Below are 115343 nucleotides of genomic sequence, written 5' to 3' on the forward strand. Positions count from 1 at the left end.
ATCCCAGCGCCCTTCGGGTATGGGCAAGGCAGCAGCCGTGCGTAAAGTAATGGTCGACGGCGGCCTGTTTCTGCGAATCAGAGTAGCGCTCTTTGCGGGGCAGGGAACTGATATTGCCACCGCTGGCTTCCCATGCCTGTACCCATCGCCGGAGGTTGCGCTCTGTGGGGTAGCCCAATTCACGAATAACAGAGGTGATCTTTCTACCGAATTTAAAATAGAGCTCAATAGCACGAAGGCGCTCAGCTTTTGAATACATAAATTATCTCCTGAGAGTCCAGGAAATCGTCCGCACCCCCAAGCGGTCATTAGACAGTGTTGTTGACAACCTGGCGGCGGTGGCAACATTCTTCCTGTGACGGCAGACCCGAAGCAGTACGTCCAGTGCCCTATAATCGCCTGAGTGTGAATGAAGAAGCACAGATACGGGATATCTGCCACCGGCCGGAATACGCGAGCCTGCCGCCATCCCAAATCGTGCCACGGCTGGCCGATAAAGGCCTTTATCTGGCGAGCGAATCCACCTTTTATCGGGTGCTTCGCCGTTATGGAGAAGTCCATGGACGGGGACGTCAGTTACGACCACAACGGGTGCCCGCCCCGACGACGTTCACCGCCAGTGCTCCCTGCCAGGTGTGGTCATGGGACATCACCTGGTTACCCTCGGTAGTGCGTGGCCACTGGTTTTATCTGTATATGATAACCGACCTGTACAGCCGGAAAATCACGGGTTACGAAGTGCATGAAACAGAAAGTGGCGAACAGGCCGCGGCGTTAATGCAGCGCAGTGTGATGCGAGAGGGATGCTGGCGTCAGCCGCTGGTGCTGCATGCGGATAACGGGGCCGCCATGAAATCACAGACTCTGCAGATGAAACTGTATGAACTGAATATCACCACGTCACACAGCACAGGCCACGGGTGAGTAACGATAACGCATATGCAGAGTCGCTGTTCCGTACGCTGAAATATGTGCCACAGTGGCCGTCATCGGGGTTCAGAACACTGGGTGAGGCGCGTCAGTGGGTGGAAAAATTTACCCACTGGTATAACGAAGAGCACCGTCACAGTGGGATACGATATGTGACCCCAGGGCAGCGTCACCGTGGAGAAGATAATGCCCTGTTGAAGCAGCGTGATGACCTGTACCGTATGGCCCAGAAAGCCCATCCTGAGCGGTGGTCAGGCAGAACGAGAAACTGGCAGCCGGAAGGCCCGGTAACGCTGAATCCTGAGCGGGAAAAACAGGCAGCCTAAATCAACCCAGGGTGCCAACTACCTTGACACTTACCGACTGGATGCTTTTGGTATTGTGGTGATCCAAGTACCATTAGGACAACTACTGCAAGTACTTCTAATCATGGTTGGTGGTTCATAAAAAAAAGCCCCGTAATGGGGCTTTTTTTGTTAGAGATTAAATTTACTAAAGAGCCAATGTTGTTTGCTTAGTGGAATTACAAAGTTTGTCCCTTTAGGATCTCTACTACGATTTGGTGTTATAATTCTATCAAATGTCGCGTGATATATAGTATCCATTTTTATTCCTTTGTACAGTAATCCATGTACATATCTATTCAAAAATCCAGCTATAATATCTGCTATTTGTATACCAGTACTATCTTTAGAATCTTTGAATATTAATTTGGGGGTTTCAATAACTTTGAAATCACATGTAGGGATTTTTGGCATAATATCTACATTGACTGTTTTTATCTCAGAGATACAAAAGTCTAATGTGCTAGCAAATTCGCTAGAGGTATCATGTGTTAATACGATATCGGATAGTTTTCTTTTATGAATTTTATTGAGGCGAGCAATCTGGTTATAGAAACTATGTACGTTAGGCAGTAGTTTTATAACATTTCCATTACTATCTAAATCTGGAATAGGTACAAACCATTTAATAGCTACATCTGCTGAGTATCTACTTTTTCTGTATTCAAATTCTTGTAAAGTTTTATCAAACATTCTGCATGTGCCGCCATTATCATCTAGTGGATTACTTTCACTAGAAAAGAATTCTTTCAGGCTCTCAATACATATGTTCAACTTTTCTTCGGATGGGTCTTTACATAACTCAGAGAATGTAGAGAAACAAATTTCTGGTGCAAATGTACTTATTATGTCTACCAATATGTTTCTTACTAACAGCAATTCATTGCTGTCTTCATTCTCCATTGCAGGTACTATAAGTTGATTTACTATAGAAACTGCTACGTTACACTTTTTATCCATTACTTCACATACTAAAGTGTATTTTTCATCAATTACGAAATCAACTAATTCGTATACTAGTTCTGGATTTTTAATATAATAATCTTGGGATTTCAGTTCAATTGATTCATCTATGCCGTGTCTTTTCTTCAAGGCACGTACAAAACCTTTCATTCTACTAATTTTCCCTTCTGCTACTCCCACGCATGAATGAGTGAAAAGGGGCTGATTAGCAAATCCCATGTCATTTTTTTTATTAATCAAATCACCTGTGTTACCACTTTCATCTAAGAAATATTCCATCATTACCAATCCCAATCTACAGTAGTGTCCAATCCTCTCAGATTTGTATGTTCAGTACGTGTAGCCTGTAGAACGGTTTCACCAGTGGCGATAGAAACTATATCAAATGACTCTATTTCAGTTTGTCCAAGAGAACCTCTTTTCCTGAAATTGGTTCGGACGTAGTTGTACTGATCTCTTGGGTAATCCCGTTCAAATTGTTCTTCTGTCATGGTTATATTCTCTCGTCTAAGTCACTAAATCACTTCTTCCCTAACGATTTCGAAGTACTGGTTTACTACATCAGCAATTCCAGTTTCCGTATTGTTACCTATTACTAAATCAGCACACGCTTTCACTTCATCAACAGCGTTACCCATAGCAACACCCAGGCCAGCAGTCTCCAACATACTTAGATCGTTGAAATTATCACCAAAGGCCATAACCTGGCTCATAGATAAGCCTTGCGATTCTACCCATTGTGCCAAGCGTTTACCTTTACTGTTTCCGGCTTGTGCTATGTCCACTTGATCGTGCCAAGACCATTCACAAGCAAGGCCAAGCTCACGCTCTACTATCTGACCAAAGCGATGTAGTTTTTCAGTATCAGAATCAGTAAGGGCGAATTTCCATATAGCATCAACATCTTGCGATGCTTTACTAAGAGAGGGTACTTGTTTGAATACTGGACGTTGCGACTCTGGAAGAGATTTAGCCCAATTCTCTGTACGGATAATATGCCCCGTTGAATTTTGATAGAACATTGCATCATCGGCATACATCAGACTATGAACATTGTAACTATCAAGTAGGTTTACTAATTGAGTAGCTTGTTCTGGTTGTAATGGGTCTGAGGCAATAACTCTTTTTTCGGCGTAATCGTACAATAAAGCACCGTTACAACATATAGCTGGTGTATTCAGTGCTAATGCCTGATAAAAAGGATGGATGGCTACAAAGTGCCGTCCGGTAACTATGACAACCTTTGCCCCTGATTTACGGGCATTCTGTAGGGCAGTTAATGAGGCTGGTAAAATAGTTTTTTCTGGCGTCAATAAAGTGCCGTCCAGATCAAGGGCGATTACCTGATAGTCCATGTAGTGATTCACCTGATTTTGGTATGTAGTTTTTCCGATAGTACACCGCTTTGCGGCTACGACGAAACAAGGTGAAGAGTCTTGTTGAGCACTGGAACAGCGTTGGATACTGGCGTATTGCCTTAGATGGGTGGAAGTGTTGTAATAAGCGATACACACTCAAATAAGTGCCATTACAGCAGATGGCAGGTGTATCCAGGCGCAGAGCCTGATAAAAAGGGTGTATAGCGACGTGATGGCGCCCCGTCACAATCAAAACCTGGTAACCTGCCTGCTTCGCTTTTTCCAGCGCAGCAAGGGATTCAGGCAAGATGGTTTTTTGTGGCGTCAGTAAAGTGCCATCTAAATCAAGTGCAATAACACGATAAGTCATTTAAGGTTCCATTACGAAAGGGTCTGGTTCGATGGTACACCGTTGGCGCCAACAGGAAAACTCCCGGCGCCACTTGCACCGGGTACTGTCGGCTGTCCTTCTGCCCGTCGCTACCAGGCTACCGTGATAACAGGAGTATTCATGAAACAAATCGTCTATACCGCCAGTCCTGAAAGCCAGCAAATCCATGTATGGCAGCTTGATACCAGCGGTGAGCTGACCTTGCGCCAGGTTGTGGATGTCGCAGGCCAGGTTCAGCCCCTGGTTATCAGCCCGGACAGGCGTTTTCTGTATGCTGGTGTACGCCCAGAATTCAGGGTTATCGCCTGGCATATCTCCCCGGAAGACGGCACATTGTCCGATGCCGGCCATGCTGCGTTACCTGGCAGCCCTACGCATATCTCAACCGACCACACCGGGCGTTTCTTATTCTGTGGCTCTTATAATGGTGGTTGTGTCAGTGTGACCCCACTGAACGACGGCCTGCCGGGTGAAGTGGTTGAAGTGATTGAAGGCCTGGAAGGGTGTCACTCTGCCAATATCAGCCCGGATAATAAAACTTTGTGGGTACCGGCATTAAAACAGGATCGCATCTGCCTGTTTACCCTGGAAGACAGCGGTAAATTAACACCGCAAAAACCGGCAGAAGTGACCACGGTGGAAGGGGCTGGCCCTCGCCATATGGTATTTCATCCTGGTGGGCAGTTTGCCTACTGTGTTAACGAACTCAACGGCACTGTTAATGTCTGGGCACTGAGTGACCCACACAACCAAATCGCCTGTGTGCAGACCATTGACATGATGCCGTCTGATTTCACTGGCACCCGCTGGGCGGCAGACCTTCACATTACACCTGACGGCAGGCATTTATATGCCTGCGACAGAACCTCCAGCCTGTTAACCATTTTTACTGTTTCGGAAGATGGCAGTGTACTGGCGCTGGAAGGCTTCCAGCCAACAGAAACGCAGCCGCGTGGGTTCAATATTGATAACAGCGGCAAGTATCTGATTGCGGCAGGCCAGAAATCGCACCATATCGCGGTTTATGAAATTAAAGGCGAGCAAGGTTTGCTGGAAGAAAAAGGGCGTTATGCCACCGGCCAGGGGCCAATGTGGGTGGTGGTGAATTCGTTGTAAAACACAGGTAGCTATGTGTGCCACTGCCCGTGCCACATCCTGCCAAAATAAAACGCCGCAGGAATGACTCTGCGGCGTTTTTTCAGTCTAACCGGGGCGTTATTTTTTGGTATTAAGAACCACTTTGCTGCCTAACCCACGGTTATTGAATTCCCACATACGGTTGAAATTCACATCGTTCAGGTTGCGAACCCATTTTTTATCCTGCTCACTGCCAGTATTGCCAGCAAACGGGCGTTGGGAGTCTTTGGCTGTACCCCATGGATGAGCAGTGTTAAACCCGGCGTTAATGACACTGTCGCGAATCACTACCTGGCCGTTGGCGCTTTGCCCTGGAACGTAACCATTTTCGGCACCTAAATCCCATGCGCGCCCAAGTTGAGCCACTCCATCACCGGCTGCGTTGAATTCGCTGTTAAGCGCCAGGAAGCCATAGTAGATGTCAGGCAGGGTTGCAGGTGCGAACACATAGCCTTCTTTCTGAGTGCGGCTGTTCACCACATTGAAACGGGTGTTTTCAAACACCACGGCACCACGGCCAGATACCAGGTCAACATCTCCTTCGATATAGCTGTTGGTTACCAGTGTACGTGGCTGGCCGGTGGTCATCATCCGGTTATTCACATCACTGTTAGTTACAAAGAAGGTGTTCTGGCGGCCAAGAATATTCACATTGTTAATCTGAACCTGGTCGCCATCGCTGCGCAATGCTACGGCTTCGTGGTTACCGGCATCCACACTGTCACCCAGGGTGTTCTGAATGGTCAGGTTCTGCAATTGCAGGCCGCTGTTTTGCGACCAGACAGCAGCTGAACACATAATCCCCATCTCTGCACCACGCCGATTCAGGCAGTTCTGGTACATGTACCATGCAGATTTACCCGGCATAAATTGCCCGGCAGGGTTAAGGGTTTTACGCCAGGTTGCTTTGTCCATACGCGCATCCAGCGCCAGGCCGATTTTGACATCAGCAGGTTTGGCTCCGGTTCCGTACAGCGTCAGGCTGCCTGGAGCCGCAGGAATATACACCGCTTCCTGATAATCGCCGGGCATAATCGCGATATACAAACGGTGGCTGGCATGGCGGGCCATTGCCGCATCAACGGCAGACTGAATGGTGTTTTGTGTCACTCCTGGCGTACCAGCCGGGCCAACGACAAAATCAGCCTGAGCAGGTAAGGTGATACCTGTGGGTTTCCAGGGCTGAGCGCTGGGTGTCATGCTGGAAAAATAGCGGGAAGGCACAAAGTTCTGCGCTTCATCCGCAGACAGCACCGGGCGTGACTGGCTTCCCGGCGCAACCTGTTCTGACGGACGGTCCTGAGGCGGTACAGATTTACATGCCGTTAAAGTCAGGCCGAAGGCAAGAGCCAGTGCCAGGCGAGAAACCGAAAGAGTGTTCAAGGGTTGCTCCTTGCTTAGCAAAAAAAGGGAACGTTTCAGTAAAGTTTGCTTTTTTATACTAAGTTGAGCAAAACAGGAAGCCGATTTATGTATCGGCCCCTAAAAAAGCATATTCAGCGGTACATTGCGGTAAGTGTGGCATTCCCTAAGGTATGAAAATGCACATTAAAGCCAACCATCGCCCCGCTGGAATGGGTATCGACATCTATCTGTGCAACATCCAGTGCATGCACCGTGAAAATATAGCGGTGGCGTTCACCAGCTGGCGGCGCCGCGCCACCATACTGGCTGTTACCAAAGTCAGTGCGTGTCTGTAATGCTTTACCAGGCAGCGGGGCGATACCGGAGCCTGCACCCTGTGGCAGTTCGCGGGTCTCTGCCGGGATATTGGCAACTATCCAGTGCCACCAACCTGAGCCTGTCGGTGCATCCGGGTCATAACAGGTGACAACAAAACTCTTAGTGCCTGCCGGGGCATCATCCCAGGAGAGTTGGGGGGAGACGTTATCTCCCTGGTAGCCCATTCCGTTAAATACATGGCGGTCTGGCAGCGTCTGCCCGTCCTGAAAATCCGTGCTAAACAGTTTCATGATATCTCCCGTGAGTGGTTGTCTGGCAAGTGTAGAGCATCTGCCAGTGGCAGGGGAAACTCAGCCGCCATTAATGTTAAACAGAGACGGTTGCTCCACGGCCAGAGTGGTGGCCCGGGTGAGTTTGGTCAGCTCCTGCTCACAGATAATAAAGGGTGGCATCAGGTAGATTAGCCGCCCGAAGGGTCTTACCCAGACACCTTCATCCACAAAGAAGCGTTGCAATGCGGCCATATTTACCGGATGCACGGTTTCTACAACACCAATTGCCCCCAGTACCCGCACATCTTTTACTAACGCTGACTGTGCCAGTGGCTGTAACTGTGCCTGTAGCTGGCGTTCAATTTTGGCAACCTGTGTTTGCCACTCACCAGTTTGCAGAATATCCAGGCTGGCACAGGCTGCGGCACAGGCCAGCGGGTTTCCCATAAATGTCGGGCCATGCATAAAACAGCCTGCCTCGCCATTACTGATAGTCCCGGCAATCTCCCTGCGGGCAAGCGTGGCGGAAAGGGTCATCGTACCGCCAGTCAGCGCTTTGCCCAGACACAGAATATCGGGGCTGATTTGGGCATGTTCACAGGCGAACAGCTTACCTGTTCGGCCAAAGCCGGTGGCAATTTCATCGGCAATCAGCAAAATGCCTTCGCGGTCACACATTTGCCGCACGCGCTTAAGCCAGTTGGGGTGGTAGAAACGCATGCCACCGGCACCCTGAACCACTGGCTCCAGGATGATGGCGGCAATTTCGTCACGGTGTGCCGCCAGCAACCGGGCGAAGGCAATAACATCCTGTTCATTCCATTCGTCATCGAACCTGGATTGCGGGGCCGGGGCAAAAATATTATCCGGCAGGTAGCCTTTCCACAGGCTGTGCATGGAGTTATCCGGGTCACAGACCGACATAGCAGCAAACGTATCGCCGTGGTAACCGTGGCGAAACGTCATAAACCGGCGGCGTGGCTGGCCTTTTGCCTGCCAGTATTGCAATGCCATTTTCATGGCGACTTCAACAGCTACCGAGCCAGAATCAGCCAGAAAGACACACTCCAGCCCGTCCGGGGTCATCTCAACCAGCTTGCGGCACAACGTTATGGCGGGCGCATGGGTAATGCCACCAAACATCACATGGGGCATCGTATCAATTTGCTGCTTCATTGCCTGTGTCAGGTGTGGGTGGTTATAGCCATGAATTGCCGCCCACCATGAAGACATCCCGTCTACCAGTTGTCTGCCATCCGCAAGTGTCAGAGTACAACCTTGCGTGCTGGTGACCGGGTAAACCGGTAATGGATTGGTCATCGACGTATACGGGTGCCAGATATGGCGCTGGTCGAAATCCAGACCATGTTGATCGATCATATTCTTGTAAACCATTTTAAAAAGATTTAGTTTACGACACTAAAGCATGTAAACCAAAAATAACAGCCTTTAGTTTACAACTATCAGCTCAGATTACAGCTCATATCACTTATTCTGGAGATGCCAGTGGCACATACTCAACGTTGGACAATGTCGCAAGTTACCGCTCTGTTTGAAAAACCGCTTCTTGAACTTCTGTTCGAGGCTCAACAGGTACATCGCCAGCATTTTGATCCTCAGCAGGTTCAGGTCAGCACCTTGCTGTCGATTAAAACCGGGGCCTGCCCGGAAGATTGTAAGTACTGCCCACAAAGTGCCCGTTATAAAACAGGCCTGGAATCAGAACGCCTGATGGAGGTGGAGCAGGTGCTGGCTTCTGCCAAAAAAGCGAAAGCAGCAGGTTCAGGCCGCTTCTGTATGGGGGCTGCGTGGAAGAACCCTCAGGACCGCGATATGCCGTACCTGGAACAAATGGTGAAAGGGGTTAAAGCGCTGGGGCTGGAAGCCTGTATGACACTGGGCACACTGACTGGCAGCCAGGCACAACGGCTGGCGGACGCCGGGCTGGATTACTATAACCATAACCTGGACACCTCACCCGAATTTTACGGCAACATTATTACCACCCGTACTTACCAGGAGCGCCTCGATACTCTGGGCAAAGTACGTGATGCCGGAATTAAAGTGTGTTCAGGGGGAATAGTGGGCCTGGGGGAAAGCGTAAACGACCGTGCCAGTTTGTTGCTGCAACTGGCAAACCTGCCCACACCTCCGGAAAGTGTGCCGGTTAATATGCTGGTGAAAGTGAAAGGCACACCACTGGCAGACAACGACGATGTTGATCCTTTTGATTTTATCCGCACCATTGCGGTAGCCCGTATCATGATGCCTTCTTCCTGGGTCCGCTTATCCGCCGGGCGTGAGCAAATGAATGAACAAACCCAGGCCATGTGTTTTATGGCAGGGGCTAACTCGGTGTTCTATGGCTGCAAACTGCTCACCACACCTAATCCTGAAGAAGATAAAGACCTGCAATTGTTCCGCAAACTGGGGATCAACCCGCAAACCACACAAGTCAGCCATGGAGATAACGCCCAGGAAAGTGAATTAACTGAGCAGTTATTACATGCAGACACCGAACAATTTTACAATGCCGCACTCTGATGAGCTGGTCGCAACGTATTGATAACGCGCTGTCAGCACGGCGCGAGCAAGGTCTGTGGCGCGCAAGGCAGGTGCGCCACCCGGGCACTGAGCGCATGTTCTCCGACGGGCAGCAGCAGTGGCTTAACTTTGCCAGTAACGATTACTTAGGGATGAGCCAGCACCCTGCGGTTATCCGCGCCTGGCAAGCCGGAGCCGCGCGCTATGGTGTGGGAAGTGGTGGCTCCGGCCATGTCACTGGCTATACCCGCGCCCATGCTGAGCTGGAAACGTCTCTGGCTGGCTGGCTGGGCTACCCGCGCGCCTTACTGTTTATTTCTGGTTTTGCAGCCAACCATGCTGTAATCAGCGCACTAATGCAGCAAGGCGACAGGCTGCTGGCCGATAAGCTGAGTCATGCCTCGTTACTGGAAGCAGCTATACAGTCACCTGCCGTGTTGCGCCGTTTTGCACATAATGATGCCGGTTCTCTGGGGCGTTTACTTGCTGGTGGGCATACCGCAGAGCAACTGGTGGTCACGGAAGGGGTGTTCAGTATGGATGGCGACCAGGCACCACTACCTGAACTGGCCCGGCTTGCCGGGCAGTCTGGTGCGTGGTTGATGGTGGATGACGCCCATGGCATTGGCGTGCAGGGCGAGGGAGGCAGGGGAAGTTGCTGGCAGGCCGGTATTCAGCCAGATGTTCTGGTGGTGACCTTTGGTAAAGCCTTCGGTGCCAGTGGGGCTGCGGTATTGTGCAGTGAAGCCGTTGCCGATTACCTGGTCCAGTTTGCCCGCCACCTGATTTACAGCACATCGCTCCCACCTGCACAGGCCGAAGCACTCAGCGCCGCACTGGCCGTGATCCGCCACGCTGATGAAGCCCGGGAAGCACTTCAGCGCCATATTGGGCATTTCCGGGCCGGAGCGGCGGGTTTGCCCTGGGCGCTGTGTGAGTCATCTACGGCGATTCAGCCACTGATAATTGGTGATAATGCCCGTGCATTGCACCTTGCTCAGTGCCTGCGCGAGCAGGGCATCTGGGTGACAGCGATACGCCCGCCGACCGTTCCACCCGGTACCGCCCGGTTGCGTTTCACATTGACGGCGGCTCACCAGCCAGAAGATATCGACCGCTTACTGGAGGTGTTGTATGCCCTTGCCCGTGAATAAAGCAGCCGTGGCGGCAGCCTTTGGGCGTGCTGCTTCTGGTTACGACAAACATGCGCAATTTCAACGTGAAAGCGGCCAGCAGCTTATTACCATGCTGGGTGACATTTCTCCTTCCCGGGTACTGGACGCCGGGTGCGGTACCGGCTGGTTCAGCCGCTACTGGCATCAGCGTGGTGCAGCTGTTACCGGACTGGATCTCTCCGTTGCCATGCTGGAGCAGGCAAGCCTGCACAGCCCGGCAATAGAGTTCCTGTGTGGCGATATAGAAGCATTGCCACTTCCTGATGCCAGTGTTGATCTCGCCTGGAGCAATCTTGCTATTCAGTGGTGCGCGGATCTACGCCTGGCGCTGAGTGAACTCTGCCGGGTAACCCGCCCCGGAGGGCATGTCGCGTTCACAACACTGGCAGCAGGGTCGCTGCGTGAATTACACCAGGCATGGCGTGCGGTTGACCAGCGTAGCCATGGCAACCACTTCCTGCCCCGGCAAGCCATTGACGACGCCTGTCGCGGCTGGCAGTGCCAAATAAACACAGTCACCGTACGTGAACGCTGGGCTGATGTGCTGAGCGCAATGCGTTCCCTGAAAGGAATTGGCGCCACGCATTTGCACGCCGGGCGCGCCCCTGCCACGTTAACCCGGCAACAGCTTCAGGCGCTGTCACTGGCCTGGCCGCAGGAGGCGGGTGAATACCTGTTAAGTTACCAGTTAATAGTAGGAGTGATTACGCGTGAGTAAACGTTGGTTTGTTACGGGAACGGATACTGAGGTCGGGAAAACTGTTGCCAGTTGTGCGCTGTTACAGGCGGCAGCACAGCACGGGTTTTGTACTGCTGGTTACAAGCCAGTGGCGTCAGGCAGTGAATCCACGCCGGAAGGAATACGTAACAGTGATGCACTGGCTTTGCAGCGCAACAGTACCGTACCGCTGGCCTACCACCAGGTAAACCCACTGGTCTTTCTGGAACCCACTTCGCCGCATCTGGTCAGCCGGGATACCGGGCAGCCCATTACCTTTCCCGTAATCTCTGCCGGGTTAGCTGCGCTGGAGCCTCTTGCCAGTTGGGTACAGGTTGAAGGTGCTGGTGGCTGGTTCACGCCACTGAGCGAAGAGAACACTTTTGCTGACTGGGTGGTGCAGGAACAATTGCCAGTGATTCTGGTGGTGGGGGTTAAACTTGGGTGTATCAATCACGCCATGCTGACTTTACAGGCAATTCGCCAGTCCGGGTTACCTGTTGCAGGCTGGATTGCTAATACTGTATTACCGCCAGGCGCTCGTCATCTGGATTATCTGTCAACATTACGCCAGCGGCTGGACGCGCCTTTTCTGGGAGAAATTCCTTTTCTGGAACACGCGGAAACACATACCAATCTTGGGCAGTATCTTGATATCACTGCCCTGATTTAATCTTGCGGCATTACGGTGCTATCCAGTCTGAAACCATATTGTCATCCAGCATTGTCAGGTCGCCCTGTGCAACGTTGCGCCCGCGATGCAGCAGGCAAAATTTATCCGCCACCCAACGGATAAATGACAACCGTTGTTCAACCAGCAGTATTGTCAGGCCAAATTCCTGGTTCAGGCGGCGTAATGTCTGGCCCAGGTCCTGAATAAAACTGGTGCCGCGGCCATTAGTCGGTTCGTCCAGAATCAACAGTTTGGGGTCGTTCACCAGCGCTCTTGCCAGTGCCAGTTGCTGTTGCGTATCGCCAGCCAGGTCACCACCACGTACCTGGCGCAGGGTATACAATTCCGGGAACAATTCATAAACCAGCGGCGAAATTCGCTTATGTTGTTCACCTGCAGCCATCATGGCGATATGCAGGTTCTCTTCCACACTCAATTGAGAGAAAATCCGTTTATCCTGAGGAACATAGCCTATTCCCAGGGCTGTACGCCCCTCTGGCGGGCGGGTCAGCAAATCTTCTGGCGGGCAGCCTTGTGCCTGCCAGAGCATACTGCCACTTTGTACCGGTATATGGCCGGTAATACAGTTCACCAGCGTTGTTTTACCAACGCCAGGCGCGCCAAGCAGGCAAATGCATTGCCCTGTGGGCAAGTCCAGGTCAACATTCCATAATGTATGTTTTTCACCATAAAATTGGTTAACAGCACGTAAACTCAACATAATGTCCTCCTCCCGGACCGGTTGTACGTCAGGCTATTCCACTCAGGCGTAAATTCACCCGGCGCTGGTAACCACTCATATAACCACAGCGTCCTGCATCACTTTCTGCCAACAGGAAAGGGGTTGAGCTCCAGTCTGGTAATCTGTGCAATTCTCTTGCCAGAAAGCGTAACCACGACAGAAATTTCCACGAACCAGGACGATACTTACAAAAAACACTGGTTTTGCACCCCACAACTAAGACTTTGGTTGCACTGTGCACTTTGGCAGTGCTTTGCTGAGGATAATTTTGGTGCAGCGTGTTGACACAAAACAAATCCCTGTCTGGTCTGGTGCAAATTTTGTTATCAGGTCATCAACAAAAAAGAGGGCTGCCAGCGAAAAAATTTTGCCGGAAAATTTTTTATACGCTGTTTTTGTAAGAAAGCCGCAATTCAGCGGACTATGTCCTTAAAGGGCTTAAAGCAGTTATCCACTATTCCTGTGGATAACCTTGTGCATTAGAGTTAGAAAACTCACGGCAGGCGAGAGAATACGCGGCTTTCACCTGAATTGATGTTAAAGCCACCTTTATTTAAATAGTAATAAATATCAAATAGTTATATAAAATCAATCCTTCACGGTAATGCTGCGGGTTGTGTCTTAAAACTTTCATGACATCTCTTGACAATTGTTAAAAATGGAAAAATTCTGGGGATAACCTGGTCATTGCGGATCTTGCTGGTATAAACAGCGGGTGTTTGTGCCAAACATGTCATTTTGTACTGTCATTTAGCGCGCTCACTACCGATACTGGTTATTTAGCCAGTAATTAGGGTTGGCAAAAAACGGTATGGCAGTTAAAATTGCATCTTCCTCCCGCCATGGTGCAACAGGTCTTCTCTTATGAGTAAATTGTTCAAATTACACTCCAGCTTTACGCCATCCGGGGACCAGCCCGATGCCATTCGTCGCCTGTCTGAAGGGCTGGAAGATGGCCTGGCGCACCAGACACTGCTCGGTGTAACCGGATCAGGGAAGACATTTACCATCGCGAATGTTATTGCAGACCTGCAACGCCCTACGATGGTGCTGGCACCTAACAAAACACTGGCGGCGCAGCTCTATGGCGAAATGAAAGCGTTTTTCCCGGAAAATGCGGTTGAGTATTTTGTTTCTTATTACGATTACTACCAGCCGGAAGCCTATGTTCCCAGCTCTGACACCTTTATAGAAAAAGACGCATCAGTAAATGAGCACATCGAACAGATGCGGCTTTCAGCCACCAAAGCACTGCTGGAACGGCGTGATGTGGTTGTAGTGGCATCTGTTTCTGCCATTTATGGTCTGGGTGACCCGGACCTTTACCTGAAAATGATGCTGCACCTGACGGCCGGAATGCTGATTGACCAGCGCGCTATTTTGCGTCGCCTGGCAGAGTTGCAGTACACCCGTAACGACCAGGTGTTCCAGCGCGGTACTTTCCGGGTACGTGGTGAAGTTATCGATATCTTCCCGGCGGAATCTGATGATATCGCCCTGCGGGTTGAATTGTTTGATGAGGAAGTTGAACGGTTGTCGTTATTTGACCCACTAACCGGGCAGGTGGAGTCTGTTATCCCGCGCTTTACTATTTACCCGAAAACCCATTACGTCACACCCCGCGAACGTATTTTGCAGGCGATGGAAGAAATCAAAACCGAACTGGCGGACCGGCGCAAGGTGTTACTGGCAAATAATAAATTACTCGAAGAGCAACGCATCACCCAGCGTACACAGTTTGACCTCGAAATGATGAATGAACTGGGGTATTGCTCGGGAATTGAAAACTACTCGCGCTTTCTTTCCGGGCGCGGACCGGGAGAGCCGCCACCAACATTGTTTGACTACCTGCCCGCAGATGGCCTGCTGGTTATCGATGAATCTCACGTTACCGTGCCGCAAATAGGCGGGATGTACCGCGGTGACCGGGCACGTAAAGAAACGCTGGTTGAATATGGTTTCCGGTTGCCTTCCGCGCTGGATAACCGCCCACTCAAATTCGAAGAATTTGAAGCCCTGGCACCGCAAACCATTTATGTTTCTGCCACACCGGGTAATTACGAGCTGGATAAATCCGGCGGTGAAGTAATAGACCAGGTTGTACGCCCTACAGGTCTGCTGGATCCACTGATAGAAGTGCGCCCGGTAGCTACTCAGGTGGACGATTTGCTCTCAGAAATTCGCAAGCGCACGGCCATTAATGAACGAGTGCTGGTTACCACTCTGACGAAACGTATGGCGGAAGACCTTACCGAATACCTTGAAGAGCACGGTGCCCGTGTGCGCTACCTGCACTCCGATATCGACACAGTCGAACGCATGGAGATTATCCGCGATTTGCGCCTGGGCGAGTTTGATGTACTGGTGGGGATTAACTTGTTGCGCGAAGGCCTGGATATGCCGGAAGTGTCGCTGGTGGCAATACTGGATGCTGATAAAGAAGGCTTCCTGCGTTCTGAGCGCTCACTGATTCAGACTATTGGGCGTGCGGCGCGTAACCTCAACGGCATGGCGATTCTGTATGGCGATAAAATTACACCATCGATGGCAAAAGCCATTGGTGAAACCGAACGCCGTCGCGAAAAACAGATGCTCTACAACAAAGAGCATGGCCTGGTGCCAAAAGGCCTGAACAAGAAAGTGGTGGATATCCTGGCGCTGGGCGAAGGGGTAATGAAAACCAAAGCGAAACGCGGTAAGACGCGTGGCGGAGACGCTGCTGCACGCACTGTCGCGCAAGATATGTCACCGAAGGCCATGGAGCAGAAAATCCATGAACTGGAAACACAGATGATGACTCACGCGCAAAATCTGGAATTTGAAGAGGCGGCAAAATTACGCGACCAGCTACAGCAATTGCGCGCGTTGTTTATTGCTGCCTCATAATCTTAGCTGCTTTTCTGTAGTGCCAGGTCGATGGCCTGGCGCAACCGCTGGCGGTCATGGCGGTAGGGGACATCACTGGCTGCCAGGGCAGTCTGGATCACGGTTTTGGCATCATGGCTTGCGGGTAGAGTGTTATATTCACCGGTAATAACCGTACTGATAACAGGTTTCCCTATTGCCTGCTCCATTATGTCCAGCCGCTCATCCAGCGTCAGTAAGGCCGCTGCGCTGTGCTCTTTCCCCAGATTATCAATAAACACCACTTTTGCCTGAGTACGGCGCAGTGCTTCAGTTAACTCAGGCATGAGTAAAATCGGCATCAGGCTGGTATAAAAACTTCCCGGTCCAATAATCACCAGGTCGGCTTTTTCCAGAGCCAGAACTGCTTCGCGGGTGGCACAAACCTGCGGGGACAATTGCAACCTTTGTGGAGGTACCCTGAGCTGGTCAATATTTACCTCTCCCCAAACTTCATGGCCCTCGTTATCTGTGGCCAGTAAATCCACAGGTTGCTCAGACATCGGGATCAAAAACGCATCCACATGCAGCCAGGTACGAATCAGGTTAATGGCTTCCAGTGGGCGTACACTCAGGTGATCGAGTGCTTTAAGAATTAAATTCCCCAGGTTGTGGCCAGCTAACTCGCCATTGCCACTAAACCGGTATTCAAATAACGCCGATGCCACGCTCGGGTCGGTAATCAACTGGTTCACGCAATTACGCAGGTCGCCCCACGCAATGCCCCCTTCGGAACGGCGAATGCGCCCGGTTGAACCGCCATTGTCTGTGGTGGTGACAATGCCAGTCAGGCGTTGGCCTAAAAAGCCCAGTGCAGACATTACTCGTCCAAGCCCATGACCACCACCCAGAGTGACCACACAATCCAAATCGGCCAGTGCCCGGCTGCGCATAGGTTTTCCTTATAAAACATATTTACTCCTTAAATTACCTGAATAGCGGTTAAAAGACGAACCTTTGGCAAGGGAAAATGACATCTGTCAAAGCAATGCCTGCAAACAACAGCTATTTTGTCGCGAAAATGCAGAATTGTGTCGATATATACTTGTTTATATAGCGAAAGTCGTCTGGCGCTTCATGCCAGAAAGCGCTACTATCCTGCTAACCCGGTTTCAGAAATCTGAAACTGACACTCAAGCCCTGGCGCCTGTGTCGCAAGATATGGTGCCCTGGCCGTGGCGATGCGTCGTCACCAGGGTGCAGAAAGAAATGCCTGCATCTCCCGTATTTGGAAAGGTGTACATGGTCTCTCAACTTACCGATGCATGGGCGCGTAAGTTCTATTACTTGCGTCTGTCTGTGACTGATGTTTGCAACTTTCGTTGCACATATTGCCTGCCAGATGGCTACAAACCGCACGGCGTGGCGAACAAAAGCTTTCTCAGCCTCGATGAAATTCGCCGGGTCACTCGTGCGTTTGCCGCGGCAGGCACCGAAAAAGTTCGCCTGACCGGTGGTGAGCCCTCTTTACGCCGCGACTTTACCGATATCATTGCTGCCGTTCGTGAAAATGCTTCTTTGCGCCAAATCGCTGTGACTACCAACGGTTATCGCATGGCGCGTGATGTGCAGCAATGGCGTGATGCCGGGCTGACAGCAATTAACGTCAGTGTCGACAGCCTTGATGCCCGGCAGTTCTACGCCATAACCGGGCAGGATAAATTCCGCCAGGTTATGGACGGGATTGATGCCGCGTTTGCTGCCGGGTTTGAGCGTGTGAAAGTCAATACCGTGCTGATGCGTGACGTGAACCACCACCAACTGGGCACCTTTCTTGCCTGGATTAAAACCCGGCCAATTCAATTACGCTTTATTGAACTGATGGAAACCGGCGAGGGCAGTGAACTGTTTCGCCAGCGCCATGTTTCCGGCATGGTGATTCGCGACCAGCTTCTGGAACGCGGGTGGATCCATCAGATTCGCCAGCGCAGTGACGGGCCAGCTCAGGTCTTCTGCCACCCGGATTACCAGGGCGAAATTGGCCTCATCATGCCCTATGAGAAAGATTTCTGTGCCAGTTGCAACCGCCTGAGAGTGTCATCCATTGGCAATCTGCATTTATGCCTGTTTGGTGATGGCGGCATTCCGCTGCGTGATTTACTGGCAAACGACCAGCAACAGGGCGAATTGCAGGCACGTATCAGCCAGGCGCTGGCCGGTAAAAAACAGACCCATTTCCTGCATCAGGGAAATACGGGGATCACGCAGAACCTGTCGTATATCGGTGGGTAAGCGTTCGTAAGGAGAGAATCATGAGTCAGGTAAGCAGTACATTTATTCCGGCGCGTGTCGCTGTCATGACGGTGACTTCACACCGCACTGAAGAAGAAGATTCATCGGGCCATTACTTGCGTGATGTTGTCACAGAGGCGGGGCACCAGGTGGTGGCAAAGGCGATTGTCAGTGAGAACCGTTATGCCATTCGCGCCCAGGTATCGCAGTGGATTGCCAGTGATGATGTCCAGGTGGTGCTGATTAACGGCGGAACCGGGTTGACTGAGGGCGATCAGGTTCCTGAAGCCCTGTTGCCTCTGTTTGACCGTGAAATTGAAGGGTTTGGTGAAGTGTTCCGCATGCTGTCTTATGAAGAAATCGGCACGGCGACATTGCAGTCTCGGGCAGTGGCTGGCGTGGCAAACCGCACAGTAATTTTCGCCATGCCGGGTTCAACCAAAGCCTGTCGCACTGCCTGGGAAAATATTATCCAGCAGCAACTCGATGCACGCCAGCGCCCGTGTAACTTCCATCCTCATCTCAAGAAATAGTTATGTCGCAATTAACCCATATTAATGCGGCTGGCGAAGCTCATATGGTGGATGTCTCCGCCAAAGCTGAAACAGCCAGGGAAGCCAGAGCGGAAGCGTTTGTCACTATGCATCCGGACACGCTGGCGATGATTGTTGAAGGGCGTCATCACAAAGGTGATGTCTTCGCCACAGCGCGTATCGCCGGTATTCAGGCCGCCAAACGCACCTGGGAATTGATCCCTCTGTGCCACCCATTATTGCTCAGCAAAGTGGAAGTTCACCTGGAAGCGCAGCCTGCGGAAAACCGGGTGCGTATTGAATCAGTCTGCCGGCTGAGCGGTAAAACCGGTGTCGAAATGGAAGCGCTCACTGCAGCTTCAGTTGCCGCGCTGACCATTTACGATATGTGTAAAGCGGTTCAGAAAGATATGGTCATTGGCCCGGTACGTCTGCTGGCGAAGTCGGGCGGTAAATCAGGTGATTTCAGGGCGGTGCAGGATGATTGATGTACTTTTTTTCGCACAAGTGCGTGAACTGGTTGGCTGTGATGCTTTGCGCCTTGATGCCTCATTTTCTTCTGTTGAAGCGCTACGCCAGCACCTGGAAAACCGGGGCGGGCGCTGGGCTTTGGCACTGGAAAGCGGCAAATTATTAGCAGCTGTTAACCAGACGCTGGTCCCTCTCGACCACGCTATTCAGGCGGGCGACGAGGTGGCCTTTTTCCCCCCGGTCACCGGAGGCTGATATGGAAGAACAAACACGCATTGGTGTGGGGCGCGACAACATTGATGTCGGCGCCGAATATCAGTGGCTGGCGGCGTGCGATGACGACGGTGCTGTGGTGACATTTACCGGAAAAGTGCGTAACCAAAATCTGGGTGATAATGTCAGCGCACTGTGCCTGGAACATTACCCAGGCATGACGGAAAAAGCGCTGGCAGAAATTGTTGCCACCGCGCGTGAACGTTGGCCGCTGCAACGTGTAACCGTTCTTCACCGTATTGGCGAAATGTACCCAGGTGAAGAAATTGTATTTGTCGGTGTGACCGGTGCACACCGCAGCAGCGCTTTTGCCGCGGCAGAATTCATTATGGATTACCTGAAAACCCGGGCTCCGTTCTGGAAACGGGAATCGACTGAGCAGGGGGCTCGCTGGGTTGAAGCTCGTGAAAGCGATAAAGTTGCTGCAGAACGCTGGTAAGACTGCGCATTACAGCTGAATGTGGTAGTCTGAAGGCCTGTTTTTCCATCAAAATCAGAGGATATGTCATGGACCGCTTCCCACACGCCAATGGCACAATCGTCCAGAACACCCGCACCGGGCTGCAAACCTATATGGCGCAGGTGTATGGCTGGATGACTTGTGGCCTGTTACTGACGGCATTTGTCGCCTGGTATGCCGCAGCGACTCCGGCAGTCTTGATGTTTGTTTTTTCCAGTAAGCTAACGTTTTTTGGTTTAATCATTGCTCAACTGGCGCTGGTGTTTGTTCTGTCCGGTATGGTGCATAAACTGAGTGGCGCTATGGCAACCACGCTGTTTATGCTTTATTCCGCGCTAACCGGGCTGACGTTGTCGAGTATTTTTGTGGTTTATACTTACTCGTCTATCGCCAGCACATTTGTGGTGACCGGGGGGATGTTTGGCGCAATGAGCCTGTATGGGTACACTACGAAGCGTGATCTGAGCAAATTCGGCAGCATGCTGTTTATGGCCCTGATCGGTATTGTTCTGGCTTCTGTAGTCAACATCTGGCTGAAAAGCACCGCGTTAATGTGGGCTGTGACCTATATTGGTGTGGTGGTTTTTGTTGGCCTGACAGCCTGGGATACCCAGAAACTGAAAAGTATTGGCAGCCAGATTGATACCCGTGACAGCACCAACCTGCGCCGCTACTCCATTATGGGTGCCCTGACGCTGTACCTTGATTTCATCAACCTGTTCCTGATGATGTTGCGTATTCTCGGCAACCGCCGTTAAGCGCTTATTGCAGCCCGGTGGCGCGCGTTTTAACCGCGCCCACCTGGTTGCGCTTTCCCTCGCCTTCCTTGCGTAATTTTTCCGCCCGGCTTTCCAGTACGGCATAACACACCGCTGCAATGATTAATGGGATAAAGTAATACAATGCCCGCCAGACCAGTAACGCGGCAATAATACTGCCGTGGCTGATTTGCGAGGCAGGTAGCAATGCCAGAAACACCGCTTCCAGTACCCCAATCCCGGCCGGAATATGAATAATCACCCCCGCAATACTGCTGAGTAATGTCACTGCCAGTACCGTCATAAAATCAACCTGTTGCTGCATCAGTAACCAAATTGTTGTGCCCATAATCAGCCAGTTCAGTGCAGACAACAAAAACTGCGTTATGGCAAAACGGGCTCCTGGCAGGCGTATTCGCCGCCCACGGATTCGCCACGTTCTTTTCGGGGAGAAAGAGCACAACAACAGCCAACAGATGCTTAACGCGAGTAATACCCCGCCAATACAGCGCAGCGTCAGCGTATCAATGTACCACCCTGCGGGCAGGTGCAGCGCACCAAAAGTAAACAGTATCCCGCCTACCAAAATATAACCCAGCCAGTTAGTCATAATACTAAAAGAAAAAATCCGGGCGATAGTGCCGCTACCCAGGCCTAACCGCGAGTACAGCCGGTAACGCATACCAATTCCACCGACCCAGGTGCTTAGTGTCAGGTTAAAGGCATAACAAATAAAAGACACCAGCATGACTACCCGGGCAGACAGACCGTGCCCGGACCATGACCGGCTTAATAAATCATACAGACCATAGATGGTGTAGCTGATAACCACTAATCCGGCTGCACCGAATAGTGCGTTGCGGTTATAGGTCATTAAGGACTGCCAGACCTCCTGCCAGTCAACCTGGCGGGCATAAAGCACAAGCAATACCACAACAACCAGTAGAAATACGCCAGATAATCCTTTTTTGATTCGGCGGCGGGAGTGGGAGCTGAGTGAGCGGTGCAGTAACGACATTGTCATTGTCCTCCTGAGTCCGTAGTGGCATGTTGGTCCTGTTGCTCAAGCTCAGGCTGAACTGGCGGCCGGACACGGGTAATACGTGGTGTGTGAGCAGGCAACCAGCCCACCATTGCCGGGAAATGCCGTACAAAGTGGAAGGCGAGAACACTGCAAGTCAATCCCCACCAGCGAGGGCCAGGCAACAATACCCGGTCTGCCTGGGTTTGCTCTGCGCTCTGGCTTATCAATTTCATCAGGTTATCGCGCAATGTCTGGTTGAACTCACGGTCATGAATCACCAGGTTGGCTTCAAGGTTCAGTGACAAACTAAGCGGGTCGAGGTTGCTGGAGCCAACTGTTGCCCAATGGCTGTCCATCACAGCAACTTTGCCGTGTAACGGGCGCTGCTGGTATTCATAAATATGGACACCGGCTTTGAGCAGGTAAGGGTAGAGCAGGCGGGCCGCGGTTTTTACCATCGGAATGTCGGGCTCGCCCTGCAAAATCAGTTTAACGCTGACACCACGGCGTGCTGCGTTTCGCATGGCATGCAGCAGCCGGTACCCCGGGAAGAAATAGGCATTGGCAATAATCACCTCACGGCGTGCCCGGGCCAGCATACGCAAATAATAACGCTCAATATCATCCGGATGGCGGTTGTTATCACGCCAGATAAACAGCGCCTGTGCTTCTCCAGCCTGGTTCTGGTCCTGCGCTCTGTGCCGATGCCAGCGCCAGCGGCGTGTTCGGGTACTTTCCGGCAGGTTAGCAATAACAAACTGTTGAATATCGCTGACCACCGGGCCACGAACCGCAACGGCATAATCCTGTTTGGCTTCCGGTCCGTAACTGGTGAGGTGTTCAGCGGAGTAATTAATGCCACCAACAAACGCCAGTTCACCGTCAATTACCACTATTTTGCGGTGCATCCGGCGGAACAGATTAGTTCGCATACCAAGAAACAGCGGTGACGGGTCGTAATAACGTACAACCACACCCGCCTGAGTCAGCGTATTGATAAATGTCTCGCTCAGATCAGGGGAACCATAGCCATCCATCAACACTTCTACCTGTACACCACGCTGTGCCGCTTCCAGCAATACCTGGTGCAGTGCCTGGCCTGCGTTATCATCAAACCAGATGAATGTTTCCAATAACACCTGCTTTTTCGCCTGGCTTATGGCGTCGAAAACTGCCGGATAATAAGCGTCGCCATTCTCCAGTAACGTAATCTGGTTACCGCTTCTCCATGTCGTTTTCACAGACTAATCTCCACCGCTAATGGCGCATGATCCGACAAACCACGCCACGGGCCCGAAGAGAAGGGCAAAGGTTTGCACTGTTTCACATGGCGCACATAAATCCTGTCAAGACGCAAAAAAGGGTACCATACCGGGAATGTGCGGGCCGGTTTGCCAAACTCGCGGCTGAATACTTCTTCCATACCATTCTGCTCATGCAGACGTGGGTGGAGCCGTTGCCGCCAGTCATTAAAATCGCCTGCCACAACCAGTGGCGCATTCTCAGGCAGTTGGCAAATCACTGCCCACAGTTTTTCCAGTTGTGCCTGGCGATGTGGTTCTTTAAGCCCCAGGTGAACACAAATAACATGGAGTGGCACGGGCTTGCCGGGTATGTTGAGGCGGCAGTAAAGCAGGCCTCGTTGTTCATGTCCTTCGATGGAAACGTCAATATTCTCGCTGTGTTCAATTGGAAAGCGCGATAAAACTGCGTTCCCGTGGTGACCTTCCGGATAAACCGCATTGCGCCCATAGGCATAATCGCGCCAGACTGTATCGGCCAGATACTCATAGTGACTGGCTGTTGGCCAGCCGGGTACAGCCCGTGCCAGAGTTTGGTGCTCACCGCTGACCTCCTGCAGGCAAACAACGTCGGCGAGTGTTGCACGCAAAGCATCGCGCAGTGCTGGCAGTGAAAAGCGGCGGTTAAAAGCAGTAAATCCTTTATGTGTGTTTATTGTTAGAATTTTGATAATTGAATGTGAAGGCATGGTGCCGATTTCCTCCTTGTTTTGTTTCTGTGTGCAAATAAAGTGTAGTGTTTGTCACAAAAAACTGGCGGGATACGGAATTTTCCGTAAAGTGCGGTACTCTGATTAGTAGTCAAAAAATCCGTCAGGAGAGAAGACATGAAATGGCAACAACGACTTCGTGTCGCAACAGGCCTGAGTTGCTGGCAAATTATTCTGCATTTGCTGGTTATAGCCGTGCTGGTTGCCGGCTGGATGAGTCAATCCCTGGTTCAGGTTGGTATTGGTCTGTGTCTGTTATACACACTGACTTTAGTGATGATGCTGGCGTTACAGCGTTTTCATGACGGCTGGCTCCGGGAGTTAGGTGATTTTCTCGAAGAGCTCACCACCACATGGTATTTTGGTACGGCGTTAATATGCCTGTGGCTGTTATCCCGTGTTTTTCAGAGCCATCTGGTGCTGGTGCTTGCCGGCGTGGTTATCCTCGCCGGGCCTGCAGTTGTGTCGTTACTGGCAAAAGACAGCAACCGACGTCGGTCAGGCAATTTTTCTGCGAAACATAGCGTACGCCGCTGATCCGGTTATGGCCGTTATAACTAATAACGGCCATAAGCTTCGCCACACAATACTAAAATCCGCATCTTTCAGGTAAATCTCTTTGGTGATGTCGGTGAAATGCCGAATTGGGTTTACCCATGTCAGATCCTGTAACCACACAGGCATGTTCTCTACCGGAGAAACATACCCGGAAAGCAAAATGGCTGGCATCATAAATACAAAGACGCCTATAAACGCCTGTTGCTGGGTTGAACACAGCGACGAAATCAGCAGGCCAAACCCTACCAGCGATAACCCGTAAACCAGCATGGTGAAATAGAACAGCAGCAGAGAACCGGCAAAGGGGATCTGGTAAGCCCATATGCCCACACCCAACACAATCGATGCCTGAAAGCAGGCGACAATTAAGGCTGGTACGGCTTTGCCAACAAAAATCTGCCAGGTGGCGAGCGGTGAAACCAGCAACTGGTCCAGTGTGCCTTGCTCGCGCTCGCGGGCAACAGACAGTGACGTTACAATCATCACACCAATGGTGGTAATCATGGCTATCAGCGACGGGACAACAAACCATTTGTAGTCCAGATTTGGGTTATACCAGTTGCGCACCACCAGTTCACTGTTGTTCTGTTTCTGCCCGTTAAGCAGCGATTGCTGGTAATCATTGACTATCTGCTGCACATAACGGGCCGCAATTTGCGCGCTGTTTGAGTTGCGCCCATCCAGCAGTAACTGTACCTGGGCTGGGGTAAGCTGGTCCAGGTCGCGGGAAAATGTGGGCGGGAACCGCACCACCAACAATGCCCGCTGGTTATCAATAACATCACGAATCTGACCGGGGCTGTTGAGCTGTAAAATATGGGAAAATGCTTTTGCCTGTGCAATGCGCTGAGTCAGTTCGACCGAGTGTTTGCCGTTGTCTTCATTATAAATAGCCACTGTCGCGTTGGTGACCTCCAGTGTGGCGGCAAACGGGAACAGCACCACCTGAAGAATGACCGGCATTATCAGGATTGCGCGGGTTTGCGGCTCCCTTAACAGCGACTGTAATTCTTTACGGATAAGCGTCCACAAACGGTGCAGCATAGCGTGTTACTCCCTGTCGAGCCGGCGGCTGGTTTTCAACATGGTCAGCCCAATAAACAGTACCGCAGAGGCAATTAAAAACAGCACATTGACCACCAGAACTGAAGTGATATTGCCCGCGAGAAACAGTGTTTGCAGGGTACTGACAAAGTAACGGGCCGGGATAATGTAGGTCACGATACGGATAATGGCGGGCATACTGTCTATCTGGAATATAAAACCGGACAACATAATTGAAGGCAAAAAAGCAGCGTTCAGCGCAACTTGCGCGGCATTAAACTGGTTACGTGTCAGTGTGGAAATCAGCAGGCCCATACCCAGCGTGCTGAGCAAAAACAGGCTGGAGATAAGAAATAAAATCAGCAGCGAACCACGCCAGGGAACACCCAGAATAAATACCGACACCAGCATACACAGCAGCATAGCCAGCATGCCGAGAAAGTAATAGGGAACCAGTTTACACAGTAGTAACTCCGTGCGGGTTACTTCGGTGGACAACAGCGCTTCCATGGTGCCGCGCTCCCACTCACGGGCAATCACCAGTGAAGTGAGGATAGCGCCAATAACTGTCATGATAATGGTAATGGCACCGGGAATTATAAAATGGCGGCTGATAGCTGCCGGGTTGAACCAGTAGCGGGTTTGTACATCAATCAGGGGTTGGAATGATTCACCACGGTCTTCAGCACGTTGTTGCTGCCAGATTTGCCAGATACCCTGAGCATAGGCCTGCACAAAGTTGGCGGTATTGGGTTCACTGCCATCCGTTATCACCTGAATTGGGGCAGTATCGCCATTGCGGGCCATTTGCTCCGCAAAGTTGACCGGAATGGTAATGATGCCGCGTATTCTCCCGGCCTGCATCAGGTCAACCAAATGCTGGCGATTATCGCTAATTGTCGGGGCAATGAAAGGCGAAGCACTGACAGTGTGAGCAAAAGAGAGTGCTTCCTCACTTTGCTGATCCAGCAACACACCCACATGTAACCGGCTGGAATCCAGGTTTATGCCATAGCCGAAGATAAACAGCAGCATCAACGGAATGACCACCGCAATCAGCCAGCTACTCGGATCGCGAATAATCTGGCGGGTTTCTTTAATGCACAGCGCTCTTACGCGATGCCAGGAAAGGATGCTATTGGTGGCCACTGGCATGCTCCTTGTCCCACTGGTGAATCAGTTGAATAAAGGCCTGTTCCATAGTCGGATCGGCCATTTCGTCGTTGGCTGCACTGGCTTTCAGCGCATCAGGCGAACCACTGGCGATTAACTTACCACGATAAACCAGCCCGATACGGTCGCAATACTCGGCTTCATCCATAAAGTGAGTCGTCACCATCACGGTGACGCCGCGCTCCACCATACTGTTAATGTGCAACCAGAATTCGCGGCGGGTCAGGGGGTCAACACCCGATGTCGGTTCATCAAGAAACAGAATGTCCGGTTCATGCATTAATGAGCAGGCCAGCGCAAGGCGTTGTTTAAACCCCAATGGCAGGGCGTCAGTTGCCTGATTCGCCACGGACTGGAGGTTGAAGGCATCAGTCATGCGTTGGATCTTTTCTTGCTGGCGCACGCCGCGTAAACCGTAGATCCCGGCGAAGAAACGCAGGTTTTGGGTTACTGTCAGATTGCCATACAGCGAAAATTTTTGCGCCATATAGCCCAGGTGCTGGCGGGCTTTCCCTGAACTGGTTTTTAAGTCCATATTAAGCACCAGTGCCTGGCCATCGGTGGGAACCAGCAAGCCACACATCATCTTAAATGTTGTGGATTTCCCGGCACCATTTGGCCCCAGCAGGCCGAAGATTTCACCGCGTTTTACAGCGAAGTCAACATGGTCCGTCGCTGCAAAATCACCAAATTTTTTGGTCAAGTCACGGGCTTCAATTACGGTTTCCCCTTTATTGCCTTCAACCTGATGCAAAATCGCGCCCAGCGGGGATTCACGGGTTTTGGTCCCGCCTAACAAGTCAATAAAAGCGTCTTCAAAACGTGGCTGTGTTTCCCGAAAACAGCTTTCGGGTAATGACAGGCTGGCTGCAAGCCCGGCAATGGCTGAAGAGGAATTAACAATCAGGCGAACCGAATGACCCTGAATCATTCCGTCGCTCACGCAAGGCTGGCGCAGAGCATGCTGAAGCAGTGGGCGATTTTTCCCTTCCGGGCTGGTAACAAGCCAGGTGCGCCCGGCGATTTGTTGAGTGAGTTCATCAGGCGCGCCCTGGTAAAGGCGTTCACCTTCATTCATCAACAACACTTCCCGGCACTGTTCCGCTTCATCCAGGTAGGATGTGCTCCATAAAATCAGCATGCCGTCATTCGCCAGTTCATGGACCATACGCCACAATTCCCGCCGTGAAATAGGGTCAACCCCCACGCCGGGTTCATCCAGCAACAAGACACTGGGCTGGCCGACCAGGGTGCAGGCTAACCCCAGCTTTTGCTTCATCCCACCTGATAATTTCCCTGCCAGGCGTTTGGTAAATGGCCCCAGGTCGGTAAATTCCAGAAGCTGATTAAATACTTGCTGACGTAGCTTGCCACGAACACTGCGCAAATCGGCGTACAGGTTCAGGTTTTCCATCACCGTTAAATCTTCGTACAGGCCAAATTTCTGTGGCATATAGCCCAGCATGCTGTGTAACTGTGTATCGTCACGAATAGGGTCAAGGCCCAGTACCTCAATCCTGCCTTCACTCGGTGTCAATAAGCCTGCCAGCATACGCATTAATGTTGTTTTACCGGCACCATCGGGGCCGACCAGGCCAGTGACAGCACCTGCTGTAATTACCGTATTCAGGCTGGCAACGGCAGGACGGTTGAGCCCACGAAAATGTTTGACGACATTCTCCAGCCTTATTGTCGCCGCCTGGCTCATTACTGCTCTCCTTCAAACCGAATGGTCACCGGCATTCCCTGGCGTAGCGTGTCATCGGGGTGGGTAACAATAATACGCAGACGGTAAACCAGGTCGGTGCGCAGGTCCGGCGTTTCGACGGTTTTCGGGGTAAATTCTGCTGTGGGTGAGACAAAACCAATTTTGCCTTTCCACGGGTTACCGGGGCGGCCATCGATATAAATCAGTACATTACGCCCGGGCACTGCCTGGCCGAGATTTTTTTCGTCTACATAAGCGCGCACCCAAACCGGGCGGGTTAATGACAACGTCAGCACAGTACTGCCAGCACTTAACATCGTGCCGGGTTCTACTGCGCGTGTCAGCAGAGTACCACTTGATGGAGCAGTCAGGTCGGTATCGTTTAAATCCAGTTGCGCCTGAGCCAGGGCCGCCTGGGCTTGCTCCAGACTGGCTTTGGCTTCAGCAATTTCCTGCGGACGATTACCCGCTTTGTACTGGCTGAGTTTATCTTCTGCGGATTTCAGGTTGGCCTGAGCCTGAATACTTGCCGAGCGGGCATTGGCTAAATCATCGGCGGAGTTGACCCGCTGTTGCCATAATGCCTGCTGGCGTTGATAGTAACGGGTAGCGTACTGGGCGGCGGCCTGGGCCTGTTTCACTGCGGCAGCGGCCTGGGCGATTTCTTCGCTACGGTAGCCTGCCATCACCAGGTCATATTTCGCCTGTGCGGCGTCTTCATTAGCCTGGGCCTGTGCCAGCGCAATGGTGTAAGGTTTTTTATCCAGCATACCGAGTGTTTCGCCTGCTGTGATTTTATCGCCTTCGTCTACATTCAGTTCTTCAAGACGCCCTCCGACACGAAAGCTCATATTCACTGTTCGAATATCGACATTGCCGTAGAGTGTCAGTGTGTTATCCTGGTGTTGTTGGTACCACCAGACACCGGCACCAGCTACAACAAGAATGAATAAAATCACAATTGCAATCAGTGGCTTGCGGTGTTTCATGCCAGCGTTCCTCAGTGTTGAGACAGTCCGTATAAAATAAAATCAATATGCGATGCGATAACGTTGCTAATCAGACCAACTTTTTGATTATCAAATTGTGTCCAGCCCATGCGTAGTAAAATGGTTTCGCGCCCGAGACGAAAGGCGAGGATCTCACCCAGCAATGCGTGGGTATGTAAAATGGTTTCGGTGTCCAGTGGGTCACGCCCACAGTAACAGGCGATTAATGCACACAGGTGATCGTGCATGGGAGCAATAACCTGGTCATGAATCAGTGTGTAAGCGGCTGTGGGGGAAAGTTGTTCGCGGGAAATAAATTTACTCAGGTTGAGTGTTTCATCTGAGGTCAGTAATTTGCACATATGGCCGCAGGCCAGGTGAATTAACTCGCGTACTGCTGTTTTGTCTGGCTGTTTGCGGGAAAGTAGCTGCACAGCGGAAGCGACATGTGGCTGGAAATTATGGCTGATAAAATCAGCTATCCATTGCGCACAGGCCATATACAGTTCTTCTTTTGAACCAAAATAGTAAGTAATGGCGGCAATATTTTGGCTGGCCTGCGTTGCAATGTCGCGTGTGGTTGCATGCAAACCAAACTCACCAAATTGAGCTATTGCGGCAGTAATTAATTGGTTTTTAGCGAGTTCACCCCGAGAGGTGACGGGCGTATTCATCGTATTCATCACCAGAGTCAGTGAAACTTAATCAATCATTTGATTAAGTCTATGCCAGCTTTTGGTATATGGCTACTGGCAGCGTATTATTTTGCAGAAATTTCTGTTCGCGGGAATTTATGCAGTGCAATGGAAAAGCTGTTACACTCCGCCGCTTCATGACACTGTGGTTGTGTCACTGTTGTTTGGCTAAGGGTCCTCCTTGCCATTAAAACGACGATCCCTGGGAACTACGCCGTAAACTGCGGGCAGGGTGAGTGAGGAGTTGTTATGTCTTTTGAATCACTCGGGTTAAATCCGGCAATTTTACAGGCAGTAGCTGAACAGGGGTATAGCGAGCCAACCCCCATTCAACAACAGGCGATTCCGGCAGTGCTTGCCGGACGCGACTTAATGGCCAGCGCGCAGACCGGGACCGGGAAAACCGCCGGGTTTACCCTGCCATTGTTGCAGAAGTTGTCTCAGTCGCCGCATACGGTCAGTGGCAAACGCCCTGTCCGGGCTCTGATTCTTACGCCAACCCGTGAGCTTGCTGCACAGGTTTGGGAAAATGTGCGTGCTTACAGCAGCCACCTGAAACTGCGTTCACTGGTGGTTTATGGTGGTGTCAGCATTAACCCACAAATGATGAAGCTGCGTGGTGGCGTAGACATTCTGGTTGCCACCCCTGGGCGCTTGCTGGATCTGGTGCACCAGAATGCAGTCAGCCTGGATAAAGTTGAAGTGCTGGTGCTGGATGAAGCAGACCGCATGCTGGATATGGGCTTTATCCATGATATTCGCCGTGTGTTGGCAAAACTACCGGCAAAACGCCAGAACTTGCTGTTTTCTGCAACCTTCTCCGATGAGATTAAACACCTGGCATCCGGGCTCCTCAAAAACCCGGAAGTGATTGAGGTTGCACGCCGTAATGCACCTTCAGAGCAGGTGACACAATATGTGCATCTGGTTGATAAAAAACGTAAGCGTGAATTGTTGTCTCACCTTATTGGCAAAGATAACTGGCAGCAGGTACTGATCTTCACCCGCACCAAATACGGTGCCAACCACCTTGCAGAGCAATTGAATAAAGACGGTATTAGCGCTGCGGCTATTCATGGTAATAAAAGCCAGGGAGCCCGTACCCGTGCTCTGGCCGATTTTAAATCCGGCGCGATTCGTGCACTGGTGGCGACAGACATTGCTGCACGCGGTATTGATATTGAATCACTGCCTTATGTGGTTAACTACGAGCTGCCAAATGTACCGGAAGACTATGTCCACCGTATTGGGCGTACCGGGCGCGCGGCAGCAACCGGGCAGGCTGTGTCACTGGTGTGTGTGGACGAACACAAACTGTTAAAAGATATTGAGCGTTTACTCAAACGCCCAATACCGCGTATGGCGATTGACGGCTATGAGCCAGATCCGTCTATCAAAGCGGAACCGGTGGAAGACCGCCAGTCGCGTGGCCGCCGTGGCGCCGGACAAGGGCGCGGTAGCCGGCCTTCAGCCGGGGCTCCGGCAAAGAAACGCACCTCCCGGCCAGAAAACAGCAATACCCGGCCTGAAAATGCCAGTGGCAAACCGGAAAAACGCCCGGCAAAACCTCGCCGTTCGCGTGCCCCCAGAAAAGAGAATGGCAGTAACAGCCAGTAGTAGCCTGGCGGGCTGGTGTAAACCTGCCCAGCCATCCAGTTAACTTCCTGCCTGTTGGCCAGCTCCGGTAATTCTGGTGCACAGAATTGCCGGCTCTCTTCCAGTAAACTATTTTGCCCCAAAAAGCAGTTCAGCCAGCCACGAAAAAATGCCACAATAGTGGTTGTTTATACAGTACAGGAACTGCAATGGCCTTATCCGCGGCACAAAAGGCGCAAATTGCCGCATGGTACAAAGCGCTGCAACAACAAATCCCCGATTTTATCCCCCGTCCTCCCCAACGGCACATGATTGCCGAAGTGGCAAAAAACCTGGCGGGTGACAGCGGCCGGCATTTGGTTATTGAAGCGCCTACCGGTGTAGGTAAAACGCTCTCCTATCTGATTCCGGGTATTGCCCTTGCCCGGGACGAAAAAAAAACGCTGGTGGTCAGTACTGCGAACGTCGCGTTACAGGATCAGATCTACAGTAAAGATCTCCCTCTTCTCAGCAAGATTATCCCCGAATTACGTTATACCGCCGCTTTTGGTCGTGGGCGCTATGTTTGCCCGCGAAACCTGGCAGCGCTCGCCAGCGATAACAGTAGCCAGGGGGATCTGCTGGCGTTTCTTGATGATGACCTCACACCGAAAAATAAAGCGGAACAACAGCGCTGTGTGGCATTAAAAAAAGACCTCGACAGCTACAGTTGGGATGGCCTGCGTGACCACACTGATAAAGTTATTGATGACGGGTTATGGGCGCGCCTGAGCACAGACCGCGCCAGTTGTCTTGGCAGCAACTGCCATTGGTACCGGGAGTGCCCTTTCTTTGTGGCCCGCCGTGAAATTCGTGAAGCTGAAGTGGTGGTGGCGAACCATGCGCTGGTGTTGGCGGCAATGGAGAGTGAATCTGTATTACCAGAGCCAGATAACTTGCTACTGGTGCTGGATGAAGGCCACCATATACCAGAAGTTGCCCGTGATGCACTGGAAATGAGTGCTGAAATCACGCCTGGCTGGAGCCGCCTGCAACTGGACTTATTTTGCAAACTGGTCAACACCTGCCTGGAACAGTTTCGCCCTAAAACGGTTCCTCCCCTGGCAACACCGGAGCGCCTGGCAAACCATTGTGAAGAAATCACTGAACATCTTGCCGGACTGGTTGCACAATTTGATTTGGTGCTGCCAGCCACAGAAGAAGGTGATTACCGTTTCCCCATGGGGGTTTTGCCTGAAGATATCATGGCTCATTGCGAACGCCTGGCAAAACTGACGGATGCGCTGCGTGGCCTTGCCGAATCCTTCCTGAATGATTTAAGTGAACGCACCGGGCAGCATGATATTGTGCGGTTGCACCGCCTGATTCTGCAAACCAACCGGGCTTTTGGTCACTTTGAGGCGCAGAGTAAATTGTGGCGGCTGGCTGCAATGGAAAAGGCCTCCGGAGCGCCAGTATCAAAATGGTTTACCCGTACTTTTCAGGATGGTCAGGCTCACCTGTTTTTCCACTGTGTTGGTATTCGTGTCAGCGATCAACTTGAGCGTCTGCTGTGGCGGCAAATTCCCCATATTGTGGTGACTTCGGCCACATTGCGTTCTCTGAACAGTTATACCCGTATTCAGGAGCTCACCGGGTTACATGAAAAACGGGGTGATACCTTCGTTACGCTGGATTCCCCTTTTAACCACGTTGAGCAGGGGAGCATTGTGATCCCACAAATGCAAACCGATCCTCAGCCGGCAACAGAGCGTCAGCATATTGCCGAAATGGCGGCTTTTTTCCGTGAGCAGCTCAAAGCAGGCAAGCACAAAGGGATGCTGGTGCTATTTGCCAGTGGGCGTGCAATGAATATTTTTCTTGAAGCTGTACAGGATCTGCGCCTGGTGTTACTGGTGCAGGGGGATCAGCCCCGTTACCGGCTGGTTGAACTTCACCGTAAGCGTGTAAGCCAGGGGGAAACCAGTGTGCTGGTTGGGTTGCAGTCTTTCGCCGAAGGCCTCGATTTGAAAGGTGAACTGTTAAGCCAGGTTCATATCCATAAAATTGCATTTCCCCCTGTGGACAGTCCGGTGGTGATTACCGAAGGGGAGTGGCTGAAAAGCCTGAAACGCTACCCGTTTGATGTGCAAAGCCTGCCAGGTGCCTCTTTCACACTGATTCAGCAAGTGGGTCGCCTGATTCGTAGCCACAGCTGCTGGGGAGAAGTGGTGATTTATGACCGGCGTTTGTTGACAAAAAACTATGGTAAAAGGTTGCTGGATGCGTTACCTGTATTTCCTATTAGCCAGCCTGAGCTACCAGCGGTTCTTCGCTCTGCAAAACCGGACAACCCGGAAAAAAAACGCAGGCGCTCACCTCGCCAGGCTCGGGAAAAACGAGGCAGAGAGTAAAGTATGGATTACCGTAAAATTATCAAAGAAATTGGCCGGGGTAAAAATCATGCCCGGGATCTGGACTGCGCAACCGCTCAGGCATTATATGCCAGCATGTTACGCGGAGAAGTTCCCGACCTGGAACTGGGCGGGGTATTAATTGCGTTGCGTGTGAAAGGGGAAGGCGAAAGCGAAATGCAGGGTTTTTATCAGGCTACGCGCGCGCATACAATGCAGCTTTCAGCCCCGGCTGGCAGGCCAATGCCTGTCGTTATTCCCAGTTATAACGGCGCACGTAAGTTACCGAACCTGACACCGCTACTGGCATTGTTACTTTCCCGGCTGGGTTTCCCGGTTGTGGTCCATGGTGTGAGTGATGATCCGGGCAGGGTAATCACAGAAACGCTGTTTGCTATGATGGGTATCGAGGCGGTGCATTCATGCGGCAAGGCTCAGGCGGCGCTGGAAGGCAATAAACCTGTTTATATACCTGTCAGTGCATTGTGCCCGCCACTGGCTGTTCAACTGGCACTGCGCTGGCGGATGGGCGTGCGTAACAGTGCTCACACGCTGGCAAAGTTGCTGACACCTTTTCCGGAAAATGCAGCATTACGGCTCTCGAGTGTATCGCACCCGGAATATTTATCCCGCGTAAGCCAGTTTTTCCAGTCAGTGGGTGGCCAGGCGCTGGTTATGCATGGAACTGAAGGGGAAGTGTACGCCAACCCATTACGTTGTCCGCAAATAAACTGGGTGAATGCAGCAGGTGAGCAGGTGGTTTATAGCCGTCAGGCAGAAGTCAGCCCGGCGCCGGTTTTCCCTTCTGGCAAAGACCCTCAACTGACTGTTGAGTGGTTAACACGCTGCTTGCGCGGTGAAGAGCCGGTGCCGGAATCTATTCAGATTCAGTTGGCATGTTGTTTACTGGCGGCAGCAGAAGTCTCAACGCTGGAAGAGGGTTTACAACGGGTGAGGCAATTAATTTAGTGCAGTGTAAGCATAAAAAAGCCACCGCGTGTGGCCCGGCCACAACACCCGGTTTCAGGCAAAATAGTGGCAGGTATGGCGGTGGCTGAGCCTGATATTCAGGCAAAAGCAAGGGTAAATAACACAGAGAAGTACAACCCACAGGGTGGGTTTCAGGCATTCCATATAAATTGAGGCCGGCTCGTGAAGAGCCGGCCTCAACAACGTTCTGTACAAAAATAGCGATGGTGGACACCATCCGGTGAAACAGGGTGGTTCCGTGCAGGTACGTCTTTTTATGTCTTGTCTTACTCTGTTGGCGCTATTATCTCAGTCTTTCCCGCCTGGCGGCTATGTAAAAACCTTGTTGTAGTTATTCAAAATAATTGAATCTGGTTGTTTGTGATAAAAGATTATCTGCGGTCATCGGGCCGGATAAGATCAAATCTTAGTGACTCATCAATCCCGTAGTAAGCACTGGGGCCACCAGCCCGCATAACCGGGTGGGCTTTTGCCGTCTGGTAAACCCCGTCTTCCAGCAGGTGAGTGGCAATATGTACTGCGACAACTTCGCCTAATACCAGCCAGGTATTTAGCTTTTCTTCTGCGGCATTAGTGAGCTGAATGCACTGTGTCAGTTTGCATTCAAAATTGACCGGGCTTTCACTGACACGGGGGACGGGTATTTTGCGGGAAGCCGCCGGAGTTAACCCGGCAAGCGCGAATTCATCCACTCCTGCAGCAACAGATGCTGATGTTTCATTCATGGCACTGGCAAGCTCGCGAGTGACCAGGTTCCAGGCAAAGTAGCCAGTACGGGTAATATTTTCCACGCTGTTTTTCCACCCGGAACTGGCGAATCCAATAATGGGTGGCTGGTAGTTGAAGCAATTGAAAAAACTGTAAGGGGCAAGGTTGGCAACCCCTTGTTCATTGACTGATGAAATCCAGCCAATTGGGCGGGGGCCAATAATCGCGTTCAGTGGATTATGGGGCAAACCATGTCCCCGTTCAGGCTCATAATAGTAGTACTCAGTGGTCATTTTTTTGCAGCCAGTTAATAACAGGTAACCAACAGGCTAGCACAAGGTATATGGCTTGCACTTTACCTTGTTATGCTGAACGCGTATCTTACGCGCCCGGACACAAGGAGCCAGGATGAAACAGATTGCTGAAAAAACGCAGTTGCACCCGCGTAACCGCCACCAGGGGCGTTATGATTTTGACCGTCTGGTTCAGGCGCTGCCTGAACTGGGGAATAAAGTAATACTTTCACTTCGCGGGGAGAAAACCGTGAATTTCGCGGACCCTGAAGCGGTTAAAATGCTTAACCGTGCATTGCTGGCGGCGGATTACGGCATTCAGCACTGGAATATTCCTGAGGGTTTTCTGTGCCCACCAGTGCCTGGCCGGGCTGATTATATCCATCATCTGGCTGATTTACTGGCTCAGACAGGTAAACAGGGGATACCGCACTCAGCCAGTCTTCTGGATATTGGTACCGGGGCGAATTGTATTTACCCGCTGATTGGGCAGCATGAGTATGGCTGGCGTTTTACCGGAACGGATGTGAGTAAAGAAGCGCTGAGCCACGCCCAACAGATAATTCAGGCAAACCCCGGGCTGAGTACCAGGATTCGTTTGCGCCGCCAAAAAACACCAGGTGCTATTTTCGCCGGGGTAGTTACGAAAACTGACCGTTTTGATGCCACGTTATGTAACCCGCCTTTTCATGCCTCCGCTCAGGAGGCACTGGAAGGTAATACCCGCAAACGCAAAAACCTGGGGCTTAACGATGCCACACCTGCACTCAACTTTGGTGGGCAGCACAGTGAGTTATGGTGCGAAGGGGGAGAACTGGCCTTTATTCGCCAGATGGTGGTGGAGAGCCGCACTATTGCCCGCCAGGTGTTATGGTTTACTTCGCTGGTATCTAAAGCAGAACATATGCGCAGCATTGAGCATGCTTTGCGTGAAGCTGGTGTGGCTATGGTGGTGAAACAGCCTATGTCACAAGGGCAAAAGCAGAGCCGTTTCATTGCCTGGAGCTATCTGTCACCGGAAGAACGGCTTGCCTGGGCGAAGAAATGGGTTAAATAACTAAAAAGGGCAGAGCCAGTCGTGGCCCGCCCTTTTGCTCTCAGTATACTGAATTCAGGAAACGTGTTGCAGAAACTCCTGCAAACGCTGGCTTGGTGGGTTTTCAATAAGCTCTTGTGGATTGCCGTCTTCTGCAATACGACCTTTATCAATAAAGATCAGGCGTGAGGCGACTTTTTCTGCAAACCCAACTTCGTGTGTAACGATAACCATCGTCATACCTTCTTCTGCCAGGTCCTGCATTACTTTAAGCACTTCATGGCGTAATTCAGGATCCAGTGCAGAGGTGGGTTCATCAAACAGCATCATTTTCGGTTTAACTGCCAGTGCCCGGGCAATGGCAACACGTTGTTGTTGGCCGCCAGACAGCTCAGACGGGTAATGATGCGCCCGTTCTGCCAGCCCTACTTTCGCCAGCAAGTCTTTTGCCAGCGCTTCAGCGTCTGGTTTGGACATACCGCGTACCCGGGTTGGGCCAAACATCACGTTTTCCAGCGCAGTTAATTGTGGGAACAGGTAGAACTGCTGGAACACCATTCCGGCTTCCTGGCGAATCAGGCGTTCGTCTACTTTGGGATCATTAACCTTCAGGCCATCAACAAACAGCTCGCCGCTGGTTATCTCTTCCAGTTTGTTAATGCAACGCAGCAAGGTGGATTTGCCAGAACCAGACGGGCCAATGATAACTACCACTTCACCCTGGTTAATTTTTAAATCGATATTATGCAGCACCTGGGTTTGCCCAAAATGCTTGGATACATTCTTAAATTCAATCACAGGATTTTCATCCTTTTCTCAAAGCGACGCAGGATAAAGCTCAGAACAAGAGTAATGATGAGATAGATAACCGCAACAGCACTCCAAATTTCCAGTGCCCGGAAGTTACCGGCAATAATCTCCTGGCCCTGACGGGTCAGTTCGGCTACCCCAATGACTATAAACAGTGAGGTATCTTTAATGCTGATAATCCACTGGTTACCCAACGGTGGCAACATACGGCGTAAAGCCAGAGGCATAATGACATAGCGAATGGTTTCCCTGCGGGATAAACCTAATGCCAGGCCTGCTTCACGGAAGCCTTTATGAATAGACAGCACCGCACCGCGGGTGATTTCTGCAATATAGGCACCGGAGTTGATCATAATCGTGACAACAGCTGCTGTCAGGGGGTCAATACGCAAATCCTGGAAAGCCATTGGTAGTGCAAAGTAGATAAACATCACTTGCACGACAATTGGCGTACCGCGAATAACTTCAATGAATACCAGTGCGATGAGGTTAGCGATTTTACCGCCGTAAGTACGGGCAAAACCTGCTGCCAGGCCAATGATTAAGCCGCCAATTAACCCGAGGACGGAGATCCACAATGTTAATTTTGCGCCTTCCATTAAGGCGGGTATGGCAGGCCAGATGGCGCTCCAGTCAAACTGCATGATGGGTTCCTGTTACCGTGTTTTTTAAAAATAGCAGGGGCGACCGAAAGAGCGCCCCTGAGACTGCTTTATTTTTTTATTATTTAGGCTCGGTATCGAACCATTTTTTATAGATAGCGTTGTAAGTACCGTTCGCTTTCAGAGTTTTCAGCGCTGCGTTAACTTTATCACGCAGTTCTTCGCTGCCTTTCGGGAAAGCAATACCATATTCCTGTGCTTCCAGCGATTTACCTACCGCTTTGAACTGACCATGACCCGCGGTTTTGATGAAGTATAAAATGTTTGGCGTGTCGTGCAGCACAGCGTCAGCACGGTTGGTGCCCAGTTCCATATACGCGTTGTCAATATTGGGAAACTGGTGCAGTTCTTTGGTTTTGATATGCGCTTTAGCGTAATCAACTGAGCCGGTACCACTTTTCACTGCAACAATTTTGCCATCTAAATCTTTGACACTTTTAATGTCGTTATTGTTGGCTTTGACCATTACCAGCAGACCACTGTGGTAGTAACCATCAGAAAAATCGACCGCTTTTTTGCGTTCGTCAGTGATGGTGATGCCCGCAATGGCTGCATCAATATTTTTTGTTTGCAGTGCAGGAATAATCCCGCTGAAGTCCATCGGTTTCAGTGTGTAATTCAGTTTCGCTTCTTTAGCGATAGCGGCCCACAGGTCCACATCAAACCCGACGTATTTATCGCCTTGTTTGAATTCAAATGGCACAAATGCAGTATCGGTTGCCACAATCAGTTTTTTCTCTGCTGCGTGCGAAGAAGAAACAGCAAAGGCCAGGGTAAGTGCAGCCAGTGAGACTTTTAAAATAGACTTCATAGCGTTTCCTTAGTTAAACCTTGGGGCAAGCCCCTGCGAAAGCATGCGCAACATGAAAAAATCGTGCCAGATTTACAACATATTGTTTTTGCTTATGAGGGATATGTAACATCGCACAAACAGTGATGCAAGATAGTATTAATGCACTGTTTTGGGGCTTTGTTATGGTGCAATGCATCACTCACCAACAGGGTGGTGGTTTTTGATGCGTATTCCGCTGAAACAATAGCCGTATTTTACGTATTTGCAACCAATTAGACTTATCTTATTTACCTGGTTCGAAAAAAAAGCGCACTGGAGTGCGCTTTTATGGTGCATGTCACTTTAGTTAACGGTTTAACTATGTGTTATGGCCGCTGTAGTTTTAATCGATATTGGATTCGATAAACCACAGGAATTTATCCAGATCACGGGATGCAGCAGTCAGTATATCCGCTGTATCTTCGTCTTTAGCTTCTGTTATAGCCTTACGTACATCGTTTGCCACAATGGCATAACGCTCGGCCAGTTCTTTAAGGTGATCCTGAACTGAATGAATATCCAGCGGATAGCTTTTCAGTGGTGTCTGGGTATTGATTACCTGTGTGGTACCAAGAGCAACACCGCCGAGCTGTACTGCACGTTCTGCCATGGTGTCGAGGTGGTCAGTTAGTGCAGTCCTGAAACCATCAAGCATTTCGTGTACAGCAATAAAATTGGCGCCGCGCATATTCCAGTGAGCCTGTTTGGTTATCAGTGACAGGTCAATAAACTGAATCACCTGACGGTTAAGTAATTCAATCGTAGCTTTTTTATCACTGTCAGCGACGTTGTTACGCGTATACAGAAGTGAGGTTTTATTCATTTTAACCAGTTTCGCAGTACTCATTGTCGATATCCTCTCTCGTCAGGTTCCAAATTTCTTACGCAACCAATTATAGCAGTTGATCGGTGAAGGTTATTTCTGTCACTACCTATCAGTTAAATAGCTATCGCAGTCATTTTTTGATTTTTTAAAACATATCAATTGGTTATGTTTTTTATGCCGGGTTAGTGAAAGGAAATTATCAGAATGTTCTTTATGAATATATCTTTCTGATGGGGCCTGTATGTTAAAAATAAGTTCAAGCTTGCTATGATTTTTTTCTTTGCAAAAAAATAACCCGAGTGAACGGGTTATTTATGGGAAGAAAAATTTTAAATGTAAATATTAATTAATATCAATTCTCTGAATTTGTGCATCACGACGCAGGGTCATGGTAGAGCCTGCAGATGCAACAATAATAGAAATAAGCGCCAGCCCCTGAGGCCAGGTGAGTGTTTCACCAAGAAAAATTAACCCGGAAATAGCAGCAAGGGCTGGCTCCATACTCATTAGTGTGCCAAATGTACGGGGTGGCAGACGAGTAAGGGCAATCATTTCCAGGGAATAGGGCAGTGCGGTGGATAACAACGCGACACACAATCCCACAGGGAGTACAGCCCACTGCCATAACCCGGCACTGGCCTGAAACATACCCAGTGGCACAAAGATAATAGCGGCTATCAGTGATCCCATAGCCACAGTAGCCGGTCCATGATCAGCCCCTGCGCGGTGACCAAAGAGTATATACAGTGCCCAAAACGCGCCCGCCCCCAGTGCATACAACGCACCAGCTAAATCCACTCCGGCAACATTTTTCCCCAGAGGCAACAGAAACCATAAGCCCAGTATCGCCAGAATCACCCATACAAAGTCAACAACCCGCCGCGACGAAAAGAGGGCAACGGCGAGTGGGCCAGTAAATTCCAGTGCCACAGCAATGCCTAATGGAACGGTGCGAATAGACAGGTAGAACAGGTAGTTCATTGCCCCCAACGCAATACCGTACACCAGTAGAGGAATACGCTGCTCCGCAGTAAAACGCAATCTCCAGGGTTTAAAGAAGAGTGCCAGCATCAGTGTACCCAAAGCCAGACGTAACGCAGTCACACCCGGCGCGCCAACCTCAGGGAAAAGTGATTTAGCCAGCGATGCGCCACTTTGAATAGAAATCATGGCAATTATCAGAACAAAAACAGGGAGCAAAGCAGATTTTAGGGATTTGCGCAGTTGTGCTGGCATGAGCGTCCTTTCATCAACAGATTTAGTCGTTAGGCCACAAGGCAAAAGCGACGCTTATTCTAGTGGATTTTAGTGGGGCTGGTTGATGTTCTATTGAAAAAAAATGGTGGAAGGCAGCATACAATAGCCATCCATTGAGCTTATGAATATAACGCGTATTAGGAATAATCCTTTATTAATACAAATTATAAGTGATTAATAAACAAGCGGTGGTTGGTTTACTTATATGAAAAATAAGGAAAACTAATCTTCAGGAAAGTTTCTGTTACAGGAAATTCTGCTTTAGACAACACAAAACGGCAGGAGTTTCTTTCATAAGTTTGATATATTGGAAACTTACGGAATTATTTGAAGCACATTTGAGGTGGTTATGAAAAAAATTGCATGTCTTTCAGCACTGGCTTGCGTTCTGGCCGTTTCCGCAGGTTCTGCATTTGCAGGTACCAGCACTGTTACTGGTGGTTACGCTCAGAGCGATATGCAGGGCGCTGCTAACAAAGCTGGCGGTTTCAACCTGAAATACCGCTATGAATTTGATAACAGCCCGCTGGGTGTAATCAGTTCCTTCACTTATACCGAAAAAAATCGCAGTGAAGACAGTGTGTACCATAAAAGCCAGTACTACGGCATCACTGCAGGTCCTGCTTACCGCATCAACGACTGGGCAAGCATCTACGGTGTAATTGGTCTGGGCTATGGTAAATTCCAGCAGACTGACTACCCGGAAAAAGGCGATATGAGCGACTACGGCTTCTCTTATGGCGCTGGTCTGCAGTTCAACCCGATTGAAAACGTCGCGCTGGACTTCTCCTATGAACAAAGCCGCATTCGTAGCGTTGACGTTGGCACCTGGATCGCTGGTGTAGGTTACCGCTTCTAATCCCTTTTCAGGGAATAAAAAATCCGCCTGATGGCGGATTTTTTTTGCCTGCGATAATTTGTACTCCGCGAATGTACGTTTAGCGCGAAGCTGCCCCAAAGCTGTCTTCACCCAGTTCCTGCCAGAGTATTTTTCTTAACTTGAAATTGGTGACATAACGCGGGCCTGCAGACTCTGCAGAGTGAAAGGTATATCGCCACGGAATCTGTTGGGTTTTGATGCCAGTCCATTGTGAAAAGAACAGCAAAAAATCATTTGCGGAACGTGGTGTCGTATTCACGTTGTGTGCTGTGTCATCGCTGGACAGTACCAAAAACGGTACCTGGTAATTCTGGTGGAACTTATCATCATGCGCGAGATACTGCCTTTGTGTACCGCGCTCGCGAAAAGTTAACCCATGATCAGAAAAGTAGGCCAAAGAAAAAGATTCACCACTTTGCTGCAATTGCTGGTAGAGATTTTTTAACAGCATATCAGTTTGGGTAATACTGTAGAGATAACAGGATGTCTCTTCAGATACCACAAAGGTGCTGTAATGCCCTTGTGTGCGGTCACAGGCTTGTGGGTGAGATCCCATGAGATGCAGCACGATAAGTTGCGTTGGCTGGCGCTTTACCGCCAGCACCTGAGCCGTGAGAGACAGGAGTGAAGTGTCCTGACTATTTTTGTTATCTTCAAAATCGCCATCTTTGAGAAATTGCACTTCGTCTGCACGACGGGCAATGCTGGCGATGGGTGTATCATATTGCCCGATTTTACCCTGGTTAGAAAACCACCATGTCTGGAAACCAGCGCGATTAGCCAGTGTAACGATATTGTTCTGGTATTGCGGCTTACTGTTTTCAATCAGATTTAGCGTCAGCCCAAGCGATTTTTGTGTTGATGCGCTTGCAGATATGTAGTCGGAGTACAGGACGCCATTGGCGTGGCTTGCGAAAGGCGTGTTATCCCATTGACCGCCAAACGCACCCAATGCATCACGGCGTGCACTTTCACCAATGACCAGAACATAGATATGGTAGCGTGCTGCCACTTGCGTAATCTGCCAGGTATCTTTTTGTGCGGAGAGTCGCTGCATGCGTTTGAGTTCGCGTACTACTGACTGGTTATTCTCCGCGACATCTTTCACAAATCTTGCTACCGGGTAACCGGTATCTTTCAGCGCGAAAACCCCCCCGTATACCCGGTTTTGCACTGGAGCAATAAAAATACACACCAGGCTGAAGGCACAACAAATACCAGTAACATAACGTTTTGGTTGTGCTGCTTTTATCGGCCTGCGCAGAGCATATACCGTGAGTGAAAAAATGAGGAGAGTGACGGCGTAACTGTACCACGGAAAGAGCGTCAAAATTTCGGTCGACTCTTCCATATTTGTGGCATGCAGAGCCAATAATGTATTGAAGTTGGGAGCACCCCAAACCATGGCAAATGGATAGTAGAATGCGGCAAGCAGACCAGATATCAGAATAAGTAATTTCTGGCATCTGGGGGCCAGTGTATGAAGAGCAATGAGCAGAGAAGCAAATGCAAACGTATAGAAAAAACTGATGCCATAGCCCATGGATGTATTAATAAAAAAAGCCAGAACAAAATAAAATAATGGCCAGAAATCAAACGATAAACGTGTAATGGCGGGTGTGTCTTTAGTAATAAAGCTCATAAGTTATGACATCAAGAAACGCCGTTGCGACCCAGGCGGAAAGGTGTAGGTATACCTTGCTGTTTCATGTATCAGATTTTCTTATGCAAGGTGAGACGAAGATAAAGCGTTGCAGGGCTAACTTCAACGGGGCAGAGGCGTCCGTTTTGAGAGGAGGGTTACAAATTTGACAATAATATGACAGCCGCCGTTAACTGGCTGATTCACCACAGCAGATAAACAATTATCAGGCGCGTTTGTCGTCGCAATCTCGATGTGAGCCGCTAAGCCGCTCACACAGCAATTGCAATAACATCAGGCGTACTTTAAAAGGAGAATGACTGAACACGTTTAGGCACCTCTTTACTTCATTCATTGTGGCCTCCCTGGTGGCATCAGTAGCGTTACCAACTTTCCATGCTGGTTGTGTTATATACAGATATAGCATGAGCTATGTTATATAGCTATGGCTATTTATGTTTTTTTTGCGTCAGGGACAGGCTGGATTACAATGACAGCCCCGTGATGACACCATCGCGAAAGAAAGAGGAATCACTATGGTCCGTCGCGCCGGAAAAAATAATACGGATAGCGCCACTCAATTAGTTAATGTTGAGGAACATGTTGAGGGTTTTCGTCAGGTTCGGGAGGCGCACCGACGAGAGCTGGTTGATGATTATGTTGAGCTTATTTCTGATTTAATTCGCGAAGTGGGCGAAGCTCGCCAGGTTGATATGGCAGCCCGTTTAGGGGTCTCTCAGCCAACTGTCGCAAAAATGCTTAAGCGCATTGCCGGAATGGGGTTGATAGAGCAGATTCCCTGGCGCGGTATCTTTCTGACACCAGAAGGTGAAGCTCTGGCACAGGAAAACCGGGTGCGCCACCACATTGTGGAACATTTTTTATTAGCGCTCGGGATAAGCCCTGAAACTGCCAGGGTAGATGCGGAAGGCATGGAGCACCATGTTAGTGAAGAAACCCTCGCGGCATTTGCGCGTTTTACCCAACAACAGCAGAGTGAGCAGAAACCTTGCTGAATACGGGTAATAAAAAAGCGGCCCGCAGGCCGCTTTAGCTTTAGCTTTATTTTTATAGAGACGCCGCATAGCCTCAGTTAAGGCGAACAGGCATACCAGAGCGTTGCTCAATGGCCTGGCTCAGGACTTCCTGGTTAACGTCGGGTTCATTAGTCACAGCCTGAACGCTTTTGGTCAGGGCAATTGGAACCACTTCGTTATTGGTCAGTTGAGCTTCCGTTGTGGAAAGCGGATTATGCACTTCAATATACCGTGAACCATCTGGCTCGGTAGTGGCTTTTACCGGCTCATCAATAAACTGAACGCGGGTACCAACTGGTACATGGTCAAATAAATATTTAATGTCTTCAGCTCGCAGACGCACACAACCGTGGCTCACACGCAGGCCGATACCAAAGTTGGCGTTGGTACCGTGAATGGCGTACAGGCGGCCAATATACATCGCATACAGCCCCATCGGGTTATCCGGGCCAGCCGGAACAACGGCCGGTAACGGTTTACCCATCTCGGCATATTCAGCATGCATCTTGGCCGTGGGCGTCCAGGTTGGGCCGGCTTTTTTCCGCTCAACTTTGGTTACCCAGTTGATAGGCGTGTCTTTACCTAACTGACCAATACCAATTGGCAGCACGACAACCGTATTGGTACCTGCCGGGTAGTAATACAAACGCATTTCAGCACTGTTGATAACAATGCCTTCATGGGGGGTATCCGGCAAAATCAATTGTTGAGGAATGTTCAGGACGGTACCTGGTTTTGGTAAGTATGCATCCACACCCGGGTTTGCCTCAAGCATGTTGGACAACCCCATTTGGTATTTTGATGCAAAATATTCCAGCGGTTGCCTGCTGCCGTCCGGAATAGTAACAACCTGATTTTGACCAATCAAACGGCTGCCGTCAGTGGGCAGGGGATAGGTCACAGCCGAGGCGGTTTTACAGAAACTCACCACAGAAAATGCTGCCAGTAAAAGAGTACGTAATTTCATGTTCATATTGCGCTATGCAAGTCACGATGCCACATGGGCCGTTGGTTGAAAAAACAGGTAGTGGCGCATTATAGGTTTATTCTTACTTGCTGGGAATTCAGATGTGGATGAAATCACATTTTTTTTCTTCAGAGGGGAAAACGGAGCGAACCACTGACGGGCGTCATGGCAGGTTTTGTGGCATAATAGATCGTTTGTCACATTTTTTGGGAAGAGAGCCTGTGTTAGTCACCAGTAATATCACCATGCAGTTTGGCAGTAAGCCGCTGTTTGAAAATATCTCAGTTAAGTTTGGCGGCGGAAACCGCTATGGCCTGATAGGCGCCAATGGTAGCGGCAAATCCACCTTCATGAAGATACTGGGGGGTGACCTGGCCCCGTCCGTTGGGAATGTGTCCGCCGATCCGAACGAACGTATTGGTAAATTGCGCCAGGATCAGTTTGCTTTTGAAGAGTTCACCGTGCTGGATACCGTGATCATGGGGCATGGTGAACTGTGGGAAGTGAAACAGGAGCGCGACCGTATTTATGCCCTCGCTGAAATGAGTGAAGAGGATGGCTATAAAGTTGCCGACCTCGAAGTGAAATATGGCGAAATGGACGGCTATTCCGCAGAGGCGCGCGCGGGGGAATTGTTGCTGGGGGTGGGTATCCCAATGGAGCAGCATTATGGTTTGATGAGTGAAGTGGCCCCTGGCTGGAAACTGCGTGTGCTGTTGGCACAGGCACTGTTTTCTAACCCGGATATTCTGCTGCTTGATGAACCGACCAACAACCTTGATATCGATACCATTCGTTGGCTGGAGCAGGTGCTTAACGAACGTGAAAGCACCATGATAATCATTTCCCATGACCGTCACTTCCTGAATATGGTTTGCACACATATGGCGGATCTCGATTATGGTGAGTTGCGTGTATACCCGGGCAACTATGACGAGTACATGACGGCGGCAACCCAGGCGCGTGAACGCCTGCTGGCTGATAATGCCAAGAAAAAAGCGCAAATTGCCGAGCTGCAGTCTTTTGTCAGTCGCTTTAGTGCTAACGCATCAAAATCCCGTCAGGCAACCTCCCGCGCCCGGCAGATTGATAAAATCAAACTGGATGAAGTGAAAGTGTCCAGCCGTCAGAACCCGTTTATTCGCTTCGAACAGGACAAGAAACTGTTCCGTAATGCACTGGAAGTGCAAAAGATTAAGAAAGGCTTTGATAATGGCCCGTTGTTCAGCGATGTGTCGTTGTTGCTGGAAGTGGGTGAACGTCTTGCTGTTCTGGGTACCAACGGTGTGGGGAAATCCACATTGTTGAAAACTCTGGTGGGTGAACTGACGCCTGAAGCTGGCGAAGTGAAATGGTCTGAGAACGCGCGTATTGGTTACTACGCTCAGGATCACGCGGCCGATTTTGACAACGACCTGACAGTGTTTGACTGGATGAGCCAGTGGAAACAGGAAGGTGATGATGAGCAGGCAGTGCGTAGTGTGCTGGGGCGCTTGCTGTTCAGCCAGGATGATATTAAGAAACCTGCCCGCGTGTTGTCGGGTGGCGAAAAAGGGCGGATGCTGTTCGGCAAACTGATGATGGAAAAACCCAATATCCTGATTATGGATGAGCCAACTAACCACCTGGATATGGAATCTATCGAATCGCTGAATGCCGCGCTGGAGCTGTATCAGGGAACATTGATTTTCGTTTCCCATGACCGGGAGTTTGTCAGCTCACTGGCAACCCGCGTGCTGGAGATAACCCCGCAACGTGTTATTGACTTCACCGGTGGCTATGAGGATTACCTGCGTAGCAAAGGTATTGAGTAACCCTGTTTGGTTTGAGTAAGTAGCGCGGCTTCCGGGAAGCCTGGAAGCCGCGTTACTTGCCAGCATAACTTCCGCGTGTTTTTAGCGCCTCCAGTGCATACTTTCCACACCGTTAATGACTAATCTGCGGGTTTCTCCCGCCGGAAGCTGTACATCAAGGCCTTGCCAGGCTGGCTGGTAATCCCCTTCGGCCGTTATTGTTAACTGAATTTCTTCAGCAGTACATGTCATCGCCCAGTTAACCCACAGGGCGTTACCCGTCTGGTAACCCCAACTTTCACCGTCGTCTTCAAACAGCATGCCATTACAACTACCCGGGTTACGCAATGGGAACAGTTGTAGTGTGCGTTTGTTATCAGCCGCAGGGTTAACATGGCCGATATTCCCACTCAGTGGCAACCCGGCTCCTGCCCGAACCAGTAAAGGCAAGGTTTCCAGCGGTGCCGGGCGGGTTACCCACTGGCCGCCAGCAAACCATTCACCCGTATAGAAGTCATACCAGCCAGCCTCATTGTCTGGCAGCCATAATGTTCTTTCCCGGGCACCAGGCTCAACCACACTGGCAACCAGAATATCGCGGCCCAGCATAAAGTCATCACACTCCACGAAGGTTTGTGCGTCATGCTCGTGGTCGAGGAATGTCGGGCGCAGCATCGGCTCATCATCCTGGTGCGCCTGCCACAATAAAGTATACAAATAAGGGAGCAGGCGGTAACGCAGTGCAATGGCTCCACGAATAGCTGGCGTAACCGCCGGGTACATCCAGGGTTCATTCACCGTCTGGTCATCATTCCATGAGTGAATGGTAAACCGTGGGTGCATGACACCATTCTGTACCCAACGAACAAACAACTCCGCATCAGGTTTGTCGCCCGAAAAGCCACCAACATCATGACCGACGTTATACAGACCAGACAGGCTCATCCCAAGACCCATACGGGTGTTATAGCGCAGGGTTTGCCAGTTGGTCCGGTTATCACCACTCCAGGTCTGTACGTAGCGTTGCATCCCGGCACAACCCGAGCGTGAAATCAAATATGGCCGCTTTTCTGGCGCAAACTTCTGTTGGGCTTCCATAGAAGCGCGCATCATCAGCAAAGGCATCACCGGGCGCATATGTTTAATGGCGACAGGTTGCCCAAAGCCGAAGCAGCGTGCTTCTCCATCCCAGACTTCATACTCGTTATTGTCATTCCAGGTGGAATCGATGCCTTTTTCCAGTAACTGGCGGGTAACGCCTTCCTGCCACCAGGCAATTGTAGCGGGATTGGTGAAGTCAAGATGAGAGCCTTCGTCGTCCCAGAAACAGGAGCGTTCAGGCTGTCCGGTTTCAGAATCCTGAATAAACAGTCCTTGTTCGGCAACCTGTGCATATTGTGGATGATCCTGCAACAGGCAGGGTTTGATATTCGCAGCCAGGTGTAACCCGGCATCATGGAACGCCGCACTGAGAGCATTGGGATCAGGCACTTTGTCGTAGTTCCAGTTAAACACATAACGCTTATTGTTAATGGAAGTGTAACCCGATGAAAGCTGGAAGGAATCACAGGGAATAGCATGTTGCTGGCACAGCGATATAAACTGCATTAACTGATTCTGGGCATCCGGTGCATCGGTGTAATGCATGGTTGAACCGCTGTAACCCAGGCTCCATTTCGGGCCAAAAAAGGTTTTCCCGGTGAGGCGTACAAACGCTTTAGTGACATCCAGCACCTGTTTACCGGTAAAAATATAGTAATCGATATCGCCCGCCTCGGCCTGCCAGCGCCGGTAGGCGGTATGGTAGTTATCCAGTTCGTTACCTAAGTCAAACCAGCAACTGCTCAGGTTGTCGTAGAACAGGCCGAAACTGATATCAGGGCGGCGAGTAATGGTAAATGGAACGTGTTTATATAATGGGTCTGTTGACTGGGCGTTATACCCCATAGCATCCAGATTGCGCATTTCGTAACGTTTGCCGTTGCGGACCAGATCGCCTGCTTTTTCACCCAGGCCGTAATAACGCTCCTGGGCGAACCGGCGCTGGTAGTGGGCAACGCCATCACCATGGGCATTGAGCAGGTAAGCACTGGTTGGCCGGTCGCTTGCCATAAACTGCCACTCGCCTGCTGCATCACGGTAATGCCATTCCAGCCATAAAGGCTGATGAACGGTTACACGTAATTGTTCACTGGTAAGGGTGAGCGTAGCGCCTTGTTGTTCCGCGTCCATTGGCGGCAGGGTGAACCCGGTAAGTGCATCACGCGGGCGGCCAGAAATCGGTGTATCCTCTTCGCCTGGCGCTACAGACCAGGTGCGATCCAGACTCCATTTCCCCTGGCGTTTCAGGCTCACCCGGAACATACCCGGTTCTAAAAGAGTGATACAGAGCTGATGTTTTTCCTCAACATCCAGTACAGCCTGGTGCTCATCAATGTGCGCAACGCGCCAGTGTTTCAGGGTTTTCATCAGTGACTTATCCTTTAGTTACGTGCGGCGCGGCGTTCAGCAATGAACATCACTAAGAAGACTGCGCCTATCAAATCGAAGAAGCCCATTGCAATAAACAGTGGGTTAAAACCAATCTTGTCGGCAGTGACACCAATAAGCAGTGAGAACAGGAAGCTGGCAATCCAGGCCGCAGAACCGCGCATGCCGTTTACTGTTGCCATCTGCCCTTTATCAAAGGACTCCACCACCAGGGCGCTTAACATGCAGGAGATGATTTGGTGACCAAATCCACCAATAGAGATAAGAACAATGGTGATGTACGGGTCACGGATAAAGGCCACGATGGCCAGTGAGATCATTAAAAAAGCACCGGTGACTGAACTGGCGACTACAGAGTTGATACGAGTGCAGCCAAAAAAACGGGTATATACGCGAGTCAGATAGCCGCTGGCAACACTACCAAGGTCGGCTGCGAGAAAGGGCAACCAGGCAAACATCGCTATCTGTTTAAGGTCCATACCATATTCTTTCGCCAGATAGAGTGGCACCCAGAAACTCAGCACAGCCCAGGCGGGTTCAGCCATAAATGCGGGAATGGCAATACCATAGAAGCGTTTGTTTTTTGACACTGTTTTCAGTGCAGTAAAAAAGGGCAGTTTAACTGCAGGAGGCTCGTTATCTTGCCTGATATAGTCAAGCTCGTTCTTGCTCAGATTCGGGTGTTTATCTGGATTGTGGTAAAAAACCCACCACAGAATTACCCATAAAAAGGCCAGTACGCCAGTAAACATAAAGGCGCCCTGCCAGCCGAAAGATGCATGAGCGAAATAGATGATTGGTGGTGCAAGCATGGCACCAATCGAAAAGCCAACGCCTGCCCAGCCCGCCGCAACCGGGCGTTCTGATTTCGGAAACCACTCACCAATGGTTTTGGCGTTCGCTGGCGTAGCTGCGGCTTCAGAAGCGCCCATCATAAAGCGTAAAATAGCAAGGTGTATCCAGGAGCCGGCACCGGCATGCAGGATACACATCAGTGCCCACACCCCGGCACAAATCATAAAGCCTATCTTCAGGCCAATGACATCAATTAACCAACCGCACAGAGGCTGGAACAAGGTATAGGCCAACTGAAATGCACCGACAATCCACGAGTATTGTTCTGTAGTGATACCCAGGCTGGTTTTCAGTTCTGGTGCCAGAATACCGAGAGAGTTACGGGTTATATAGTTTACGGTGACGCCAAGTAAGAACAGCACCAGCATATACCAGCGCAGGTTTTTAATAACGCGGCGGGTTTTGCTGACCGCGACTGGGGTATTAATGTCCTGACTCATTTCTTTTTCTCCACAAGACGGACGGTAGGGGATATGTCTCAGGTGTAATTGTTTATATGTTGTTGATAATTATTGAATTTATCTATCATCATTACCAGTGAAACTAGTATGGAAGCTAGCTGGTGAATTCACCTTAAAGGAGAAAAAAAACAGGCAATAGCGGATTTTGTGCAAATATTCTCATACAGAGCCAAAATATTTTGTCATGATCGTTATCAGCCCGGTTATCGTCTTATTTGTAGAAAATGAAAATTTTTTCATTTCACAAATGGAGCAAGATCACAAAATGGATAAAAAGCTAAAAATCACCGAAATTGCGGCGCGAACGCAGCTTTCCATCAGCACTGTTTCACGCGTACTGGCAGGAAAAGCCAATACCAGCCAGCGCGCTCGCGAACAGGTTATGGCCTGCGCCCGGGAACTGGGTGTATTTCAGGGAATGGCGGCAGGCAGGCTGTTGCTTAACAGCATTGTGGTGTTTGCGCCACAACGGGCATTTGATGAGCGTTCAGATATCTTTTACTACCGGGTCATTCAGGGAATCAGTAAGGCAGTTGCTGCTCATGATGTCCGGTTACGGTTTTGTGCACTGGAAGAAAACGACAGTGATACCAATGCATTTCTGAGCCGCATGAACGAAAAAGAGACCGAGGCTGCACTGTTGTTGGGGATTGATGACCCACATATTCACGACCTGGTGGTCGACATCGGTAAGCCCTGTGTGTTGATTAACTGCCGCGACCAGAAAATGCGCTTGCCCGTCGTGGCACCGGATCATGCGTTAATTGGTGCTTTTGCCGCCAGTTACCTGTTTGATATGGGGCATAAGTCTGTCATGAATCTATTGTGCCTGCGTCGTTACACGATGGAGTTACGCCTGGCGGGGATTCGGGATGCCTGGGATGCCCATAACCTGCCATTTTCTCCGGCGGATAACTTGCTGATTGCCGAAAATTTTAGCGCGGCGGAAAGTGAACGTATTGTTGCTCAGTGGCTTGACGGCCTGCCTGCTTCTTGTTTACCCAGTGCTCTGTTGGTGGGTGGGGATTTTATGGCATCAGGCGCAGTAAGTGCCTTGCAAAAAGCCGGCTTGCGGGTACCGCAGGATATCTCTGTGATGAGTATTGATGGGTTCAATCTTGCCGTTATTCAGGATGTTTCCTTAACCGCAGTGCATGTCCCGCGTGATACGTTGGGCGAAGAGGCCGTGCATGTTTTACAACAGCGGTTGATTCGCCCTGAAGCCCCGGTCGGGACACTGTTACTCAATGGCTCGCTGGCGGTTCGCGATTCCGTCAGGCGTATCCGGCCAGGCAAACGCCCGGCCAGCGTACAGCATGACGGTCTGTATGGCTAACTGGCTGCTGCGCCACAGACTTCACAGCCTGGATTGCGTGGCAGACGCATTTCCCTGAACTGCCCGCTCATGGCATCATACATCAGTATTTTGCCACGCACCGGAGTGCCAAACTGTGCCTGGACTTTAATCGCTTCCATTGCCTGAAGCGCACCAATAATCCCCACCAGTGGGGACATCACCCCGGCTTCCACGCAGGTGAGTGCATTTTCACCAAACAGGCGGCTCAGGCAGCGGTAGCAGGGCTCATCCTGTTGCCAGGTGAACACGCTGATTTGCCCTTCCATACGAATCGCCGCACCAGACACCAGAGGTACTTTGTGGTTGAAGCAGCTCTGGTTAAGCTGGTTACGAGCGGTAACGTTGTCCGTACAGTCAAGCACCAGCGTATGTTCCCTGACCAGATTGTCCAAATCACTGCCTTCCAGCAACGCATTGAGCACGGTTATCTGCACCAATGGGTTGATGGCAGCGAGCGACTGGCGAGCCGATTCCACTTTAGGCTGCCCCAGTTTCGCGTCGGTATGTAACACCTGGCGCTGCAGGTTAGAAACCGAAACTGTGTCGAAATCAAGCAATGTCAGGTGGCCGACGCCCGCCGCTGCCAGATATTGTGCTGCAGCACAACCCAACCCGCCCAGCCCGACAACCAGCATACGCGATTCTTTGAGCGCTTCCTGGCCCTCGAAGTCGAAACCGCGCAGTGAAATTTGCCGGTTATAACGCAGGATTTCGCCATCGGACAATTCAGCCATTTCAGCCCCCAAACAAGTGGTTAAACAACTCGACATCCACCCATTCACCCGGTTCGACATGGCCGCGTTCGCGTTCCAGCACGATGAAACAGTTACCCGTATGGAAAGAGCTGAATATATGGGAACCCTGGTTGCCAGTACTGCTGACCACTAACTCACCGGTGTCTCCGGTGTGCAAAATACCACGCTGGAAGTCCAGTCGGCCTGGTGATTTTTTCAGGCGCTGAGTGGTTTTCACCCGCAGGCGCTTGCCTCCTGCTAAACCGGTTTGCCCGCCAAGGCGGGCCAGCATGGGTAATACTAATTGGTAGAATGTTACCGCGGCTGAGACTGGGTTGCCCGGTAGCCCACAGAACCAGCTATGGCTGAGCCTGCCAAAAGCAAAAGGCTTACCTGGTTTCATTGCCAGTTTCCAGAAATGGATAGCACCCAGTTCATCGAGAATTTGTTTGGTGTAGTCAGCTTCACCAACAGAAACCCCACCGGAACTGATCACGACATCTGCCACCTGGTCGGCTTTCTGAAACGTTTCCCGCAGCAAAGCGGGGTCATCACGCACAGCACCCAGGTTGATCACTTCGTACCCGGATTGCTCCAGCATGACATGCACTGTTAGCCGGTTGGTGTCATAAATTTGCCCCGGGCCTAACGGCTTGCCGGGTTGCTGAAGCTCATCGCCTGTGGAGAACACGGCAACTTTTACTTTGCGCGTTACACAAACTTCACCAATGCCCAGTGAGGCAATCACCGGAATTTCCGCAGCCGTAAGGCGTTGCCCGGCTGAAAACACCACAGCGTTCCGGGCAATGTCTTCACCACGGCGGCGAATGTTTTGATGTAACTTGATGGCGCGGTTAATCATAATGCCATCGTCACTGGCGGTAACGTCTTCCTGCATAATGACGGCATCACAGCCTTCAGGTACCGGAGCGCCAGTCATGATGCGTATACATGTTCCTGCAGGCCATTCTCCCGTGAAGGGTTGCCCGGCAAAAGCTTTACCGGCAACAGGCACTGGGGTACTGGCGGAAAAGTCTTCTTCCCGCAAGGCATAACCATCCATTGCGGCATTATCAAAGCCAGGGACATCGAGAGGGGAAAGAATATTCTCTGCCAGAATACGGCCAAAGGCGGCGGTCAGGGGAACAATGTCGGTAGCCGAAATCGGTACGATTTGAGACAACATTTGTTCCAGCGCCGTATCAAGGGAAATTAACTCACTGGGCTGCGCCATGTTAACGCTCCTGCGCTGGTAAAAAGAATGGCGGTTATTATGGCAGAAAATGCCCGGTCACAGAATGACGAATGATCCAGCCTGGCAAGCAGGCAAGTGGATGTACTGTCTACACTAAATAGTGCAGGTAACGAATCCAGCATTCGTTGTGGTTAACTGTTGCGAAATAAACTACTGACAGTACAGTAACACATAATAATCACAGGATTATCTCATACTGACGATGCTATTCAGGACAGATCTCAATGGAAAAAGCGGTGATAGCGATTCATGGTGGCGCAGGGACACTTTCTCGCAGCAATACCAGCCCGGAAACAGCGCGCAAGTATACAGAGGCATTACACCAGACATTGCTGGCCGGGCAGGCAATCCTTGCGGCTGGCGGCAGTGCGCTGGATGCTGTGACCGAAGCCGTGCGCCTGTTGGAAGATATTCCGCTGTTTAATGCAGGTACGGGGTCAGTATTTACCCACGCCGCCACACATGAAATGGATGCCTGTATTATGGACGGGCGGCGGCTTGATGCTGGTGCGGTGGCGGGTGTCCGTTGTGTGCGTAACCCCATTCTGGCCGCTCGTGCTGTACTGGATAACAGCCCGCATGTCTTGCTCATCAGTGACGGAGCAGAGCAGTTTGCCCGTGAGCAGGGGCTGGAAATTGTGGCACCTGATTTTTTTTCCACAGCGGAACGTGCCGCGCAACTCCGCCAGGCTCGTGGCCAGGAGCAGGTGTTTCTTGACCACGATGTGCCAGTGCCACCGATTTCACCTGATACTAAATTTGGCACGGTAGGCGCTGTTGCCCTGGATTCACAGGGAAATCTGGCTGCAGCAACGTCTACAGGCGGTATGACCAATAAACGTCCCGGCCGGGTGGGCGATTCGCCATTACCGGGTGCCGGGTGTTATGCCAATAATGCTAATGTGGCTGTATCCTGTACCGGAACCGGAGAAGTGTTTATTCGTATGCTGGCAGCCTACGATGTAGCTGCGCTGATGGAATACAGTGGCGTCAGCCTGCCGGAAGCGGCTGACAGGGTTATTAAAGAGAAGCTGGTGGCGCTTAATGGTGAAGGTGGATTAATTGCTATCGACCGTGAAGGCCACGTTGTGATGCCTTTCAACACGGAAGGCATGTATCGCGGTGTGGCCTGGGTCGGGGATATACCCAGTGTCGGTATCTGGCAGGAGTAGCCAGTGAGTATGCTGAGTCTGCCTGAAAACCAGGTTCTTTCCGTTTCTAATCTTAATGTTTCCTTCTCCGATGGCAGTCAGGATATTGCTGTGGTGAACAACCTCAGCTTTACGCTGGCGCGTGGGGAAACGCTGGCTTTGGTTGGTGAATCCGGGGCTGGTAAGTCCGTTGTTGCAATGGCCCTGATGCAACTGACCGACCCGGCGGCGGGCAAAGTGAAGAGCGACGCCATGCTGTTGCGCAGGCGTAATGACCAGGTGGTTTCTCTCAGTGATATCAGTAAATCGCAATTGCGTTCGGTACGCGGGGCTGATATTGCCATGGTGTTTCAGGAGCCGATGCGTTCACTTAACCCGGTGTTTACTGTGGGTGAACAGGTTGCCGAATCGATTCGGCTTCATCAGGGGATGAGTATCCGTAATGCACTGCATGAAGCGGAACGGATGCTTGAACGGGTGCGAATTCCGGATGCCGGGCAGGTGATGTCACGCTATCCGCACCAGCTATCAGGTGGGATGCGCCAGCGGGTGATGATTGCTATGGCGTTGTCATCACGTCCGGCGGTACTGATTGCAGATGAGCCCACCACTGCTCTGGATGTGACAATTCAGGCGCAAATCCTTCAGCTAATTCGTGTTCTTCAGCAAGAAATGGAGATGGGGGTGATTTTTATCACCCATGATATGAGTGTGGTGGCCGGAATGGCTGACCGCATTCTGGTGATGCAGGATGGCTGCAAAGTGGAAGAGGGTGAAACCACTGAACTCCTGAGTGCTCCACAGCATCCTTATACCCGCGAAATGCTGGCATCTGTTTTGCGTTTTGGCTCGATGCGGGGCACTTCACTTCCTCGTATCTTCCCACGGCCAAATAGTTTGGCAGGCACTGCACAGGACATGCAGGATACAGTATGTGTACAGGAAAAACCTGTGCTGTCGGTATCCGGCCTGGTGGCGCGTTTCCCGATTCGCAGCGGGGTTTTTAACCGCGTTACCCGCCAGGTGCATGCGGTTGAACAAGTTAGCTTTGATTTGTGGCCGGGGGAAACGCTGGCATTAATGGGTGAGTCGGGTTGCGGTAAGTCTACAGTTGGTCGTGCGTTATTGCGCCTGGTGGCGAGTGCGGGTGAAGTTGAAATTAATGGCTGCCGTATGGACACCTTACACGGGGCGAAGTTACAGGCCGCTCGCCGGGATATTCAGTATATACCGCAAGACCCGTGGGCCTCTTTAGATCCGCGAATGACTATTGGTGAAACAGTGATGGAACCCTTGCTGATTCACCGGGTCATGAACCGGGCCGATGCAGGCAAATATGTGGTTGAACTTTTAACGCGTGTGGGGTTGAAACCGGAACATGCGTTACGTTTCCCGCACCAGTTTTCTGGCGGGCAACGGCAGCGAATTTGTATCGCCCGGGCGCTGGCATTAAAACCTAAAGTCATTATCGCCGATGAGCCAGTGTCTTCGCTTGATATGCCTATTCGCGGGCAAATCATCAATTTGTTGATGTCGTTGCAGCGTGAAACCGGCATTGCGTGTTTATTAATTTCACATGACATGGCGGTGGTCGAGCGCATCAGCCACCGTGTGGCTGTCATGTATTTGGGGCAGATAGTGGAAGCAGGCACACGCCAGGATGTGTTCGATAATCCATTACACCCTTATACACGGCGCCTGCTGGCAGCGGTTCCGGTTATCGATCCTGCCCGCCGGCACCGGCCAAAAATTTTGTTGTCCGATGATCCGCCATCGCCCATCCGGCGTATTGGGGATGAGCCTTTTGTTGCGCCGTTACTGGAAGTTTCACCCGGCCATTTTGTAGCCCGTCACCCAATTTTTGGGGCGGTTTCTTAACCTCGGAGCCGGGCGTGTTAGCTCGCTTTTCAGGAGAATGTTATGCGACAACGCAGTGGGCTTCTTTGGGGAATGTTGAGTGTTGCGCTGGTGGCCTGGTTTGCTTTCAGCCCTCCGGCGCTGGCAAGCAAAGATATTATTGTGGCAGTAGGGTCCAATTTCACCACGCTGGATCCTTATGATGCCAATGACACGTTATCTCAGGCGGTAGCAAAGTCGTTTTATCAGGGATTATTTGGCCTTGACCGGAATATGAAAGTTATCCCGGTGCTGGCGAAAACCTGGCAGATTTCTCCGGATGGCCTGCATTACACCATCACTTTGCGTCAAGGTATTAAGTTCCAGGACGGTACAGATTTTAATGCGCAGGCGGTGAAAATAAACCTGGACCGGGCGAGAAACCCGGCAAACCGTCTTAAGCGTTATAACCTGTACAAAGATATAACGCGTGTGGATGTGCTGGATACCTTCCGGGTACGCATTACGTTGAAAACACCGTATTCCGCGTTTATCAACGTACTGGCGCACCCGGCAACTGTTATGATTTCCCCTGAGGCTTTGCATAAATGGGGGCCGCGTATTGGTTTTCATCCGGTTGGTACCGGGCCTTATGTGCTCGATACCTGGAATACCACCGACTATTTACGGGTGAAGAAATTCCCCGGTTACTGGCAACCGGGCCTGCCAAAACTTGACAGCATCACCTGGCGTCCGGTAGTGGATAACAACACCCGGGCATCCATGCTGCAAACCGGAGAGGCCACGTTTGCGTTCCCCATTCCGTATGAGCAGGCGCCTGTTCTGGAGAAAAATCCGGATATTGAACTGGTTTCCACGCCGTCTATCATGCAGCGCTATATCAGCATGAATGTTACTCGCAAACCGTTTAATGATATTCGGGTACGGGAAGCAATTAACTATGCGATTAATCGTGATGCGCTGGTGAAAGTGGCCTTTGCCGGGTATGCCACACCTGCGACGGGAATTGTTCCACCGGCGATTGCCGGGGCAACGCAGTATGCTCCCTGGCCCTGGGATCCGGGCAAAGCACGCGAGTTATTGCGCGAAGCGGGCTATCCGAATGGTTTCACCACCACGTTATGGTCATCTCATAATCACAGTACGGCGCAGAAAGTGCTGCAATTTCTCCAGCAACAGCTGGCAACGGTTGGCATTCAAACCAAAATCACTGCACTGGATGCAGGAAGGCGGGCAGCATTAGTTGAGGCGAAAGACCAGGCTGAAAGTGATGTGCGGTTGTTCTATACCGGCTGGTCTGCTTCAACCGGCGAAGCCAACTGGGCGCTGGCACCGCTGTTTGCCACACAAAACTGGCCGCCCGTATTGTTCAATACCGCGTTTTACAGTAACCCACAGGTTGACCGTAATCTGGCACTGGCTTTAAAAACAACCAATGAGCAAGAAAAAGCCCGTTTGTATAAGAGCACACAGGACATCATTTGGCATGATGTGCCGTGGGCTCCGCTGGTTGTTGAAAAGTTGGTTTCAGCGCATCGTAAGCAACTGACCGGTTTTTATGTCATGCCTGATACCGGGTTTAGCTTTGAAAATGCTGACCTTCAATAGGTGTTGCTCACTGTGTGGCAGTCAGCGTAACTAAAGGGTAACTTTTTATTATGAATAACAACTGGATGTAGCCGCGGCATGTTGACTTATGTAGCAAAGCGCCTGCTCGGGCTTATCCCAACACTGTTTTTTGTCAGTGTACTGGTATTTTTGTTTGTGCATTTGCTGCCGGGCGACCCGGCAAGGCTGATGGCCGGCCCGGAAGCAGGGCCTGTTGTTGTAGAGATGGTGCGCAAACAGCTTGGACTGGATGCACCGTTATGGCAGCAATTTCTGCATTTTATTTGGCAATTGTTGCAGGGTGATTTCGGTATGTCGATGGTTTCTCACCGCCCGGTAACCGAGGAAATCGCTGCCCGCTTTATGCCCACATTTTGGCTGGCCTGCCTGAGTATGCTTTGGGCTGTCATCTTTGGCTTAATCAGTGGCGTGGTGGCGGCTGTCTGGCGCAACCGTTGGCCGGATTACCTGAGTATGGCGCTGGCAGTAACGGGTATCTCTTTTCCAGCTTTTGCCCTGGGAATGGTGCTGATTCAGATCTTTGCGGTGGATCTTGGTTGGTTTCCTGTCGTGGGAGCAGATACCTGGCACCACTATATTCTGCCTTCCATTACCTTAGGGGCGGGGGTTGCCGCAGTAATGGCCCGTTTCACGCGTGCGGCATTTGTTGAAGTATTGCAGGAAGAGTACATGCGTACCGCCCGGGCAAAGGGATTGCGGGAACAGGTGGTTATCCTTAAGCACGGCCTGCGTAATGCGATGGTGCCGGTTGTCACGATGATGGGCCTGCAATTCGGTTTCTTGCTGGGCGGTTCTATTGTGGTAGAGAAAGTCTTTAACTGGCCCGGGCTTGGCAGGTTATTGGTGGATTCAGTAGAAATGCGTGATTACCCGGTTATTCAGGCCGAAGTTCTGCTGTTTTCTTTAATCTTTATTCTGATAAACCTGGCTGTGGACGTTATCTATGCCCTGTTAAATCCGGCCATTCGTTATAAATAGAAGGGTGTAACGCGTAACATGACTCTGTTTAACTGGCGACGCCAGGCAATCATTAAAGCTATACCTGTGATGCATCCACTACGGGGTACACCTCCCTGGCGTACTTTCTGGGGCCGTTTTCGCCGCCAGCCCATTGCTGTGGCTGCTGGCGGATTCGTGTGCCTGCTGATAATCCTGGCTATTCTGGCGCCGTGGATTGCCCCTTACAATGCACAGACCTACTACGATTACGACCAACTGAATGCCGGGCCTTCACTGGCTCACTGGTTTGGTGTCGATTCCCTTGGCCGTGATATTTTTTCCCGTGTGCTGGTTGGCGCGCGTATCTCGCTGGCGGCCGGCGTTCTGGCAGTGTTTATCGGTATGGTTATTGGTACCGGGCTTGGGTTGGTGGCTGGTTATTATGAAGGCTGGTATGACCGGCTGATTATGCGCCTGTGTGATGTGATGTTTGCTTTCCCCGGGATTTTACTGGCGATTGCGGTTGTGGCTGTGATGGGCAATGGCATGAGCAATGTGATTATTGCGGTTGCTATCTTTAGTATCCCGGCGTTTGCCCGCCTGGTCAGAGGTAATACGCTGGTATTGAAAAACCAGATGTATATTGAGTCAGTGCGCAGTATTGGTGCTTCTGACTGGGTGATTTTAGTACGTCATATTCTGCCTGGTACGTTATCATCTATTCTGGTTTTTTTAACTATGCGTATTGGATTATCCATTATTTCCGCATCCAGTCTTTCATTTCTGGGGATGGGCGCGCAATCACCAACTCCGGAATGGGGCGTGATGCTCAGCGAAGCCCGAAGCGATATGGTGATTGCTCCCCATGTTGCTATTTTCCCAAGCCTTGCTATTTTCCTGAGTGTCCTGGCGTTTAACTTGCTTGGTGACGGGCTACGGGATGCGCTGGAAGGCGATGACCTGAAATCATAACGAAAATAATACCGGGCAGGCCAGCGAGAAGAGAAATACAGTTGGGTGCAAAACAGGTGTAATGCAACCTCAGGCTACAAAACAAGCCTGAGGTTAGCGGGTTAACGGGTTAGCGAACCAGTGAACCCCACAGATCGTATTCGTCTGCGTTTTCCACCTTCACTTTAACAATATCCCCGGCTTTCAGGTGGGTCTCACCATTAAGGTATACTGCCCCGTCAATTTCCGGTGCGTCAGCCATACTCCGGCCAATCGCACCTTCTTCATCAGTTTCATCAATCATGACCAGAATTTCTCGCCCCACTTTTTCCTGCAGGCGTTCTGCAGAAATTTTCTGCTGCAACTGCATAAAGCGGTGGAAGCGTTCTTCTTTGATGTCTTCTGGCACTGGAGACGGAAGCTCATTGGCTGTTGCTCCCTCCACGGGGCTGTATTTAAAACAGCCAACACGGTCAAGGCGCGCTTCGGTAATGAAATCCAGCAGCATCTGGAAGTCTTCTTCTGTTTCACCCGGGAAACCGACAATGAAGGTTGAACGCAGGGTTAACTCAGGGCAAATTTCACGCCAGCGCTTAATACGCTCAAGGGTGCGCTCAACGGCCCCGGGGCGTTTCATCAACTTCAGGATCCTGGGGCTGGCATGCTGCAACGGGATATCAAGGTAAGGCAGGATTTTACCTTCCGCCATTAACGGAATGACTTCATCTACGTGGGGATATGGGTAGACATAGTGCAGACGAGTCCAGACACCAAGACGGGAAAGCTGTTCACACAGGCTGACCATGCTGGTTTTCACCGGCTGCCCATTCCAGAACCCGGTACGGTGCTTCACGTCAACGCCGTAGGCAGAGGTATCCTGAGAAATAACCAGCAGTTCTTTTACTCCGGCTTCAACCAGGCGTTTGGCTTCATCCAACACTTCACCAATTGCCCGGCTGTCGAGGTCACCACGCATGGAAGGAATAACACAGAAGGTGCAGCGATGGTTGCAGCCTTCTGAAATTTTCAGGTAAGCGTAGTGGCGCGGCGTTAGTTTTACGCCTTGTTTAGGCACCAGGCTGACAAACGGATCATGTTCAGGTTTGGGGGCATAGTGATGAACATGATTCAGCACCTGTTCATAGCTATGCGGCCCAGTAATTTCCAACACCTTAGGATGGACATCACGAATTTGATCTTCCTTTGCCCCAAGGCAACCGGTGACGATAACTTTACCGTTTTCGTTTAAAGCTTCACCAATCGCTTCCAGTGATTCCTGGACTGCGCTGTCGATAAAACCGCAGGTGTTAACGATGACCAGGTCGGCGTCATCATAACTGGGCACCACATCATAGCCTTCAGTACGTAATTCAGTCAGGATGCGTTCTGAATCCACCAGATTCTTTGGGCAACCTAACGACAGAAATCCAATTTTAGACATTTTTTATACAGTTCATTGCTCATAATCGGGCGATTATACCCAGTCAGCCCCATTACAGCCACCTTCTGGCGGGTAGCTGAAATGTAAATTCTGTAATCTGTTGGTCAAATATTGACCTGTGGCAGTATTCAGCACACTAAACAGATCTAGCCTTATTGTATTAGCCGGAATTATGTCTTCGGCTAATATCAAGGGAGGGATCAATAATGACCGCAAGTAAATGCAAAGCTGAACTGATGGCAAAAATGACCGCAGCCCGGGCAGCGTTGCAGTGCTACTCAGAGTTGCGTCGGGCCAAAGGGTATATGTCCGTTAACGAAGGGCTGCAGTTACGAGAAACATTGCTGGCATTGTGCAATGACTTCCGTGACGAATGGCCTGCTATTCGGGATGATTTGCCTGGTAGCGAAATTACTGATTTTCATCGGGCTATAGAAGCAGTGGCGTCGGCATCATTATGCTTATTATCGGGTGGGCACGATTGCCCCTCGTACATAACGGTTGATGCCCGTAAATTACAGGCATGTATTGATGATCTCGATAAGTGCCTGAATCACCTTTGTTCACATGCTGAAGACGGGGTGACATAATAATATGCGGCGCGCTTCGGGAAAGAAGCGCGCCAGCTCGGCTTTTCGCGGGTCAACTGAGGGGAATCATCACAATACGCCGGAACGCCGGGCGCTGTGACAGGCGTTGATACCAGTTACGCAAATGTGGCCATTCAGGCCAGGTGATATCCAGGTTCAGTAACCCATAAACGATGGGAGCTGGGGCGATGTCAGCAATACCGAACTCTTCGCCAGATAGCCACTCAGACTGTGCCAGAGCCTGATCCAGCATTGTCAGTAACTTTTCACACTCCTTGCGGCTTTGTTCAATACTTTGTTCGTCGCGTTGCTCGGGAGGGGTTCTTACCAGGCCAAGGTAAACTCCGCGAAAGGCGTAGGGAAGTGTGCTGGCAGCCCAGTCCATCCACTTTTCGCCCTGCGCGCGTTTTGCGGGATTTTCCGTCCACAGGCTTTGTTGGCCGTACTGCGCGGCCAGATAACGCACAATGACGTTGGATTCCCACAAGGTAATACCTGTCGTGTCATCCTGCAGGCAAGGGATAAGTGCATTGGGGTTCATGGCCAGATATTCCGGGTCATGGGTTTTCCCAAACTGACCACCTGCCGGAATATTTTCATACTCCAGACCGAGTTCTTCCAGGCACCATAGAACTTTCTTCACATTGGTTGAGTTGTTTCTGCCCCAGACTTTTATCACCATCTTCTCCCAACTAGTAAATGGATTTGTCAGTATGCGCGCTGGTGCGTAATTTACCAACATGTTGTTTATTAATTAGTAACAATGAAAAGCAGGTTCCCAGGTTATCGCATAAACTTAAAAAACTTTACCAAATCAAGGTTTCTTTAACACAAGCAGCGCGTTAGGTTACTGGTTATCTTCTTTTAGGCAGGTCGCAAGGCGCTGTTGTTTTGGAATGGATACTCAGGTGGCAAAGTTATGAATAAACGTGGTTTATCCTCCTCGTTTCGTGCCTGGTGCGCGGGAACAACACTTCTTTTACTCGTTTCTCCCCAGGTTTTTGCAGAGCCAGCCGCACCTGCGGCACCGGCCATCGATGCAAAAGCCTGGATACTGATGGACTATGCCAGTGGTAAAGTCCTGGCGGAAGGCAATGCTGATGAAAAACTTGACCCCGCCAGCCTGACTAAACTGATGACCAGTTATGTCGTCGGCCAGGCGCTGAAAGCGGGTAAAATTCGTCTCACAGATATGGTGACAGTGGGAAACGATGCCTGGGCGACCGGCAATCCGGCGTTGCGTGGCTCGTCAGTAATGTTTTTAAAGCCCCGGGATCGTGTGTCTGTTGATGATCTCAATAAAGGGATCATTATTCAGTCAGGTAATGATGCCTGTATTGCAATGGCTGACTATATCGCTGGCAGCCAGGATGCTTTCGTTAACCTGATGAACGGTTATGCAAAACGGTTGCACCTGACCAATACCACCTTTAAAACAGTACACGGCCTGGATGCGCCGGGGCAGTTTACTACTGCGCGTGATATGGCGTTATTAGGCCAGGCGCTGGTACGTGATGTGCCCAATGAGTATGCCATTAATAAAGAAAAAGAGTTTACCTTCAATAATATTCGCCAGCCTAACCGTAACCGGCTGTTGTGGAACACAAACCTGAATGTGGATGGCATGAAAACCGGCACTACTGCAGGGGACGGGTATAACCTGGTTGCCTCTGCAACCCAGGGGGATATGCGCCTTATCTCGGTCGTTCTCGGGGCGAAAACAGACCGTATTCGGTTTAATGAATCGGAAAAATTGCTGACCTGGGGTTTTCGTTTCTTTGAGACAGTAACTCCCATCAGCCCTGACCGGCCCTTTGTGACTCAGCGTGTCTGGTATGGCGACAAGTCTGAAGTCAACCTGGGGGCGGGTGACACCGGAGCCATTACCATCCCGCGTGGGCAAATGAAAAATCTGCGTGCCTCTTACACACTTAATTCCCCTGAACTGACTGCACCATTGAAAAAAGGCGAAGTCGTCGGAACCATTAATTTTCAACTGAATGGGCAAACTATTGAACAGCGCCCGTTGGTGGTGATGGAAGCGGTGGAAAAGGGCGGATTCTTCAGCCGGATATGGGATTACATCCAGTTCAAATTCCACCAGTGGTTTGGTGGCTGGTTCTCCTGATAACCAGGTAGCAGTATTACTTCTCAGGCCCGGTTTTGCCGGGCCTGGTCATTCTTCACAGATAACAGTTATTGCTCTGGCGAGTACTGCTTCCTGAACCCCGGCCAAAAGCGGTTTGTCTGTTACCAGTGAATCAAACGCACTGAGTTCACCCATAAATGCACCACGGACTACACCAAATTTACTGTGGTCTGCGACCAGAATATGGCGGCTTGCTGCTTTCATTGCCCAATGTTTTACAGGCAATTCATTGATATTAAAGCAAGTTACTCCTTTCTGAGGGTCAACGCCGGCAGCGGAGAAAAATGCCAGGTCCGGGCGCAAATGATCCAGCGTCTCCTGAAAGGTAATAGGCGTAAAGACTGCATTCTCATGGTGGAACTCCCCGCCGCACAGGATAACCTGGCACATGGGTTTTTCTTGCAGGCTCAGAAAGGTGTTTAGGGAATAGCAAATGCCGGTAAATGGCAGGTCATCAGCAATAGCGTTAATAATCCAGGGTGTCGTGGTGCCACAGTCAAAAAAGACTGTATGATGCGGCTTAACCAGCTTTGCTGCCAGGCGGCCAATGAATTGTTTCTCTTTGACCAGACGGTGCTTTTGTACACTGAGTAAATAATTACTGGCATTGGCGGCATGTGCTTCTATCACCAGGTAGCCACCTAATAATGTTACTGGGGCATCGGTGGTATTAATATCACGGCGGATGGTCATTTCAGATACACCCAACAACCGTGCAGCATCTTTTAAATGGAGTTTGTCGCTGCGCTTAATTGCCAGAAGGAGTTGTTGGACTCGTTCGTCGTGTCGTGTTTCCATAGTGCTCTCATTAAAAAACCCGGCGGTCAGTACCGGGTTAATGATTGCATCTTAGCGTCATGTGTGTGGTTAGTCACGCACCCAGCCTTTATTGATAAGCGCTGAGAAACACACCCGATAAAGGCGCTGAACAATACGGAAAAGTTTAATGCCAGGACCGGGCCAGAGAATTTGGCTGCTAAGACAGGCAAGTAACCCCACCAGAAAACCACCCACCATATCCAGCGGCCAGTGGATGCCAAGGTACACGCGTGACCAGGCGATAGCGCAGCCCAGAATCAGCATGAATATGCCAGACCACACTCTGTGCCAGAACAGGAATGCGATGGCGAAGGTGAAAATAACAGTTCCATGGTCGCTGGGGAACGAATCATCTGCACTGTGGTGTAGCCACTGATAACCAATGCCTTCAGCAAACGGTCGGGGGTGTGGGAAAGCAAGACTCAGGGCCCAGGAAACGACCAGGCTAACAGCCATCGCCATTGCCAGTTTGATAACCAGATGCCGCTGGGTCGAAATCTGCTGACGCGGGCCCCATAACCACAATGCCACCGCCAGTAAAGGCACAATTGAGATCATATCCCGCGCAATAAACACAGCAAGGCGAATCAGCCAGCCCGGAGACGCGGGTGTCGCGTTGATAAGCAAAAATAGTGTGGTATTAATTGTTTCCATTATCTCTCTCTTCTAAACCACGCAATTCCCTGGGAAAACCCAAAGTAGCCGGCAACCTGTACCAGCCAGACCCACCAGCCAGCCCACAGGTTATGGCTGAAAAAGTGTGCGCCGCGCATCACCTGCCCATAACCCATTGCCAACCCCAACAGAACGCCACAGAGCAAAGCAAACCAGGCCAGACGTGGCTTTTCCGGATAAAACCAAAAGAAAAAAGCCATTGCCATAAAACCACTGGATGCATGCCCGCCAGGAAAACAACGCCCCGGACCACTCAGTGCTGGTACACTGCTTAACAAGGGGTACTCCGCAGCATGACCACCAAAGGCCAGCAAATCCCAGGGGCAGGAGTGGTGGCTGGTTGCTTTCAAAATACCAACAGCCGCAGCACCAAGGCCCATCAGAACCGCAACGACAACCATGCGAGGGTTCTTCTGCCACGCCCCTTTCACCAGAAAATAAGCACCTGCTGCTATAACCAGATACTTCAGCAACCGATGGTTTATTCTGTCCAGCCAGACATTATCTTTCCATGGAAAATGGTGAGTGACAGGGTTGAACCAGTAATGTGTCAGTGAGTAATCCAGCACCTCATTGCGTGAAAACCAAAAAAATACAACCCCCAACGCAGTCAGGGCAATAAGCTGATAACCATAGAAATGTAGTGGCAGGAGGTAAAGAGGGTTTGTCCTGGTTTGTACTTGGGTGTGGTGATTTTTGTACTGTGACATGGCTTACCAAATGTACTGATTAATCAGCCTGTAATGCTAGACTGTTGTGCTTAAAAAAACCTTAAATAAAACTGACACAAAACTGTTTTTTTTTATTCACTACAATTTGTCTGGTGCTTTCGTATCAATTCCTTAAAATCGGCGCGAACATTCATCGACAGCAATCAGGAAAATAATGGGTAACAAACGTAAATCATTCAGCTACATGGTTATTTTCCCGCTTAGCCTGGTGCTGTATGAGTTTTCAACTTATATCGGAAACGACATGATCCAGCCGGGGATGCTGGCAGTCGTGGCTCAATTCCGGGCTGATGTTTCCTGGGTGTCTGGCTCCATGACGGCTTACCTGGCGGGCGGGATGGTTTTGCAGTGGTTGCTTGGCCCGTTATCTGACCGGCGTGGGCGGCGTCCGGTGATGTTGCTGGGCGCCTTGTGGTTTATTCTCACATGCCTGGCAACATTGCTGGTACACGATATAGTAACGTTCACTGTGTTGCGTTTTATGCAAGGTGTTGGTCTGTGCTTTATTGGGGCTGTTGGGTATGCTGCGATACAAGAATCTTTTGATGAAGTGCGTTGTATAAAAATTACTGCGCTGATGGCAAATGTTGCGCTGATTGCACCTCTGCTTGGTCCGCTGGCCGGTGCAGCCTGGGTCGCGGTTGCTCCCTGGGAATGGATGTTTGTGTTATTTGCGGTTCTGGCACTGGTGGCTTTTATTGGGTTGTGGCGCACTATGCCAGAAACTGCCACCCGTATTGGTGAACCGCTTTCTCTGCCTGTACTGGTAAAAGATTACGCGCAGGTGTTGCGCAATGGGCGTTTTGTCGCCGGTGCTCTGGGTATTGGATTTGTCTCGCTGCCGCTCCTGGCGTGGATAGCGCAATCTCCGGTGATGATTATTGAAGAACAGGGGTTGTCGTCTCTGGATTATGGGTTGCTGCAGGTGCCTGTTTTTGGCTCGCTGATTGCGGGCAACCTGGTGCTGGCAAAACTCACGGCACGCCATGCGGTACGTAAACTAATTTGGCTGGGTGGCTGGCCAATTACGCTGGGGTTGCTGCTGGCCGCACTGGCAACCTGGTCTGACCCACATGCCTGGATGTGGATGACGGCTGGGCTGAGCCTGTATGCTTTTGGTATAGGTCTGGCTAATGCTGGTCTGGTGCGCTTAACACTCTTCTCCAGCGATATGAGTAAAGGTACGGTATCTGCTGCAATGGGAATGCTGCAGATGTTGATTTTTATTGTAGGGATTGAATTCAGTAAACATGTTGAGTTGGCGGGGGGAATAGGCGCTTTTTCTGCGGTAAACCTGGCCTGTGGTTTCATCTGGGCTGCCCTGACTACCTGGTTTTTGTGGGATAAAACCGCAGGCAGTAAGCAACAGCCCTGAAAATACGTTCCGGGTTTTAGTCAGAACGGGTAGTTGCTGGCCGGGGTTTTGCTACAGCGCGGGCAACCAGCGCGGCAACAATCATCAGCGCCAGCACAACCACCATTGCATGGCGCAAGCCATAGTGCTCCCCAAGGTAACCGAGCATTGGAGGGCCGACCAGAAAGGCAATATAGCCTGTTGCGGCCACTACGCTTACCCGGGCAGGTGCGTTAGGGCCGGTGTCGCTTGCCGCTGAGATGGTGAGCGGAAAACCCAGTGATGCACCAGCGCCCCATAACAGAACAGCACAGCCTGCCAGAAACGGGTTATCGACAAACACAATGATGCCAATTCCCAGCGCACCCAACAATGCGCTGGTGCGTACCACTGCAACCCGGTCATAACGGTCAATAAACCAGCCACCCGTAAACCGGCCCAGCGTCATTCCCAGTGTGAACCCGGTATAGATAAGTGTGCCGGATGTTTGGGAAAATCCATGGCCATCTACCATCAGTAAAGATAACCAGTCGGTAGCGGAGCCTTCCGCCAGTGCCATCGCCAGAATTACAACACCAATAAGAAGCAACTGAACATCACGCCAGAAGGGGATATGTGCAGGTTTGTTGTCTTGTTCTCCTTTGGCGGGGCTGCCACTGTTATGTGGTGGGATGGCTCGCACCGCAAGCACCAGTGGAACCAGTGTGGACAAACCGGCAATAAACAAGTGCAAACTCACCGGTAGTTTTAACGCCGACAAGCCAATACCCGCTCCAGCCCCGACCAGGGTACCGAAGCTGTAACACCCGTGCATCATCGGTAACAGGTTTTTTCCCCGTAACCGTTCAACAATGGCACCTTCAACATTCACTGCCACCTCGGAAGCGCCTAACCCGGCCCCCAAACTGGCAAGCCCCAGAGAAAACAACCAGGGCAGGCCCGGCGACAGCGCCCCGGACATCAGCACAACACCGGTAACCACTAATGACATGGCAAAACGAATCACGTTGCGGGTACCAAATCGATTGACCAGCCAGCCTGAACTCAGAATGCCGCTCATCGAGCCAATTGAAAGCCCAAACAGCACGATTCCCATTTCACCAATAGAAACTTGCAAGTCATCGCGAATAGCCGGTGTACGTGAAGCCCAGGAGGCCATCAACAGGCCGGGGAGAAAAAATAACGCAAACAAAGCCCATGTGCGTTGGCGCAAGGCATGAGAAGAGGGTAACGAGGAAAGCATAAAATCCCTGTAGCTTAATTCCGGTAATGCACAGTAACAATTGCGCAGAGGGTTGTACATAAGTACAGCAAGAGGGTACCGCAACACTGATGTGTGAGCCTGAAAAATCCCCGGGTACAGTCCGGTTGTGCCGGGGATTTTTCTTTATCACTTCAACGGCGTTTTTTTCTTCCCTGAACTGCTTTAAACCGTGGGTTGCTCTTACAAATGACGTAAATACGGCCCTTGCGTTTAACCAACTGGCAATCGGGATGGCGTAGTTTGGCCGAACGTAATGAGTTCAGTACCTGCATTATTGTTTGTCCTTCGGGTTAAAAAATCGTCCAAAGCGCTGGTTGAAACGGGCAGCGCTTCCCTCATTGGTAAAAGTTTTCTGCTTGCCGGTATAGTAGGGATGCGAAGCTGAAGAGACATCGACGGTGACATAGGGATAAGTCATGCCGTCAATCTCTATTTCACGGTCTGTCGCAATGGTTGAACCTACTTTTATATAGTGGTTCGCGCTGGTGTCATGGAAGACTACAGTGCGGTATTGTGGGTGAAGTCCGGGTTTCATATAGCCTCATTATTGGTATATAATGTTATAACATAACATCATCATACGAGCTATGCCGGAAAAGTGCAAGCTGCCTCCTGTGTGTAAACATGCTGAACGAGCAGATGTCATGGGCAGGCATACTTCAGTTGAGCCAGTATATATATAAGTAAAGGTGTGAATTCAGAATGAATAGATGGGATGAACGCTATAGCCAGAATGGTTACGCTTATGGAACTGAACCGAATCAATTCTTAGTGGAGCAGGTCAATGCGCTTAACCTGGCAGCACCACTGAATATTCTCAGCCTTGGTGAAGGTGAGGGGCGAAATGCTGTGTACCTTGCTACTTTAGGCCATCATGTACATGCTGTTGATGGTTCTTCAGTGGGCATGGCTAAAGCTCATAAACTGGCCGAACAGAACCGTGTTTCGTTACAAACTCAGGTGGCTGATCTGACTCATTATACTATTAACAGCCCTTGTGATGCGGTGATAATGATTTTTTGCCACTTACCTTCAGATGTACGCCACGCCATTCATCAGAAAATTATGGATGCCCTGGTACCGGGTGGTGTTTTGATTTACCAGGCATACTCAACCCGCCAGCTTAATTACCAAACTGGAGGCCCACGGGAAGCTGATTTATTGGTAAATCTTGATGAGCTCGAACAGTGTTTTAGTAATATGAATGTTTTACATGGTTGTATGAGCGAGAAAGAAATTTATGAAGGTAAATACCATACAGGTCTGGCGGCGGTAACGGAGTTTGTGGCAAGAAAACCGTTTGAGTAGCTGTTTGTTGATAACTGGATTCGGCCTGTTGCCCTGGACTACAGCGCCTGGCATTAGCTCTGCTCAAAACGGTATTGATTGTATTCCTCTGTATTTACCAACATCTATACAAGATGTGATGTATAACCTGTTGATTTTGTGTTGAATAAATTTCAGGCAATAAAAAACCCATCAATCTTGAACCAAAATGGCGTGATTGATGGGCTCCACAAATTTGGGGACATCAAAGAAAAGCAGTGGCACTAATTCAGACTTCATGCCCCCAGAAAAGTTCTCCTTTGACCTAAAAAAAATTTATTTTTTTCTGTGGTCACCATCACATCCCTGGCCAGATAACAATAATTAGTGTCCCGGCGAGAGTTAACAACACGTTAGCGATGGCATAAGTGCCAGCATAACCCAGCGCGGGGATGTTACTGCGGGAAGCATCACTGATAATTTCCATTGCTGGTGCGCAGGTGCGTGCACCCATAATGGCGCCAAACAACAATGCACGGTTCATACGCAGTACATAGGCGCCAAACAGAAAGGAAATTAATACCGGTACCAGGCTTACAACAACCCCGGAGGCCAGCATTTGCCCGCCAATTGCCCCCAGGTTGTGACCAATGCCACCACCGGCACTCAAACCGACGCCAGCCATAAACACCATCAGGCCAAACTCTTTCACCATATTGAGTGCGCCCTGGGGAATGTAACCAAAGGTGGGGTGGTTGGCGCGCAGGAACCCGAGCATAATGCCGGCGAACAACAGCCCGGCGGCATTACCAATACCAAAACTGAATGAGCTGAACTGAAAGGTAATCATCCCGATCATCAGACCAATAATAAAAAATGCGCAAAAAGCCAGCAGGTCGGTAATTTGGCTGTGAATGGAGATAAAGCCGATACGCTCTGCCACGGTTTTAACACGGCGTGCATCACCACTTACCTGCAACACGTCGCCTTTGTTAAGGACGATATTATCGTCAATTGGCATTTCTATTTGGCTGCGGATAACGCGGTTAAGGAAACACCCATGGTCAGTGAGCTTAAGTTGCGCCAGGCGGCGGCCAACGGCATTGTGGTTTTTTACTACTATCTCTTCGGTGACAATACGCATGTCGAGCAAATCGCGATCGAACACCTCTTTCCCATTACGAAAACTGGGGTCAAGACGCGCATGGGCATCCGGGTACCCCACCAGGGCGATTTCATCACCCATCTGCAATACTGCATCGCCATCGGGGTTTGCCAGAATCCCATTACGGCGGATGCGCTCAATATAGCAGCCTGTCTGGCGGTAAATACCGAGTTCCCGCAGGTTTTTCCCATCGGCCCAGGCGACCAGTTCCGGCCCAACACGGTAAGCACGAATAACGGGTAAGTAGACTTTGCGGTTGGAATCGGTATCCAGACCACGCTCACGCGCAATTTGCTGGGCGCTGGTTTGCAAATCCTGGTGTTGCAGTTTTGGCATATACCGGGCAGCAACAATCAGGCTGACAAGGCCTATCAGGTATGTCAACGCATAACCCAGACTCAGGTGATCAAGTGCGCTGACCAGTTCCGGGTGGTTCATTCCGGAATGCCGGAGTGTATCGCCAGCACCCACCAGAACCGGCGTGGAAGTCATGGAGCCTGCCAGCATACCGGCTGTCAGGCCAATATCCCATCCGAAGAGCCGGCCCATACCCAGTGCCAGTAATAATGCACTGCCCACCATGACCAGTGCCAGCATGAGATAATTTTTACCATCACGGAAGAAAATGGAGAAAAAGTTGGGGCCCGCTTCCACGCCAACGCAAAAAATGAACAACATGAAGCCCAAATTAAGTGCGTCTGTATTTATTGTGAAATGTTGTTGGCCTAATAATAAAGAAACAACCAGAACACCAATAGAATTACCCAGTTGGATTGCACCAAGACGCAATTTACCTAAACACAGGCCAAGGGTGAGTACGACAAATAATAACAGGATGTAATTCCCGTTTAACAAATCTGCGACGTTTATGTTCACGGAAGCTAACTTCTTCTTTACTTGTAACTCGTTGAAAAAAATGATTGTTTTACACGCGTATTTCGCATAAAAATAACACTGTCGCTGGCATAAACTTCAATGCTATATCGTCTGCAAAAAGTACGATGGGCGCTAGTGTAATCGTTATGAGTATCAACAGCCAGTAAGAAAAACGTGGTAAATAGCTTCTTTGTAATATCTGGAATAATTCGCATTACCTGTAATGTGGTGTGAAAGGACGTTTCGCATGGGGAGTATGTGAAATGGGCTGGTTGGTATACACAAAAATAAACAGTGTGAAAGTGAGTGGGTAATACAGGTTTTGATAAGGACATTGGTAAATGTCTGCACCCATTTGGGGTGCTCAACGTAATGGAAAAGCAAAGGAGGACGACTTTGTTATTCAAACGTTCATGGGAAGGCGGTTTATTCTGTTTTATCCTGTTCATTCTGGCATTTGTGATCCACAACCTCTTTTTAACTGACTCGGCACCAGCCAGTGGGAAGATGGATCCTGGAATGTTGTGTTTCATTATTTCCGGTGTGCTGGGCAGTTTGTGTTCACGCCGTGCGCGCTTCCTTGCACCTGTGGTTGGGGCATTAGTGGCTGTACCTGTTTGCCTGTTGTTAATCAATTTCTGGGAACAAGATGATGCGGGTCTGGTTCAGGAACTGGCCTGGCTGTCAGGCGCGGTATTTTGGAATGCGTTGGGTGCTCTGTGTGTGCTGTTCACCATTTCGCTTGTCTGGAGGCAGGATGTCAAAAAACGCCGGGTATAAAGTCTGTGGTCGCAGGTAAGCCGGAAACTGTTTCCGGTCGCAGATGAAAAGCAATTAATTGCTTTTTTTGATTCCGGTTTAAATAACCGGCAAGCACTCCAGCGCTGTTCACCTGTTTACCATCAATTTGTCACCGGGTCCGCAGACCCGGTGTTTGTTTTGTGTTTTTCTAGCTTGCAGGTGAAAGAACAGGGTGTTGCTCAACCCAGGCGGCAAAGTCAGTAAAGCCACCAATGTGTTGTTTATCGACAAAAATCTGCGGCACTGTGTCAACGGGTTTCCCGGCAGCTTGTTGCAGGTCTGCTTTCGTAATACCTTCCGCGTGAATATCTACATAGCGAAACTCAAAATCGCTATGTGAGTCACTGAGTTCTTCGGCCAGTGCTTTGGCACGCACACAGTACGGGCACCCGGGGCGTCCAAAAATTACAGTAATCACAGTTGCTCCTTAGCTGAAGTTGTCTTGCAGGTTATTTTGCGCACCAGCGCTGGTTGGGGGAAGCAGAGTTTGCCTGTTGCTTTAATAACTGAAAACGATGAAAGCGTTCACCGTATCCCCGTATCCCCTTATCCTTTAATTGTAGTCGTGGGTTATTGCATGATGTCAGTTACTGGCCGGAAACGGTTTAAGGCTATAATGATGAGCCAACCACACAAGGAGACTGACAATGCGTTCACTGGGAGCATTACCTAAGTCTGTATTGCTGCTGGAAACCCTTGGTATTGCACTACTGTGTGTCGCCTGGCTGGTTGCCCATGGAGTGATATCAGTAACCGCCTTTCTTGCCACGGACATGGCTGTGATTTTGCTTATATTTAGCGGTATTGTACTGATGTTGCCTGCTGCAATTGTGTTACTTGGCCAGATGGGGAAGAATTTGGCGCCGTTATTATTTAACGGGGCTGACACACCAGCAGCAGGTGACAAAAAAGCGGCCAAAAAGGCTAAGGATAAGAATAATGACGCCAACCATTGATTTACTGTGTACACATCGTTCAATTCGCCATTTCATTGATAAACCTGTCAGTGATGAACAACGGGCTGCTCTGTTTGCTGCAGCGCGCAGCACATCCACGTCCAGTTTTTTACAATGCAGTTCTATTATTCGGGTGACTGACCCGGAATTACGGGAACAACTGGTCACATTAAGTGGTGGTCAGGCGCATGTCGCCAGTGCTGCCGAATTCTGGGTGTTCTGCGCGGATTTTAACCGTCATTTGCAAATTTGCCCTGGCGCTCAGTTAGGGTATGCAGAGCAATTATTGCTCGGTGCTGTGGATACTGCCATGATGGGCCAGAACACCATGGTTGCGGCTGAATCCCTTGGCCTGGGTGGTGTTTACATTGGCGGGATCCGCAATAATATTGAAGCGGTAACCCGTTTGTTGAAGTTACCGAAATATGTATTGCCACTGTTCGGGTTATGCCTGGGCTGGCCGGCTGAGAGCCCGGAAGTAAAACCCCGGCTGCCGGAAAGTTTACTGGTACATGAAAACCAGTACCAGCCAGTGGATGCCGCCGAACTGGCGAAATATGATGCAACACTTGCGGATTATTACCTCAACCGCACGACAAATAAGCGCAAAGACACCTGGAGCGATCATATACGTCGCACAATTGTCAAAGAAAGCCGCCCCTTTATCCTGGATTTTCTGCATAAGCAAGGCTGGGCAACCCGCTAATTTTCTCTCTGCTTTCCCCCTTACAGGGGGAAACGGGTGGTGGTACTATACGCGGGTTTTAAGGCTGGTCAGTCTCTTGCAGAGGTGCAGGGTGAAAATTGCCATTCTTTCCCGTGATGGAACACTTTATTCTTGTAAACGTTTAAAGCAGGCGGCGCTCAATCGTGGGCATTTTGTCGATATTATCGATCCGTTGTCCTGCTATATGAATATCAACCCCGCCAGTTCGTCTGTGCATTATAAAGGGCGGCAATTACCGCATTATGATGCCGTCATTCCACGTATTGGCTCAGCAATTACTTTTTATGGCACGGCAGTATTGCGCCAGTTCGAAATGCTGGGTAGCTATCCTCTTAATGAATCGGTCGCAATAACCCGCGCCCGGGATAAACTACGTTCCATGCAGTTGCTTGCCCGACAAGGCATTGACTTACCAATGACCGGAATCGCGCACTCACCAGACGACACTCACGATCTTATCGAAATGGTGGGGGGCGCACCACTGGTGGTGAAACTTGTTGAGGGTACTCAGGGCATTGGTGTGGTTCTTGCTGAAACACGCCAGGCAGCTGAAAGCGTGATAGACGCGTTCCGCGGACTGAATGCCCATATTTTGGTGCAGGAGTTTATTAAAGAAGCGCAGGGGCGGGATGTTCGTTGTCTGGTGGTTGGCGGGCGTGTTGTTGCCGCCATTGAGCGTCAGGCAAAAGACGGAGATTTCCGTTCTAATTTGCACCGGGGTGGCACAGCGGTTGTCGCCAGCATTACGCCACAGGAACGCGAAGTGGCGATTCGTGCAGCTTCTACCATGGGGTTGGATGTCGCCGGGGTTGATATTTTACGCGCCACTCGTGGGCCGCTGGTAATGGAGGTGAATGCCTCTCCAGGGCTTGAAGGCATCGAAAAAACAACTGGCATCGATATTGCTGCACAAATTATCAGCTGGGTGGAAAACCAGGCACGGCCCGGTTTCTGTCTCAAAATGGGCGGTTAAGTGTGCTGTGGTTATCTGATCGTGGTACAGGCCGCTATTTTTGCGTAAGCTATGGCGTCGATTTTCTATTGAAGAGGTTATACCCGTATGGATTCACTCGTCGTCCCTACCCTGGACACGCTACGCCACTGGCTTGATGACGCTGGCGTAAGCTTTTTCGAGTGTGATTCCTGCCAGGCATTGCATCTCCCCCATATGCAGGAGTTCGCTGGTGTGTTTGATGCCAAGCTGGATCTGGTTGATAGCGTGCTGGTTTTTTCCGCCCTGGCTGAGGTCAAACCTTCCGCTCTTTTGGCACTGGCAGGGGATATTTCGGCAGTCAATGCCAGTTCACTTACCGTGAAAGCGTTCCTGGATGTACAGGATGACAACCTGCCACGTCTGGTGGTCTGTCAGGCTTTTCCCGTTGCGATAGGTATTAGCCGGGAGCAGTTTACGCATTTTTTGCGCCAGAGTGAGGAACAGATCTCGATGGTGATTCTGGAAGCCAGCGCCCAACAGATGCTGTGGAATGGGGATGAAGATGATGCTTCCCGCCGCCCGGTGTCGAGCCATCTGCTACACTGATTTCCCCGCCTGAGGCGCAGTGAGCAACCTGTGTACTGCGCCTGTTGCTTTTTGCTCTTGTTTCTGTGGCTTTATTGCTGAGGGCCAGTATCCTGGTTACTCACTCCAGTCACTTATCCTGCTAATTTCTCCTGGTAAGCATCTGGTGCCTTGAACACACTCTGCTGTGAGTAGCGCAATTGTGTTGTTTATACCCGCCTGGTTTTTTACATACATAAAGAAACGATGAATATTTCTGTGCTTTGGTGCTTATTTCCTGATTGATGCCTAAAAAATTGAAAAAAGGCGCTTTTTAATTTCCTCCCACCATCTAAATCCTGGCTACATTTACACTGCGTCATGACTTGTTACTTGACTGGCGCATGTGAGAGGTTTTTTTACGTCAACATGACAAAGTATGCATGAATATTGCATCAGGTAAATGGCCTGATTTACTCGACGCCATGCAGGGCGCGAGTTTACCCTTTATTCAGAAGGAATAAGATATGTCCCGCCAAAGTAAAAAATGGTTGTCTGGTTTGGTGGCTGGCGTTCTGATGGCTGCTTCTGCCTCAACGCTGGCCGCGGATGGAAAGACGCTGCATGTGTATAACTGGTCGGATTATATTGGGCCGGATACCGTAGCCAACTTCACCAAAGAAACCGGTATTAAAGTCGTTTACGACGTTTTTGATTCAAACGAAGTGCTTGAAGGTAAGCTGATGGCAGGCAGTACCGGGTTTGACCTGGTGGTTCCCTCAGCAAGCTTTCTGGAACGCCAGTTGATGGCTGGTGTGTTTCAGCCCCTGGATAAAAGCAAACTCCCGAACTGGAAAAACCTTGATCCGGCGTTGTTAAAGCTGGTCGCCAAACATGATCCCGGTAACAAATACGCTGTACCTTATATGTGGGCGACCACCGGGATTGGCTACAACGTAGATAAAGTTAAAGCGGTACTGGGCAAAGATGCGCCAGTTAATAGCTGGGATCTGGTGCTGAAACCAGAAAACCTCGAAAAATTAAAAAGTTGTGGTGTTTCTTTCCTGGATGCACCAGAAGAAATTTTTGCAACAGTGCTGAATTATCTTGGCAAAGATCCGAACAGCTCTAATGCATCTGACTACAGTGGTGCAGCAACTGACTTGTTACTGAAATTGCGTCCAAGTATCCGCTATTTCCACTCTTCTCAATACATCAATGACTTAGCAAATGGCGATATTTGTGTGGCGATTGGCTGGGCAGGGGATGTCTGGCAGGCTGCTAACCGGGCGAAAGAAGCGAAAAACGGCGTGCATATCTCATACTCAATTCCGAAAGAAGGTGCTCTGGCGTTTTTTGACGTCTTCGCGATGCCCGCTGATGCGAAAAATAAGGATGAAGCTTACCAGTTCCTTAATTACCTGATGCGCCCGGATGTGGTGGCCGATATCAGCAACCATATCTATTACGCTAACGCCAACAAAGCTGCAACGCCGTTGGTGAAGGCTGAAGTGCGTAATAACCCAGGTATTTACCCGCCGCCAGATGTTATGGCAAAACTGTTTACCCTTAAGGTTCAGGACCCCAAATTGGATCGTGTAAGAACACGAGCCTGGACTAAAGTTAAAACTGGTAAATAAGTCAGTAAGTTAATATAACGAGGCATTGCACCTTTTTAGTGCGCAACAGGGTGCAATTGCCTCAAAAAGATGCAAGCTGTGTTATGCATCGCGAACCAGTAAATTGTACGCCTGTTGGCGTATAAGTATGAGATTTGCCGGAGAGCACAATCAGTGAACGATGTCATTCCCCGCCCACAAGCGAAGAGTAGTAAGGCGTTAACGCCATTACTGGAAATTCGGAATCTGACAAAATCCTTCGATGGCCAGCACGCTGTCGATGATGTCAGTTTGACTATCTACAAAGGTGAAATTTTTGCACTGCTTGGGGCTTCAGGCTGTGGGAAATCCACGCTGCTGCGTATGCTGGCTGGGTTTGAGCAACCAACAGCCGGGCAAATTATGCTTGATGGTGTCGACCTGGCCCATGTGCCCCCTTACCAGCGCCCTATTAATATGATGTTCCAGTCTTATGCTCTGTTCCCGCATATGACGGTGGAGCAGAACATTGCGTTTGGCCTCAAACAGGACAAGTTACCCAGAGCGGAAATTACCAGCCGGGTGGAAGAGATGTTGAGCCTGGTGCACATGCAGGAGTTCGCCAAACGTAAACCACACCAGTTATCCGGTGGGCAGCGTCAGCGTGTTGCGCTGGCACGGAGCCTGGCGAAACGCCCTAAATTATTATTGCTCGATGAACCAATGGGGGCCTTGGATAAAAAACTGCGTGACCGTATGCAACTGGAGGTGGTGGATATTCTGGAACGTGTTGGCGTGACCTGTGTGATGGTAACCCACGACCAGGAAGAAGCGATGACTATGGCCGGTCGTATTGCCATTATGAACCGTGGCAAGTTTGTTCAAATTGGCGAACCAGAAGAGATTTATGAACACCCGACCACAAGATATAGCGCGGAATTTATTGGTTCTGTGAATGTATTTGAGGGCATCCTGAAAGAAAGCCAGGAAGACGGCCTGGTTATCGATTCTCCAGGGTTGCGCCATCCGTTGAAAGTGGACCCGGATGCTTCTGTTGTAGAAGGCGTGCCCGTCTGGGTGGCTCTGCGCCCGGAAAAAATTACCTTGTGTGAAGACCCGCCAGCGGAGGGTTTTAACTTTGCGGTAGGGGAAGTCGCGCACATTGCTTACCTGGGGGACCTCTCTATTTACCATGTGCGTTTAAGCAGTGGGCAGATGATTAGTGCCCAGCTACAAAATGAGCACAGGTACCGGAAAGGAATGCCTACCTGGGGCGATGAAGTAAAGCTTTGCTGGGATGCGGATAGCTGTGTCGTCTTGACCGTTTAGGAGTTGTACTATGAGTAGCTATACTGAGCCCACATCAACATCCTCGGGTCGCTCCCAAACACCCCCCGGTCCATTACGCCGCTGGTTAGGAAGGGTGCAAATGTCCCATGGACGCAAACTGGTTATTGCCTTACCTTATCTGTGGCTGTGCCTGTTGTTCATGTTGCCATTTTTAATTGTTTTCAAAATAAGTCTTGCCGATATGGCTCGCGCCATACCGCCTTATACTGACCTGGTCAGTTGGGCAGACCAGCAGCTTTCGGTATCGATTAATCTTGGTAACTTCCTGCAGTTAACTGATGATCCACTGTATTACGAAGCCTATCTGCAATCGTTACAGGTTGCGGCGGTTTCAACAATCTGCTGCTTACTGTTGGGTTACCCGCTCGCCTGGGCCGTGGCACACAGCAAAACGTCTACCCGTAATATTTTGCTGTTGTTGGTCATCTTACCTTCCTGGACATCATTTCTTATTCGTGTTTATGCATGGATGGGAATTTTGAAAGAAAACGGGGTATTGAATAACGTGCTGTTGTGGTTGGGGGTGATTGACCACCCGCTGACTATTTTGCACACCAACCTTGCGGTGTATATCGGAATTGTTTATGCCTATTTGCCCTTTATGGTGCTGCCTGTTTATACCGCGCTGACGCGAATGGATTACTCCCTGGTTGAGGCTTCACTGGATCTTGGCGCAAAACCGTTGAAAACCTTTTTCAGCGTGGTGGTTCCGCTGACCAAAGGCGGCATTATTGCCGGTTCCATGCTGGTGTTTATTCCGGCTGTTGGGGAGTTTGTTATCCCTGAACTTCTGGGTGGCCCGGACAGCATTATGATTGGCCGTGTCCTGTGGCAGGAGTTTTTCAATAACCGCGACTGGCCTGTTGCTTCTGCTGTCGCGATTACAATGCTGGTGGTATTGATAGTCCCCATTATGTGGTTCCACAAATATCAGAACAAAGGCATGGGAGGACATTAATGAATACGTTACCTGTCGTACGTTCTCCATGGCGTATTTTTATCCTGGTCGTCGGGTTTACCTTCCTGTATGCCCCGATGCTGATGCTGGTCATTTACTCATTTAACAGTTCGCAACTCGTGACTGTCTGGGCAGGCTGGTCCACGAAATGGTATGGCGAAGTGTTTCGTGACACTGCCATGATGAATGCCGTTGGGTTGAGTTTGTCCATTGCTGCGTTATCCGCCACAATGGCCGTCGTGTTGGGAACGATTGCCGCTGTGGTGATGGTGCGTTTTGGTCGTTTTCGTGGCTCAAATGGCTTTGCGTTTATGCTCACCGCACCACTGGTCATGCCGGATGTGATTACCGGGTTGTCACTACTGTTGCTGTTTGTGGCAATGGGTAGTTCACTGGGCTGGCCGGGCGAACGTGGCATGATGACCATCTGGCTGGCACATGTAACATTCTGTACCGCATATGTCTCAGTGGTGATAAGTTCGCGTTTGCGTGAACTGGATCAGTCCATTGAAGAAGCGGCCATGGACCTGGGAGCCACGCCACTCAAAGTCTTCTTTGTGATAACTGTCCCCATGATTTCACCCGCCATCATTTCTGGCTGGTTGCTGGCCTTCACGCTGTCACTGGATGATCTGGTGATTGCCAGCTTTGTTTCCGGGCCTGGTGCTACCACACTGCCGATGCTGGTGTTCTCCAGTGTTCGTATGGGAGTTAACCCGGAAATCAATGCTCTGGCATCAATTATTCTCGGTGTTGTGGGGGTTATTGGCCTGATTGCATGGTGGTTTATGGCAAGGGCTGAAAAACAACGTATGCGTGATATCCAGCGTGCAAGGCAGCACTGAAAGACCTAAAATCAGTGGGATAGAGGCGTGCTGTTACAACAGCATGTACTGACAAGGGAACGAGGTTGTGGATATTTTGAGCAAATACCCCGCTGGTCAGGCAAAACTGAATGTGCCCACACTGGTTTATATTGCCGCGATTGGCATTATCACCACCCGGTGTCTGGATGTCCTGATGCTGTTTAACACACTGGGTGTCCAGGGAAGTATTGATTTCATACAGCGCAGCGTCCAGACCTGGGCGCTGACGCTGATTTTCTTTGCCAGCCTGGTCTTGCTCTTTATTGAAATACGCTGCGCTTTCGTTATCTTGCGTGGGCGCAATTGGGGGCGCTGGGTTTTTTTGGCAACTCAGATAATCTCTTCTGTGTATTTGTGGTGCGCCTCACTGGGGTGGGGATACCCTGAGTTATTCAGCATTCCAGGTGAAAGCAAAAGTGCCATTCTGCATGGGTTGTTTATGCAAAAACTACCCGATTTGTTGGTTCTGGCACTGCTGTTTGTGCCGCTGCGTAGCCGGCGTTTTTTTCGGGTTCACTAAGCAGCAGGTAGCCTCATGACGTGGTAGAATCCCGTTCCGCTTTTTTCCAGGGTTTTTTTATGCAGTGCGAACTCTATGCTGAAGGGCATTGCCACTCCTGCCAGTGGCTGATGCTTCCGCTTGCTCAACAACTTGAAAAGAAAATGGCGCATTTGCGCGCGCTGCTCACTGCTATGCCGGTTGGTCAGTGGTGTCAGCCGGTCAGTGGTGCTGAGCAGGCGTTTCGCAATAAAGCCAAAATGGTGGTGAGTGGCAGCGTTGAACGCCCCATTCTTGGGGTTCGTAACCGTGATGGCAGTGTGGCTGACCTGGCGGATTGTCCGCTGTACCCGGCTACTTTTGCCGGGGTTTTTGCGGTTATTAAACCGTTTATTGCCCGGGTTGGCCTCACGCCCTATAACGTTGAACGGCAACGAGGCGAGCTGAAATATGTGCTACTGACACAAAGCCAGCATGATGGCAGCCTGATGCTGCGTTTCGTGTTGCGCTCTGCGGCTAAAATTGCCCGCCTGAAACAGGAACTGCCCTGGCTGCAGGAACAGGTCCCCCAGTTACGTGTGATTACAGCTAACATTCAGCCGGTACATATGGCCATTATGGAAGGGGAAGAAGAAATTCTGTTAACCCCGGAAACCGCTTTGCGTGAAGTCTTTAATGGAGTGCCATTGTGGATCCGCCCGCAAAGTTTTTTCCAGACTAACCCACAGGTTGCCAGTGCATTGTATGCCACCGCCCGTGACTGGGTGCGCGGCTTACCTGTACAACATATGTGGGACTTGTTTTGTGGTGTGGGTGGGTTTGGTCTGCACTGCGCTACGCCACAAATGCACCTGACCGGAATAGAAATCGCCCCGGAAGCAATAGCCTGTGCACAGCAGTCAGCACAAGAATTGGGACTCAAGTACGTCGATTTCCGGGCGCTGGATTCTACCGCCTGGGCCACAGGACAGCAGGCGGTACCGGATCTTGTGCTGGTTAACCCCCCAAGGCGCGGAATTGGCCCTGAACTGTGCCGTTTTTTAACTGATATGGCTCCGGGTTTTATTGTCTATTCCAGTTGTAACGCGGTCACCATGGCCGAAGATATTCGCCGCCTTGCTGGCTACAGTATTGAACAGGTTCAGTTATTTGATATGTTCCCGCATACAGCACATTATGAAGTTCTGGCATTGCTACGCCGCTGAAGGTCTGTGCGGGAAATAAAAAACCGCTGCACATAAGTAACAGCGGTTTTTCTTGTGCTGCTACCGGTTTATTGCGGGAACCATTTATTACTGATTTTTTGGTAAGTCCCGTCTGCTTTTATGGCGTCCAGTGCTGTATTCAGTTGTTGCAGCAGAGCCGTGTTTTGCGGGCGAACGGCAATACCTAAGCCGGTGCCAAAATATTGTGGATCAGTGACATGCTGGCCTACTGTTGCCAGTTCCGGGTTTGATTTCAGCCACTCATTTACCACCGCTGTATCACCAAAGACACCATCCAGGCGGCCATTTTTCAGGTCAATGATGGCATTCTGGTAACTGTCATAAGCCACGGTTTTAATCTCAGGGTGTTTTTCCTGCAGATATTTCTGGTGAGTAGTCCCGTTTTCCATGCCAATCCGTTTGCCTTTTAAGTCTGCAAAGCTGGTGAACTGGCCTTTTTTGGCAATCACTACAGCAGAGTTAGCGTAATACGGCTGGGTAAATGTGACTTGTTTACTGCGTTCCGGCGTGATGTCCATGCCGGAGATAACCGCATCAAACTTACGGAACTTAAGTGACGGGATAAGGCTGTCGAATGCCTGGTTGGTAAAGGTGCAGTCTGCCGCCATTTTTTGGCATAAAGCGTTGGCCAGGTCGATATCAAAACCAACAATATGGTTATTGGCATCTAAGGATTCAAAAGGAGGGTAGGTGGCAGAAAGCCCAAAGTTAATTTTTTCTGCTGCGCTAACCTGGAAAGCACTGGCCATCATGGCAACCAATAACCATTTTTTCATTGTGTGTTGCTCCTGTCTGTCATTGTTTTTTTATGTTCGTGATAGCGGGAGTATTATCCATAATGAATTTATATGCAATTAAAATGTATAATTAGTTATTTTTATGGGTAAGAAAAAGGCGACTCTGAGCCGCCTTTTTCTCTGACTGAAAATATCCAAAACTTAATTACGGCGTTCGAAAGCCAGCGCGCGGCGTTCGATTACACGCATCAGTAATGTAAGAATACCATTTACTATCAAATAGATGACTCCGGCTGCACCAAACACCATGACATCATAGGTGCGGCCATACAACAGTTGGCCATAGCCCATTACTTCCATCAGTGTGATGGTATAAGCAAGTGAAGTGCTTTTGAATACCAGAACCACTTCGTTGGAATACGAAGACAAGGCGCGTTTGAAGGCGAATGGCAACAGAATTGCCAACTGGTCTTTACGGCTCATACCCAGTGACTGGCAGGATTGCCACTGCCCGGCAGGGATTGCGCGAATTGCACCATAAAATAGCTGCGTGGTGTAGGCCGCACTGTTAAGTGACAATGCCAGCATGGCGCATAGCCACGGCTCGGACAGTAAATGCCATAACACCGGGTAGTTTTGCAGTGAAGGAAACTGGCCTGGTCCGTAGTAGATAAGAAAGATCTGCACCAGCAAAGGTGTACCGGTAAACAACGTGATATAGCCACGTACCAGCAGTGACGCAATCGGCGTTTTCAGCGTTAAAATAACCGTGAAAACCAGCGACAGAGCGAGAGCCAGAATAATTGAAGCAGCAGTCAGAGTCAGACTGGTGTGCAGGCCTTTTAATAACTCAGGTAAATAAGCAAGCATTATTCCGGCCTCCGCTCAAAACGTGTCGCGCGCAGGTCAATACGCTTGAGAACATACTGGCTTATCAGTGTGATGACCAGGTAGATAGCGGCCGCAATAATGTACCAGGTGAAAGGCTCCTGAGTGCGCGTGGCAATACTACGGGTTTGCAACATCAGGTCGTTAACACTTATCAGTGAAACTAAAGCCGTGTCTTTAAGCAGAACCAGCCACTGGTTGCCTAAACCGGGAAGGGCATGGCGCCACATTTGCGGCATTACAATGCGGAAAAAGATGGCCGCTTTGCTCAGCCCCAGCGCCTGGCCCGATTCACGCTGGCCTTCTGGCACGGCTTTCAGTGCGCCACGTAACGTTTGTGAGGCGTAAGCCGCATACAACAACGACAGGGCAATGACCCCACACAGGAACGGGCTGACATCAAAGTTCTCAATCTGCACCTGAATATGGAGTTGGGTTAATCCAAGCGGCAGGGTAAAACCATCTGAGAGCGTCAGTAACAGTTGGGAAGCGCCGAAATAGACAAACAACACCACCAGAATTTCCGGCAGGCCACGCAACAAAGTGACTAATCCGGACGCCAGCCACGAAACAGCACGCAGGCGTGATGACTCAAGCACTGCAAACAGCATCGCCAGAGCAAGGCCAACAACCAGTGCACAAACGGCAAGGCCGACGGTCATCCCGGCGGCGCTTGCTAAAGGAAACATTTCGTTCATTCAGTTGATTACTTCTGGAACCATTTGTTGTAGATGGCGGTGTATGTTCCGTCAGCTTTTACTTTGTCCAGCGCGGCGTTGAATTTCTGTTGCAACTCGGTATTACCCATACGAACAGCAATTCCCAGGCCTGTGCCAAAGTAGTCTTTATCTGTCACTTTATCGCCCACCGCTGCAAGTTTCGGGTCTGCTTTCAGCCATTCGGTGACGACTGCAGTATCACCGAATACTGCGTCAATCCGGCCATTTTGTAGATCCAGTTTAGCGTTCTGGTAGCTGTCGTAAGGTACAACCGTGATTTCCGGATGTTTATCCAAAATAAATTTCTGATGCGTGGTACCGTTCTGCACACCCACTTTTTTGCCTTTCAGTTCAGCAATTGTGGTGTATTTACCTTTCTGGCCAACAAACAGTGCAGAGTTGTCGTAATAAGGTTTGGTGAACAGCACCTGTTTTTCACGTTCAGGAGTAATATCCATCCCGGCCATCACTGCATCAAAACGGCGGAATTTCAGGCTGGGGATCAGGCTGTCAAATGCCTGGTTGGTAAATGTACAGGTTGCATCAATTTGTTTGCACAATGCATTAGCCAGATCAACATCGAAACCAACGATTTTGTTGCTGGCATCCATAGACTCAAACGGAGGGTAGGAGGCTTCTGTTGCAAAACGGATTGTCTGTGCTGCAGTTGCAGAAAGGCTCAGGCTGGCAAGCAGCGTGGCAATAATTACTTTTTTCATTGTCATTTCCCAAACAACATCAGTGAGAGAGATACTGTTTAAACGCATCGGTTTGCGGCTCGCTAAAGCAGGACGCATCGCCTTGTTCAACAATGTGGCCATTTTCCATATACACAACACGGCTGGCCGTTTTACGTGCGACTTCCACTTCGTGGGTCACGATGACCTGAGTGATCCCCGTTTCTGAAAGCTCACGAATAATACTGACTATCTGCGCTGTAATTTCCGGGTCTAGCGCGGCAGTCGGTTCGTCAAACAACAAAACCTGTGGTTCCATCATGAGTGCCCTGGCAATGGCAACGCGCTGTTGCTGACCACCAGATAAATGTAATGGATAGCGGTCACTGTACGGGGTAAGGCGCAAGCGGTTAAGAAGCTTTTCCGCTCTGACGCGGGCTTCATCTTTACTCAGGCCTAACACCCGGCAGGGGGCTTCAATTAAGTTGTGCATCACAGACAGATGCGGCCACAAATTATATTGCTGAAACACCATACCCACATTCTGGCGTAACAGGCGAATTGCCATGTCACTGGGAGTCCTGGTGAAATTAAACTGGTTGCCTGCAATGTTCAGCGTCCCGGAACGTGGCATTTCCAGCAGGTTAAGTACCCGCAGCAGTGAACTTTTGCCTGCACCACTCGGGCCAAGCAGCACCAGCGTTTCGCCCTGAGGGCAATCCAGGGTGATATCGAACAGCGCCTGATGCGCGCCGTAGAAGCAATTAATGCTGTTTAGTTGAATACTCATGCGAAGCAGTCGAATAGCTATTGAGGCCGCAAATAGTAACGTTCACAGAATACTTATGCAATATTTATGGGTTAAAACTTAAATTCAACTGGGTAGTCTGGATAAATGTAGCATAAGATAGCGGGGTCAGGGGGAGGTGAGTATAAATGTCGGTCATTTAACAAAATGCCAGACTATTTATACGGTTTACTTTTCCTGACCCGCAGAGATTGGCCGCCGGCTACAGTTAGTGGCGTTCAAGTGACTGGCGAAGAGTTCCTGCGACCGCCGTGCTGGACGGAGTCAGGTAACGAACGTCATCCACTACCCAGCACTGGCCTTCACGCACCATCAGCACTTCGTCTTTACCTTCGTTTGTTCCTTGCTTAATAGTTACACGCAGTGGGATGTTTTGCGCATCACTATTGGGAATGGTTGAAGCGCTGGCAACACTTGCGCTGTCCGGGGCAGGAGTAAAACTGGAGAATTTAAGCGTACTGTTCTGCTGCTGTACCCGTTGCCACAGATTGTCGCTCAGGTAAGGGCGTAACCCGGCAATATCAGTTGCACTATGGTGATTTGCCCGATAATCGTAAAATTGCTGTGCGACGCTGTCCGGGCCGCCATCTGCACATGGACCCACGCGAGTGCTGGTATCCTTAATGGCTGGGGTCACAGTGGTACAGGCGCTGAGAACCAGCGTACTGGCGAGAGAGATACCGGCCAATGTTTTACGCATTATTATTTCCTTATGTATTTTGAAAACGGATGTGAACAAATATAACTCTTACAGAGAATAGCTTGTTCCGTGTTATTCGGTTGGTGCAGTTGTGCTAAGAGCGTAAGATAGTTGTCCTTAACAGGATGTTTTTCCCCGGTATTCACTCCTTTTGGGGAAACAAAAGTGAACAATGGCAGGAATGATGCAGTCATGATGAAGGCATTTATTTATTTTTCGCTGGCGCTGTTACTGGTGAGTTGCCGTGGCAATAATGACATTGAAGACCGGGGTTCCTACGAGGTTAATACCAGCCAGCATGCTTATGCTGCTTTCCCCCGTGTGCACATACTGGTGATTCATTACACCGCTGGTGATTTCGATACATCCCTGAGCACACTGGTTGGCAATAATGTCAGTGCTCACTATTTAATTGCGCAAGAACAACCCAAGCCGGGTGATAAACCGTTGGTGTGGCAACTGGTTCCTGAAAGTGATATTGCGTGGCATGCCGGGGTCAGTTACTGGCGCGGTACTACCCGGTTAAATGATGTTTCTGTTGGGATTGAGCTGGAGAATGCCGGGTGGGTGCGGGAACATGGCGTGAAACGTTTTGCCCCTTTTCCTGTTATGCAGATTAATGCCTTAATCCCTCTGGCGCGCGATATTATTCAGCGCTATCACATCAAGCCGCAAAATGTAGTGGCCCACGCAGATATCGCACCGCAACGTAAACAAGACCCCGGCCCGTTATTTCCATGGGAAATGCTGGCACACGAAGGCATTGGCGCCTGGCCCGACACGGCACGGGTTACGGTCTATCTTGCCGGGCGCCCCGCCTGGCAGCCTGTCCCCATGCCCGAAATGCTGGCGTTGCTTTCACGCTATGGTTATGAAGTGACGCCCGGGATGAGCGATGCAGAACAACACCGGGTAGTGGCTGCTTTCCAGATGCATTTTCGCCCGGCAAAGTATGATGGCAACCCAGATGCCCAGACCGAAGCAATTGCCCGCGCATTACTGGAAAAATACCCGCATCACTAATGGCTTTTGTATAAGCACGGGCGAGAAATGATACGCCCGGCCGCGCCATAAAACCAAAGCGCGCAATCCATAAAAGCTGCGCGCCAGTTGGTTAATGAGAGAATAGCAAAAAACGTTAACGCAACCGCCCATGGTCTTTTAGCCATTCAGCAGTCAGGTGGATGCCTTCATCAAGAGAAATAACCGGCTGGTAGCCCAGTTCTGTTGCCGCCCGCTGTGTATCTAGTGTGAAATCAAAATTGAGTTTGGATACGCCGTAGTGAGTCAACGCAGGTTCACGCGACGCTTTATTGCCAAAACGTTCCATACCGCGGGCAAACATATCCAGCATGGGGTAAGGCACTGAACGAATTCGGCACTTTATACCCAGTTCATCAATCAGGCGTTGCACGATTAACCGTAATGGGCGAGCTTCCTGATTAGTAATATTGTACGCCCGCCCGGATGGCAGTTTGTCACAGGCTTCACTGCTTGCCAGCCACATGGCATGCACCGCGTTTTCCTGGTAGGTCATATCCACCACAGCATCGCCGCCGCGCGGCAGCAAAATACTGCCATAGTGGCGCATCATTTGTACCAGCCGGGGGAAAAACACTGTGTCATGGGGCCCGAACAGGCTTTGTGGGCGTAAAACCGTAAAGCGGGTTTGCGGGTTGGACTGCGCAAGGTGATGAATGACATCTTCGGCCGCCGCTTTACTACGGGCAAACTCGTTGGCATAACGCACCGGGCGAAAATCTTCATGTACGTTATGGTGGTGGTGGTAATCGAAATAGAGTGAAGGTGAGGAGATATGGACAAAATTCCGCACGCCCCAGGCTACAGCCCATTCACCCAGGCGACGGGTCGCCCGGACATTCGCCAGATCAAAAGCATCCTGGGTGCCCCATGGGGAGGTAAAACTGGAGCAATGCCACAGGGTATCGACCCCTGCAAGCATCGCTTTTGCCTGCGAAGAGACGAGGTCTGTCAGGTTGGCATGGATAAATTCTGCACCCAGTTTTTCCAGCAGTTGCCCCATGGCTGCGTTGGTTCCTGTGGCACGTACACTGACACCTTTGTGGCGCAGGTATTCCACCGCATTTCTGCCCAGGCCACTGGTTGCACCTGTGATCAGTACCTTCATGTAAACTCAGCTTTCTGTTGAAATGACGTGCGCATTTTTCCGTGAAAAGCGCACACATGCAATGGGCTGGTGGTAAGAAAACAGGTTAATCCGAGGTTTTTTTACCAGATTGTTCGGCCAACTGAATGACTCGTCTGACCATGCCACGAAAAATAAACAAATGTGCGGGGATCATCACCAACCAGTAGAGTAACCCTGAGAAGCCATGAGGATGCCACCAGGCGCGAATATCCACTTCCCGGTAATCGCCTTTATCCCGCAGGGTAAAACACAGACGACCCAGTCCTGGTGCTTTCATGCCAAATAATAAACTTAACTGTTTCTCCGGGTCTGCTATCAGCACTTTCCAGCTATCCACCTTATCGCCTTTTTGCAACCAAAGCCTGCCAGGGCGGCCTTTGGGTAAGGGGTGGCCCAGTAACCGGTCAATCAGGGCGCGTGTCGCCCACAGTGGGCCACCAAAGAAAAAGCCTTCTTTCCCTCCTACCTGGTTTATCACCTGCCATAAAGAGGTTGCTGAAGCGGTAGTGCTCTGGGTGTGGCCTGCCTGTTTGGGAAAATAGCCGTATTCAGGTTGCCAGCGGGCATGGGCGTATTCATCAAACCCCCAGTCACTGGGATGTGCAAGGTGTTGTTCTTCTTCCAGCGTCTTACGCACGGCATCATCAAAAGTGGTGAGCTTTCGCGGGAACAGTTGTTGCAACTGGCTGGCATCCGGGAGCAGGTCATGAGCTATTCCCTGAATCAGTGCCTGAGCAGTCGCAGGGGGCACTGACGTTATCAGGTGCAAAAACCACACGGAGATCCAGCGTACCGGAAGAGGGATGGCAACCAGTGGGCGGTGAACACCACTGATAGCCATAAAACGGTGAAATTGCTCCTGGTAAGAGAGCACTTCCGGGCCTGCGGCTTCGAAAACCTGGTGTCCATCGGGGGAATAAAACGCAAGCCGCACCAGGTAATAAAGTAAGTCATTGAGGGCGATGGGGCTGGTGCGTGAACGCACCCAGCGTGGCGGGGTCAGTAGCGGGAGGTTGTAAACCATATCGCGCATGACTTCGAACGCTGCAGAGCCGGCACCGACAATAATCCCTGCCCGCAACTCGGTGAGCGGAACGCCAGCTTCACCCAGAATTTGTGCAGTCTGGTAACGGGCAAGCATATGGCCAGAGCGGGTATCTGGCTCCCGGGGTTGTAATGCGCTGACAAAAATCAGGTGCCTGACCGGGTATTGTTTCAGTTCATCACGCAGGTGGCGGGCGCAACGGGCCTCTCGCTGAATAAAGTCCGCACCATCGCCCATGCAGTGAACCAGGTAGTAGACGATATCACATTGGTGCAGCAGTGGTTTCAGGCTACCGTTTTTGAGGAGATCAACCTGGTGGCATTGTACATTTTCCCAATGCTGGTCTTCCAGCCAGCTAACATTGCGGGCCGCAGCAATAACCTGGTGCCCTTCGGCCACCAGCCGCGGAACCAGGCGCTGTCCAATATAACCGCTGGCTCCGAGCACCAGAATACGCAATGTAGTTTGTTCCATCAGTTGTTGAAAAACGCACGCCAGTTTTCAACAACGTTTTGTAACGCCTCACGGTCAACATCAGGGTGTGTGACAATGCGGGTTACCGGTGCTGCATTAAGCAAGATTTGTTTGTGGGAGAAGTATTCACTCAGTGCCTGAACTTTATCCTGGGGTACGCGTACAAACAGCATATTAGTATCCTGGCGAGTGACATCCGCACCACATTCACGCAACTGCTGTGCCAGCCAGGCGGCGTTATCGTGGTCATCCTGCAAACGTGTCACATTGTTTTTGAGTGCGTATAGCCCGGCTGCAGCAAGGATCCCTGCCTGGCGCATACCTCCGCCGCACATTTTTCGCCAGCGTAATGCGCGTGAGATATAAGATTTGCTACCTATCAGGAGCGAGCCTGCGGGTGCGCCAAGGCCTTTTGACAGGCAAATAGTCAGCGAGTCGCAATATTGGGTGAGTTCATGCAGTTCACACTGGCTGGCGACGGCGGCATTGAAAATACGCGCACCATCAATATGCAGGGCAAGCCCTCGTTCACGGCTAAAGGACCAGGCGCTGGCGAGATAATCTACGGGCAGCACTTTGCCATTGTGGGTATTTTCCAGACTGAGCAGGCGGGTGCGGGCAAAATGCACATCGTCAGGTTTGATTTTCGCCGCTACTTTATCCAGTGGTAATGTACCATCGGGCGCGGCATCAATTGGTTGAGGCTGAATACTGCCCAATACAGCGGCCCCACCGGCTTCGTATAAGTAATTATGGGCACCCTGGCCCACAATATACTCTTCTCCGCGTTCACAGTGACTGAGTAACGCGACCAGGTTTGCCTGCGTACCTGTTGGCAAAAACAGTGCAGCTTCTTTGTTGCACAATTGTGCCGCATAATCCTGCAGCGCATTGACTGTTGGGTCATCACCATAGACGTCGTCCCCAACCGGGGCGTTCATCATGGCTTCGCGCATAGCAAAACTGGGGCGGGTTACGGTGTCGCTGCGTAAATCAATCACGAGGCTTCCTTTGTTTTTGCGAAGAGAAGCCTCTGTTTTACCGGAACCGCCCTGTTTGCGCTACTACTAAACAACCATGCAACACTCGCTTTTCCCACGAGTAGCCAGCGAGTCAGGCCAGTTCCAGGTCACTTTGTGGCTGACAGGCACAAGCCAGCACATAACCTTCGGCAATCTCTTGCTCTGTCAGGGTTGCCGTGCTGCTGACCTGGTATTTGCCTTTGGTAATGCGTGTCTTACAACAACCACAGACACCCGCCCGGCAGGCACTGTTCACCGCAACCTGATTTTGTTCCAGTACTTCCAGCAAACTCAGGCCAACAGGAGCCTGGAAGTTTCTGAGTGGAGAGTGGGTTGTAAAAGTTAGCTTGCCTCCGCCAGGCTGTTTAATGGGAGGAATAAAGAAAGCCTCTTTGTGTACTTCTGTGGCTCCGGCTTCCCGGGCCAGGGATTCGACCAGCGTCATGAAGGGGGCAGGGCCGCAGGTCATCACGGTACGGCCAGCAATATTGGGCACGCTGTTAATCAGCGTAGCGGTAACGCGCCCACTCAGCATGCCTTCTTGTGTTCCCTGTTCTGCCACCAGTGTTACCGGGACGGTTTGCCATTCGCCGGCAAAAATAATGTCCTGTTCGCTGCGCACACAGTAAATCACCTGAACATCGTCCTCCGGGCGTTTAGCCTGTAACCAACGGTACATCGACATAATCGGTGTGACGCCACAACCACCTGCAACCAGTAACCAACTGTGCGCAGATTTATCTGCACAGGTGAAATCCCCTTGTGCTTCTGACAGCCACAGTTCGTCACCAATGTGAACCTCGCGGGTCAGCCATTGTGACCCGGTGCCATTTTCAATACGGCGGATAGTCAGTGACAGAAACGGGCTGACTCCCGGTGTGGATGACAGGCTGTAGGCACGCACGGTGTCCGGGGTGTTACCAATACTCACCAGAGCATATTGCCCTGGCTTATAGGGGTAAAAATCATGGCAAATGAGTGCCAGCGTATACACATCTGGCGTCTCCTGAATAATATGATGTACCTGCATGCGGTGCGGGCAACGTGGATTGGGTATCGTCATCAGCCTTGCTCCTTATACCTTTATGCACCGAGTAACTGCTGCATATCCTGCTCAACGGAAGTGATTTGGCGCAGTCCAAATTTTTCGTTCAGGACAGAAAGCAGGTTGGGGGTGAGGAATGCAGGTGCTGTTGGGCCAGTGACAATATTGGTCACACCCAGCGATAGCAGTGTCAGAAGTATTACAATGGCTTTTTGTTCAAACCAGGATAGCACCAGGCTGAGTGGCAAGTCATTTACGCCACAGCCCAGTTTTTCAGCCAGAGTGACAGCCAGCATAATAGCGGAATAGGCATCGTTGCACTGGCCTGCGTCAATCAGGCGAGGCAGGCCTTCAAGCGTGCCAAAATCAAGTTTGTTGAACCGGTATTTTCCGCAAGCCAAAGTCAGCACCAGGCAATCATTTGGTACCTGGGTTGCGAAATCGGTAAAGTAGCTCCTCTCTCCACGGGCACCATCGCACCCGCCAACCAGGAAAACATGGCGCAACACGCCCCGGCTGACCATGTCAATTAATGTGTCTGCCGCTCCCAGTAATGTCTGGCGGCCAAAGCCGACAGTAATTAAGTGCTCAATTTCACTGTACGGGAAGCCCTGCATCTGTTGTGCCTGAGCAATTACTGGTGCGAAATCATCACCTTCCAGGTGTTTAACACCCGGCCAGCCAACGATACTGCGGGTCCAGATGCGGTCATCATAAGCTTCACGAGATGGATCAATGATGCAGTTGGATGTCATCACGATGGGGCCAGGAAAGCGGGCGAATTCACTTTGCTGGTTTTGCCAGCCACTGCCGTAGTTTCCCACCAGGTGGCTGTATTTACGCAGTTCCGGATACCCATGGGCTGGCAGCATTTCACCGTGGGTGTAAATATTGATGCCTGTGCCTTCTGTTTGTTGTAACAAATTCTGCAGGTCACGCAGGTCATGCCCGGAAATTAAAATACATTTACCGGCGACGGGTTTGACATTCACCTGAGTCGGAGTTGGGTGGCCGTATGCCGTGGTTTCACCGGCATCCAGCATTTGCATGATTGCAAAGTTCATCTGACCGATTTCCATCGCACACTCCAGCAGTGCAGACATATCACCAGGCCAGGTACCCAACCATGCCATAATTTTATGGTAACGGGCATAGATATCGTCGTTTTGCTGGCCCAGCACATGCGCATGCTCCATGTAAGCCGCTGCACCTTTAAGCCCGTACAGGCACAACAGACGCAGGCCGAGAATATCTTCACCAATCTCTGTTTTGTCGCGGTTGGGCGCAAACTGTGCAGCCTGGCGCTGCAGCTCGCCCAGGTCTTCGCTGACAAGGGTAATATCAGCCATTGGGTGGTTTACCACCAGATCTGGAGAGACAGCCATGCAGCGCTGGCGCAGGCTTTCCCTGCGCACAATAGTTTCACGAGCATAACCCACAATACGCGGTGAATCGAAGTTAACATTGGTGAGTGTGGCGAAAAATGCACGAGGAGCAAAACTGTCTGTGTCGTTATCGGTGATGCCTCTGGCACGGGCTTCTGTCGCCCATACTGAGAGTCCCTGCAGGCAGGCAATCAGCAGATCCTGCAGATCGGATGTTTGAGCTGTTTTCCCACAAACCCCTTGAGCCCATGCGCAACCGTTACCAGCTGGCGTCCGCATTGTTTGTTCACATTGCACACAAAACATAGTTGAACCCTTAAAGTTATATTTAAAATGCATGTTTAAGAGTAAAAGCAGAAGAGTGCAGAGAAAAGGTATTTTAAATGTAACTTTATCTTAGTTTGATTTACCGCAATTTTTGGCGGCATTGCTACCGCCAATAACCGGGTTAATGAGAAAAGAAAGCCATCAATACAGGGACTAACAGGCTTAGTACGAATCCGTGCACAATGGCGGGCGGCACAATCTCTATCCCGCCACTGCGTTGCAGTACTGGCAGTGTGAAATCCATGGAGGTAGCGCCACAAATACCCAGCGCGGTAGAACGGCTGTGGCGAATCAGGCCGGGAATAAGCATGATAGCAATCAATTCGCGGGCCAGATCATTGAAGAATGCGGCACTACCAATGACCGGCCCCCAGGACTCCGTCATCAAAATACCTGACAATGAATACCAGCCAAAACCGGAAGACATTGCCAGCCCGGCCTTTAGAGGCAGACCGAGTACAAATGCATTGATAACACCACCACACAATGAACTGGCTATCACTACGCCACTGACCATCATCCCACGGCGGTTCAGGACAATTTGCTTTAGTGTCATGCTGCTGTTACGTAACTGAATACCTATCAGAAACAGAAGAAATATTAAGGTGTACTCACTGGCTTGTGTGGCATGGCGTAGCAGGCTCAGTCCACTCATGCCCAGAACAAAACCGGCAACAACGACGCCGCAAAGCTTGAGTGATTCCAGCGCCATGGCAAGGCGTGATGGCAGTGCTTCTTGCTGATGTTGGTGGCGCCACGGGCGCAGCGATTCCAGTAGCCACAGTGCGCCAATATTCAGGGTGATAATGACAAAAACGCTCACGGCGGCATAATGGAATATCGCCACCAGGTTGCTACCCAGGTTATCCAAAAATGCCAGGCTTATCCCCATGAAAAACAGAATGATATAGACAATCCAGCTTAACATCCGGTTAATAAACTTTAGCGCAGAACGGCTCTTGAATGGTAACAGATACCCCAGAATGAGGGGCAGAAGAATAATAAGCAGTCCCGCGAGCATTTAAGACGACATCCATGAGAGAAGTAGTAAGAAACTTCACACTAGCGAAAAAAGGGCATTGAGTAAAGAATGATAAATAGTTGTTACAACAGTAATCTCAGCTGGCGTAAAAAAGCCCGGGTAAACCGGGCATGAAGGCAGAAAAAGCTAATAGTTGTATAATAAATAATCTCATTTATGGATGGCTACTGGCGTTTCTCTAATAAAGTCCGGTAAATAAGACCACCCAGAATACCGCCGATAATTGGCATTACCCAGAAGAGCCAAAGTTGCTGCAATGCCCAGCCACCCTGAAAAATAGCCACAGCAGTGCTACGGGCCGGGTTGACGGATGTATTAGTTACTGGAATGCTAATTAAATGAATAAGCGTTAATGCCAGGCCAATTGCAATAGGGGCAAAGCCCGCAGGTGCAAATTTATCTGTTGCACCATGAATAACTAACAGGAAACCGCAAGTCAGGACAATTTCAATAATAATCGCGGAGGTCATCGAATAATGGTCTGGTGAATGCTCACCATAACCATTTGAAGCAAAACCGCTGGCTGCTGCGTCAAAACCTGCTTTGCCACTGGCAACTAAATAAAGAATAGCAGCGGCAACAATGCCGCCAATAACCTGAGCGACAATATAGCCAATGACCTCTTTGGCAGGAAAGCGCCCTCCTGCCCACAAACCCAGCGTTACCGCAGGGTTGAAGTGGCCGCCAGAAATATGTCCAACAGCAAAAGCCATGGTTAACACTGTTAACCCAAATGCCAATGCCACCCCAACAAAACCAATGCCTAATTCTGGATAAGCTGCCGCAAAGATTGCACTACCACAACCGCCAAAGACCAACCAGAATGTTCCAAAAAATTCTGCTGCTAATTTTCTGGCCATATTCACCTCGTTAAAAAGACAGATAATTTTTGTGTTTAAGATACGAATATAAATTAAGAAAAAGCCATGCGTTACCATGTAAATAAAGGGTTGCGCATTAATAGGAATACCAATGTTCACCAGAAGCAGACTGGTGAGTTGATATATGACTTGTTCACTTTTTATAGATATTATCACGAACAAAAAAAGTGTAGATAACTTTTGTTAAGGTGGTGGAAAATTCTTACTTATGGGTTATTTCTGTATAATTGATTTATTACTGCTACAAGGGAAAAATGGGATACCCCATTATTTACCAGTTTTTATCCTGGTTGAGAGTTCAGGCATGTCTTCTGGTTTATTCCCCCGCTATACTGAGAAAACAATGCGTTGCGTTGTGCATCGCCAGAAGCAAACAGGAGTGGCTATGCTGCTTGAACGTGTCGAGATAGTCGGATTTCGGGGTATCAACCGTTTGTCGTTAACGCTTGAGCAAAATAATGTTCTGATTGGCGAGAATGCCTGGGGGAAATCCAGCCTGCTTGACGCACTGACTCTGTTATTGTCTCCGGGCCAGAAACTCTATCATTTTGTAAAAGATGATTTTTACTTTCCTCCTGGCGATGTCGCTGGCCGGGAGCATCACCTGCATATCATTCTTACTTTCCGTGAAACCGCACCCGGGCATTATCTTGGGCGGCGTTACCGGTGTCTGGAGCCACTCTGGACTGAAAGTGGGGATGAACACCGGCGTATTTTTTATCGTCTTGAGGGGGCTCTGGCAGATGATGACAGTGTCATTACATTACGTTCATTTCTGGATCAATATGGTCAACCGCTCAGTTTAGGTAACATCAATAACCTCGCTGAGCATGTTTGCCGCCTGAACCCGGTACTGCGTCTGCGAGATGCACGTTTTTTGCGGCGCCGGCGCGGTGAGAGGTTGGCGCAACCTGTAGAAACGGAAATGACCGCCCAGCAACTGGATCTGCTGGCAAAGGAATTGGTAAGGCGCCCACAGAACCTTACTAATAGTCAGCTCCGCCAGGGGCTTTCCGCCATGGTGCTGCTACTGGAACATTATTTTTCTGAACAGAGTAATGACAATGGACAATACCGCCTGATGCGTAAACGCTCTTATGATGAGCAACGCAGTTGGCGTTACCTGGATGTTATTAACCAACTGATTGACCGTCCCGGTGGACGCAATCATCGAATGATCCTGCTTGGCATGTTTGCCACGCTGTTGCAGGCGAAAGGCGCGGTTCAACTCCATCGGGATGCCCGGCCACTGTTGCTGGTGGAAGACCCGGAAACCCGTCTGCATCCCATTATGTTGTCGGTTGCCTGGCAGTTGCTCAATTTACTTCCCCTGCAACGTATCACTACTACCAATTCGGGGGAACTACTTTCACTGACTCCGGTAAGAGAAGTGTGTCGCCTGGTGCGTGAATCATCCCGTGTTTCGTCATGGCGTCTTGGGTCGGTAGGGTTAAATGCCGAGGACAGCCGCCGTATCGCCTTCCATATCCGGTTCAACCGTGCTTCTTCGTTATTCGCCCGTTGTTGGCTGCTGGTAGAGGGGGAAACCGAGGTATGGATGATGAACGAGCTGGCACGCCAGTGTGGTTACCATTTCGATGCAGAAGGGGTACGGGTTATTGAATTTGCGCAGTGTGGCCTGAAGCCCTTGATTCGTTTTGCCCGCCGTATGGGGATTGAGTGGCATGTGCTGGTAGATGGTGATGAGGCCGGGAAGAAATATGCAGCTACAGTGCGCAGTTTACTGGAGCATAACCGCGAGCTGGAGCGGGATCATCTGACGCCACTACCTGCACCGGATATGGAGCATTTTATGTACCGGGAAGGGTTTGATGATGTTTTTCATCGCGTTGCACAGTTGCCGGAAAATATCCCGATGAATGCCCGGCGCATTATTACGAAAGCGATTCATCGTTCTTCAAAACCCGATCTGGCAATTGAAATCGCGGCTGTTTCGGCACAAAGAGGGCTGGAGGCCATTCCGCCGTTATTCAAAAAGATGTTTTCACGGGTTATCTGGCTGGCCCGTGGGCGTGCCGATTGAAGACATCAGATTTTATTAGCCGGACTTGGGGTACATCACATAATCGGTATCAAGGGATGTTCCTTGCTGCCGATACTTTGTTTAAGGCCGATGAGTAAGTTGTGAACAAAATGGTTTGAATTTGGTGTGTGGGCCCCCATGTAGTCAGAATGGAGAACCGCAACACCGGGTGAGAAACCGCAAGTTTGGTTTAAAAATCAAGAAAAATGCCAGGCGAGGTGACTGGCATTTTGACAGAGGTATGTTCACAATGAGAATGAAACATTAAGTGACTGGTTCAGCTTCAACAGGAACGATAACACTTGCGTGGTTGCCTTTAGGGCCCTGATGTACATCGAACCTGACGACCTGCCCAGCCTTGAGAGTTCGGTAACCGTCCATCTGTATTGTAGAGTAGTGGGCGAAGATGTCCTCGCCGCCGCCTTCCGGGCAAATAAAACCGAACCCTTTGGCATTGTTGAACCATTTAACTGTACCCGTTTCCATGCTTCGACATCCTTTAGCTTTTTATTTAAGTAGAGATGGAACTGCCGGTAAGTGCACTGTTTTCTGGTTAAAACACCACCAATGCACGACAGTACAATTTAGATAAATCACGCACAGCGTCAAGAGATCTGGCTGCCGGAAACGTGAGAAATGCGCTAAAATTTGAAGCAGTTAACGCTATTTGCATAATTGTGAGCAAAGTCGCGAATGGCACTAATAGCTGATACTTATCTTGCATCTGAGTTAGATTCAGTATGTGTTTTATGAAACTCAAGGCTGGTTATTTTTTGCGGTCTGCTAACCTGAAATGATGAAGACTGGCGATGGGAAAGACGAACTCCTGGTTTGATTTTGAACAACTTGCGACAGATAAACTGGAAGATGCTTTAAAACCACCATCCATGTACAAGGTCATTCTGATGAATGATGATTATACGCCGATGGAATTTGTTATTGACGTGCTGCAAAAGTTCTTTTCTTATGATGTAGAACGCGCAACGCAACTGATGCTTACTGTTCACTATCGGGGAAAAGCTATCTGCGGTGTTTTCACTGCCGAAGTAGCGGAGACCAAGGTTTCAATGGTGAACAAATATGCAAGGGAGAACGAGCATCCGTTGCTTTGTACGCTGGAAAAAGCCTGATTAAGGCAATCTATTGAGGGGGGTGCCTATGCTCAACCAAGAACTGGAACTCAGTTTAAACATGGCTTTCGCCAGAGCGCGTGAGCACCGACATGAGTTTATGACTGTCGAGCATCTGTTACTGGCTCTGCTCAGCAATCCTTCAGCCCGCGAGGCGCTGGAAGCTTGCACAGTAGATCTGGCAACGCTGAGACAGGAACTTGAGTCCTTCATCGAACAAACCACACCGGTTCTGCCCGCGACAGAAGAAGAGCGTGATACACAGCCTACGCTGAGTTTTCAACGTGTGTTGCAACGGGCTGTTTTCCATGTTCAGTCTTCTGGCCGCAGTGAAGTTACTGGTGCGAATGTGCTGGTGGCAATTTTCAGCGAACAGGAGTCACAAGCGGCCTATTTGCTGCGTAAGCACGAAGTCAGCCGTCTGGATGTGGTGAATTTTATTTCACACGGCACGCGTAAAGACGAATCAGGAAGTGCACCTTCCGGTGGTGCAGAAAATCCAGTCAATGAAGAGCAGGCAGGCGGGGAGGATCGTATGGAAAACTTCACCACCAACTTAAATCAGCTTGCCCGTGTTGGCGGGATAGATCCGCTCATTGGCCGCGATAAAGAACTGGAACGGGCAATTCAGGTATTGTGCCGCCGCCGTAAGAACAACCCGCTACTGGTGGGGGAGTCTGGCGTGGGTAAAACAGCGATTGCTGAAGGTCTTGCCTGGCGTATTGTGAAAGGCGATGTACCGGAAGTGATGGCTGACTGCACTATTTACTCACTGGACATCGGTTCGCTGTTGGCGGGCACCAAATACCGTGGTGATTTTGAAAAACGGTTTAAATCACTGCTTAAACAGCTCGAACAGGATACCAACAGCATCCTGTTTATTGACGAAATTCATACCATCATTGGTGCCGGGGCGGCATCTGGTGGTCAGGTGGATGCTGCTAATCTGATTAAACCGTTGCTGTCGAGCGGCAAGATTCGGGTTATTGGCTCAACCACTTATCAGGAATTCAGTAACATTTTCGAAAAGGATCGTGCATTAGCGCGTCGTTTCCAGAAAATCGATATTACTGAACCGAGTGTGGAAGAAACTGTCCAGATACTCAACGGGCTGAAGAGCAAATACGAAGCCCACCATGATGTCCGTTACACAGCGAAAGCGGTACGTGCGGCGGTGGAACTGTCAGTTAAATATATCAATGATCGCCATTTGCCAGATAAAGCCATTGATGTCATTGATGAAGCTGGTGCGCGTAGCCGCCTGATGCCGGTTAGTCGCCGTAAGAAAACGGTTAATGTGAGTGATATTGAGTCTGTTGTTGCGCGCATTGCTCGTATTCCGGAAAAAACCGTTTCTGCCAGTGACCGTGATACGCTGAAAAACCTTGGCGATCGCCTGAAGATGCTGGTATTCGGCCAGGATAAAGCCATTGAGGCATTAACCGAAGCAATCAAAATGAGCCGTGCCGGGCTTGGTCATGAGCATAAGCCCGTGGGGTCGTTCTTGTTTGCTGGCCCTACCGGAGTCGGTAAAACGGAAGTCACTGTGCAACTGGCAAAAGCCATGGGCATTGAGTTACTGCGTTTCGATATGTCCGAATACATGGAACGCCATACGGTTAGTCGCCTGATTGGTGCACCTCCTGGGTATGTCGGTTTCGACCAGGGGGGATTACTGACTGATGCGGTTATTAAACATCCTCATGCGGTTGTGCTGCTTGATGAAATCGAAAAAGCGCATCCGGACGTGTTTAATCTGTTATTGCAGGTGATGGATAACGGGACGCTAACGGATAACAATGGCCGCAAAGCCGATTTCCGTAATGTAGTGCTGGTTATGACGACTAACGCCGGTGTCCGTGAAACGGAACGTAAATCCATCGGGCTTATTCAGCAGGATAACAGCACCGATGCTCAGGAAGAGATCAAGAAAGTGTTCACGCCGGAATTCCGTAACCGCCTTGATAACATTATCTGGTTCAATCACCTCTCCACTGATGTGATTCACCAGGTTGTTGAGAAATTCATTGTGGAATTGCAGGTTCAACTGGATGCGAAGGGTGTGTCACTGGAAGTGAGCCAGGATGCGCGTAACTGGCTGGCCGATAAAGGCTATGATCGTGCGATGGGGGCTCGTCCCATGTCACGAGTGATTCAGGATAACCTGAAAAAACCACTGGCGAATGAATTGCTGTTTGGTTCACTGGTGGATGGTGGACAGGTGACTGTGGAACTGGATACGGCGAAAGACAAGCTGACGTACGATTTCCAGAGCGCGCAAAAACACAAGCCTGAAGCAGCTCACTGACGGATGAGCCAACAGTGAGTTGTTGCGTTAAGTCGCTGTTAAAAGGCCAGGTATTTACCTGGCCTTTTTAATGAGGTTAAGACCTGGCGCAGTTTAGGTACACCAGATAATGATTTTCAGTACGCGGAAGGGGGAGGTTTTTACAGATAACCTCAATTGAGCGACAAGCTGCAAAATCTGGCGAACCGTAATCGCTGTACCAGAGATCTTTCATCAATATAAAAGCCAGCTCACTGGCCTTTATATTGTGCAAAATACACACCGCAGTTGCGATGATAAAAAATCACTTAACGACTACGGAAGACAATGCGGCCTTTGCTCAGGTCGTACGGGGTCAGTTCAACGGTAACTTTGTCACCTGTCAGAATGCGGATATAGTTTTTGCGCATTTTACCGGAGATGTGAGCAGTTACAACGTGACCGTTTTCCAGCTCAACGCGGAACATGGTATTCGGCAACGTTTCCAGAACGGTGCCCTGCATTTCGATATTGTCTTCTTTGGCCATCTAATCCTCGGGGTATCACTACCATAGTTTTGAACCGGCAAGATAATGCCGAAGTTCTCGTATCATGTAAAGATTTCGTGCTTATTGTTCCATTACGCCACTTTTTCACATGCCCGCCCAGGCCCAGCAAAGCTGTCCCCATCATCTGGCAAAAACACAAATGGAATACGCGCGGGGTACCTGAAAGGCAATTCCTCTACGGTGAAAAGGCGGTGCCGAAATCTGAGCGGCGATGATTATACCACCCTCAATAAAAATATGCGTAACACATTATTCAACCGGGGAAGGTTTCCAGCGAGGCCCGCTAAATATTACCTGAGGAACCCAGCATAAATGAGACAAAGGCTGTTTACGCAAGCGATCCAGTTCATCAAGATAAGTACGACGGGGTATTTCCACTGCACCAAGAGACTGGGTATGAGGGTTGATAACCTGGCAGTCTATTAATTCTCCGCCCTGGCGGGCGAAATAGTCGCAAAACACCAGTAGGGCAGTTTTAGAAGCATTTTCCTGGCGGCTGAACATGGATTCACCACAGAATAATCTTCCCTGTGTTACACCATAAATCCCGCCAACCAGTTGTTCTCCCTGCCATACTTCAATCGAATGAGCATGCCCCAGTTCATGCAGGCGTATCCAGGCACTTTTCACGTCAGGGGTAATCCATGTGCCTTCATCGCGGTCATCAGCACACCCAGTAATCACTTGCTCAAAACAATAATTCAGCGTAACGCGAAAAGGGGAACGCTGATGGAACCGCCGCATACTTTTACTGATATGAAATAGGGTAGGGTAGAGCACCGCCCGGGGATCCGGCGACCACCAGAGAATGGGATCCCCTGGCGAATACCAGGGGAAAATCCCGCGCTGGTAGGCCATCATCAACCGTGATGGGCTAAGATCCCCCCCTAATGCCAACAGGCCATTTGGCTCGCGCAACGCAGCCTCTGGCGAGGGGAAAGCAATAGAGTGACGTGAAAGTTGCACAAGGCGCATACAACCGGACTCCACACGACAAAAAGTTGCAAAGAAAAACACGCATATTCAATCTGCCTGGCGCTGGCTGCGGCAGAAGAGTGAATAAGGGCCTGTCATCGTCACTATGCGCGTACAAACAGAAATACGCACCAATGATTATCGGCTGATACAGCCAGAATCTTCACCGATAGTATGCAGATAGTGAACATTTACCGGTGATATTTCACCGCTGGCAAAACTGCGCATAGCGCCCCATTTGTTCCAGCAACTCTGCGTGAGTACCTTGCTCAATAATGCGCCCATTGTCCATCACAATTATTTTGTCAAAATTTGCGAGCCCGCTAAGACGATGAGTGACCATCAATACGGTTTTGCCCTGAGTAACACGATGAATCAAGTCGAGTATATGGTGTTCTGTCTGCGCATCAAGTCCTTCTGTTGGCTCATCGAGCAATAAAATGGAAGCATCATGCAACAGGGCGCGGGCGAGACCAATACGGCGTAATTCACCGCCGGAGAGTTGACGCCCACCTTCACCCAGCCACTGGTTAAGACCTTCACCTTCCAGTAACTTTTGCAAAGAAACCTGCTCCAGAACCGCACTGATTTGCTGGTCACTGGCTCCAGGTGATGCCAGCAGCAAATTATCGCGCAACGTGGCACTGAATAAATGAATACGCTGGGGAACAACACTCATGGATGCACGTAATGCCGATTCATCCAGGTGGCAGAGTTGTGTGTTACCAATATGGATTTCACCACTTTGTGGATCCCAGGCGCGTGTGAGAATTTGCAGCAAAGTAGATTTGCCGCAGCCGGTTTGCCCTAATAAAGCAATACGCTCCCCAGGGCTGATTTGCAGCGAAATATCAGTAAGGGCTTGCTGGTGCTGGCCCGGGTAACTGAAGCTCACCTGGTTAATCGACAGCTCACCCTGAGCGGGTTGTGTAGCACTGGCTGCGCTGAAGTTTACCACTGGCTGTTGTTCAGTAAGTTGCCCGATGCGCACGGCAGATGCAGTCACCTGCCCAAGGTGTTGAAACGCACCTGTCACAGGCGCCAGCGCCTCAAAAGCGGCTAAGGCACAGAAAACAAACAAGGCAATGAGTGCGCCGGGAGATGTATCGCCGCCCACACCACCGGCAGCCAGCCACAACATCACGACGACAGCAGTCGCTCCGGCAAGCAACATCAGCGCCTGAGACAATGCGGTTAGTCCGGCCTGGCGGCGTTGCGCTTCATGCCACGCATATTCTGTCTCATCCAGTTCTTCACGGTAACGGGCATTGGCGCCAAACAGGCTCAGCTCGGCCTGGGACTGAACCCAGGTTGTGAGACGCTGGCGATACAAACCGCGCAGGGCCGTCAGCTGTTCGCCGTTTTGTTTACCGGCACGGTAGAATGCGGGAGGCATCACCAGCAAGGTTAACAACATTATACCGCCCAGTGTCAGTGCCAGATGAAGGTCGAGCCAGCTCAGCCCGTAAGTGACGACTAAAATGACAACCAGCGCACCAATCAGTGGTGAAATAACTCGCAGGTAAAGGTGGTCCAGCGTATCCACATCTGCCACTACGCGGTTCAGAACGTCACCCTGGCGAAATTGTTGTAACCCGGCAGGTGAGAGGGGCAGCAATTTGCTAAACGTGAACACGCGCAGATGTTCAAGTACGCGAAATGTCGCTTCATGGCTGACCAGCCGTTCGAAATAACGCCCTGCGGTACGAAGTATCGCCGCGGCACGGACACCGGCAGCCGGCAACATATAATTAAAACTATACAGACCAGCGGTACCGACAACAGCGGATGCAGAAAGGAACCAGCCAGACAGCGTTAACAGCCCGATACTGGCAAGCAGGGTGATGATAGCGAGAATAACACCCAGCAGCATCAGCCACTTATGGCGCTTCCACAGAGCCAGCCAGGGAAATAATGCTTTCATCAGATAGCCTCCTGACGATGTTGCAGCAAATCAGCAAACGGGCCGGTTTGACTACTTAATTCAGAGAAATTGCCTTGCTGCACGATTTTGCCATCCTGCATAACCCAGATTTGATCCCAGTTTTTTATAGTATCAAGCTGGTGAGTCACCATCAGTGTACTTTGCTGTAAGGCTGCATCGTTAAGTGCCTGCATAACACGTTGTTCGCTTTGTGCATCCAGACTGGCTGCGGGTTCATCCAACAGCAACAAGCGGCAGGGCTGTATCAGCGCTCGTGCAACGGCAACTCGTTGTGCCTGGCCGACTGATAAGCGTGATGCTCCGTCGCCAGTGCGGGTATCAACTCCCTTTGGTAACTGGCCGATAAACTCATGTACCCAGGCACGTTGCATGGCATCGGTGAATTGTTCTTCACTGGCTTGCGGCGCGCCAAGCAGAATATTGTCTCGCAGAGTGTCTGCTGGCAGGAGCGGGTTTTGCCCAACCCAACTCAGGAGATGACGCCAGGTGGTGAGGTCAATTTCGCGGAATTCGGTACCATTGACGGTGAGTGTTCCTTCATAAGCGAGGAAACCGGAAAGCAGGTTAACCAGGGAGCTCTTGCCAGCACCACTCACGCCGACCAGCGCAATACGCTCACCAGGATTAATGGTGAACGAGAGTGGTCCGGCAAGGGTATGTCCTTCGTTTGAAAGGATAACCAGGTCCTGCGCTTCCAGGGTAACAGGCACATCTTCCAGTCTCTGTGTACCTTGTTGCGGGTATTGCAGCGGTGCTTCCATGAAGGTTTTCAAACTGTCTGCTGCACCAATTGCCTGGGCTTTAGCGTGGTAAAAGGTGCCCAAATCACGAAGTGGCTGGAAGAATTCTGGCGCCATAATCAGTGCCAGAAAACCAGCGAACAGGGTAATACCTGTACCATAATGGCCAAAATTGAATTCACCCAAATAGGAAAAGCCAAAATACACAGCAACCAGGGCGATAGACAGCGATGCGAAAAACTCCAGTACTCCTGAGGAGAGGAATGCCAGACGCAGCACTTCCATGGTTCGCTGGCGGAAATCGCGGGATACCTCACCCATAGCGTTAATTTCTGCTTCGCCACGGTTAAAAATACGCAGCGTCTCCATCCCTTTTAGCCTGTCGAGGAAGTGAGCGCTCAGGCGAGCCAGCGCCAGAAAGTTACGCCGGTTGGCATCTGCGGCCCCCATACCTACCATTGCCATAAACAATGGAATGAGGGGGGCGGTACAAAGCAGAATCAGTGCTGCGGCCCAGTTGACCGGAAACAGCGTAATCACAATTAACAATGGCACGATGGCGGCAAGTGACATTTGTGGTAAATACCGCGCATAGAAGTCCTGCATATCTTCAACTTGCTCAAGAATCAGCGTTGCCCATGCACCAGCGGGTTTCCCCTGAATCCATGCAGGCCCTGCTTGTTGCAGACGTTCAAGTGCCTGTTTGCGGATATGCTGGCGAATATGTTGCCCTGCATGGAAACCGGCTTTCTCGCGCAGCCAGACAACCCAGGCACGCAGAATGAATACCAGAATCAGTAATGCGAAAGAGAGCAACAGAGCTTCCCGGGGGATCTTCTCCATTATCATCTGGTTAAGTAGCGAGGCAAGTAGCCAGGCCTGAGCGATAATCAGGATACCACTTAACGTACCGAGGACACGGGAAATGCTGAGCCAGCGACGTGAGAGAATGCTTTGCTTTTTCAGCCAGAGAGTCAGTTCTTGTTGACGGGTTTTATTCATTGCGTTCGGTTTGCCGGGTTGATTAAGTGCGCCGACAGGCGGCTAGGCGAGGCAATGTTACAACGCGCAGAAAAGAAAGGCGACCTATTAAGTCGCCTTATGTGTTTGGATCAATTACTTTGTTTCAGACAAACCGTCCAAATACCGTTCTGCATCAAGTGCGGCCATGCAGCCAGTACCCGCGGAAGTGATAGCCTGGCGGTAGATATGGTCCATGACATCGCCAGCAGCAAAGACACCTGGGACGCTGGTTTGTGTTGCGTTGCCGTTAATCCCTGACTGCACTTTGATATAACCATTTTCCAGTTCAAGCTGGCCTGCAAAAATGGCGGTATTAGGCGAGTGACCAATTGCTACAAACAGACCCGCCACCTCGAGGTTTTCTGCTTCACCATCAGGGAGAGTGCTGGCAAGACGCAACCCGCTGACGCCCATTTGGTCGCCCGTCACTTCTTCAAGGGTACGGTTGGTATGCAGCACAATATTGCCGTTCGCCACTTTATCCATCAGGCGGTTAATCAGGATTTTTTCCGCACGGAATGTTTCGCGGCGGTGGATAAGATGTACTTCAGAAGCGATGTTAGACAGATACAGCGCTTCTTCAACTGCGGTATTACCCCCACCGATGACGGCAACTTTTTGATTGCGGTAAAAGAAACCATCACAAGTTGCGCAGGCGGAAACCCCCCGGCCTTTAAATGCTTCCTCTGAAGGCAGGCCAAGGTAACGGGCTGACGCGCCTGTAGCGATAATCAGCGCATCACAGGTGTATTCGCCGCTGTCACCAACCAGCAGAAAAGGCCGTTGAGATAAATCAACGCGGCTGATATGGTCGAAAATAATCTCAGTATTAAATTTGGCCGCATGCTCATGCATACGCTCCATCAACAGCGGACCTGTCAGGTCGTTCGGATCGCCCGGCCAGTTTTCGACTTCAGTTGTGGTCGTCAATTGACCACCTTTTTCCATTCCGGTAATTAACACCGGGTTCAGATTAGCGCGCGCAGCGTACACAGCGGCTGTGTAACCGGCGGGACCGGAGCCCAGAATAAGAAGTTTGCTATGTTTAGCCGTGCCCATGAGATCCCCATTGTTGTTGGCAGACAGTTGGGGAAAGATTGTAGGAAATTTGTCACGTTAAAAAAAGGGTGCAGCGAAGTTGTTAACGAAATGTCTAATAGATGAAACCTATGGATCGCGTGAAATCAGTTAAAATGAATAAATAACAGACAAAAAAACGGTGTCAGAAAGACACAAAGATGACGAATTATCACCTCTTGCAACTATAATCTGGCACGTTTCACTAAAAAATGATGTTTTACTTTGACAATACGCTGGGCTTTTGCGAAAACATTTGTTGAAGAAAAGCATACTTGTTATGTGGAATGTCTGTTCTGTATGAAAAGTGATGCATTTACCGTGCGATTGACATCCTCCCATGGTGTGGACAGACGCCATGTGGGATATCGATGGTGGCTTTCGGGCAAGCGGTCTTCTCAATCGTATCCTCGAACAGTGACGTAAAGGGGAAATGGCAGGAGTAGGGAAGGAATATAGAGAGACAATAATAATGGTAGATAGCAAGAAGCGCCCTGGTAAAGATCTCGACCGTATTGATCGTAACATTCTTAATGAATTGCAAAAGGATGGGCGTATTTCTAACGTCGAACTCTCTAAACGCGTGGGTCTTTCCCCAACGCCGTGTTTAGAACGTGTTCGCCGTCTGGAAAGACAGGGTTTTATACAGGGCTACACAGCGCTGCTTAATCCACATTATCTGGATGCATCACTTCTCGTTTTCGTTGAGATTACTCTGAATCGTGGTGCGCCGGATGTGTTTGAACAGTTCAATGCTGCTGTACAGAAACTTGAGGAAATTCAAGAGTGTCATCTGGTTTCAGGGGATTTTGACTATTTGTTGAAAACCCGTGTACCGGACATGTCTGCTTACCGTAAACTGCTGGGCGAAACCTTGCTGCGACTACCGGGTGTGAACGACACCCGTACTTATGTCGTTATGGAAGAAGTCAAGCAGAGTAATCGTCTGGTTATTAAAACCCGTTAACACCAGACAGGTGCAAAATCGGCTGAGTTTGATTACACTCCTGTTAATCCATACAGCAACCGTATCGGGGAACCGGTACGGTTGTCGATTTTAGCATAACCCCCCTGGAGAGTTTTTCTTGAGCCAGGAATACACTGAAGAAAAAGACGTTGTACTCACTTCCCTCAGTAGCGGAAGGCGTGCACTGGAAGCCATCCTGATTGTGGTGGCTCTGTTCGCTGTCTGGCTGATGGTGGCGTTGTTGAGCTTTAACCCCTCAGATCCAAGTTGGTCACAGACCGCATGGCATGAACCTATCCACAATTTATGTGGTAAACCCGGCGCATGGCTAGCGGATACGCTGTTTTTCATCTTTGGCATCATGGCGTACATCATTCCTGTCATTATTATCGGGGCATGCTGGTTTGCGTGGCGGCACCGTGTGCAGGAAGAACTCGTAGACTATTTCGCTGTTTCACTGCGGTTGATTGGTGTACTTGCGCTGGTTCTCACTTCATGTGGGCTGGCGGCAATAAATGCTGATGACATTTGGTATTTTGCCTCAGGCGGTGTGATAGGCAGTTTACTGAGTACCGCAATGATGCCGTTGCTCAACAGTAGTGGCGGAACACTGGCGCTGCTTTGTGTCTGGGCTGCAGGCCTGACGCTGTTTACTGGCTGGTCATGGGTCACAATTGCGGAAAAACTTGGTGCAGTTGTACTGGGTGTTTTAACCTTCGCCAGTAATCGTACGCGTCGGGATGATACCTGGCAGGATGACGACGAAGAGTATGACGATTATGAAGAACACGACGAATATGAAGAGGAACCACGCGAGCCAGTTAAGGCACAGCAAAGGGCATCACGCCGGGCGCGTATTCTTCGTGGTGCTTTAGCACGCAAACAACGGTTGAGTGAAAAATTTGCTAATCCGCTTGGTCGAAAAACAGACGAAGCGCTGTTTTCTGGCAAGAAGATGGACGATTCTGATTTTGACCCAACAATACCTGCTGCAGCTATGGCTGACGATGTGCTGTTTTCCGGTAACCGGGTAACTGATTCGGCAAATGAAGTCGTCGAGAATGACCCACTGCTGAGTGGTTACCGTATCACTCAGGAAAACGAATATCAGCACTATGCTCAGGCACGGCAAGGTGTGGATCAGGGCATGGTAAGTGCGCAACCAGGCGATGCCGGGCAACCGGATGTTCTGTTGCAGGATTATTACTCTGGTATGGCACCTGCAGCCGATGAGCCGCAGGGTACTCAGCCAGAATATGTGCAGCGGGCCAGCGCAGCTTATACTCCTGACCCTTACGCTGAGCCGGTGGGATCTGCACCAGCTCAGTATTCAACACCAGGCGGCTATGGTGAACCCTCCCAGTATCCAGGGGCTTCTGACTTACCTGTTGAGCCTGCGCCGTCCGCGCTGAGCCCTTATGCTGAAGAGCATTATAGTGATGCTGAACAGCCAGCTTACCCGCAAGAGTCTTATCCTGCTCCTGAACCGGATGGGGGCATAACAGGCACAGAATCAGGGTATAATCCGTACCACAGCCAGAATGCCGGTACTGAGCGCGACGAGTTGCCGCCAACGGAACCAGAGAACTCTGGAGAACACCAGGTGAACAACAAGGCTGTACGGCCACCTCTCTATTACTTCGAAGAAGTGGAAGCGAAGCGAGCAAAAGAGCGTGAGCAGTTAGCTGCATGGTATGAGCCCGTGCCTGATCCGGATCAACTGGCGGCACAAGCGCGTGCTCAGCAATCCTCTCCGGCATCAACGGGTCTGTCGCATACAGCGAATGGCCTTTCAGTTAGTGCAACTGCGGCAGCCGTTGCTGCTGGTGCAGCGCAGGGTGCTCACCATGGCGATTCCGCCGTGAATATAGCCCCACCGGTATTTGGTGTTGCCGGTGATGCTCCGCGTCCGCAGGTGAAAGAGGGTATTGGCCCACAATTGCCGCGGCCAAACCGTGTGCGTGTGCCTACCCGTCGTGAACTGGCTTCTTATGGCATTAAGCTACCTTCGCAGCGTGAAGCTGAAGCCCGTATGAAAGCGGAAGCGGCCCACCGTGAAGCACAACAACATTATGCTCAACAACACCAGGCAGGATCCTCGCCTGGTAATGAAGACGACGATGCGCAATATCAGTCTGAACTGGCGGCGCAATTTGCTGCTTCCCAACAGGCGCGTTTCGGCCAGCAATATGAGCATGACTATGCTGCTTCTGTGCCTGACGGGCAGGAAGAAGATGCAGAAGAACAGGCATTAGCAGCCCAGTTTGCAGCCACACAGCAAGCACGTTATGGGGAAGAGTATCAGCATGATTTCCATGCATCCTCTGCCCGCCATTCAGCTTCTGTAGATGATTTCCTGGCACCGGTCACACATCCGGTGGCTGAAGGGCCGTTTGAGCCGGTCTTTACGCCTGATGCGGCACAGGCTGCGGTTCCTTCTCGGCCCGTCGCCACTCCGGGGTACCAGCATGCGCATCCGGTTCAGTCGGTTAATTCCGCACCACAAACTGAGCAGCATGCACAGGCCGCACATCCGCATGGGCCTTCAGTAGCTCAATCATCACAACCGGGCCAGGACAGTCTGATTCATCCATTTCTGATGAGAAATGGCGACAGCCGCCCATTACAGCGCCCAACAACGCCACTGCCTTCACTGGATCTGCTAACCCCGCCGCCTTCAGAAGTGGAGCCGGTGGATACATTTGCGCTGGAACAGATGGCTCGTCTGGTGGAAGCGCGGCTGGCAGATTTCCGTATTAAAGCTGAAGTGGTTCATTACTCACCAGGGCCGGTAATTACCCGGTTCGAACTAAATCTTGCACCGGGAGTAAAAGCCGCCCGTATTTCTAACCTGTCACGCGACCTGGCCCGTTCACTGTCAACGGTTGCTGTACGTGTGGTAGAGGTTATTCCAGGTAAACCTTATGTTGGGCTGGAATTGCCGAATAAGAAGCGCCAGACCGTTTACCTGCGTGAAGTGCTGGACTGCCAGAAATTTCGTGAAAACCCATCACCACTGACGGTGGTTCTGGGGAAAGACATTGGTGGCGAACCTGTTATCGCTGATCTGGCTAAAATGCCTCACTTACTGGTTGCCGGTACTACTGGCTCAGGTAAATCAGTGGGTGTGAACGCCATGATCCTCAGCATGTTATATAAAGCGACACCAGAAGATGTGCGCTTTATTATGATTGACCCGAAAATGCTTGAGTTGTCGGTGTATGAAGGGATCCCACATTTGCTGACCGAAGTTGTCACCGATATGAAGGATGCCGCCAATGCGCTGCGCTGGAGTGTCAACGAGATGGAACGTCGTTACAAGTTGATGTCGGCACTGGGGGTGCGTAACCTTGCTGGCTACAACGAGCGTGTTCTGGAAGCTGAGAAAATGGGACGGCCAATTCCGGACCCATTCTGGAAACCTGGCGACAGTATGGATGTTACGCATCCGGTACTGGAGAAATTGCCGAACATCGTTGTACTGGTAGATGAGTTTGCGGACTTAATGATGTCTGTTGGCAAAAAAGTGGAAGAGCTTATCGCTCGCCTGGCGCAAAAGGCGCGTGCTGCAGGTATTCACCTTGTACTGGCAACCCAGCGCCCGTCAGTTGATGTCATTACCGGGCTGATTAAAGCAAACATCCCAACACGTATTGCGTTTACGGTATCCAGCAAGATTGATTCCCGGACCATTCTGGACCAGGGGGGAGCCGAATCTTTGCTGGGTATGGGGGATATGCTTTATTCCGGGCCCAATTCAACCCTGCCTGTACGTGTGCATGGTGCGTTTGTTCGGGATCAGGAAGTGCATGCAGTAGTTCAGGACTGGAAAGCGCGTGGCCGCCCGCAATATGTGGATGGTATTACTGCAGACAGCCAGTCTGAAGGTGGTGCAGGTGGTTTTGATGGTGGTGAAGAGCTCGATGCGTTGTTTGACCAGGCTGTTGCCTTTGTTGTTGAAAAACGTAAAGCTTCCATCTCTGGTGTTCAACGGCAGTTCCGTATTGGCTACAACCGGGCGGCGCGTATCATTGAGCAAATGGAAAACCAGGGCATTGTCAGTGAACAAGGCCATAATGGTAACCGCGAGGTACTGGCACCACCACCGTTTGAATAAGTTAACAAACCCCGGGAGCCGCTTTTGCGGCTCTTTTGCAAAGAAGCGTAAACAATTCAACTATCAGCTTTTTCTTCTGTTATTGCGACAGCTTTGCGGCCAGACTAGCCAGTTGAAAAACTTCACCTGGAATTGTGTTATTCGAGGATATGTAATGAAAAAGATCGCTATTGCCTGTGCGTTATTGTCAGTATTTACTGTCACTCAGGTGTGGGCGGATGCCGCTGGCTCGCTGAAGAGCCGTCTGGATAAAGTGAACAGTTTCCATGCCAGCTTCACACAAAAAGTGACTGATGGCAGCGGCAATGAAATTCAGGATGGGCAGGGGGAGCTGTGGGTTAAACGCCCTAATTTGTTCAACTGGCATATGATTCAGCCTGATGAAAGCGAACTTATCTCCGATGGTAAAACGCTTTGGTTTTATAACCCGTTCGTTGAGCAGGCCAGTGCCACATGGCTTAAAGATGCGACCAGCAACACCCCTTTTATGTTGATTGCCCGCAATCAGTCATCTGACTGGCAGAAATATAATGTTAAACAGCAAGGGGATGACTTTGTTCTGACCCCGAAAACCAGCAGTGGTAACCTTAAACAGTT

General features: G+C 50.4%; 108 protein-coding genes, 1 pseudogene and 1 riboswitch (1 of these 110 running past the window's edge). Of the genes and pseudogenes, 49 read left to right on the forward strand and 60 right to left on the reverse strand.

The window, feature by feature from the left end; genetic code table 11:
* Positions 1 to 259, reverse strand: a 259-nt coding sequence (locus tag A9B99_RS17650; RefSeq protein WP_156519093.1) for a helix-turn-helix domain-containing protein, incomplete at its 3' end; no start/stop codon positions are given.
* A 62-nt stretch (positions 260 to 321) separates the two neighbouring features.
* Between A9B99_RS17650 and A9B99_RS24295 the strand changes: the two are divergent.
* Positions 322 to 1256: pseudogene (locus A9B99_RS24295) on the forward strand (IS3 family transposase); the annotation flags it as partial.
* Positions 1257 to 1406: 150 nt separating this feature from the next.
* Here the strand turns inward: A9B99_RS24295 and A9B99_RS17660 are convergent.
* Genes A9B99_RS17660 through A9B99_RS24395 form a run of 4 tightly spaced genes read right to left on the reverse strand, consistent with a single transcriptional unit; the run spans position 1407 to position 3965 of the window.
* Positions 1407 to 2519, reverse strand: a complete 1113-nt coding sequence (locus A9B99_RS17660) for a DUF3800 domain-containing protein (protein ID WP_064599789.1) — start codon at positions 2517 to 2519, stop codon at positions 1407 to 1409.
* Positions 2519 to 2728: a hypothetical protein gene (locus A9B99_RS24300; RefSeq protein WP_139154809.1), complete on the reverse strand. Its 210-nt coding sequence runs from the start codon at positions 2726 to 2728 to the stop codon at positions 2519 to 2521. Before A9B99_RS24300 ends, A9B99_RS17660 begins: the two co-directional genes overlap by 1 nt.
* 24 nt (positions 2729 to 2752) lie before the next feature.
* Positions 2753 to 3592, reverse strand: coding sequence for a pyridoxal phosphatase (locus A9B99_RS17665; RefSeq protein ID WP_064599791.1), 840 nt, complete (start codon positions 3590 to 3592; stop codon positions 2753 to 2755).
* The gene (locus A9B99_RS24395) at positions 3567 to 3965 is read right to left on the reverse strand and encodes an HAD-IIB family hydrolase (protein WP_064599793.1); all 399 of its coding nucleotides are present in this window, start codon (positions 3963 to 3965) and stop codon (positions 3567 to 3569) included. Before A9B99_RS24395 ends, A9B99_RS17665 begins: the two co-directional genes overlap by 26 nt.
* 141 nt (positions 3966 to 4106) lie before the next feature.
* Here A9B99_RS24395 and pgl point away from each other — a divergent pair, with 141 nt between their 5' ends.
* Entirely contained in the window at positions 4107 to 5102 is a 996-nt protein-coding gene (gene pgl / locus A9B99_RS17675; RefSeq protein ID WP_064599795.1) for a 6-phosphogluconolactonase, read from the forward strand.
* A gap of 99 nt (positions 5103 to 5201) precedes the next feature.
* On the opposite strand, the gene A9B99_RS17680 is transcribed toward pgl, so the two are convergent.
* The 3 genes from A9B99_RS17680 to bioA all read right to left on the reverse strand — a co-directional run bounded on the left by A9B99_RS17680 (position 5202) and on the right by bioA (position 8473).
* Positions 5202 to 6506 (reverse strand): putative acyl-CoA thioester hydrolase, encoded by a 1305-nt coding sequence (locus A9B99_RS17680; RefSeq protein ID WP_064599797.1) that lies wholly within the window; start codon positions 6504 to 6506, stop codon positions 5202 to 5204.
* A 113-nt stretch (positions 6507 to 6619) separates the two neighbouring features.
* Positions 6620 to 7096, reverse strand: a complete 477-nt coding sequence (locus tag A9B99_RS17685) for a kinase inhibitor (protein ID WP_064599799.1) — start codon at positions 7094 to 7096, stop codon at positions 6620 to 6622.
* 60 nt (positions 7097 to 7156) lie between these two features.
* On the reverse strand, positions 7157 to 8473 hold the full coding sequence (gene bioA, locus A9B99_RS17690) for an adenosylmethionine--8-amino-7-oxononanoate transaminase (protein WP_074388830.1): 1317 nt from the start codon (positions 8471 to 8473) through the stop codon (positions 7157 to 7159).
* A 111-nt stretch (positions 8474 to 8584) separates the two neighbouring features.
* Here bioA and bioB point away from each other — a divergent pair, with 111 nt between their 5' ends.
* From bioB to bioD, 4 genes are read left to right on the forward strand one after another with little or no spacing between them, the layout of a single operon-like run.
* Positions 8585 to 9622 (forward strand): biotin synthase BioB, encoded by a 1038-nt coding sequence (bioB, locus tag A9B99_RS17695; protein WP_074388831.1) that lies wholly within the window; start codon positions 8585 to 8587, stop codon positions 9620 to 9622.
* Entirely contained in the window at positions 9622 to 10776 is a 1155-nt protein-coding gene (gene bioF, locus A9B99_RS17700; protein WP_064599805.1) for an 8-amino-7-oxononanoate synthase, read from the forward strand. The genes bioB and bioF overlap by 1 nt, the downstream gene beginning before the upstream one ends.
* The gene (gene bioC, locus A9B99_RS17705; protein ID WP_197499294.1) at positions 10757 to 11515 is read left to right on the forward strand and encodes a malonyl-ACP O-methyltransferase BioC; all 759 of its coding nucleotides are present in this window, start codon (positions 10757 to 10759) and stop codon (positions 11513 to 11515) included. The genes bioF and bioC overlap by 20 nt, the downstream gene beginning before the upstream one ends.
* Positions 11508 to 12188: a dethiobiotin synthase gene (bioD, locus tag A9B99_RS17710; protein WP_064599807.1), complete on the forward strand. Its 681-nt coding sequence runs from the start codon at positions 11508 to 11510 to the stop codon at positions 12186 to 12188. Before bioC ends, bioD begins: the two co-directional genes overlap by 8 nt.
* Positions 12189 to 12198: 10 nt before the next feature.
* Here the strand turns inward: bioD and A9B99_RS17715 are convergent, their stop codons facing one another.
* The gene (locus A9B99_RS17715; RefSeq protein ID WP_064599809.1) at positions 12199 to 12909 is read right to left on the reverse strand and encodes an ATP-binding cassette domain-containing protein; all 711 of its coding nucleotides are present in this window, start codon (positions 12907 to 12909) and stop codon (positions 12199 to 12201) included.
* A gap of 885 nt (positions 12910 to 13794) precedes the next feature.
* On the opposite strand from A9B99_RS17715, the gene uvrB reads away from it, so the two are divergent.
* Entirely contained in the window at positions 13795 to 15816 is a 2022-nt protein-coding gene (uvrB, locus tag A9B99_RS17720; RefSeq protein WP_064599812.1) for an excinuclease ABC subunit UvrB, read from the forward strand.
* Positions 15817 to 15818: 2 nt separating this feature from the next.
* On the opposite strand, the gene yvcK is transcribed toward uvrB, so the two are convergent.
* On the reverse strand, positions 15819 to 16727 hold the full coding sequence (yvcK, locus tag A9B99_RS17725) for a uridine diphosphate-N-acetylglucosamine-binding protein YvcK (protein WP_064599814.1): 909 nt from the start codon (positions 16725 to 16727) through the stop codon (positions 15819 to 15821).
* 225 nt (positions 16728 to 16952) lie between these two features.
* Positions 16953 to 17089, forward strand: a riboswitch (molybdenum cofactor riboswitch).
* Here yvcK and moaA point away from each other — a divergent pair.
* The 6 genes from moaA (at position 17077) to A9B99_RS17755 (ending at position 20561) form a co-directional block, all read left to right on the forward strand.
* Positions 17077 to 18066, forward strand: coding sequence for a GTP 3',8-cyclase MoaA (gene moaA / locus A9B99_RS17730; protein ID WP_064599816.1), 990 nt, complete (start codon positions 17077 to 17079; stop codon positions 18064 to 18066). (Overlaps the previous riboswitch by 13 nt.)
* 20 nt (positions 18067 to 18086) lie before the next feature.
* A complete protein-coding gene (gene moaB / locus A9B99_RS17735; protein ID WP_064599818.1) occupies positions 18087 to 18599 on the forward strand; it encodes a molybdenum cofactor biosynthesis protein B in 513 nt (170 codons plus the stop codon).
* A gap of 2 nt (positions 18600 to 18601) precedes the next feature.
* Positions 18602 to 19087: a cyclic pyranopterin monophosphate synthase MoaC gene (moaC, locus tag A9B99_RS17740; RefSeq protein ID WP_064599819.1), complete on the forward strand. Its 486-nt coding sequence runs from the start codon at positions 18602 to 18604 to the stop codon at positions 19085 to 19087.
* Positions 19080 to 19325, forward strand: coding sequence for a molybdopterin synthase sulfur carrier subunit (moaD, locus tag A9B99_RS17745; protein WP_064599822.1), 246 nt, complete (start codon positions 19080 to 19082; stop codon positions 19323 to 19325). The genes moaC and moaD overlap by 8 nt, the downstream gene beginning before the upstream one ends.
* A gap of 1 nt (position 19326) precedes the next feature.
* The gene (gene moaE, locus A9B99_RS17750) at positions 19327 to 19782 is read left to right on the forward strand and encodes a molybdopterin synthase catalytic subunit MoaE (RefSeq protein WP_064599823.1); all 456 of its coding nucleotides are present in this window, start codon (positions 19327 to 19329) and stop codon (positions 19780 to 19782) included.
* Positions 19783 to 19850: 68 nt separating this feature from the next.
* Positions 19851 to 20561: a Bax inhibitor-1/YccA family protein gene (locus tag A9B99_RS17755; protein ID WP_064599826.1), complete on the forward strand. Its 711-nt coding sequence runs from the start codon at positions 19851 to 19853 to the stop codon at positions 20559 to 20561.
* A gap of 4 nt (positions 20562 to 20565) precedes the next feature.
* Here the strand turns inward: A9B99_RS17755 and A9B99_RS17760 are convergent, their stop codons facing one another.
* From A9B99_RS17760 to A9B99_RS17770, 3 genes are read right to left on the reverse strand one after another with little or no spacing between them, the layout of a single operon-like run.
* A complete protein-coding gene (locus A9B99_RS17760; RefSeq protein ID WP_064599828.1) occupies positions 20566 to 21579 on the reverse strand; it encodes a lysylphosphatidylglycerol synthase domain-containing protein in 1014 nt (337 codons plus the stop codon).
* Positions 21580 to 21581: 2 nt separating this feature from the next.
* Positions 21582 to 22826 (reverse strand): cardiolipin synthase ClsB, encoded by a 1245-nt coding sequence (gene clsB / locus A9B99_RS17765; RefSeq protein WP_064599830.1) that lies wholly within the window; start codon positions 22824 to 22826, stop codon positions 21582 to 21584.
* Entirely contained in the window at positions 22823 to 23575 is a 753-nt protein-coding gene (locus A9B99_RS17770; protein WP_064599832.1) for an endonuclease/exonuclease/phosphatase family protein, read from the reverse strand. The genes clsB and A9B99_RS17770 overlap by 4 nt, the downstream gene beginning before the upstream one ends.
* Positions 23576 to 23713: 138 nt before the next feature.
* Between A9B99_RS17770 and A9B99_RS17775 the strand changes: the two genes are divergently transcribed.
* Positions 23714 to 24133 (forward strand): YbhQ family protein, encoded by a 420-nt coding sequence (locus A9B99_RS17775; protein ID WP_064599834.1) that lies wholly within the window; start codon positions 23714 to 23716, stop codon positions 24131 to 24133.
* Here A9B99_RS17775 and A9B99_RS17780 read toward each other — a convergent pair.
* The 5 genes from A9B99_RS17780 to cecR are packed head-to-tail and all read right to left on the reverse strand — an operon-like array spanning position 24095 to position 29751.
* On the reverse strand, positions 24095 to 25198 hold the full coding sequence (locus A9B99_RS17780) for an ABC transporter permease (RefSeq protein WP_064599836.1): 1104 nt from the start codon (positions 25196 to 25198) through the stop codon (positions 24095 to 24097). The two genes, A9B99_RS17775 and A9B99_RS17780, sit on opposite strands and share 39 nt — an antisense overlap.
* 6 nt (positions 25199 to 25204) lie before the next feature.
* Positions 25205 to 26347, reverse strand: a complete 1143-nt coding sequence (locus A9B99_RS17785; RefSeq protein ID WP_231889213.1) for an ABC transporter permease — start codon at positions 26345 to 26347, stop codon at positions 25205 to 25207.
* Positions 26334 to 28079 carry an ATP-binding cassette domain-containing protein gene (locus A9B99_RS17790; protein ID WP_064599840.1) on the reverse strand — a complete coding sequence of 582 codons (1746 nt, stop codon included), beginning with the start codon at positions 28077 to 28079 and terminating at the stop codon, positions 26334 to 26336. The genes A9B99_RS17785 and A9B99_RS17790 overlap by 14 nt, the downstream gene beginning before the upstream one ends.
* Positions 28079 to 29068 carry a secretion protein HlyD gene (hlyD, locus tag A9B99_RS17795; RefSeq protein WP_064599842.1) on the reverse strand — a complete coding sequence of 330 codons (990 nt, stop codon included), beginning with the start codon at positions 29066 to 29068 and terminating at the stop codon, positions 28079 to 28081. Before hlyD ends, A9B99_RS17790 begins: the two co-directional genes overlap by 1 nt.
* A gap of 11 nt (positions 29069 to 29079) precedes the next feature.
* Positions 29080 to 29751, reverse strand: coding sequence for a transcriptional regulator CecR (gene cecR / locus A9B99_RS17800; protein ID WP_064599844.1), 672 nt, complete (start codon positions 29749 to 29751; stop codon positions 29080 to 29082).
* A 261-nt stretch (positions 29752 to 30012) separates the two neighbouring features.
* Between cecR and rhlE the strand changes: the two genes are divergently transcribed.
* The 3 genes from rhlE to ybiB all read left to right on the forward strand — a co-directional run bounded on the left by rhlE (position 30013) and on the right by ybiB (position 34721).
* Complete coding sequence (rhlE, locus tag A9B99_RS17805; RefSeq protein WP_064599846.1) at positions 30013 to 31380, forward strand: ATP-dependent RNA helicase RhlE; 1368 nt, start codon at positions 30013 to 30015, stop codon at positions 31378 to 31380.
* A 188-nt stretch (positions 31381 to 31568) separates the two neighbouring features.
* Positions 31569 to 33752, forward strand: coding sequence for an ATP-dependent DNA helicase DinG (dinG, locus tag A9B99_RS17810; RefSeq protein ID WP_064599848.1), 2184 nt, complete (start codon positions 31569 to 31571; stop codon positions 33750 to 33752).
* 3 nt (positions 33753 to 33755) lie between these two features.
* Positions 33756 to 34721 (forward strand): DNA-binding protein YbiB, encoded by a 966-nt coding sequence (ybiB, locus tag A9B99_RS17815; RefSeq protein WP_064599850.1) that lies wholly within the window; start codon positions 33756 to 33758, stop codon positions 34719 to 34721.
* 392 nt (positions 34722 to 35113) lie between these two features.
* Here the strand turns inward: ybiB and A9B99_RS17820 are convergent, their stop codons facing one another.
* Entirely contained in the window at positions 35114 to 35743 is a 630-nt protein-coding gene (locus tag A9B99_RS17820; RefSeq protein WP_064599852.1) for a flavin reductase family protein, read from the reverse strand.
* A 115-nt stretch (positions 35744 to 35858) separates the two neighbouring features.
* On the opposite strand from A9B99_RS17820, the gene rlmF reads away from it, so the two are divergent.
* A complete protein-coding gene (gene rlmF / locus A9B99_RS17825; protein WP_064599854.1) occupies positions 35859 to 36800 on the forward strand; it encodes a 23S rRNA (adenine(1618)-N(6))-methyltransferase RlmF in 942 nt (313 codons plus the stop codon).
* 54 nt (positions 36801 to 36854) lie between these two features.
* On the opposite strand, the gene glnQ is transcribed toward rlmF, so the two are convergent.
* The 5 genes from glnQ to rhtA form a co-directional block, all read right to left on the reverse strand.
* Positions 36855 to 37577, reverse strand: a complete 723-nt coding sequence (glnQ, locus tag A9B99_RS17830; RefSeq protein WP_064599856.1) for a glutamine ABC transporter ATP-binding protein GlnQ — start codon at positions 37575 to 37577, stop codon at positions 36855 to 36857.
* Complete coding sequence (glnP, locus tag A9B99_RS17835) at positions 37574 to 38233, reverse strand: glutamine ABC transporter permease GlnP (RefSeq protein WP_064599857.1); 660 nt, start codon at positions 38231 to 38233, stop codon at positions 37574 to 37576. The genes glnQ and glnP overlap by 4 nt, the downstream gene beginning before the upstream one ends.
* A gap of 79 nt (positions 38234 to 38312) precedes the next feature.
* Positions 38313 to 39062 (reverse strand): glutamine ABC transporter substrate-binding protein GlnH, encoded by a 750-nt coding sequence (gene glnH / locus A9B99_RS17840; protein WP_064599859.1) that lies wholly within the window; start codon positions 39060 to 39062, stop codon positions 38313 to 38315.
* Between the two features lie 364 nt (positions 39063 to 39426).
* Positions 39427 to 39930 (reverse strand): DNA starvation/stationary phase protection protein Dps, encoded by a 504-nt coding sequence (gene dps / locus A9B99_RS17845; protein WP_064599861.1) that lies wholly within the window; start codon positions 39928 to 39930, stop codon positions 39427 to 39429.
* 321 nt (positions 39931 to 40251) lie between these two features.
* Positions 40252 to 41145: a threonine/homoserine exporter RhtA gene (rhtA, locus tag A9B99_RS17850; protein ID WP_064599864.1), complete on the reverse strand. Its 894-nt coding sequence runs from the start codon at positions 41143 to 41145 to the stop codon at positions 40252 to 40254.
* 370 nt (positions 41146 to 41515) lie between these two features.
* Here rhtA and ompX point away from each other — a divergent pair, with 370 nt between their 5' ends.
* On the forward strand, positions 41516 to 42025 hold the full coding sequence (gene ompX, locus A9B99_RS17855) for an outer membrane protein OmpX (protein WP_064599866.1): 510 nt from the start codon (positions 41516 to 41518) through the stop codon (positions 42023 to 42025).
* 79 nt (positions 42026 to 42104) lie between these two features.
* Here the strand turns inward: ompX and A9B99_RS17860 are convergent, their stop codons facing one another.
* A complete protein-coding gene (locus tag A9B99_RS17860; RefSeq protein ID WP_064599868.1) occupies positions 42105 to 43688 on the reverse strand; it encodes a phosphoethanolamine transferase in 1584 nt (527 codons plus the stop codon).
* A 226-nt stretch (positions 43689 to 43914) separates the two neighbouring features.
* Complete coding sequence (gene mntS, locus A9B99_RS23410) at positions 43915 to 44043, reverse strand: manganase accumulation protein MntS (protein ID WP_074388832.1); 129 nt, start codon at positions 44041 to 44043, stop codon at positions 43915 to 43917.
* Between the two features lie 181 nt (positions 44044 to 44224).
* Here mntS and mntR point away from each other — a divergent pair, with 181 nt between their 5' ends.
* Positions 44225 to 44704 carry a manganese-binding transcriptional regulator MntR gene (gene mntR, locus A9B99_RS17865; protein WP_064599870.1) on the forward strand — a complete coding sequence of 160 codons (480 nt, stop codon included), beginning with the start codon at positions 44225 to 44227 and terminating at the stop codon, positions 44702 to 44704.
* Positions 44705 to 44777: 73 nt separating this feature from the next.
* Here mntR and ldtB read toward each other — a convergent pair whose 3' ends face one another.
* Positions 44778 to 45698, reverse strand: coding sequence for a L,D-transpeptidase (ldtB, locus tag A9B99_RS17870; protein WP_064599872.1), 921 nt, complete (start codon positions 45696 to 45698; stop codon positions 44778 to 44780).
* A gap of 215 nt (positions 45699 to 45913) precedes the next feature.
* Between ldtB and A9B99_RS17875 the strand changes: the two genes are divergently transcribed.
* The gene (locus A9B99_RS17875) at positions 45914 to 47506 is read left to right on the forward strand and encodes an ABC-F family ATPase (RefSeq protein ID WP_064599874.1); all 1593 of its coding nucleotides are present in this window, start codon (positions 45914 to 45916) and stop codon (positions 47504 to 47506) included.
* Between the two features lie 81 nt (positions 47507 to 47587).
* Here A9B99_RS17875 and A9B99_RS17880 read toward each other — a convergent pair whose 3' ends face one another.
* Both A9B99_RS17880 and A9B99_RS17885 read right to left on the reverse strand, forming a co-directional pair.
* The gene (locus tag A9B99_RS17880) at positions 47588 to 49954 is read right to left on the reverse strand and encodes a glycoside hydrolase family 31 protein (RefSeq protein ID WP_064599876.1); all 2367 of its coding nucleotides are present in this window, start codon (positions 49952 to 49954) and stop codon (positions 47588 to 47590) included.
* A 14-nt stretch (positions 49955 to 49968) separates the two neighbouring features.
* The gene (locus A9B99_RS17885; RefSeq protein WP_064599879.1) at positions 49969 to 51270 is read right to left on the reverse strand and encodes an MFS transporter; all 1302 of its coding nucleotides are present in this window, start codon (positions 51268 to 51270) and stop codon (positions 49969 to 49971) included.
* 286 nt (positions 51271 to 51556) lie between these two features.
* Between A9B99_RS17885 and A9B99_RS17890 the strand changes: the two genes are divergently transcribed.
* Positions 51557 to 52627 (forward strand): LacI family DNA-binding transcriptional regulator, encoded by a 1071-nt coding sequence (locus tag A9B99_RS17890; protein ID WP_064600259.1) that lies wholly within the window; start codon positions 51557 to 51559, stop codon positions 52625 to 52627.
* Here A9B99_RS17890 and moeB read toward each other — a convergent pair.
* Both moeB and moeA read right to left on the reverse strand, forming a co-directional pair.
* Positions 52624 to 53382, reverse strand: a complete 759-nt coding sequence (gene moeB / locus A9B99_RS17895; RefSeq protein ID WP_064599881.1) for a molybdopterin-synthase adenylyltransferase MoeB — start codon at positions 53380 to 53382, stop codon at positions 52624 to 52626. The two genes, A9B99_RS17890 and moeB, sit on opposite strands and share 4 nt — an antisense overlap.
* A gap of 1 nt (position 53383) precedes the next feature.
* On the reverse strand, positions 53384 to 54616 hold the full coding sequence (gene moeA, locus A9B99_RS17900; RefSeq protein WP_064599883.1) for a molybdopterin molybdotransferase MoeA: 1233 nt from the start codon (positions 54614 to 54616) through the stop codon (positions 53384 to 53386).
* Between the two features lie 245 nt (positions 54617 to 54861).
* Here moeA and A9B99_RS17905 point away from each other — a divergent pair, with 245 nt between their 5' ends.
* The 5 genes from A9B99_RS17905 (at position 54862) to gsiD (ending at position 61185) form a co-directional block, all read left to right on the forward strand.
* A complete protein-coding gene (locus tag A9B99_RS17905) occupies positions 54862 to 55809 on the forward strand; it encodes an isoaspartyl peptidase/L-asparaginase family protein (RefSeq protein WP_064599885.1) in 948 nt (315 codons plus the stop codon).
* A 9-nt stretch (positions 55810 to 55818) separates the two neighbouring features.
* Entirely contained in the window at positions 55819 to 57666 is a 1848-nt protein-coding gene (locus A9B99_RS17910; protein ID WP_064599886.1) for a dipeptide ABC transporter ATP-binding protein, read from the forward strand.
* A gap of 42 nt (positions 57667 to 57708) precedes the next feature.
* The gene (gene gsiB, locus A9B99_RS17915; protein WP_064599888.1) at positions 57709 to 59253 is read left to right on the forward strand and encodes a glutathione ABC transporter substrate-binding protein GsiB; all 1545 of its coding nucleotides are present in this window, start codon (positions 57709 to 57711) and stop codon (positions 59251 to 59253) included.
* A gap of 78 nt (positions 59254 to 59331) precedes the next feature.
* Entirely contained in the window at positions 59332 to 60252 is a 921-nt protein-coding gene (gene gsiC / locus A9B99_RS17920; protein ID WP_064599890.1) for a glutathione ABC transporter permease GsiC, read from the forward strand.
* An 18-nt stretch (positions 60253 to 60270) separates the two neighbouring features.
* Entirely contained in the window at positions 60271 to 61185 is a 915-nt protein-coding gene (gsiD, locus tag A9B99_RS17925; RefSeq protein ID WP_064599892.1) for a glutathione ABC transporter permease GsiD, read from the forward strand.
* A gap of 109 nt (positions 61186 to 61294) precedes the next feature.
* On the opposite strand, the gene rimO is transcribed toward gsiD, so the two are convergent.
* Positions 61295 to 62605, reverse strand: a complete 1311-nt coding sequence (gene rimO / locus A9B99_RS17930; RefSeq protein ID WP_064599894.1) for a 30S ribosomal protein S12 methylthiotransferase RimO — start codon at positions 62603 to 62605, stop codon at positions 61295 to 61297.
* A gap of 206 nt (positions 62606 to 62811) precedes the next feature.
* On the opposite strand from rimO, the gene A9B99_RS17935 reads away from it, so the two are divergent.
* Positions 62812 to 63195, forward strand: coding sequence for a biofilm formation regulator BssR (locus A9B99_RS17935; protein ID WP_064599896.1), 384 nt, complete (start codon positions 62812 to 62814; stop codon positions 63193 to 63195).
* Positions 63196 to 63247: 52 nt separating this feature from the next.
* Here the strand turns inward: A9B99_RS17935 and A9B99_RS17940 are convergent, their stop codons facing one another.
* Positions 63248 to 63874 carry a glutathione S-transferase family protein gene (locus A9B99_RS17940; RefSeq protein WP_064600261.1) on the reverse strand — a complete coding sequence of 209 codons (627 nt, stop codon included), beginning with the start codon at positions 63872 to 63874 and terminating at the stop codon, positions 63248 to 63250.
* Between the two features lie 240 nt (positions 63875 to 64114).
* Here A9B99_RS17940 and dacC point away from each other — a divergent pair, with 240 nt between their 5' ends.
* Positions 64115 to 65323, forward strand: a complete 1209-nt coding sequence (gene dacC / locus A9B99_RS17945) for a serine-type D-Ala-D-Ala carboxypeptidase (protein WP_064599898.1) — start codon at positions 64115 to 64117, stop codon at positions 65321 to 65323.
* A gap of 48 nt (positions 65324 to 65371) precedes the next feature.
* Here the strand turns inward: dacC and deoR are convergent, their stop codons facing one another.
* The 3 genes from deoR to A9B99_RS17960 all read right to left on the reverse strand — a co-directional run bounded on the left by deoR (position 65372) and on the right by A9B99_RS17960 (position 67548).
* Positions 65372 to 66142, reverse strand: coding sequence for a DNA-binding transcriptional repressor DeoR (gene deoR / locus A9B99_RS17950; protein ID WP_064599900.1), 771 nt, complete (start codon positions 66140 to 66142; stop codon positions 65372 to 65374).
* A gap of 69 nt (positions 66143 to 66211) precedes the next feature.
* Positions 66212 to 66820, reverse strand: a complete 609-nt coding sequence (ybjG, locus tag A9B99_RS17955) for an undecaprenyl-diphosphate phosphatase (protein WP_064599902.1) — start codon at positions 66818 to 66820, stop codon at positions 66212 to 66214.
* Positions 66817 to 67548 (reverse strand): phosphatase PAP2 family protein, encoded by a 732-nt coding sequence (locus A9B99_RS17960; protein ID WP_064599904.1) that lies wholly within the window; start codon positions 67546 to 67548, stop codon positions 66817 to 66819. The genes ybjG and A9B99_RS17960 overlap by 4 nt, the downstream gene beginning before the upstream one ends.
* 175 nt (positions 67549 to 67723) lie before the next feature.
* Between A9B99_RS17960 and A9B99_RS17965 the strand changes: the two genes are divergently transcribed.
* Positions 67724 to 68944 (forward strand): MFS transporter, encoded by a 1221-nt coding sequence (locus A9B99_RS17965; RefSeq protein ID WP_064599906.1) that lies wholly within the window; start codon positions 67724 to 67726, stop codon positions 68942 to 68944.
* Positions 68945 to 68960: 16 nt separating this feature from the next.
* Here A9B99_RS17965 and A9B99_RS17970 read toward each other — a convergent pair whose 3' ends face one another.
* From A9B99_RS17970 to A9B99_RS17980, 3 genes are all read right to left on the reverse strand, one after another.
* A complete protein-coding gene (locus tag A9B99_RS17970; protein WP_064599908.1) occupies positions 68961 to 70166 on the reverse strand; it encodes an MFS transporter in 1206 nt (401 codons plus the stop codon).
* Positions 70167 to 70318: 152 nt separating this feature from the next.
* Entirely contained in the window at positions 70319 to 70459 is a 141-nt protein-coding gene (gene ykgO / locus A9B99_RS17975) for a type B 50S ribosomal protein L36 (RefSeq protein ID WP_064599910.1), read from the reverse strand.
* Positions 70459 to 70722 carry a type B 50S ribosomal protein L31 gene (locus A9B99_RS17980; protein ID WP_064599911.1) on the reverse strand — a complete coding sequence of 88 codons (264 nt, stop codon included), beginning with the start codon at positions 70720 to 70722 and terminating at the stop codon, positions 70459 to 70461. Before A9B99_RS17980 ends, ykgO begins: the two co-directional genes overlap by 1 nt.
* 167 nt (positions 70723 to 70889) lie before the next feature.
* Here A9B99_RS17980 and A9B99_RS17985 point away from each other — a divergent pair, with 167 nt between their 5' ends.
* On the forward strand, positions 70890 to 71495 hold the full coding sequence (locus A9B99_RS17985; protein WP_064599913.1) for a class I SAM-dependent methyltransferase: 606 nt from the start codon (positions 70890 to 70892) through the stop codon (positions 71493 to 71495).
* Positions 71496 to 71811: 316 nt separating this feature from the next.
* Here the strand turns inward: A9B99_RS17985 and A9B99_RS17990 are convergent, their stop codons facing one another.
* Positions 71812 to 73494: an aspartate:alanine antiporter gene (locus A9B99_RS17990; protein WP_064599915.1), complete on the reverse strand. Its 1683-nt coding sequence runs from the start codon at positions 73492 to 73494 to the stop codon at positions 71812 to 71814.
* A 396-nt stretch (positions 73495 to 73890) separates the two neighbouring features.
* Between A9B99_RS17990 and ybjM the strand changes: the two genes are divergently transcribed.
* On the forward strand, positions 73891 to 74274 hold the full coding sequence (gene ybjM, locus A9B99_RS17995) for an inner membrane protein YbjM (protein WP_197499295.1): 384 nt from the start codon (positions 73891 to 73893) through the stop codon (positions 74272 to 74274).
* A gap of 169 nt (positions 74275 to 74443) precedes the next feature.
* On the opposite strand, the gene A9B99_RS18000 is transcribed toward ybjM, so the two are convergent.
* A complete protein-coding gene (locus A9B99_RS18000) occupies positions 74444 to 74713 on the reverse strand; it encodes a GrxA family glutaredoxin (protein ID WP_064599918.1) in 270 nt (89 codons plus the stop codon).
* Positions 74714 to 74942: 229 nt separating this feature from the next.
* On the opposite strand from A9B99_RS18000, the gene A9B99_RS18005 reads away from it, so the two are divergent.
* From A9B99_RS18005 to rlmC, 10 genes are all read left to right on the forward strand, one after another.
* A complete protein-coding gene (locus tag A9B99_RS18005; RefSeq protein WP_064599920.1) occupies positions 74943 to 75251 on the forward strand; it encodes a DUF1418 family protein in 309 nt (102 codons plus the stop codon).
* The gene (nfsA, locus tag A9B99_RS18010; RefSeq protein WP_064599922.1) at positions 75235 to 75957 is read left to right on the forward strand and encodes an oxygen-insensitive NADPH nitroreductase; all 723 of its coding nucleotides are present in this window, start codon (positions 75235 to 75237) and stop codon (positions 75955 to 75957) included. Before A9B99_RS18005 ends, nfsA begins: the two co-directional genes overlap by 17 nt.
* A gap of 91 nt (positions 75958 to 76048) precedes the next feature.
* Positions 76049 to 76951, forward strand: coding sequence for a 30S ribosomal protein S6--L-glutamate ligase (rimK, locus tag A9B99_RS18015; RefSeq protein ID WP_064599923.1), 903 nt, complete (start codon positions 76049 to 76051; stop codon positions 76949 to 76951).
* 87 nt (positions 76952 to 77038) lie between these two features.
* A complete protein-coding gene (locus tag A9B99_RS18020) occupies positions 77039 to 77518 on the forward strand; it encodes a YbjN domain-containing protein (RefSeq protein ID WP_064599924.1) in 480 nt (159 codons plus the stop codon).
* 485 nt (positions 77519 to 78003) lie between these two features.
* Positions 78004 to 79116 (forward strand): spermidine/putrescine ABC transporter substrate-binding protein PotF, encoded by a 1113-nt coding sequence (gene potF / locus A9B99_RS18025; protein WP_064599925.1) that lies wholly within the window; start codon positions 78004 to 78006, stop codon positions 79114 to 79116.
* A gap of 153 nt (positions 79117 to 79269) precedes the next feature.
* The gene (gene potG, locus A9B99_RS18030) at positions 79270 to 80403 is read left to right on the forward strand and encodes a putrescine ABC transporter ATP-binding subunit PotG (protein ID WP_156519095.1); all 1134 of its coding nucleotides are present in this window, start codon (positions 79270 to 79272) and stop codon (positions 80401 to 80403) included.
* Between the two features lie 10 nt (positions 80404 to 80413).
* Positions 80414 to 81382: a putrescine ABC transporter permease PotH gene (potH, locus tag A9B99_RS18035; RefSeq protein ID WP_074388834.1), complete on the forward strand. Its 969-nt coding sequence runs from the start codon at positions 80414 to 80416 to the stop codon at positions 81380 to 81382.
* Entirely contained in the window at positions 81382 to 82227 is an 846-nt protein-coding gene (gene potI, locus A9B99_RS18040) for a putrescine ABC transporter permease PotI (RefSeq protein ID WP_036107653.1), read from the forward strand. Before potH ends, potI begins: the two co-directional genes overlap by 1 nt.
* A 67-nt stretch (positions 82228 to 82294) precedes the next feature.
* Positions 82295 to 82768: a YbjO family protein gene (locus A9B99_RS18045; protein ID WP_064599928.1), complete on the forward strand. Its 474-nt coding sequence runs from the start codon at positions 82295 to 82297 to the stop codon at positions 82766 to 82768.
* A 59-nt stretch (positions 82769 to 82827) separates the two neighbouring features.
* On the forward strand, positions 82828 to 83952 hold the full coding sequence (gene rlmC / locus A9B99_RS18050) for a 23S rRNA (uracil(747)-C(5))-methyltransferase RlmC (RefSeq protein WP_064599930.1): 1125 nt from the start codon (positions 82828 to 82830) through the stop codon (positions 83950 to 83952).
* 68 nt (positions 83953 to 84020) lie between these two features.
* On the opposite strand, the gene A9B99_RS18055 is transcribed toward rlmC, so the two are convergent.
* From A9B99_RS18055 to A9B99_RS18080, 6 genes are all read right to left on the reverse strand, one after another.
* The gene (locus tag A9B99_RS18055; RefSeq protein WP_064599932.1) at positions 84021 to 84749 is read right to left on the reverse strand and encodes an arginine ABC transporter substrate-binding protein; all 729 of its coding nucleotides are present in this window, start codon (positions 84747 to 84749) and stop codon (positions 84021 to 84023) included.
* Between the two features lie 162 nt (positions 84750 to 84911).
* On the reverse strand, positions 84912 to 85580 hold the full coding sequence (gene artM, locus A9B99_RS18060; RefSeq protein WP_064599934.1) for an arginine ABC transporter permease ArtM: 669 nt from the start codon (positions 85578 to 85580) through the stop codon (positions 84912 to 84914).
* Entirely contained in the window at positions 85580 to 86296 is a 717-nt protein-coding gene (gene artQ, locus A9B99_RS18065) for an arginine ABC transporter permease ArtQ (RefSeq protein ID WP_064599936.1), read from the reverse strand. Before artQ ends, artM begins: the two co-directional genes overlap by 1 nt.
* 8 nt (positions 86297 to 86304) lie before the next feature.
* Positions 86305 to 87036, reverse strand: coding sequence for an arginine ABC transporter substrate-binding protein ArtI (gene artI / locus A9B99_RS18070; protein WP_064600267.1), 732 nt, complete (start codon positions 87034 to 87036; stop codon positions 86305 to 86307).
* Positions 87037 to 87055: 19 nt separating this feature from the next.
* Positions 87056 to 87784: an arginine ABC transporter ATP-binding protein ArtP gene (gene artP, locus A9B99_RS18075; RefSeq protein ID WP_064599938.1), complete on the reverse strand. Its 729-nt coding sequence runs from the start codon at positions 87782 to 87784 to the stop codon at positions 87056 to 87058.
* 226 nt (positions 87785 to 88010) lie between these two features.
* Complete coding sequence (locus A9B99_RS18080; protein ID WP_064599940.1) at positions 88011 to 88502, reverse strand: lipoprotein; 492 nt, start codon at positions 88500 to 88502, stop codon at positions 88011 to 88013.
* Between the two features lie 195 nt (positions 88503 to 88697).
* On the opposite strand from A9B99_RS18080, the gene A9B99_RS18085 reads away from it, so the two are divergent.
* On the forward strand, positions 88698 to 89525 hold the full coding sequence (locus tag A9B99_RS18085) for an N-acetylmuramoyl-L-alanine amidase (RefSeq protein WP_414855557.1): 828 nt from the start codon (positions 88698 to 88700) through the stop codon (positions 89523 to 89525).
* A 115-nt stretch (positions 89526 to 89640) separates the two neighbouring features.
* Here A9B99_RS18085 and A9B99_RS18090 read toward each other — a convergent pair whose 3' ends face one another.
* The 7 genes from A9B99_RS18090 to aqpZ all read right to left on the reverse strand — a co-directional run bounded on the left by A9B99_RS18090 (position 89641) and on the right by aqpZ (position 97872).
* Positions 89641 to 90651, reverse strand: a complete 1011-nt coding sequence (locus A9B99_RS18090) for an NAD-dependent epimerase/dehydratase family protein (RefSeq protein ID WP_064599945.1) — start codon at positions 90649 to 90651, stop codon at positions 89641 to 89643.
* An 85-nt stretch (positions 90652 to 90736) separates the two neighbouring features.
* On the reverse strand, positions 90737 to 92191 hold the full coding sequence (locus A9B99_RS18095) for a DUF2867 domain-containing protein (protein WP_064599947.1): 1455 nt from the start codon (positions 92189 to 92191) through the stop codon (positions 90737 to 90739).
* Positions 92191 to 93192 (reverse strand): low-specificity L-threonine aldolase, encoded by a 1002-nt coding sequence (gene ltaE, locus A9B99_RS18100; RefSeq protein ID WP_064599949.1) that lies wholly within the window; start codon positions 93190 to 93192, stop codon positions 92191 to 92193. The genes A9B99_RS18095 and ltaE overlap by 1 nt, the downstream gene beginning before the upstream one ends.
* 112 nt (positions 93193 to 93304) lie before the next feature.
* A complete protein-coding gene (gene hcr, locus A9B99_RS18105) occupies positions 93305 to 94276 on the reverse strand; it encodes an NADH oxidoreductase (protein ID WP_064599951.1) in 972 nt (323 codons plus the stop codon).
* Positions 94277 to 94296: 20 nt separating this feature from the next.
* Positions 94297 to 95949, reverse strand: coding sequence for a hydroxylamine reductase (gene hcp / locus A9B99_RS18110; protein WP_064599953.1), 1653 nt, complete (start codon positions 95947 to 95949; stop codon positions 94297 to 94299).
* 142 nt (positions 95950 to 96091) lie between these two features.
* Positions 96092 to 96991, reverse strand: coding sequence for a LysO family transporter (locus tag A9B99_RS18115; protein WP_064599955.1), 900 nt, complete (start codon positions 96989 to 96991; stop codon positions 96092 to 96094).
* A 185-nt stretch (positions 96992 to 97176) separates the two neighbouring features.
* Positions 97177 to 97872: an aquaporin Z gene (aqpZ, locus tag A9B99_RS18120; RefSeq protein WP_064600269.1), complete on the reverse strand. Its 696-nt coding sequence runs from the start codon at positions 97870 to 97872 to the stop codon at positions 97177 to 97179.
* A gap of 406 nt (positions 97873 to 98278) precedes the next feature.
* On the opposite strand from aqpZ, the gene A9B99_RS18125 reads away from it, so the two are divergent.
* Complete coding sequence (locus tag A9B99_RS18125; protein WP_064600271.1) at positions 98279 to 99937, forward strand: ATP-dependent nuclease; 1659 nt, start codon at positions 98279 to 98281, stop codon at positions 99935 to 99937.
* Between the two features lie 264 nt (positions 99938 to 100201).
* Here A9B99_RS18125 and cspD read toward each other — a convergent pair whose 3' ends face one another.
* Entirely contained in the window at positions 100202 to 100423 is a 222-nt protein-coding gene (gene cspD / locus A9B99_RS18130) for a cold shock-like protein CspD (RefSeq protein WP_036107699.1), read from the reverse strand.
* A gap of 323 nt (positions 100424 to 100746) precedes the next feature.
* Here cspD and clpS point away from each other — a divergent pair, with 323 nt between their 5' ends.
* Positions 100747 to 101067 carry an ATP-dependent Clp protease adapter ClpS gene (gene clpS, locus A9B99_RS18135; RefSeq protein WP_064599957.1) on the forward strand — a complete coding sequence of 107 codons (321 nt, stop codon included), beginning with the start codon at positions 100747 to 100749 and terminating at the stop codon, positions 101065 to 101067.
* Positions 101068 to 101095: 28 nt separating this feature from the next.
* Positions 101096 to 103375: an ATP-dependent Clp protease ATP-binding subunit ClpA gene (gene clpA, locus A9B99_RS18140; RefSeq protein ID WP_064599959.1), complete on the forward strand. Its 2280-nt coding sequence runs from the start codon at positions 101096 to 101098 to the stop codon at positions 103373 to 103375.
* A gap of 287 nt (positions 103376 to 103662) precedes the next feature.
* Here the strand turns inward: clpA and infA are convergent, their stop codons facing one another.
* From infA to trxB, 5 genes are all read right to left on the reverse strand, one after another.
* Complete coding sequence (gene infA, locus A9B99_RS18145) at positions 103663 to 103881, reverse strand: translation initiation factor IF-1 (protein WP_001040187.1); 219 nt, start codon at positions 103879 to 103881, stop codon at positions 103663 to 103665.
* Positions 103882 to 104151: 270 nt separating this feature from the next.
* Positions 104152 to 104877 carry a leucyl/phenylalanyl-tRNA--protein transferase gene (aat, locus tag A9B99_RS18150; protein ID WP_064599961.1) on the reverse strand — a complete coding sequence of 242 codons (726 nt, stop codon included), beginning with the start codon at positions 104875 to 104877 and terminating at the stop codon, positions 104152 to 104154.
* A gap of 205 nt (positions 104878 to 105082) precedes the next feature.
* A complete protein-coding gene (gene cydC / locus A9B99_RS18155) occupies positions 105083 to 106801 on the reverse strand; it encodes a heme ABC transporter ATP-binding protein/permease CydC (protein ID WP_064599963.1) in 1719 nt (572 codons plus the stop codon).
* A complete protein-coding gene (gene cydD, locus A9B99_RS18160) occupies positions 106801 to 108564 on the reverse strand; it encodes a heme ABC transporter permease/ATP-binding protein CydD (protein WP_064599965.1) in 1764 nt (587 codons plus the stop codon). The genes cydC and cydD overlap by 1 nt, the downstream gene beginning before the upstream one ends.
* A 114-nt stretch (positions 108565 to 108678) precedes the next feature.
* Positions 108679 to 109644, reverse strand: coding sequence for a thioredoxin-disulfide reductase (gene trxB, locus A9B99_RS18165; protein WP_064599967.1), 966 nt, complete (start codon positions 109642 to 109644; stop codon positions 108679 to 108681).
* A gap of 490 nt (positions 109645 to 110134) precedes the next feature.
* Between trxB and lrp the strand changes: the two genes are divergently transcribed.
* The 3 genes from lrp to lolA all read left to right on the forward strand — a co-directional run.
* On the forward strand, positions 110135 to 110629 hold the full coding sequence (lrp, locus tag A9B99_RS18170) for a leucine-responsive transcriptional regulator Lrp (protein WP_000228469.1): 495 nt from the start codon (positions 110135 to 110137) through the stop codon (positions 110627 to 110629).
* Positions 110630 to 110747: 118 nt separating this feature from the next.
* Entirely contained in the window at positions 110748 to 114746 is a 3999-nt protein-coding gene (locus A9B99_RS18175; protein ID WP_064599969.1) for a DNA translocase FtsK 4TM domain-containing protein, read from the forward strand.
* A gap of 154 nt (positions 114747 to 114900) precedes the next feature.
* Positions 114901 to 115343, forward strand: the 5' portion of a protein-coding gene (gene lolA, locus A9B99_RS18180) for an outer membrane lipoprotein periplasmic chaperone LolA (protein WP_064599970.1). It continues 169 nt past the right edge of the window; the window shows 443 of its 612 coding nt (coding positions 1–443); its start codon is at positions 114901 to 114903; its stop codon lies beyond the right edge, outside the window.

The organism is Mangrovibacter phragmitis, assembly GCF_001655675.1.
GTDB classification, from domain to species: domain Bacteria; phylum Pseudomonadota; class Gammaproteobacteria; order Enterobacterales; family Enterobacteriaceae; genus Mangrovibacter; species Mangrovibacter phragmitis.

What these genes read in the sequence shown, in the direction of transcription:
- A9B99_RS17970 (WP_064599908.1), bottom strand. Translation starts at nt 70,166, where the DNA reads ATGCTTTCCTCGTTACCCTCTTCTCATGCCTTGCGCCAACGCACATGG.
- uvrB (WP_064599812.1), top strand. Translation starts at nt 13,795, where the DNA reads ATGAGTAAATTGTTCAAATTACACTCCAGCTTTACGCCATCCGGGGAC.
- pgl (WP_064599795.1), top strand. Translation starts at nt 4,107, where the DNA reads ATGAAACAAATCGTCTATACCGCCAGTCCTGAAAGCCAGCAAATCCAT.
- ybiB (WP_064599850.1), top strand. Translation starts at nt 33,756, where the DNA reads ATGGATTACCGTAAAATTATCAAAGAAATTGGCCGGGGTAAAAATCAT.
- artM (WP_064599934.1), bottom strand. Translation starts at nt 85,580, where the DNA reads ATGCTTGCTTATTTACCTGAGTTATTAAAAGGCCTGCACACCAGTCTG.
- bioC (WP_197499294.1), top strand. Translation starts at nt 10,757, where the DNA reads ATGCCCTTGCCCGTGAATAAAGCAGCCGTGGCGGCAGCCTTTGGGCGT.
- A9B99_RS17685 (WP_064599799.1), bottom strand. Translation starts at nt 7,096, where the DNA reads ATGAAACTGTTTAGCACGGATTTTCAGGACGGGCAGACGCTGCCAGAC.
- artP (WP_064599938.1), bottom strand. Translation starts at nt 87,784, where the DNA reads ATGAGTATTCAACTAAACAGCATTAATTGCTTCTACGGCGCGCATCAG.
- A9B99_RS17890 (WP_064600259.1), top strand. Translation starts at nt 51,557, where the DNA reads ATGGATAAAAAGCTAAAAATCACCGAAATTGCGGCGCGAACGCAGCTT.
- A9B99_RS17860 (WP_064599868.1), bottom strand. Translation starts at nt 43,688, where the DNA reads ATGAGCTTTATTACTAAAGACACACCCGCCATTACACGTTTATCGTTT.
- dinG (WP_064599848.1), top strand. Translation starts at nt 31,569, where the DNA reads ATGGCCTTATCCGCGGCACAAAAGGCGCAAATTGCCGCATGGTACAAA.
- aqpZ (WP_064600269.1), bottom strand. Translation starts at nt 97,872, where the DNA reads ATGGCCAGAAAATTAGCAGCAGAATTTTTTGGAACATTCTGGTTGGTC.
- moaA (WP_064599816.1), top strand. Translation starts at nt 17,077, where the DNA reads ATGGTCTCTCAACTTACCGATGCATGGGCGCGTAAGTTCTATTACTTG.
- hcp (WP_064599953.1), bottom strand. Translation starts at nt 95,949, where the DNA reads ATGTTTTGTGTGCAATGTGAACAAACAATGCGGACGCCAGCTGGTAAC.
- gsiC (WP_064599890.1), top strand. Translation starts at nt 59,332, where the DNA reads ATGTTGACTTATGTAGCAAAGCGCCTGCTCGGGCTTATCCCAACACTG.
- gsiB (WP_064599888.1), top strand. Translation starts at nt 57,709, where the DNA reads ATGCGACAACGCAGTGGGCTTCTTTGGGGAATGTTGAGTGTTGCGCTG.
- A9B99_RS18020 (WP_064599924.1), top strand. Translation starts at nt 77,039, where the DNA reads ATGGATTCACTCGTCGTCCCTACCCTGGACACGCTACGCCACTGGCTT.
- rhtA (WP_064599864.1), bottom strand. Translation starts at nt 41,145, where the DNA reads ATGCCAGCACAACTGCGCAAATCCCTAAAATCTGCTTTGCTCCCTGTT.
- A9B99_RS18115 (WP_064599955.1), bottom strand. Translation starts at nt 96,991, where the DNA reads ATGCTCGCGGGACTGCTTATTATTCTTCTGCCCCTCATTCTGGGGTAT.
- moeB (WP_064599881.1), bottom strand. Translation starts at nt 53,382, where the DNA reads ATGGCTGAATTGTCCGATGGCGAAATCCTGCGTTATAACCGGCAAATT.
- trxB (WP_064599967.1), bottom strand. Translation starts at nt 109,644, where the DNA reads ATGGGCACGGCTAAACATAGCAAACTTCTTATTCTGGGCTCCGGTCCC.
- gsiD (WP_064599892.1), top strand. Translation starts at nt 60,271, where the DNA reads ATGACTCTGTTTAACTGGCGACGCCAGGCAATCATTAAAGCTATACCT.
- moaC (WP_064599819.1), top strand. Translation starts at nt 18,602, where the DNA reads ATGTCGCAATTAACCCATATTAATGCGGCTGGCGAAGCTCATATGGTG.
- A9B99_RS17880 (WP_064599876.1), bottom strand. Translation starts at nt 49,954, where the DNA reads ATGAAAACCCTGAAACACTGGCGCGTTGCGCACATTGATGAGCACCAG.
- dps (WP_064599861.1), bottom strand. Translation starts at nt 39,930, where the DNA reads ATGAGTACTGCGAAACTGGTTAAAATGAATAAAACCTCACTTCTGTAT.
- A9B99_RS17905 (WP_064599885.1), top strand. Translation starts at nt 54,862, where the DNA reads ATGGAAAAAGCGGTGATAGCGATTCATGGTGGCGCAGGGACACTTTCT.
- bioA (WP_074388830.1), bottom strand. Translation starts at nt 8,473, where the DNA reads ATGGTTTACAAGAATATGATCGATCAACATGGTCTGGATTTCGACCAG.
- A9B99_RS17755 (WP_064599826.1), top strand. Translation starts at nt 19,851, where the DNA reads ATGGACCGCTTCCCACACGCCAATGGCACAATCGTCCAGAACACCCGC.
- cydD (WP_064599965.1), bottom strand. Translation starts at nt 108,564, where the DNA reads ATGAATAAAACCCGTCAACAAGAACTGACTCTCTGGCTGAAAAAGCAA.
- A9B99_RS17760 (WP_064599828.1), bottom strand. Translation starts at nt 21,579, where the DNA reads ATGTCGTTACTGCACCGCTCACTCAGCTCCCACTCCCGCCGCCGAATC.
- A9B99_RS17985 (WP_064599913.1), top strand. Translation starts at nt 70,890, where the DNA reads ATGAATAGATGGGATGAACGCTATAGCCAGAATGGTTACGCTTATGGA.
- potH (WP_074388834.1), top strand. Translation starts at nt 80,414, where the DNA reads ATGAGTAGCTATACTGAGCCCACATCAACATCCTCGGGTCGCTCCCAA.
- hlyD (WP_064599842.1), bottom strand. Translation starts at nt 29,068, where the DNA reads ATGAAACACCGCAAGCCACTGATTGCAATTGTGATTTTATTCATTCTT.
- aat (WP_064599961.1), bottom strand. Translation starts at nt 104,877, where the DNA reads ATGCGCCTTGTGCAACTTTCACGTCACTCTATTGCTTTCCCCTCGCCA.
- rlmC (WP_064599930.1), top strand. Translation starts at nt 82,828, where the DNA reads ATGCAGTGCGAACTCTATGCTGAAGGGCATTGCCACTCCTGCCAGTGG.
- A9B99_RS17910 (WP_064599886.1), top strand. Translation starts at nt 55,819, where the DNA reads ATGCTGAGTCTGCCTGAAAACCAGGTTCTTTCCGTTTCTAATCTTAAT.
- A9B99_RS17780 (WP_064599836.1), bottom strand. Translation starts at nt 25,198, where the DNA reads ATGCTGCACCGTTTGTGGACGCTTATCCGTAAAGAATTACAGTCGCTG.
- A9B99_RS17980 (WP_064599911.1), bottom strand. Translation starts at nt 70,722, where the DNA reads ATGAAACCCGGACTTCACCCACAATACCGCACTGTAGTCTTCCATGAC.
- artQ (WP_064599936.1), bottom strand. Translation starts at nt 86,296, where the DNA reads ATGAACGAAATGTTTCCTTTAGCAAGCGCCGCCGGGATGACCGTCGGC.
- clpA (WP_064599959.1), top strand. Translation starts at nt 101,096, where the DNA reads ATGCTCAACCAAGAACTGGAACTCAGTTTAAACATGGCTTTCGCCAGA.
- mntS (WP_074388832.1), bottom strand. Translation starts at nt 44,043, where the DNA reads ATGAATGAAGTAAAGAGGTGCCTAAACGTGTTCAGTCATTCTCCTTTT.
- A9B99_RS17775 (WP_064599834.1), top strand. Translation starts at nt 23,714, where the DNA reads ATGAAATGGCAACAACGACTTCGTGTCGCAACAGGCCTGAGTTGCTGG.
- A9B99_RS17770 (WP_064599832.1), bottom strand. Translation starts at nt 23,575, where the DNA reads ATGCCTTCACATTCAATTATCAAAATTCTAACAATAAACACACATAAA.
- A9B99_RS17790 (WP_064599840.1), bottom strand. Translation starts at nt 28,079, where the DNA reads ATGAGCCAGGCGGCGACAATAAGGCTGGAGAATGTCGTCAAACATTTT.
- A9B99_RS17715 (WP_064599809.1), bottom strand. Translation starts at nt 12,909, where the DNA reads ATGTTGAGTTTACGTGCTGTTAACCAATTTTATGGTGAAAAACATACA.
- ykgO (WP_064599910.1), bottom strand. Translation starts at nt 70,459, where the DNA reads ATGCAGGTACTGAACTCATTACGTTCGGCCAAACTACGCCATCCCGAT.
- A9B99_RS17665 (WP_064599791.1), bottom strand. Translation starts at nt 3,592, where the DNA reads ATGGACTATCAGGTAATCGCCCTTGATCTGGACGGCACTTTATTGACG.
- A9B99_RS24395 (WP_064599793.1), bottom strand. Translation starts at nt 3,965, where the DNA reads ATGACTTATCGTGTTATTGCACTTGATTTAGATGGCACTTTACTGACG.
- moaB (WP_064599818.1), top strand. Translation starts at nt 18,087, where the DNA reads ATGAGTCAGGTAAGCAGTACATTTATTCCGGCGCGTGTCGCTGTCATG.
- rhlE (WP_064599846.1), top strand. Translation starts at nt 30,013, where the DNA reads ATGTCTTTTGAATCACTCGGGTTAAATCCGGCAATTTTACAGGCAGTA.
- cecR (WP_064599844.1), bottom strand. Translation starts at nt 29,751, where the DNA reads ATGAATACGATGAATACGCCCGTCACCTCTCGGGGTGAACTCGCTAAA.
- hcr (WP_064599951.1), bottom strand. Translation starts at nt 94,276, where the DNA reads ATGACGATACCCAATCCACGTTGCCCGCACCGCATGCAGGTACATCAT.
- A9B99_RS17660 (WP_064599789.1), bottom strand. Translation starts at nt 2,519, where the DNA reads ATGATGGAATATTTCTTAGATGAAAGTGGTAACACAGGTGATTTGATT.
- clpS (WP_064599957.1), top strand. Translation starts at nt 100,747, where the DNA reads ATGGGAAAGACGAACTCCTGGTTTGATTTTGAACAACTTGCGACAGAT.
- A9B99_RS18125 (WP_064600271.1), top strand. Translation starts at nt 98,279, where the DNA reads ATGCTGCTTGAACGTGTCGAGATAGTCGGATTTCGGGGTATCAACCGT.
- A9B99_RS18085 (WP_414855557.1), top strand. Translation starts at nt 88,698, where the DNA reads ATGAAGGCATTTATTTATTTTTCGCTGGCGCTGTTACTGGTGAGTTGC.
- A9B99_RS17885 (WP_064599879.1), bottom strand. Translation starts at nt 51,270, where the DNA reads ATGAGTCAGGACATTAATACCCCAGTCGCGGTCAGCAAAACCCGCCGC.
- ompX (WP_064599866.1), top strand. Translation starts at nt 41,516, where the DNA reads ATGAAAAAAATTGCATGTCTTTCAGCACTGGCTTGCGTTCTGGCCGTT.
- deoR (WP_064599900.1), bottom strand. Translation starts at nt 66,142, where the DNA reads ATGGAAACACGACACGACGAACGAGTCCAACAACTCCTTCTGGCAATT.
- mntR (WP_064599870.1), top strand. Translation starts at nt 44,225, where the DNA reads ATGGTCCGTCGCGCCGGAAAAAATAATACGGATAGCGCCACTCAATTA.
- A9B99_RS17965 (WP_064599906.1), top strand. Translation starts at nt 67,724, where the DNA reads ATGGGTAACAAACGTAAATCATTCAGCTACATGGTTATTTTCCCGCTT.
- nfsA (WP_064599922.1), top strand. Translation starts at nt 75,235, where the DNA reads ATGACGCCAACCATTGATTTACTGTGTACACATCGTTCAATTCGCCAT.
- potI (WP_036107653.1), top strand. Translation starts at nt 81,382, where the DNA reads ATGAATACGTTACCTGTCGTACGTTCTCCATGGCGTATTTTTATCCTG.
- A9B99_RS18095 (WP_064599947.1), bottom strand. Translation starts at nt 92,191, where the DNA reads ATGGAACAAACTACATTGCGTATTCTGGTGCTCGGAGCCAGCGGTTAT.
- dacC (WP_064599898.1), top strand. Translation starts at nt 64,115, where the DNA reads ATGAATAAACGTGGTTTATCCTCCTCGTTTCGTGCCTGGTGCGCGGGA.
- moeA (WP_064599883.1), bottom strand. Translation starts at nt 54,616, where the DNA reads ATGGCGCAGCCCAGTGAGTTAATTTCCCTTGATACGGCGCTGGAACAA.
- moaD (WP_064599822.1), top strand. Translation starts at nt 19,080, where the DNA reads ATGATTGATGTACTTTTTTTCGCACAAGTGCGTGAACTGGTTGGCTGT.
- ldtB (WP_064599872.1), bottom strand. Translation starts at nt 45,698, where the DNA reads ATGAACATGAAATTACGTACTCTTTTACTGGCAGCATTTTCTGTGGTG.
- cydC (WP_064599963.1), bottom strand. Translation starts at nt 106,801, where the DNA reads ATGAAAGCATTATTTCCCTGGCTGGCTCTGTGGAAGCGCCATAAGTGG.
- lrp (WP_000228469.1), top strand. Translation starts at nt 110,135, where the DNA reads ATGGTAGATAGCAAGAAGCGCCCTGGTAAAGATCTCGACCGTATTGAT.
- moaE (WP_064599823.1), top strand. Translation starts at nt 19,327, where the DNA reads ATGGAAGAACAAACACGCATTGGTGTGGGGCGCGACAACATTGATGTC.
- rimO (WP_064599894.1), bottom strand. Translation starts at nt 62,605, where the DNA reads ATGTCTAAAATTGGATTTCTGTCGTTAGGTTGCCCAAAGAATCTGGTG.
- glnH (WP_064599859.1), bottom strand. Translation starts at nt 39,062, where the DNA reads ATGAAGTCTATTTTAAAAGTCTCACTGGCTGCACTTACCCTGGCCTTT.
- glnP (WP_064599857.1), bottom strand. Translation starts at nt 38,233, where the DNA reads ATGCAGTTTGACTGGAGCGCCATCTGGCCTGCCATACCCGCCTTAATG.
- A9B99_RS18080 (WP_064599940.1), bottom strand. Translation starts at nt 88,502, where the DNA reads ATGCGTAAAACATTGGCCGGTATCTCTCTCGCCAGTACGCTGGTTCTC.
- cspD (WP_036107699.1), bottom strand. Translation starts at nt 100,423, where the DNA reads ATGGAAACGGGTACAGTTAAATGGTTCAACAATGCCAAAGGGTTCGGT.
- A9B99_RS18055 (WP_064599932.1), bottom strand. Translation starts at nt 84,749, where the DNA reads ATGAAAAAATGGTTATTGGTTGCCATGATGGCCAGTGCTTTCCAGGTT.
- infA (WP_001040187.1), bottom strand. Translation starts at nt 103,881, where the DNA reads ATGGCCAAAGAAGACAATATCGAAATGCAGGGCACCGTTCTGGAAACG.
- A9B99_RS24300 (WP_139154809.1), bottom strand. Translation starts at nt 2,728, where the DNA reads ATGACAGAAGAACAATTTGAACGGGATTACCCAAGAGATCAGTACAAC.
- A9B99_RS18005 (WP_064599920.1), top strand. Translation starts at nt 74,943, where the DNA reads ATGCGTTCACTGGGAGCATTACCTAAGTCTGTATTGCTGCTGGAAACC.
- A9B99_RS17820 (WP_064599852.1), bottom strand. Translation starts at nt 35,743, where the DNA reads ATGACCACTGAGTACTACTATTATGAGCCTGAACGGGGACATGGTTTG.
- A9B99_RS17960 (WP_064599904.1), bottom strand. Translation starts at nt 67,548, where the DNA reads ATGTCACAGTACAAAAATCACCACACCCAAGTACAAACCAGGACAAAC.
- A9B99_RS18090 (WP_064599945.1), bottom strand. Translation starts at nt 90,651, where the DNA reads ATGAAGGTACTGATCACAGGTGCAACCAGTGGCCTGGGCAGAAATGCG.
- A9B99_RS17935 (WP_064599896.1), top strand. Translation starts at nt 62,812, where the DNA reads ATGACCGCAAGTAAATGCAAAGCTGAACTGATGGCAAAAATGACCGCA.
- artI (WP_064600267.1), bottom strand. Translation starts at nt 87,036, where the DNA reads ATGAAAAAAGTAATTATTGCCACGCTGCTTGCCAGCCTGAGCCTTTCT.
- rlmF (WP_064599854.1), top strand. Translation starts at nt 35,859, where the DNA reads ATGAAACAGATTGCTGAAAAAACGCAGTTGCACCCGCGTAACCGCCAC.
- yvcK (WP_064599814.1), bottom strand. Translation starts at nt 16,727, where the DNA reads ATGCGCAGCCGGGCACTGGCCGATTTGGATTGTGTGGTCACTCTGGGT.
- potF (WP_064599925.1), top strand. Translation starts at nt 78,004, where the DNA reads ATGTCCCGCCAAAGTAAAAAATGGTTGTCTGGTTTGGTGGCTGGCGTT.
- bioF (WP_064599805.1), top strand. Translation starts at nt 9,622, where the DNA reads ATGAGCTGGTCGCAACGTATTGATAACGCGCTGTCAGCACGGCGCGAG.